The sequence below is a fragment of the Paraburkholderia sp. GAS199 genome (assembly GCF_050436585.1).
GTDB lineage: Bacteria > Pseudomonadota > Gammaproteobacteria > Burkholderiales > Burkholderiaceae > Paraburkholderia.
In genome coordinates this window covers 806,384-921,726 of the sequence record NZ_JBNDMM010000001.1, presented here as the reverse complement: position 1 = coordinate 921,726, position 115,343 = coordinate 806,384, and the positions used below count along the sequence as shown (strand labels likewise).

The window sequence follows — 115,343 nt, the reverse complement described above, 5'->3', positions numbered from 1 at the left end:
ACGAACAGCGGCGCGTCCGCGCGGCGCGACATCGACACCACGATCGACGGCGGCGATGGCTGCAGAGGCAACTCCACCACTTCTCCCCGTGCGATGAGATCCGCCACGAACAAACGAGGAATCGCCGCCACGCCGAAGCCGTCGCGCACCAGTTGCACGATCACCGAAATCGACGGTGAACCGGTGATGCGCGTATCCGCGAGCGGCACGCCGTTCGCAAGCGCCAGCTTGCTGACGATATCCTCCAGCGCACGATGAGGCGCGGTCCCACGCCCAAAAGTCAGAATCGGATGACGCAGCACGCGTTTGGCAAGTCCGCTGCGCGAGAGCGGCAGCAGTCCCTCGCGAGCAACCCAGTGCACCGGATAATTCGCGAGCGCATCGCACACCACCGACTCCTCGTCGCTGCCCTCCACGCGAATGATCAGGTCGAGTTCTCCCGCCATCAGACGGCGTTGCAACACGACGCTGACGTCGACCGCGAGTTCCACTTCGAGTTGCGGGAAGTCGTCTGCGAGACGCCTCATGTAATCGGCGAGCCAGCTATGCACGACGGTTTCGATCACACCGAGTCGCAGCTTGCCGCGCATCGCGCCTTCATGCGACGCGGCGGCCTGTAGCTGGCGCGTCGCTTCCACGACGGCCTTCGCGTAGCCGAGCAGATATTCGCCGTTCGCCGTGAGCCGGAAATCGCGGCTTTCGCGATCGACGAGCGTGGTCTGCAATTCGTCCTCGAGCGCTTTCAGACGCTGCGAGATGGCGGCGGGCGTTGCATGCAGCGCCGTCGCCGTCGTGCGGAAGCTGCGCAGCCTGGCAAGCGTAACGAAAGTGTCGAGAAAGCGTGTGTTCATAGGTAGACGGTGACCGACGAGGCAAAACCGACAACGAAACCGCTCCAAAAAACTCAACGTGATTCGGGAAAACCCGTGATTTCGTTAAGAAATTCTATTCACTTATCGCAAATAAAACTAGTTGGCGTCAAATTTTCTTCTTTTCTATGCTTTGTCCTGAGCAGTGATTTTCTGCACAACACACAGCACGCCGCACGGCCCCTTTCACCTCGCACGCTGACACCATGACTCCATTCGAATTCCGCCAGGCCGTACGCCATCGCGATTTCCGCGGCCCGACGGCCGGCCATTGCGGCGACTACGCGCAAGCCAATCTGGCAATTCTGCCCGCCGCGTATGCACACGATTTCCTACGCTTCTGCCATGCGAATCCGAAGCCGTGTCCGCTACTCGGCGTGGGCGAGCCGGGCGACTTCCGGGTGCCGGCGCTCGGGCGCGACATCGATATCCGCACCGACGTGCCGGCATATAACGTTTATCGCGATGGCGAGCTGAGCGAATGCGTCGAGTCGATCGACGCGCTCTGGCAGGACGATTTCGTCGTGTTCGCAATCGGTTGCTCGTTCTCGTTCGAACACATGCTCGCGAAGGAAGGCATCGGGTTGCGTCACGTCGAAGAAGGCCGCAACGTGCCGATGTATCGCACCAACATTCCGAACCGGCGCGCGGGCGTGTTCGGCGGCGAACTCGTCGTATCGATGCGCCCGCTGCGCGGCGCCGACGCGATACGCGCCGTGCAGATCACGAGCCGCTTTCCGGGCGTGCACGGCGCGCCCGTGCATATCGGCGATCCTGCGGAACTCGGCATCGTCGATCTCGCTCGCCCCGAATTCGGCGACGCAGTCACCATTCATCCGGGCGAGTTGCCGGTGTACTGGGCATGCGGGGTGACGCCGCAAACCGCGTTGATGGCCGCGAAGCTGCCCATCGCAATGGCTCACGCGCCCGGCCACATGCTGATGACGGACATCACCAACGCATCGCTGGCCATCTTCTGAGCGCTCCCGCAGCGCACGCGGCGCGCTAGCGCCCCGCGATCCATTCACGGTATTTCGAAGCCATCCGGCCGTACGGTCCGGAGGGAATGACGCATCCCTACGCTTTGGCGTGGCTTCGCTCGTTACTCATGCGTCTATCCACGGGAGCAGAAGATGGACAGCAAGACCTTCACGGCAAGCGTCGACGACGACACCAGCGTAAAACCAGTGGCAGACAGCACGTCGCTTTCCTGGTACGCGGAAGCGGGTCCGCGCGCGCGCCGCGCGTTCTGGAGTTGCAAGGTCGGCTACATGCTCGATGGCATGGACACGCAAATGCTGTCCTTCGTCATTCCGACGCTCGTCGCCACGTGGGGCATCTCGCTCGCGGACGCCGGCTTCATCGGCACGATGACGCTGCTCTCGTCCGCGCTCGGCGGCTGGCTCGCGGGAATTCTGTCCGACCGCATCGGCCGCGTGCGCACGCTGCAACTCACCGTGCTGTGGTTCGCGGTGTTCACGGCGTTGTGCGGACTCGCGCAGAACTACGGCCAGTTGCTCGTCGCGCGCTCGCTGATGGGCTTCGGTTTCGGCGGCGAATGGACGGCGGGTGCCGTGCTGATCGGCGAGGTGATTCGTGCACGCGATCGCGGCAAGGCGGTCGGTCTCGTGCAATCGGGTTGGGCGCTCGGCTGGGGCATGGCCGCCCTGCTCTACGCCGTCCTGTTCTCCGCGCTGGCGCCCGAGGTTGCATGGCGCGCGTTGTTTCTGATCGGACTCGTGCCGGCTTTGCTCGTGCTCTTCATCCGCCGCTACGTCAAAGAGCCCGAGGTGTTCGAACACGCGAAGGTGGCGCAGCAGGAAGCGCTCGACAAGCCACGCTTCACTGACATCTTCGCGCCCCGCCTGCTCTCCACGACGCTGCGCGCGGCGCTCCTCACCACCGGCGCACAGGGCGGCTACTACGCGATCACGACGTGGCTGCCGACCTTTCTCAAGACCGAGCGCCATCTCACGGTGATGGGCACGGGCGGCTATCTGGCCATGATCATTGCGGGCTCGTACATCGGCTATCTGTGCAGCGCATGGCTCACGGACCGCATCGGCCGCAAACCGAACTTCATTCTGTTCGCGCTCGGTTCGATGGCGATTGCGTTTGCCTACACCTCGTTGCCGCTCACGAATGCGTCGATGCTCTGGCTCGGCTTTCCGCTCGGCTTTTTCGCGTCGGGCATCTTCGCCGGCATGGGCGCGTTTCTCACCGAACTCTTTCCGACCCGTGTACGCGGCTCCGGCCAGGGCTTCTGCTACAACGTCGGCCGCGCAATCGGGGCGATGTTTCCCGTGCTGATCGGTCACCTGGCGAGCCGGTTCGGGCTCGGCACGAGCATCGGCATTTTCGCGGTGGCGGCATACGGCGTACTGATCATCGCCGCGCTCACCTTGCCCGAAACGCGCGGCCGCGAACTCGAATCGGCCTGAACGACGCTCCCGCACTCCGTTACTTATTTCGCCTCACACCACTCGACACCATGACGCACGATCAAAGCTCCGATGTTTGCACGCCGTCCCGCTGGCAATTCTGGATTGACCGCGGAGGCACCTTTACCGACATCGTCGCGCGCCGCCCGGACGGCACGCTCACCACGCACAAACTGCTCTCCGAAAACCCCGAGCAGTATCGCGATGCAGCCGTCGCGGGCATTCGTCATCTGCTCGGACTGAAAGACGGTGAAGCCATCACGCCGCGCGTCGTCGAGATGGTGAAAATGGGCACGACCGTCGCCACGAACGCGTTGCTAGAACGCAAGGGCGAGCCCCTTGCACTCGTCACCACACGCGGCTTTCGCGACGTGCTGCGCATTGCGTATCAGAACCGTCCGCGACTGTTCGATCTCGACATCGCATTGCCGGAAGCGCTCTACGAGCGCGTGGTGGAAATCGACGAACGCGTGAGCGCGCAAGGCGAAGTGATCGCGCCGCTCGACCATGTCGCGGCGCAAAGCGCGCTGCGCGAAGTCTACGACAGCGGCATCCGCGCGCTCGCCATCGTGCTGGTTCACGGTTATCGCCATACGTCGCACGAACGCGAACTGGCGGAGATAGCGCGCCGTATCGGCTTCACGCAAATTTCCGTCTCGCATGAAGTCTCGCCGCTGATGAAAATGGTCTCGCGCGGCGATACGACAGTAGTGGACGCGTATCTGTCGCCGATCCTGCGCCGCTACGTCGATCAGGTTGCGCACGAAATGCCCGGCGTGAATCTCCAGTTCATGCAGAGCAGCGGCGGACTCACGCGCGCCGATGTCTTCCAGGGCAAGGACGCGATTCTCTCGGGACCGGCAGGCGGTATTGTCGGCATGGTGCGGGCGGCACAGGCGGCAGGCTTCGAGCGTGTGATCGGTTTCGACATGGGCGGCACGTCGACGGATGTCTCGCACTTCAACGGCGAATTCGAGCGCGTGTTCGAGACACAGGTGGCCGGTGTGCGCATGCGCGCGCCGATGATGAGCATTCACACGGTGGCGGCCGGCGGCGGCTCGGTGCTCGGCTTCGACGGCGCACGTCTGCGTGTCGGCCCCGATTCGGCGGGCGCGAATCCCGGCCCGGCTGCATACCGGCGCGGCGGCCCGCTCGCCGTCACCGACTGCAACGTGATGCTCGGCAAGATCCAGCCCGACTATTTTCCGCACGTGTTCGGTCCGCATGCGAACCAGCCGCTCGACCGCGACGTGGTCGAGAAACGCTTCCAGGCACTGGCAGATGAAATCTTCACGGCGACAGGTCAACGCCGCACGCCCGAGGAACTCGCCGAAGGCTATCTGGAGATCGCGATCGGCAGCATGGCAAACGCGATCAAGAAAATTTCGGTTCAGCGCGGTCACGACGTTTCGCAATATGTGCTGACGACATTCGGCGGCGCAGGCGGCCAGCATGCCTGCGGCGTGGCCGACGCGCTCGGCATGACGAGCGTGTTTGCGCACCCGCTTGCGGGCGTGCTCTCCGCCTACGGCATGGGTCTCGCGGACCAGACAGCCATGCGCGAACGTGCGCTCGAAATGACGCTCGACGAAACCTCGCTGCCCACACTCGAAGCCGCACTCGACGCGCTCGCCGACGACGCCACGCGCGCCTTGCTCGAACAGAGCGTGGACGCCGCGCGCATCACGACCGAGCGCCGCGTGCACCTGCGCTATCAGGGCACCGATTCGTCGCTTGCCGTGCCAAGCGGCAGTATCGACGACATGCGCGCCGCGTTCGAAACTGCTTATCGACAACGCTATGCATTCCTGATGGCGGACACGCCCCTCGTCGTCGAACTGGCGTCCGTCGAAGCGATTGGTCATTCCGATGCGCCCGTCGATGCGGGCCGGCTTTCGCCGCGTACGGCAGGCGACGCGCTTCGTGCGCAAACGACCGTGCGCCTGTATTCGGGCGGCACATGGCACGACGCCTCGCTCTATCAGCGCGACACGCTCCATGCAGGCGACACGCTCGATGGTCCCGCGATCATCGCCGAGAAGAACGGCACGACCGTGGTCGAACCCGGCTGGCAAGCGGCGCTGACGGCACAGGGCAACGTGGTGATGACGCGTGTGCAGGCGCTGCCCACACGTCGCTCCATCGGCACTGAAGCCGACCCAGTGCGCCTTGAAATTTTCAACAACCTCTTCATGTCGATTGCCGAGCAGATGGGTTTGCGTCTGCAAAACACGGCGTATTCGGTGAATATCAAGGAGCGTCTGGACTTTTCGTGCGCGATTTTCGACGACGCCGGCAATCTGATCGCCAACGCGCCGCACATGCCGGTGCATCTCGGCTCGATGGGTGAGAGCATCAAGACGGTGATCGAGCGCAATCGCGGCACGATGCGCGACGGCGACGTGTTCATGCTGAACGACCCGTATCACGGCGGCACGCATTTGCCCGACGTCACCGTCATCACGCCGGTGTTCGCCGACGGTTTGCCCGAACCGCTCTTCTATGTCGGCTCGCGCGGTCACCATGCGGATATCGGCGGCATTACGCCGGGTTCGATGCCCGCACCCTCGTCGCACATCGAGGAAGAAGGCGTATTGATCGACAACTGGCAACTCGTTTCCGCAGGCGTGTTGCGCGATGCAGAGACACGCGCCCTGCTCGGATCGGGCCGCTATCCGGCGCGCAATATCGCGCAGAATATGGCAGATCTGCGCGCTCAGGTCGCAGCCAATCAGAAAGGCGTGGACGAATTGCGCCGGATGGTCGCGCAGTTCGGCCGTGATGTGGTGCTCGCTTTCATGCGTCATGTGCAGGACAACGCCGAGGAGGCCGTACGCCGCGTAATAGGCGCGCTGAAGGACGGCAGCTATCGCTACGAACTCGACAACGGCGCGGTGATTGAGGTCGCGATTCGCGTCGATACCGCGGCGCGCAGCGCCACGGTCGATTTCAGCGGCACGTCCGCGCAGTTGCCCAACAACTTCAACGCGCCAAAAGCGGTCTGCATGGCAGCGGTGCTCTATGTGTTCCGTACGCTGGTTGGCGACGACATTCCGCTCAACGCGGGTTGCCTCAAGCCGCTCTCGGTGATCGTTCCGGACCGCTCGATGCTCAATCCGGTGTATCCGGCAGCGGTAGTCTCGGGCAACGTGGAGACGTCTTCCGCGATCACCAACGCGCTGTATGGCGCGCTCGGTATCGTGGCATCGAGCCAGGGGACGATGAACAACTTCACTTTCGGCGATGCCCGCTACCAGTACTATGAAACGATTGCGGGCGGCAGCGGCGCGGGCAACGGCTTTAGCGGTGTCGATGCGGTGCAGACGCACATGACCAACTCGCGTCTGACCGATCCCGAAGTGCTCGAATGGCGCTATCCGGTCCGGCTCGAGTCGCATCTCATCTGCGCGGAATCGGGTGGCGCGGGACGCTGGCACGGCGGCAATGGCGCGACGCGGCGCATTCGCTTTCTCGCGCCGATGACGGCGTCGATCCTGTCGAATAACCGCATACATGCGCCCTTCGGCGCGGGTGGCGGGCACGCGGGAAGACGCGGCAGCAATCGCGTAGAGCGAGCGGATGGTCAGATTGTCGCGCTAGGTCATATCGCGAGTGTCGAGATGAGCCCGGGCGATGTGTTCGTGGTGGAGACGCCGGGCGGCGGCGGCTTTGGCGAGAGGTGATTCCTGCACGTTCCAGCCGGGCATAATTAACGAACTCCTACCGCTCCTAGAGCGGTAGCGCAACCCGCGAGGACGCGGAGCTCGGTAATCATGGGTCTGGTTTGACGGTGTTCAACGTCGCCGGTCTTCGTGCGTTGGAATTGAAAGACTGAGTTCCAGCGGCAGCGCGCCGCCAGTCGGCCTCACGAATCAGGCGCAGCAAGAAACGCCTCTTCGAATTGCGACGACGCAATTCTGTGCAGCGTCGCGCGTAAAGCGCGCGCCTCCTCCTCGCCGAAAACGTGCTCGAACCGTCGCTGCGCCTGCGCCCAAAGCTTCATCGACTCCGCCAGTTTCGCGTTACCCAAAGTCGTCAGAGCAATCCGTCGACTCCGACGGTCCTTGTCATCCACCACGATTTCGATGAAGCCGTCGCGCTCAAGAGGCTTGAGATTGTGCGCCAACGCCGAGCGATCCAGAACCAGAGCTTCGGCAAGTTCGCCCATGGTGGGATTGCCTGCTCGGGCGATATGCATCAATAGCGAGCGCTGCGTGGAACGCAGTCCACAAGGCGCGAGGACTTCGTCATAGAGCTGCGAAACCCGGCGCATAGCCTTGCGCAACGCGGTTCCGTTACACCGGGTCGCATCCGTTAGCTCAGGTAGCCCAGCCGTGGCGTCCGCCTGCCGTTCGAGTGCGCCTTTGCTCTGTCCGCGTTTTCCCATGAAACCCATGCTCCGTTGAAGGTCCTTGACAGATAGTAGTATATGCCCCTATCTTGATATGTGCATATGCCACTATTTGCGGTCAATTCTTCGAGAGAGCCATGTCGCAGCAGGATATTTGCCCAGCACGAGATCGAGCCAGAATGTTCCTCGTCTTGCTGTGCGTTTCAGTGCCGTCCTTCATGATCAATCTGGACTCGAACATCGTCGCGGTGTCGTTGCCATCCATTGCGCACTCGTTGCACGCGGACTTCTCCGCGATCGAGTGGGTAATCAGCGCCTACACGCTGACCTTCGCGTCGCTGGTCATGCCGTCCGGCGCGCTCGCTGACCGTTACGGTCGCAAGCGCATGCTGATTCTCGGCCTCTGCGTATTCACACTCGCTTCGCTGGCGTGTGGCGCAGCGACCAGCGTCGCAATGCTCAACGGTGCACGGGCCATTCAGGGGATCGGCGCAGCCATGCAACTGAGTGCCGCGCTGGCAACGCTGTCCCACAGCTTTCGCGGACCGGCACGCGCGAAGGCATTCGCATTCTGGGGCTCCGTGATTGGCGTCGCGATCGCTCTCGGACCCGTCGCCGGCGGATTCATCACCCAGGTCTTCGGTTGGCAATGGGCGTTCTACATGAACATTCCGGTTGGGGCGCTGATGATCGCGCTCACCATTTACGCCGTCGAAGAATCCGGAGACCCTGACGCGACGCGCATCGACATACTCGGTTTCCTGACGTTCAGTTCCTTCCTTTTCCTCACCACGCTCGCGCTCATTTCCGGAAATCGCGATGGCTGGGGCAACGCAAAAATAGCGGGCGAATTCGCCGCTGCCGCAGTGCTGTTCATCGCCTTCGTGGTGGTCGAGAAAAAACAGGCAAGGCCGATGCTGGACCTGAAATTCTTCCGCAAGCCCACTTATGTCGGCGCGAACATCACCGGTGTGGCGTATGCCTCTGCTCTACTCACCATGCTTACCTTTTTGCCGGTGTTCCTGCAAAGCGGATTGGGAAATGGCCCGCAGAAAGCCGGCTTGCTGATGCTGCCGATGGCAATACCCCTCATCGTCATTCCGAGAGTCGTTGCGACCTACCTGGCGTATCGTCTGAGCGGCCGCGCCTTGCTGACCATGGGACTTCTGTTGATCGCCGTCGGGCTTTCGTGGATGGCCATGAATATTCCGCGACTGGACTATCTATCGCTGCTCGGAGGGATGCTGGTCGCGGGATGCGGCGCCGGCATACTCAACGGCGAGATCGCGAAGGTGAGCATGGCGGTGATTCCACCGGAGCGGGCAGGCATGGCCTCGGGCGTGTCAGGCACTGCGCGCTTCAGCGGCATTGTCATTGGTTTTGCGGCACTTGGCGCCGTGCTCTTTGCCAGCATCTCGCGAAGCATTTCCAGCGCGCTACCCGCATCGAGTCCGGCCGATAACGCCAGTTTCATTCGCAGCGTGGCTGCGGGGAATCTGAACCCCGCGATTGGGTCGACAGACGCGGCTCATCTGCATGAGCTCGCTATCCGCAGTTTTGCCGGCGGCTATCAGACGATGATCTTTGCGGCGGCAATCCTTGCGGCGTGCGCCGCGCTGGTCAGTTGGCTACTGGTGCGCTACAGCGAGACAATGCCGATTTCCCAGTTCGGCAGTGACACTTCGCATGTGGTCGCGCCGGTGGAATAGGTGTGGCGTTACACGTCTGTCGTGGGTAGGTCCACACGAACGCTCGATGGCTACGCACTTGCGCAGGCATCTAACGTCAGTCGTACACGTTCGACAAGCGAATCTATCTCGCTTCCTTACCCGTCCCGCTCTTCAAATAGCTCGCGCGCGCCGCGAGAATATGCGCCTGCATCACGCTGCGCGCCCACTCGCCGTCACCGGCCTTGAAGCTGTCGATGATCTCGCGATGATGTCCGAGGCTGCGCGCAAGCTGCCTGTCGTCATAACGATGAAACGTACGCAGCACCACCGGAAGCTCGATGATTCCCGCGAGGACGTTGGCGAGCCGCTTCGTTCCCGCCGCTTCCAGAATGCGCCGGTGAAACTCGCTGTTCAGTGAGGAAATGCGTTCGATGAAGCCCTCCTCCCGCTCGCGCGCTTCGCGTTCCATGCTGTCGGCGAGTCCTTCCAGCAGCGCGACTTCGTTGTCGGAAATACGTGTGGCCGCGATCGAGCACACCATGCCTTCAAGCGTGGCACGTAACTGGAAAATCTCGACAGCGTCGTCGACGTCGAACGACGCCACCGAAGCACGCTGGCTCGACGTGAACTGCACGAGCCCGTCGTTGGAAAGCCGACGCAGCGCCTCACGCACGGGCGTGCGCGAAACGCCGAGTTGCGCCGCGAGATCCGTCTCGGTGAGTTGCGCGCCGATCTGCAGTTCGCGCGAAAGAATGGCCTCGCGAATCGCTTCGTAAGCCTTGTCTACGGCCCTTTTCATAGTGCTGGATCGTGATGGTGGTTGCGTTGCCGGAGCACTATTCTAGTCTGCGCTAGTCGTTCGACGTGCAGCCGATCGCTTTGAGCCCTGCGCGAGCGCATTCCATGTCCTGCGAGTAGTGACCGCCGCTCAGACCGATCGCCCCAATGACCGCGCCGTCTTCGATGATCGGAAAGCCGCCGCCGAACACCACGAGCCTTGGCGTATGGACGAATCCGTGCAGAAGCGGCGCGTCGTCCTTGATGAAATCATGCCACCGATGAGTCGCAAGGCCCGTGGCCGCAGACGTGTATGCCTTGTCCTGCGCAATGCCCAACGAGATTTGCGACGCGCCGTCCATCCGCATGAGTGCCTTGAGCAAACCCGCGTGATCGCACACTGCGATCGACATCAGCAGCCCCTTCGAGCGGGCGTATTCCGCAGCCGCGGCAATGGCGGTCTGCGCGGTTGCAGCGTCGATGCTGGACAGTGAAATCGAGGCCATATGAGGATTCTCCTTGTTTAGATGACTCATCAGACTGCGTTGCCGGCTTCGTGACCGTCAGCGGTCGCCGCGAGAATGCCGCGACCCGTTCGACAGTCGCCGACTAGCCGGGTGGGAATGCCATGTTGTTGCAACGGTCCGAGCAGCGAGATATCGGGCACGCGCGGCGTGGCATAGGCGAGAAACGCGACGTCGTCGATAAAGCCGGCGTCGCCGTTGTAAACGTTCCGATATTCGAGCCGCCCTTGCGTCTCGAACGATTCACCGATCACCGGCTCGCTCAGTGTCAGCACCTTTACACGCGCAAGCGCGAGACGCCGCAGGAAGCCTTGCCGCGTGACCAGCGCGACTTCCTGCGCAATCGCTTCGCGCGGCGTGACGATCACCACATGCTCGAAGATCGTCGCCAGCAGTTCGGCGGCCGCGTACGTGCCCTCGCCCTGATCCATGTCGAACAGCACGGCGCTGCCCGGCTGGCGCGATGGATGACGCAGAAGCTCGGCCATCGCCGTGTTGATGTCGGGGATCAGACCTGCGTCGGCATAGTCGTCGGGCACCCACGACGGCACGCTATGCGTCGCGCCCGTCGCGAGAATGACTTCGTCGGGCTTGAATTCGCGTATCTCGTCGATGCCTGCCTTGCGCCCCAGTTCGAAGCGCGCACCCGCGCGCTGTGCGGCGACGAACTGGTAGTCGTACACGCTGGTGATCGTCTCGCCGCCGGGCAAATGCGAGCGCAAATGCGCCTTGCCGCCCGGTTACCGGCTCGCGCCGTAGACGATCACGTCGTGACCGCGTGCTGCCGCGACCCAGGCCGCCTCCAGCCCGGCGACGCCCGCGCCCACCACCGCCACGCGCTTCTTTACCGGCGCAGGCTGCGGTTTGAAATCAACCTCATCGGGCTCGGCGACGCGCGGATTGTTGATGCAGGCGAGCGGCCGGTTATAGGTGATGATGGTGTCCCAGCAGGTGTTGCACGACACGCAATAGCGGATGTCGTGAGTGCGGCCCTGCAAGGCCTTGTCGAGCCACGCGGGATCGGCGATGAGCGTGCGGCCGAGGCCGATCAGTTCGGCGTCGCCGCGTTCGAGAATGGCTTCGGCTTCGGCCGGATCGGTGATGCGGCCGAGCGCCATCACCGGCACGCCGTTAGCGGATTCGCGCAAGCGCCGGATCAGGCCGACGTACGGCACGCGCTCGCCGAAGCGATCCGGCACGTGCATCTCCAGCGAGCGAGCATGCGAGCCTTGTGCGAAGCACACGTAGTCGACGTCGCCCGAGCGCGTCAGCATCGATGTGACGAGCGCCGCAGCGTCGGGATCGATGCCGCCGGGCACGCCGTCGTCGCCGGGCAGTTTGAGGCCGATGGCGAATTGGCGCGGGCAGCACGCGCGAATCGCCTCGATCAATTCGCGCAGAAAGCGGGTGCGGCCGTGCCAGTCGCCGCCGTATTCGTCGGTGCGCACGTTCGATTGCGGCGACAGGAACTGATGAAACAGGTGCCCATGTCCCGCCGAAAACTCGACACCCGCGAAACCGCAGCGATGCAATCGCGCCGACGATGCCGCGAAATCGTCGATCAGTTCGCGAATCTCACTAGCTGCCAGCTCACGCGGCATCGACCAGCTCAGATCGTCGGCGAGACGCGACGGGCCGATTGCGTTGAAGCTGCGGCCCGATTCGTGACGCGCGCGACCCGGGTCCTGGATCTGACCGAAGAGCCGCGAATCGTAACGCTCGACAGCTTCGGCCCAACGCGTGAGGCCGTCGAGATTGTCGTCGTTCCAGACTCGCACGCGGTCCCACACCCGCTGATGCCGCGCCATCGAAAGCGGCTCGGTGACGACCGCGCCCGCGCCGCCTTGCGCGCGGTTCGCGAAGTAGCGGATCAGGCGGTCCGTCACGTACGAGTTGTCGGACATGAAGGTGCTCATCGACGCATGTACGACCCGGTTGCGCAGGTGCGTGCCGCCCGGCAACACGAACGGGTCGGCGAGCGGTGAGGAGAAACCTGTGTTCGTCATGGCCGCTCAGGAAGAAAGAATCGGGGTTGAAGAAACGCGTGAGCCGCGCTTCTTGCGCTGACTCAGGAGCCACGGCGCGACGCGTCCCTGATGACGCACGCCGAGCAGGCCTTCGACGGTGTCGAGCACGTCGGGCAGACGGTCGAGGTTGATACCGGTGGCGAAGCCCGCTTGTTCGAACAGGAAAGCGAGGTCCTCGGTCGCGACGTTGCCCGACGCGCCCGGCGCGAACGGACATCCGCCGAGGCCGCCGATCGATGCATCGAACTGACGCACGCCCGACAGCGCCGCCTGCCAGGCGAGCGCGCTGCCGAGCCCGCGCGTGTCGTGGAAATGCGCGGCGATACGCGTGTCACCGTAGGCGCGGACAAGCGGGTCGAACAGCGCGGGCACGTCTGCCGGATGCCCTGCTCCGATCGTATCCGCAACCGCGATCACGTCAGCGCCCGCGTCGATCATTCGCGCGGCCAGCGCGTGCACGCGCTCAGGCGGACTCGGCCCATCGAACGGACATCCCATCGCGGCAGCCAGATAAACGCGCACACGAACGCCGTCAGCGACCGCGCGCCGTGTGACGGCTTCGCAGATCACGGTGGCCTGTTCGAGGGTCATGTTGATGTTCCGGACGTTGAGCGTCTCCGATACGGCAAGCACCAGCGCAACCGACCGGACACCCGCGGCATGAGCACGTTCGTAGCCCTTCATGTTCGGCACGAGCGCCATGCAGTCATCGAGCCTGGCGGTGAGTCCCTGATGAAAGGCCGCTTCGACGAACTGGGCGGCGTCGGCGAGTTGCGGCACTGCGTCCGGACGAACGAAGCTCGTGAGTTCGACATGACGCAAGCCTGCTTCGATGAGCGCCTCTAGCAGCGTGAGCTTGCCCTGCAACGGCACGGCGACGGGCTGATTCTGCAAGCCGTCACGCAGCCCGACTTCGGTGATGCGAATGATTTCCGGCATGGGTACCTCACTGAATGACGCCGTCTCGGGCAAGCGCGGCCAGATCGGCCTCGCTCAGTTTGAGGAACTGCGAGAGCACTTCGGCTGTGTGTTCGCCAACCGTCGGCGGCGGTGCGTAGGTGTCTTCGTGAGTTTCCGACAGCTTCACCGGATTGCCCGGCATCTCGACCATGCGACCGTCGGGCGCGCGTACCGGCACGAACATGTTGCGGCTACGAACCTGTGTATCGCTCAATACGTGCTCGAAGTCGTTCACCGGCGCGCACGGAATACGTCGCGCGGAAAGCTGTTCCAGCCAGTACTCGCACGTGTTCGTCTCGAACTTCTGCTGCACCAGTGCATTGATGTGCTCACGCGCGGCATATCGCCCCGGCTGACTTTTATAGGCCGCATCGCGCAGCGCTTCGATATCGAGCAGATCGATCAGCGACTCCCAGAACTTGTCCGTCAGCACGGCAACGATGACATGACGCGTCGACGTGCGGAACGTGTCGTAGGGCACGTGCACGAAATGGCCGTTGCCGAGCGGCCCGGGGTTTTTGCCCGACATCGCATACATGGTCGCCATATAGTTGAGCATCGACACCTGGCAGTCGAGCATCGAAATATCGACGTGCTGGCCGCGTCCGGTTTCGTGGCGCGCCATGAGCGCGGCGAGCACACCGATGGCGCCGAACATGCCGCCGCCCAGATCGCCGATCGGAATCCCCGCGCGAAGGGGTCGGCCGCCCTCCTCGCCCGTGATCGACATTCCGCCGCCCATGCCCTGCGCGACGAGATCGAACGCCGGACGATGCTGCGCCGGGCCGCTTTCACCGAAGCCCGTCACCGAACACGTCACGATGCGCGGGTTGATGCGTGCAAGCTCCTCATGCCCCAGACCGAGACGGGTCATCACACCGCTGCTGAAGTTGTCGAACACCACGTCGACCTGACGCACGAGTTCGAGCAGCAGCGCGCGGCCGCGATCGGTTTTCAGATCGATGCACACGCTGCGCTTGTTGCGGTTGAGCGTGAGGAAGTACGCCCCCATGCCGTCGATGGAATGATCGGGATCGTTCGCGAGCAGCCGCCGCGTGCCTTCGCCCGCGCCGGGCGGTTCGATCTTGATGGTCTGCGCACCGAGGTCGGCAAGCAGCATCGTCCCGTACGGCCCCGACAACATGTGCGTAAAGTCGAGCATGACGATATTCGAAAGTGCTTTCATACATTCATCCCGAGTGTCGTGTTGGCGTCAGAATTGCGACATGAGCGTCGACCAGCCCTGCACGCGATCTTCGATCCCGTTGTGACGCAGGGCGTGCCAGTAATTCGCGATGTTCACCGCGATCACCGGCTTCCCGAGCCAGCGCTCGGCTTCTCCGGCGAGCGAAGCCATCGGCAGATTCGCGCCGAACTGGACGATGGCTTCCGCGTCGGGCGTATCCGTCTCGCGCAGCGCGTCGACCAGGTACTGCGCGCTGACTTTGGTGTAGCCCGTGAATTGCTTGCCCTGCAGATGGTTGAACTTGACGACCTCGAAGCCGGCTTCGCCGAAAAATGCTTCGAGGTGTTGCTGGATGACCGGGTAATACGGCTCCACGATTGCGATGCGCCGCTTTACACCGTGAGCGGCGAGCGCCTCCAGCACCGCGTCCGAGGCAAGCGTTACGCCAACCTCGCGACCGGTCATGCCGGCCCGCGCGGCGATACGCGCCTTCAGCGCATTCGACGACGCCCGTGCGCCGCCCCAGATCGACAGCGCCGAAATACCGAGAATCAGGTGATCGGGACCACAGGTCATCACCTGGTCGACAGCGTTGTCGAGCGCGCCGAACAGCGCCTCGATGCCGCGCTCGAAGTCTTCGTTCGAGCGGACCGCGAGGTCGGGAACATGCATCCGCGAGATGCGATTCGTCACGCCCGCCGGACGCATGTCGTCGCATTCGGGCTGCACGCAGGTATTGACCGAGGGCGTCGGAATGCCGAACATGCAGCGCGAGCCGAGGAAGTCTCTCATCGCGTCTTGCCCTCCGCGTTGAGCGCCATCTCGTGCGCGAAGGCGTCGCTGTCAATGGCGTCCGGCGTCAGCGCTTCAAGCGGCTTACGCTTGGTCTCGATGCCGGCCACGAGGAAGATCAGCGCCTGCACGACGAGCACGCCCGCCAGCGACGTAATCACGGCAGTCACCCCACCCCAGGTGAACAACGACACGACGATGAACTGCACGAACGCGGTGACGAGTCGACCCATCGTCTGGCAAAACCCCGTGCCGCGCAGACGGTACTCGGTCGCGAAAAGCTCGGTTTGCAGCGTATAGCCGATCGTGAGCCAGACGAAGATCGAGGCCACCAGCAACAGACCGACGAGCAGCAGCAGCGGCGTGTTGTGGACGGTGAGCGGATAAACGAATGCGCACAGCGCCGTGAATGCCGAAGCGCCGACCATCAACGGACGCCGGCCGATGCGGTCCGAAAGCAGAAAACCGATCAGCGCGCCCAGCGGACCACCGAGACTCATCACCGTCGTATAGCCGAGCGACGAAGCCACGCTCACGCCTTCCTTGACGAAGAAACTCGGCAACCAGCCGACCAGCCCATACACCGACAAACCCTGCACCACGCTGAAGGTCGCGCCGAGAAAGGTGCGACGAATCACCGGCGGCGTGAACAGCACGAAGATCGACTGACGCCTTTGCGCAGGCGCGGCCACCGCGACCGGGACGGGCGGCGGCAATGGCCTGCCCGTCGCGCGTTCACTCTCCTGCTCGATGCTTCGCAGCACAGCTTCTGCTTCGTCGAAACGACCCTGATCTTCGAGCCAGCGCGGAGACTCCGGCATTTTCTTGCGGAGCACCCAGATAATCCCGGCGCCCACACCGACAATCAGGAACATCGGACGCCAGCCGAAACTCGGGATGATCAGCCACGCGAGCAGCGCAGACGCAAACAGCGAGGCATTCGCAATCAGAGCAAGCAGCGCGATCCAGCGGCCGCGCTTGCTCGCCGGCACGAATTCGCTGAGCGTCGCATAGCCGATTGCGAGTTCGGCTCCGAGTCCAACACCCATGAGCAGGCGGAAAAAGATCAGCCACTGCATCGAAGGCGCGAAGGCACCCGCGAGTGACGCGAGTCCGAAGATCGCAAGATTCACCTGATACGAGAAACGTCGACCGTAGCGGTCACCGAGCACCCCCGACAGGAACGCACCCACGACCATACCGGCGAAGGTGGCCGTCACGAACAGCGCGTTCATGGCGAGCGTCGACCAGCCGCTTTTGAGAAGTGAGCCGAGCACGCCGCCCGCCAGGTACACATCGAACCCGTCGAGAAACAGGCCCCCGCCTACCAGCCACAGCATCCTCGTGTGGAAGCCGCTCAGCGGCATCCGGTCGAGTCTCGGTCCCGCCATAACACTTTGCGTCGTCATTTCGCTGTCTCCGCCATTATGTGTTTTTGCCGCTCCGCAGCATGGTTGGATCGTGCTGTGGGTAGATTTAATGTACACAATTTTTTGGGGATGGCGCGCGTTTGTTGGGCTTTATTCGGGAATTTACCTAATTTTTGTACACATTTTTTTGGGCGGGTGTGGCGTTGGGTGATACTGGATGCTGGCGGGGCGCAAGGGGCGGCAGGTAGGCGGAGGACGATGGGATGCGCGTGAGGATGGCGCCAGTGCTGCGTTAAACGATCGTGTCGGCAGGCGCATGGGTCGCTTGAATTGCACGCAGATTGCGAAGTGGAATTCGTTGAGTGTGCGAAAGGGATAGCGGGGCCTTATGCGATTCAGGCTCCACAATCGTTCATTCGTTGGCCAGCGCGATCGTCCGCAGCGCTTGCTCGGTGGCAAAGCCTGCGAATGGCGGTTGCCGATGTTGCTAATGTAGGAAGGTCGCGTATCGACCCGGAGCCGCTGTTCACATTCACGATGATGCGTGTTACTTCGGGCGATGCTCCCCACGTCTTCGAGACCAGAACAGCAACAGGCTACCTATCACGAGAGAAATATCTCCGGTCCATCGGGTAGCTATGCGGGAATCCTGGTACTCACGATCAAGCCATTCTTGCGTCAGTTGAAAAACGGCTATTCCCGATACATCGAGCTTTGAGAGGCGCTGGCCACAAAATTCGGCTTGTGCGGTCCCGCCAGTGAACTGTCGAATCGACTTGTCTGGAACCTGACATCCAGTCTTGTCACAGCGGTCGATGACTACATTATCGGCATGAGCGCGCTCTAAATAGTAGCTACGTTCAAAGTAACGCAGAACGCCCTCTGCATGCCGATCAGGCACGGCATCTCCGTGTGCATCCATCAAACAGATATTTGTCATTTTCTCGGCGTGCCACGGCGTGAAAACCGATATGGTTACAGCCAGCGCACCAACACAGATGAGTGACCGGGCCATCTGCTCGCGTTTCTCTCGCGTTCTTGTCATGGAAGCGAAGTTGCTGGACATACCTCAAAGCCTGTTGTGACGTGGAGTGACCGAGGCGCAATTCTCGAATTGTAGATAGCGTTTATATCAGCACCGCTCCGCACATGCTAGTGACGGCGAAATGCGCTCATCGGTACGCGGCGGACTTGCGCTGATCCTCTGGCGAGTTTCGCCGCTTTTAAGGGAGACTTGCTAAGGTCGGCGAAGCGATCACTATTCACCGCTTTGCCGTCATTTCAGCGGCGCGGAAATGCTATTGGCGAACGACGGCACGCGACCCGATGCTGACGGTCGCGCGTACGGAAATTCGAGGGCGGCTAACAGTGGTAGTTCGGTCGTCCAGCCAGTATTTGGTAGCGGTCTCTATGATTGAAACATAGCAGATTTTAGTAGCACGACAACGCAATGCACCTGAATGTCGTAAGCGTTCTCGCAAACTCATAAACAGTTGCGAAACTGCTGGTTATGTGCGGCAACGTACATAACCAGCTCGCGTCAACTGCTATCACGTTGATGCGCTCTATAGTTAAAGAAAGGCGGCGCAACCCTGTATCAGCTATCAAACCGATTACGGAGGGCCAAATGGGTACTTTGTACTTTGAGTCGAAAGGAAAGGGGCAGGCTCTGTCAGCGCAAGCAATGCTTGGGCAGCTCCACGAAGCGCTAGTGGAGGCTGGAAAGAACGGAGATCAGTCCGTCGAAGTTCAAGTGGCGATTAGAGGGAGCAAAGAGGTCATATTGAACTATCCTGTGAAGGACGTCGATGAATTACTATCAATCATAGAGCTAAGCAAAGATTGATATGCTTACTTCACTTCACGGCGAGGAACGAAGTGTAGACGTCGAGTTGGCAATTGCCGCAGCCGAACGTCATCTTGCCAAACGCAATTATTCAGTCCATCACGTTCTCTTAGGCAAGAGAATAAACACTGTACACCTCCTCGCCGTGAATGGAAGTGGCATCAGCGTGAACGGCGCCGGAAAAGGCGTGCATCGGCAGTCTTTCGCATCAGCTATCTTTGAAGCGATAGAGCACATCTATACGGTTAAGTTTGAAAGCAATCACCACTCAAACGTTAAATCACTCGATCTCGAAAAATCTGATTTATTTCTCGCAAAAGGAGCACCATATTTCGAAAGATTAGAGGGAAATTCCGATCTATGCTTTACGAGAATCGAATTTAGCAGCTTAACTGAAATAAAAATTGTCGAATATCCTGCATTTTTGATTTATCCTCACTTCAAGGCGTTTGCGGACGTCGAGATATCATCGATAAATGATCACAGCTTGATGCGTTATAGCAGTAATTCCGGCGCCGCCGCTGGTGTCAATGTCGATGAAGCTACCCTCCATGGGATGCTGGAAGTGATCGAGCGTGACGCAATCGGAATCGCTTTACTTAAAACGATTTTTAAGAAAAGTCCAGAACCTGTAAAAATTGTCCGACTGAGTTCGCTACCTCTCAATATCGCCAAACTGATAACAGTTGCAGAGATACAGGAAAGCGCCAAATTTGTGGTTTATGACATTTCCTGCGATACAGGTTTACCAGTATTCATGTCATTCATGCTGACAGATACCGGAGATAAATTCTTCGGTTCAGGCGCATCTCTTAACGCTGAATATGCTCTTGAAAGGGCCGTGCTCGAGGCTGTGCAATATCGCCACATTTCGAACCACATTGGCCGACCCAGTCCAAAGCGCAGAACCTCATCTGACATTACAAAGATCAAGTTCCTGTCCGCATTTTTGGAAAGTGGCCTTTTCGAATATCGCGGCGGATCGATTTTGGTTGACTTTCCATCTGTCAATAAAGGCGGAACGAGCCTAAAAGAAAAAATAGCAACTGTTGCAAATCTTTGTAGCGCAGTCGGAGTTGAATTCTATCGCCGGATAGTTGTCAACGACGAGATTGCGGTGGTGCAAATTACAGCACCGAAACTAGAAAGATTTCACCTGCTTGCTCGCGGCGTAATTGTGATGCCCGGGTCTCGGGGCCGCAAAATGCTGCAGTGAACCGGGAAGTCAGCAGACGCGGAAACCCAAGGTATGCAGCCCCGTGATCCGCACAACGTACTAGTCCGAAACCTATATGGAGCAGTCGCTCGGACGTCCGCGTGACCGCCATGGCGAATGTCGGCAGATGGCCGACTAACGCCCAACGCAGCGGACCGTGATCGACCCTTTGGCGCCGTTCGAGATACTGCGAAAGCAACGGCCGTTTCCAAGGTCCAATGGCCCTTCTCTCTCGCGCATTTGGTGGCGCTTATGCGCCGCCCATTGTCGGAATCCGCTTCAGGATCAGATCGTCGGCCATACCACGCCCGGTGTAGGCGCAAGTTAGCGGGTTTCCCGCTCGATTAAATGGCTGAGTGGTTGGGAGAAAGCCACTGCAGCCGAAGCTAATGCATGAAGCGGCTGGACGTTCGGAAGCCTCGTGAAAGCAGTTTCGTAGCTCGGCAGCCGTCAGCCTTGTCAAAATCGGCGTTAAATATGGCAAGCTATGCGCTCCCCCCTGCTGAACCACGATATGAAAGACGCCACGCTTCAAACGCTCATAACAGCGCGTGCACTTCTCGAACAGGCTGAAAGGAATTGCGGATTAGGCGACCGATACTTGGCCACTGCCGGGTTGATCGTTTTGCAGGATGCCGTCGAACTAGTGTTCCTTGCCGTGTTAATTGAAAAAGAAGTGGACGAAGAGCGTGCCATTGAGAAGCTTACGTTCGACGAAATGATTGCAGCAATTGGGAAAAAAGGAATCAAAATCCCGAAGACCGGCACGCTTAGGGCCATGAACAAGCTGAGGGTTACGGCGAAGCACTACGGTCAGGTAATGGAACCGCTTACGGTTCAGGGACATTTGAATGCCTCAAAAGTGGCAATTGACGTGGTGCTTAACTCAGCAGTCGGAAAGCCACTTAGGGAAATATTCCTGACGGAACTGTTAGGCCAGATCAACTCGCGACCGTTTCTTGAGGAAGCAGTATCCGCGTTAGCGGATGGTGATTATTTAAAATCGCTAATCGCGACGCGAAAAGCGTTTTTTCTCGAGTTTGAACGGGAGTATTGCATATACGACCATCGCAATGTTTCGAGGGATGGCACTTCTCGCGTAGGGCTTATCGGTCTGTTTTTGCTGAATGGCCGGAAGGCGCACTATTGGGCTCGCAACTCAGAATGGATAGCCGAACACATAAACACGCCCTTCGACTATATCCAAATCAACGACGAAACTTGGCGTGTCGATGCCATGGAGTGGGGTATTAACACGCAAACACTAAACAATATCCGGCGACTGACACCTGAAGCTATTCAATTGGAGTTTGCAGGCGACTGGTTTATCAGGCAGCCGACAGCGTACGTTGCGAACAGCGTCAACCGCGAGAATGCCTCAACGTGCCTAGACCTGACCATCGAAGTGATACGCCGAAAGCACGATCACATTCGAGCCGCACGCCGTCCCACTGAAAATGAGCCTTACGACACCCCTCCCGCATATGTCGGTCAGCCGGTACTGGAAAAACCGGCCGAGGGCAGCAAAGAGCTTTACGTGCTTGCGCAAGGTGACACCTATCTTGTTGATGAAATGCTGACGGGCTTCGATCCGACCAAGACCTTCTATCGGATCAGATGCACTCTCAGTACCGGCGACATCATTCGGGGTTATGTGGAGAAAATTGAAGATCTACCGCAAGACGAAGCCGGCCCCTAGGAATGGCGGCATTTTTTTGCACGATCTGCCACGCCTGCACCATTGGGAAGCCTTGCGAATTACTGACCTCAGTCGACGGTGTTGATATAGTTCGTATTGCTAAAATCATCTCCACTTCACATCGTAAAATTTATGAGCACCCAAGAGCCCGCAACCCCTCCCGACATGATTGCGGCACCAGGAAGCGCATTAACTCTGCGCTTGGAAATTCCGACGATGAAGTCGCTCTTCATCGAAATGCGATTCCAAGAAACAGTTCTTAGCAGTGGTACTGCATTTCTCGTCGCCAATGACCAATCCTCACATTGCGCGTTAATTACAAATCGTCATAACGTCACGGGCAGACACCAAGAAACAGGCGTTTGCCTCAGTAAAAACGGTGCGATTCCCGACAACGTTCTTATTTATTTTCATAAGGAGCCGTTGCATTTAGGGGAGTGGCAATGTATTAGACTACCCTTATTCAAGGATGACGGACAGCCGTGGTGGATCGAACACCCACGTCTGGGTGCCTTGGCTGACCTGGTTGCTCTCAATTTGAAATGGGGAAGCGATGTCCATAAGCTGCCGTACTACCTTAAGTCGAATCTCGATCGGGTTGACATGGCAATTCGCCCCGCCGAACCCATTAGCGTAATCGGCTTCCCGTTTGGCCTATCGTCAACCGGCCGGTTTCCAATTTGGGCGACTGGGTTCATGGCGCAGGAATTGGGAATTGTGACGCCAGATAACCCAACGTTTTTAATTGATTGTCGAACACGTCAAGGCCAGTCTGGTTCGCCGGTCATTGCATATCGGGTGAACGGTTTCACGAAGTTTGAAAATGACCGAGTCTCGACAAGTATAGCCGCTGGCTCTGCGGCTTGGGAGTTCCTTGGTATCTACTCGGGGAGGGTGAATCCGGATTCAGATTTAGGCCGCGTTTGGCATGTCAGCGCGGTTGAGGAGGTCTTCGCTGCTGCCGAAGTGGCTATGCCGAAGAAGACCGACTAACCTTCGGCAGTCTGTCGACAAAACGTCCGTAGCACCGGCAACACGAAATACCAACATATGGGGAGATTCGATTGATTATTACTGAGTGCAGCACGTTTCGAACGACAGATGTTGGCAAGTATGCTTGGGGACGACTCGCTCACTTCCAAAACGTCGAGGCGGTTACCGGTCAGATAACCGATCTGCATCAGTTGCCGCAGCAGCAGCGGACCAATGCGAGAAAGCAAGCCACGCAGCTTCGTCAGTGTTTGATGCAAGCGAGAGAGTATTACGATGCCGCTCGATCTGTAAGTCTCGCGACGCGCCCCGTGCTGTTGTACTACGCCGTAATGTCCCTTGCTCTGGCGGAAGTCCTGATGAAGCAGAGTGCCGATAGTCGGCTTGAGAAGCTACGCGAGTTCCATGGCTGTCACGGACTCCAGCTGTCACTCGCCAACGCAGTCGCCCCACCGGATAGCTTGGACTTGGCGGCCACCGCATTGCGAGCCAAGCCGCAGACCGCGCCCGATGGGTCCCCACGCGGAACCTTCGAGGTTTGGCGACGCTCAAGCCGCGAGCTTCCCATTGTTGGTCGATATTCCCAAACACATGAGGGCAACCTCGCAACCACGTCTAGGGTACAGGCGCTTATGGCCGGTTCAGACGCCGAACCGGAGGCGTACCCGAAAAGCGGACTCAGCTTGCTCGACGTTTTATTGGGGCTGCCTCAGATGGTTGAGATTCTTGCAGCCTATGGAGTAAAGCCAAAGCTCGTACGCGCCACATGCACAGCCGTATCTGGCGGTGACAATCCAGAGCCGTCTATCACTATCATCGTCCACCCAGCGCTTCCCTCGACGATGAACGACTTCATGGAATTAGTTTCATTTGCGCCACGAGGACTGGAACGCGTCAACGTAAAGGAATATCCCAGCGGGATTATGTTGCAGTTCCCTGGGTCAATCGACGTGCCCGGGAAGTTGCCTTGGGGTGTGTGTCCGGACGTCAACAATACGTGGTTCAGCGCCCGGCAAGAGTCTTTGAACGAGTTCGGCTTGCTATACGTGGCGCTCCATATCGCGGGTAACTTCGCCCGGTATTACCCGGATAAGTGGTTGGCACATATCGAAGTAAGTTCGCCACTGGCACTTGTAATAGACCGACTGACCGAGGTGGCGTTCGACCGCATGCCCCTGCTTGTAGCAGGCGAGTTGTCAAGGCGGTGTTTGGTTGCGGAGGCATGAGAGGGGTGGTGTAACCGGTAAGCTTGTCGCCTTTAAGCCATGGGCCCCCTGCTGTTTCTGCGCGCACGGCCCGTTTGATTTTACGACTGGATGGCCGATTACGGAGCGGAGCCGACGTCCGAATGTCCGAGCGACGGTGCGGGCGAATGTCCCTTCATGGCCGATTACTGCCCAACGCGGATTAACTCAGTTCACCCCTGAGCGGACGTTCATAAAGCATTTATCGATGACTGCTGTCCGACGCAGAGCGGTCACACGGCGATCGAGTCATTGCTCTCGACGTGAACATCAAAGAGCGCGACTCGAGTTCGATCGCCCGGCCGGGAGTCCAATACACCTTGCATGTTGCGTCATCGCCAGGCTTATGGACCTGCGAGCGCGGAAGAATTGCTGCAATGCGTTGTCGCCAACAGGCGCCGTATTAAGTCGAAAGTGAATCTAGTCCGTCAAGTTAAAGCGGAAGGTTTGCGTCAGTGAAAACGGTGCGCGAGTAGCGTTACGGTAGACAGGTTCGCATGTTGAAGAGCGCATAGCGGCTAGTGCAGCAGCATCTAGGCGTTGATAGCCGCTACTTCTTTCAAGCACGACGCCAGTAATTTTCCCGTCGCTATCTGTCGTTGCTCGTACATCTACCGTTCCCGTTTCCCTGTTGCGTCGCGAGAGTGCCGGATACTCAGGCGGCGAGAATTTGCACTCGATGCTTGTATCAGGGTGTCGGGGCTGTGCACAGCCAACAAGTATAAGAAGCGACACCAAGGTAGCAAGCACACTGCGCATATACTCTCCAATCTCCGGTGGGACGCAGATGCTAGCACGACGCTTCGAGTTGCGAAATCGATCCGCTAGCCTACAGGCGCACCGCAGTTCATCGCGCCTTCAGTGTGGGGCGCGTAGTATTTCGAGAACGGACACTCGGCAGCGAGATTCAGGCGACCACTTCTGGCCGGACTACAACTCCCTACACAAGATTCAACCCACCATCCGAAAGCAAAATCTCCCCGGTCAGATAATCCGACTCCACCAGCATCGCAACCGCCTGAGCAATGTCTTCCGGCCTCGCTGACCGCCGCATTGGGGCTTTTGTTTTCCAAAGCTCCTGTGCTTGCGTCCAGTCTGCGGTCAACGGCGTGTCCACTAGCCCTGGAGCAACAGCGTTCACTCTGATATCCGGCGCAAGCGATACCGCGAGCAAGCGAGTCATGTGGTTGAGTGCGGCCTTGGTCGACGAATAGGGGATTGAAGCGCCCTTTGGTCGGACACCCGCATGCGAACTAATGTTGATGACGCAACCTGGGCGGCCACGTCGAGCTGCATCCCGTAACGCAGTCTCCGCCTCTGCTATCAAGCGAAATGGAGCGACGACATTGATCTCGTGTAGTTCCGCCCACACTTCCGGCGTAGCCGCAGCCAGGTCCGCATGCGGAATCACTCGGCTGATCCCCGCATTGTTGACCAGGACGTCGAGTCGTCCCCACGCGGCGACGGCGTCCCGGACGAGCCGTATCCGGTCCGCGTCGTCGGCCATGTCAGCCTGAACATAGATCGCGGAGCCGAGTTCGCGGGCTAAGGCCTGCCCTGTTTCGACTGAACTACGCGAATGCAGGACAACGGAGAATCCGTCGCTTGAAAGTCGACGAGCAATGGCCTCGCCGATGCCAGACGTCGAACCGGTAATAAGCGCAACAGGGGATGAGTTTTTCATTGGCGTTGACGTCGACGGTTGTTTTATCTGGTTTCGGTCGCCAATTGTCGACGATCCAGCGCGCCGTGTCGAACAGCTCAAAGTGGCCGTTCATCGCCGTGAAGAATTCAGTCGACAAGCCGACCGAAGTCCCCAAGACACCGACAACTTGATTCTGATCAGAGCTTCTGCCAAGGCCTGAGAGAACGTAACCGGTCGCTCTCGAACGAGTTCATGATGAAGTCGACAAAGACGCGCGTCTTGGCCGAAATCAGCGTCCGCGACGCGTAGTAAAGCGAAATCGAGCCGACATCGGCGTACCAGTCCGGCAGTAGCCGAACCAGGTCCCCGCGCTCCAGATCAGGCAGCACATCGAACAGTGCAATCAGCGACACGCCCAAGCCGAGGCGCACGGTCTCGCGTACTGCGCCAGGGTCATTCACGACAGTAGATTCGGCAAGCGGCCCCGCCATCTCGGTTCCGCTTTCAGTACGAAGCATCCATTGACGAATTTTGCCGGTGCGTGGCGACCGCATGACAATGCCGTCGTAGGCAGCCAGTTCTGAAGGGTCGGTCGGCAGCGGTCGACCAGACATATAGGCAGGCGAAGCCACGGCAACGCCATAAACCGGAGCCAGCGTCCGCGACACGAGACCGGGCGAAAGTTCAAACCCGCCGCCGATGGCGGCATCGTAGTTCTCGGCGATCAGATCTACTTGGCGGTTTTCAAAGTGCCACTCTGGCCGGATTCGTGGGTACTTTGCGAGAAAAGCTGGCATCAACGGCAGAACGTGCATGACGCCGAATGTCGGCGGCATGCTGACTTTCAACACACCTGCCGGCTCGCTATTTTGCGCTGCCGCTTCGGCAATCGCCGCCTGAAGTGCGCTGAGATTGCCGCCGATCGACATGAAGAACTGTTCGCCGACATCCGTGAGCGACAGTTTGCGGGTCGATCGCTGGAAGAGTCGCACGCCGAGATTGCGTTCGAGCATCGCCACGTTTCGGCTGACTGCGGCCGCAGTCAGTCCCAGTCTGCGTCCGGCTTCCGCAAAGCTGCCGCCCTCGGCGGCTCTCACGAATGATTCGAGGTTGGCGAGCGTTTCCATGACCAGTGAGTTTCAACGTTTGCTTGAAGCCGGACCAAAAGAATACCCCCTAATCACGGCGTAATAAACTGCCTATTCTCACTCCACGACCTTAACGTGGAGTGAAAGTAATGAAAGCCATTGTCTTTAACCGCTTCGGCGCCCCGGATGAAGTTCTCGAACTGACAACCCTGCCCGATCCCACGCCGCCCGGCCCTGGCGAAGTCGTGGTTCGCGTGACCAAGCGTCAGCTTCATCCCGGCAACCTCATGATGGTCCGAGGGAAGTTCAATTTCCCGATGCCTGCGGACGGATTCCTGATCCCTGGCGCTGACGGCGTCGGCATTGTCGAGGCCGTAGGCGAAGACGTGGATGCGTCGAGTCTGAAGCCGGGCATGCGCGTGATTTTTAATCCGAGCCCGGGCGCATGGGCAGAACGCGTCAAGACGCGCGTCGAACTGGTGACGCCCATCCCCGATGATTTGCCCGATGCAGTCGCCGTCCAGATGCTCCCGAACGCGGTGATCGCATTGATGCTGCTGCGTGAAGCACAACGTGCAGTGCCGGAGGCGGGTCGTGAGACACCGATTCTCCTGAACGCGGCCGGCTCGTCGGTTGCGCGCTTCCTGACCCTTGCAGCGCACAGGCGCGGCCTGAAGGTAATCGGCGCGGTTCGAAGTGAAAACGGGGCGAAGATGCTGTCGCGCCGGTTCCCGGATTTGCCGGTTGTTTCAACGGCCGAATCCGACTGGCCCGATCAACTGCGCCAGGCTGCGGGATCGCGGCCGCTTCAGGTCATCATGGACCCGGTTGCCGGCGCGATGATCGGCGATCTCGTCCCGCTACTCGGCGACGGCGGCGCCCTTTTACTTTACGGCGTCATGTCCCCGGAACCGATTACATTCCCGCTTTCCGCGCTGGCTCGCGAAATCATGTTTAAAGGCGTGTCGTCTTCACGCTGGATGCAGCAGACTTCAGCTGAACAGCGGCGCGATGACGTGGCGGAAGCGATTGAAATGGGCCGCGGTTCACCGGAAAAATTCGAGGTAGAGGCCGAATATGATCTGGCCCAGTTCGCCGACGCGGTCAAGCACATCGAGCGCGCAAATCGGCACGGAGCGATTCTCCTCAGTTCGGATTTGTGAAGTGGAATGTCGGGCATAGCGGCGCCGTTTTCATTCACGGCGTGCCATTGAGACTTTGCATCGCCTGGCGTCAAGCGCCAGGCGATGAAGTCGAACAACATCGCTTACAGAAGGTGATCGGCACGCGACCTTGAAAGTCCCGTAGCAGCCTGCCGTTGATCGGCGCGCTTTTTAAAGCGTAAGCCGATTCACTCCTCCAAAACGATATCTTCCGCACGTACAGCCATTTTCAGATGTCGTTTAATAAGAAGTGCGGGTCGGCCAGCGGCTCGCTGTAAATTGTCGACACGAGCGCCTCGCGTGCCTGGTACGTTATCAATGAACGAGCACGCGTTCGCTTTAAAACTTGCGCGCCGCTCAAGCGCACGACATCCGTCTTTCCCGTTAACAATCGCAAGGCGACAGCAACATGCCTGCAATGCCAAGACGAAGGTTCATTTCACTGTCACTGGCCGCATGCGTAGCCGGCGTACTCGCGTATCGGGCGCGCGGGCACGATTCGGGCGGCATTGCCTACGGCACGTCGCGCCGTCAGCGACTCGACGTCTATACGCCCGAGCCGCGCACCCGCACGAACTATCCCGTTGTCGTGTATTTCTACGGCGGCGGCTGGCAAAGTGGTCATCGCTCGGATTCGCGCGGGGTCGCGCAAGCGCTCGCCGCGCGAGGTATCGTAACGGTCGCGGCGGACTACCGCGTCTATCCAGACGCCGTCTTCCCCGGCTTTCTCGACGACCCTGCTACCGTCGTGCGCTGGACGCACGATCATGCACGCGAATTCGGCGGCGACCCCGGACGCATTTTCATCATGGGACATTCCTCCGGCGCGCACATGGTTGCGATGCTCGCGACCGACCCACGTTATCTCGCTGCGCAAGGCATATCCAATACCTCGCTCGCCGGAATGATCGGACTCGCGGGACCGTATGCCGCGATTCCGACGACCGACCCTCACATGGACGAGATATTTCCAGCGGCACTGCGCGCGCGAGCGCTGCCCATCGCATTCGTCACCGGAAACGAGCCGCCGATGTTCCTCGCCGCCGGCACGGCGGATACCGATGTCGATCCGCGTAACAGCGATCGTCTCGCAGACGCAGTGCGCGCGCATCACGGCGTCGTCGAACTGAAAAAATATCCGGGTTACGATCACGATAAGCTCTACAAGTCGTTTTCGGCCGCGCCGAATGCTGAATCACCGGTTCTGGCCGACGTCACCGCGTTTATCGACGCGCATTGAAGGCGCGATTCGACAGTCGTCGCTAAGGGCGGCTGCGCGTTCAATCGCGCAATGCGCCCTTACCCGGCGGACCAACTCAAACTCCAACCCTTACGACACCCGCACCGCCGTCGCCTCGACACGCGGGGCCGGCAGACAGAACATTCCCACCGCGCCGATCAGCAGAATCGCACCGATTCCATAAAGGCCCGCGGCAAAACTTCCGGTCGAAGCCTTCAACGAGCCGATCAGGATCGGACTGACGAAGCCGCCCAACTGACCGAGCGAACTCACCAGCGCGAGCCCGGCGGCGAGTGTCGTCGCCGAAAGATATTGCGTGGCGGCAGCCCAGAACGTGGCGAAACCGGAAAAGATGCCGATGGCGGCGAGCGACATCGCCACCAGTGCCATCGGCAAACTGTGCGACGCCGCGCCCAGCGCCGCGATCCCGATCGCGCCCGCGAGCAGGGACGCAATGCAATGCCAGCGACGCTCGGCGGTCTGGTCGGAATGACGCCCCATCAACACCATGCCGATACCGCCGCACGCATAGGGAATCGCGGTGAGCCAGCCGATCTGCACATGCGTGCCGCCAACGAACACCGACTTGATGATGGCGGGAATCCAGAACGAAATGGTGATCACGCCGGCCACCAGCGCGAAGTAGATCAGCGTCAGCACATAGATGCGGGCGTTTTTCAGCAGGACGAGCAGACTGCGCCAGTCGCCGTGACCGCTCGCGGGGTGTTGGTCGTCGACCAGAGCCTGCTCCAGAATCTGCCGCTCGCGGGCATCGAGCCAACGCGCGTCGGAAGGACGATCGTCGAGGATGAGCATGACGGCAAGGCCGAGCAGAATCGACGGTAGGCCTTCGATCAGAAACATCCATTGCCACGCGGCCCAACCATTCACGCCGTCGAAATTCTGCAGAATCCAGCCGGACAGCGGTCCGCCGAGCAAACCGGAAAACGCCACCGGCGTCATGAACAACGCGACGATCTTGGCGCGCCGCCGTGCGGGAAACCAGTACGTCAGATAGAGAATCACGCCCGGAAAGAAACCGGCTTCCGCCACGCCGAGTAGAAAGCGCAAAACATAGAACGATTCAGGCGTGCGCACGAACATCATCGCGCTGGAAATCGCGCCCCATAGAATCAGAATACGCGAGAGGGTTTTACGCGCGCCGATCTTTTCCATCAGCAGGTTGCTCGGAACTTCGAACAGCAGATAGCCGATAAAGAAAATGCCGCCGCCCAGTCCGAAGATGGCAGTCGAAAACTTCAGGTCGCTGCTCATCGACGCCTGTGCGAAGCCGATGTTGATACGGTCCACATAGGCCGCGAAATAGCACAACAGCAGCACGGGAATGAGCCGCCACGATACCTTGGTATAGACGCCTTCTACAGCGGTTTCGTCGTCCGGAACAACGCTCGAAGCTATTTCCATGATCTCCTCCAGATTGAATCCGCCCGGCTAATCCCTGGACGCCGGGGGTTGGTTTTTTATTTGACTGCGATGGCGTCACCGATCAACGGATTCAGGCCGGTGTGTGTGACATGACCCAACAACTTGCGCCCCAGCGTGCGCTCGCATGCGCTGGCGAGTCCAAGGAGCGCTGGCAGATCGATACCGGTTGCGATGCCCATCGATTCGAACAGGTTGACCAGGTCTTCCGTGCAGACGTTGCCGGTATAACCGCCGCCATACGTCAGCCCCGCCGGGTGGCCGCCCACGCCTCCGAGCGCCGAGTCGAAATAGCGGACACCAGCTTCGTACGCCGCCACGCAATTCACGAGTCCGGTGCCGCGCGAATCGTGAAAGTGCGCGATGAGTCGTGCCTCCGGGCAGGCCCGTTCGATCTGCCTGACCAGCGCTGCGACACTTGCCGGGGTCGCCATACCGGTCGTGTCGCCGAGCGCGATGAGCCGGATGCCGAGCGACAGGAATGTTTCGACATCGCGCACCACCTGCGCGGGATCGACGTAGCCTTCGAACGGGCAGCCGAACGCCACTGAAATCGTGCCGACGATACGGAAATCGTCACCGGCCCGCGCGCGCATGCTGGCGACGTTGTCCCACTGATCCGCGCGGCTGCGTTTGAGGTTTTTCAGCGAATGCGTCTCCGACGCGGAAACCAGAAAACTGATCTCGTTCGCGCCGAAACCGGCCTGACGATCCGCCACGGCCCGTTCGACTGCATGCAGATTCGCGCAGGTCGCTTTGTAGAACACACCTGGTTTGCGCGGCAGCTTTTGCAGGACTTCGCTGGCGTCGGCGAATTGCGGCACGACCTTGGGATTCGAATACGAGGTCGCCTCGATCCGCTCGAATCCCGCAGCCGCGATCTGCTCGATCAACCCCACTTTGACATCGGCGTCGAGCATCTGCGTTTCGTGTTGCAAGCCATCGCGCGCAAAGCATTCGCAGATCACCACGTCGCGGTTTGCGCTGCCGGCTTGCTGGACAGTGAGCGGGTTGGTCAGATCGTTCATTGGGTCGCCTTTTTGCCAAATCCGCGCATCATCACGTTCGTATCGCGGCCCACTGCCAGCGCTTCTTCGAACGGCAAATTGCTGACGCGATAGAAGAGCCGCTTGGTAGCCTGCATGGCAACCGGCGACCAGCCCGCAAGCTGATCGGCCAGACCGATCGCGCGATCGCGCAACTGGTCGAGCGGCGCGCAGTCGTGGGCGAGTCCGAGTGCGACTGCCGCCTGAGCGTCGAGCATCCGGCCGGTCGAGACCAGCCCGAAAGCCGTCTTCTGACCAACCTGACGGACCAGATTCGCCATCACGATCGCCGCGACGATGCCGTGCTTCAACTCGGGATAACCGAGCCGCACGTCGTCGGCGACCACCATCAGGTCGCAAGCCAGCGCGAGACCCGCGCCGCCGCCCAGCGCATTGCCTTGCACCGCGGACACGATGGGTTTGGCGGTGCGCGGAAAGGCGGCGTGCAACGATGCGGTCAGGTCGGCGCGGCGATTCGCGGCATGCGCGCCCTGCCCGCTCGCGGTATTTTCGCCGTCGTCTCCGGCACCCGACAGCGCAGCAAATTCACTGGTGTCGGCTCCCGCGCAGAACGACTTGCCGCTCCCGGCCAGCACGATCGCGCGACAACTGTCGTCCGCAGCCGCCACGCTCAATGCGTCGACCAACGCAGCGGTCAAGCCGGTGTTGAGCGCGTTATGTTTGGCCGGGCGGTTCATCGTCAGAACGCGCACGGCGGCGTGATTCTCTACCAGAAGCTCTTCCATCGTTGTTCCATCGAAAGCAGTTAAAGAGTCAAACGGTGGACGCGCTCGTGAACACGACCCGCCGTTCGATCAGGCCCGCGATATCGGCCTGCGCGAGGCCCATTTCTTCGAGCACCGCGCGGGTGTCCTGGCCCAGTCGCGCAACCGTCATACGCTCGCCTTCATGCGATCCGGCGCGCAAACCCGGCACTGCAGGCAGCGGCAGCCCTTCGCGGGCATAGGCGTCGGCGTTGTCGGCGGCGCCATCGAGCGCGAGCCGCCCGAACACCTGGGCATGGCGAGTCTGCGGATCGTCGACGAAGTCGTCGTAGTCGTTGACCGCCGCGCACAACACGTCCTGCGCCTGCAAGCGCTCGACCCAGCGCGCCGTGTCGTCGCCGCGCAAAATGCGTGCGATGCCGGCATTGATGTCGGCCGCGTGATGCAGACGCTGTTCGTTGGTCGCCCATTCCGCACGGCTCGCCCATTCGTCCTGACCGAGTGCACGACACAGGCCAAAAAACATTTCGTTTCGCAACGCGGTGACGTTGATGAATCCATCCGCAGTCTGGAACGTGCCGGACGGCACCGTGACCGGCACGCGGGTTTCGCCCGCGAACATGAAGTGGTCGAGAATCGGGATCGTCTGCAACGAGGCAGCCACTGCCAGCAGTGAAATGTCGAGACGCCGGCCGAGTCCCGCGCTCGCACGCGCATACAACGCCGCGCCGACGCTCTGCGCGGCATACACGCCGCACGCTGCATCCACGGCGAGCATGCCGATGCGGCGCGGCGTGCCGGCGGCGTCGCGGTTCATCACCATCATTCCGCTCAAGGCCTGAATGACCGAGTCCGAGCCCGCGCGAGCCCGATAAGGACCGTCGGGGCCGAAGCCGGTGATCGACACCATGACGAGTTTGGGGTTGCAGACGAGCATCGCTTCCTGCGACAGACCCAGCTTCTCCATCACGCCGGGCCGGAAACTTTCGATCACGACATCGGCGCGCTCCACGCATTGCAGCAGCAACGCGCGTCCTTCGGGCAGACTCGCGTCGATACAGATCGCCCGTTTGCCGATGTTCGCGCCGATGCTGAGCGCCGTCAGTCCGTCCTTGCCGCCGCCCATCAGACGCGCCCAGTCGCCCGCCGGCGGCTCGACCTTGATGACGTCCGCGCCTTGCCGCGCGAGCAGGCAGCCGCAGTACGGACCGGCGATCCCCTGGCTCAGATCGAGGACCCGCAGGCCCGCGTAAGGGGCGTCCACGCCGGCACTCACGGCAGATCCTCCTGTGCCGCTTCCAACGGCACGGCCAGTTGCAGCACGCCGCTTTCCACCAGCGAGTCGATCTGTGCATCGGAATAGTTCAGCTCACGTAACACCTCGGCGGAGTGCTCGGCAAAACGCGGCGGACGCAGGCGCACGCCGCCCGGCGTACGCGACAGTTTGGCGGGCACACCGACGCCTTCGTAGCCGCCGAGCGACACGCGCATATTCCGATGCAGCGTGTGCGGGTCGGACAACGCCCTGCCGACGTCGCGAACCGGCCCCGCCGGCACGCCCGCTGCGGTGAGCGACGCGCACAACGCTTCGCCGTCGATCTGTCGGAGTTCGGCGTCGAGCAGTTCGCGCAGTTCATGGCGGTGCTGGATGCGCGCGGGGTTCGTGCTGTAGCGGGCATCGGCGGCGAGTTCGGGCCGACCGATGGTTTGCGCGAACGAGCGGAACTGCCGGTCGTTGCCCACGCCGATGAAGACATCGGTCGAAGCCGTCGAAAATTTGTCGTACGGCACGATGTTCGGATGACCGTTGCCGAGCAGCGGTTGCGGCTTGCCGGACATGAACCAGTTGGCCGCCGGCGGATGCAGCAAGGTCAGCGCGACGTCGTATAGCGCAATGTCGAGAAACTGCCCATGCCCGGAACGTTCGCGTTCGAACAGCGCGAGCAGCACGCCGATCACGCTGACCTGCCCCGTCGCCAGATCGATGATCGGCACGCCGATGCGAGTCGGCCCGCTGGCCGGATTGCCGTTGATGCTCATGAGGCCGGACATAGCCTGCACGACCGCGTCGTAGCCCGGCATCGAGCCCATCGGACCGTCTTCACCGAAACCGCTGATACGGCAATAGATCAAGCGCGGAAAACGTTTCTGCAACACCTCGGCGAAGCCGAGCCCCCAACGCTCCATCGTGCCGATCTTGAAGTTCTCGATCAGGATGTCGGCATCTTCCAGCAGATCGAAAATGATCTCGCGCGCTTCTTCACGCGTCAGGTCGAGCGCGATGCCGCGCTTGTTGCGGTTCACGCCCATGTAGTAGGACGCGCCGCCATCGCGGAACGGCGGCCCCCACAGCCGCGTGTCGTCGCCCGCCGGCGACTCGACCTTGACGACGTCCGCGCCGTGATCCGCGAGGGTCTGTGCGCAGGCCGGTCCCGCCAGCACGCGCGACAGATCGACCACTTTGATACCGCTCAACGCACCATCCGTGCCGGTTTGCATCCGAGATTCCTTGCCGCTGCTCAGGTTGGGGAAGGCGCCCGCGATCATGCCGGCACCTCGAGTTCGAGTTCGATCAATACCTTGCCGGTCGCGACCGATTGCCCGGCGGCCACCAGAATCTGCGTGACGCGGCCAGCCGCGGGGGCGCTGTGCGTGTGCTCCATCTTCATCGCCTCCACGGTGAGCAGATCGTCGCCCTGCTGGACCGCATCGCCCACGGCGACCAGCAGCGCGGCCACGCGTCCGTTCGACATGGCCCGCACGCGTCCGTCGCCGATACCGTCGTCGGCCTGCGAGGCGGGTTGATAGGTGGTGTCGATGAACGATGACGCGTGGCCGTCGAGTTGGACGTCGATACGCGAGTCGGCCAGATGCCAGAACGCCTGACGATCCACACCGTCGACAGTGAAGCGGACGCGTCCCGTGTCGATGCGCATCCGCGAAATCGCGATGCGATGCTCGTCGAGTGCGACGAGCAAGCCTGCGTTCTCCGTCGGCGTCACGCGCAATGCGTGCACGTGCGCGGCTTCGTCTTTCAGATGCACGGTCGACGCGCGCGCGCCCTGTGCCTGGGCGCCTTGCGCCAGCAGCGCGGCCGCCAACGCGAGCGTGAGCGGATCGGCGTCCGCGAGCGGCGCGACCAGCACCTCGGGATGCGCCTGCAGGAAGCCCGTATCGACACCGCCCGCGACGAACGCCGGATGATCGAGACAGCGGATCAGCGTCTGCCGGTTGGTCTTCAGGCCGAACACCACCGTATCGCGCAAAGCGTTCACCAGTTTGCGACGCGCGTCCTCACGGGTCTTGCCGGTCGCGATCAGCTTCGCGAACATCGAGTCGTAGTACGGCGACACGACGCTACCAGACTCGACCGCATGCTCGACGCGCACCGTGTCCGGCACCTGCCAGCGGTCGATCGAGCCGCTTTGCGGCATGAAACCGTTGGCCTCGTCTTCAGCGCACAGGCGAACCTCGATCGAATGTCCGGCGATCTGGATATCCGCCTGCGTCAGACTGAGCGGCTCGCCCATCGCGACGCGGAACTGCCACTCGACCAGATCGATATCCGCGACCGCTTCGGTCACCGGATGCTCGACCTGCAGCCGCGTGTTCATTTCCATGAAATAGAACTCGCCGTCGGCATCGAGCAAAAATTCGAAGGTGCCGACGCCTTCATAGCCGAGCCTGATCGCCGCAGCCACGGCGGCCGTGCCCATCCGCTCGCGCGTGGCCACGCTCAGATGCGCGGCAGGCGCTTCTTCGATCACCTTCTGATGGCGCCGCTGCACCGAGCAATCGCGCTCGCCGACATGCACGCCGTGACCATGCTGATCGATCAGCACCTGGATTTCGATGTGACGCGGTTGCGTGACGACGCGCTCGACGATCATGCGGTCGCTGCCGAACGCGTTGCGCGCTTCGGAGCGCGCCGAGTCGAGTGCGCGTTCGAAGTCCGAGGCCGCCTGCACGACCCGCATGCCGCGCCCGCCGCCGCCGGCGGTCGCCTTGACGATCACGGGAAAGCCTAGCTTTGCCGCTTCCTCGGCCAGCGTGCGGTCGTCCTGCGCGTCGCCGTCGTAGCCGGGAATGCACGGCAAGCCGGCCTCGCGCATCAGCGCCTTGGCCTGCGCCTTGTCGCCCATCGAGCGGATTGCGTGAGCCGGCGGCCCGACGAAGATCAGGCCTGCCGCCACGCAAGCCTCGGCGAACTCGGCGTTTTCCGAGAGAAAGCCATAGCCCGGATGCACGGCATCCGCACCGCTCTTCAGCGCGGCCGCGACGATGGCCGCGACGTTCAGATACGAATCGGCGGGCGGCGCTTCGCCCACGCAGACCGCTTCGTCGGCATTCAAGACATGCATCGACTGCGCGTCGACGGTCGAATAGATCGCGACGGTACGGATGCCCATCGCGCGCGCCGTACGCATGATGCGCATGGCAATCTCGCCGCGATTGGCAATCAGAAGCTTGTTGATACTGCGCATCGAACGATTCCCTTTGATCGAAAACGGATCGGCAAAAATCACGGCTTGCCGTTTGAATGGATACGAAGCCCACGCATGGCGAACGGCACAACGGAACGTTCAGTGGCGCGGATCGGCGCTCAAGGTCGCGCCACGCCGAACTGCATCGGCGATACCGTGCGACTCGCGGCGTCGCGACAGATTTCCAGCACGCTGGCAAGCACGCGGCGCGTCTCGCGCGGATCGATGATCCCGTCGTCCAGCACGTGCGCGCTGGTCGTGAACACGTCCATCTGGCTTTCGAAATTCGCGATCACCTTGTTCGCGAGCGCCTCGAGTTTTGCCTCGTCGGCTTCACCGGTCTTGCGGATCATCGCCGCGCGGCTCACGTTGACCATGGTTTGCGCGGCCTGCTCTGCGCCCATCACCGCGGTCTTCGCATTCGGCCACGCGAAACAGAAGCGCGGCTGAAATCCGCGACCGCACATGGCGTAATTGCCGGCGCCGAACGACGCGCCGCAAAACAGCGTGATTTGCGGCACGTTCGCATTGGTGATCGCCTGAATCATTTTCGAGCCGTGCTTGATGCTGCCGCCTTCCTCGAACGCGCGCCCGACCATGAAACCCGTGGTGTTGTTCAGATACAGCAGCGGCGTATCCGACTGGCAGCAGGCCTGAATGAAGTGGGTCGCTTTCGCAGCGCCCGACGGTTCGATCGGTCCGTTATTGGTGATGATGCCCACCGGCATGCCATGAATCGACGCGTGGCCGCAGACCGTGGCCGAACCGTACAGCGCGCCGAATTCGCGAAAGTCGGAGTCGTCGACGACACGGGCAATCACCTCGCGCATGTCGACCGGGCGGCGATGATCGTCGGGCATGATGCCCAGCAGTTCGTCGGCGTCGTAGCGCGGCTCGCGAAACGCGCGGGTTGTCGCGGATGCGGCGCGCCGATTCCAGTCGAGCGAGCCGACGATGTCCCGGGCGATGCGCAGCGCGTCGCGATCGTCTTCCGCGAGGTAATCGCCGAGGCCCGTGATGGATGCATGCATCTGCGCGCCGCCGAGTTCCTCGTCGGTGGCAATCTCGCCGGTGGCGGCAAGCAGCAACGCCGGGCCGGCAAGAAACGCGCGCGATCGTCCACGGACCATCACAACGTAATCCGACAAGCCGGTCTGATATGCGCCACCGGCCGTCGACGCACCGTGGGTCACAGTGACGACCGGCAAGCCAGCGGCCGAGAGCCGCGCGAGGTTGCGAAACTTTTGACCGCCGTGCACGAAGTTTTCGACTTTGTAGGCGAGCAGATTGGCCCCGGCGCTCTCGACCAGTTGCACGAACGGCAACTTGTTTTCGAGCGCGATGTTCTGGATGCGTAGCAGCTTTTCGAGGCCTTTGGGCTGAAACGCGCCCGCGTCGATACCCGAGTCCGACACGCTCACCATGCAGCGCGCGCCCTGAATGAAACCGATCCCTGCGATCAGGCCGCCACCACCGATCACCTTGCCGTCCGCTCGTGGCGCGCCCAGTCCGTAGCCCGCGATCGTGGACAACTCCAGAAACGGCGAGTTGCGATCGAGCAGCATCGCCAGCCGTTCGGCCGGCAACAACTGGCCGCGTTTGCGAAACCGGGGGCCGGCGGCGTCCGAGACTTCGCGAGTCGTCGCTTCGATACCGCGCAGCCGGGCGAGCAGCGCCAGCATCGACTGCCGGTTCTGTTCGAACGATTCACTGCCCGTCGCAACACGGGATTCAAAAATGGCCATGCGCATTTTTCCTATAACTGTTCACTCGCTCGCGCTTCTGATAAATTTTCATTGAATGAAACTCTAATAATTGCGTGCCTATGAGACGTAATACTAGGAAAATTAGCGTTTTTAGCGCAATGACATTCTTATAATTTGCGGGTTTTCACCGATACAAAATTATGGAAAATCCTATATTAATTTCATTGAATGAAACTTTTTAAGAATCAATGATGACAAGCAAAGAGCCCGGAACCTCTTCGGTGGGCGCGATCGAAAAAGCCTGCCGCGTGTTGAAGGCCCTCACCGACGGCCGCAATACCCGGCTCGTCGATATCGCGGCTTACTGTGGTCTCGACAAAGCCACGTCCATGCGGGTTCTCGACACACTGATTCGCGAACAACTCGTCGAACGGGACCCTCAAACCAGACGCTACCGGCTCGGCCCGGAAGTCGCGCGCATTGCCAGGGGTGTCAGCGAACCGGTGGACTGGCGCGAACTGGCGCGTCCCAGCTTGATGCGGCTGAGCGGCGTCTTTGAAGACACCGCGATCGCGTCCGTGTTGAGTTCGCTGGAAATGGTGTGCGTCGATCTGCAAATGGGCAGCTACCCGATCCGCGCCAACTATCAGGACATCGGCAGTCGCCGCACGCTCGGTGTTGGTTCCAGCGGACTGGCCGTTCTGGCCACGCTGCCGCAGGCGGAATGCGATGTGGTGTTGTCGCAGATCGGCCCGCGTCTGTCGCGTTACCCGATGCTGACCCAACCGTTTCTGTTGAACGCGATCGAGGTCACACGCACCAAGGGGTACGCTGTGCTGATCGACGCCGTGGTGCCGAGAATGGGCGGTATTGCGGTCGCGATACGCGCGCCGTCGGGCGACGCACTCGCCTCGCTCAGCATCGCCGCGCTCTCCGAGCGGGTGCTGGAACGAGAAACGCAGCTGGCAACTACCATGCTGGCGGAGGCAGCGAAAATCGAAGCAGCGCTGGCAAGGGGCGTCGCTGGTAGTGTCTGAAGTGGGCTAGCGCAGGGGGCGACAACCGGCGGCAATTGATGGTGGTGGCAAACATCTGGAAAGCACGTACTCTTTCTATCTTCGAGCATGCCCGCGCTGCGTATGTCGACGGTCACCTCCATTGATGAACATCGTGGCGAAAGTTTTTCTCACACGACCCAGCAATTTTTCTGGTTTGTTGAACCGCTCCCGGATAGATACCCTTCTGCTCCATGCTCAAACATATCGCAACCGAATTGCTCGACATCGCCTACGTCGAACAGGGGGACTCCAACGGATGGCCGGTAGTCCTGCTGCACGGTTTTCCTTACGACATCCACGCATATGACGAAGTGACGCCACGTCTGACGTCCGAGGGTGCGAGGGTTATCGTTCCCTACCTTCGCGGATACGGGCCGACGCGCTTCCTGTCGGCCACTACACTTCGCTCGGGCCAGCAGGCCGCGCTCGGGGCCGATCTGCTGGCCCTGCTCGACGCGCTTCGAATCGACCAGGCCGTCCTCGGCGGATAGGACTGGGGCGGACGGGCGGCCTGTATTGTGGCTGCACTCTATCCATCGAGAGCACGAGGGCTGGTCTCGGTCAACGGGTACAACATCCAGAACATTGCCAATGCCTCGCAACCGGCCGACCCCGAAAAGGAACACCGGATGTGGTACCAGTACTACCTTCATGGCGAGCGCGGCCGCGCCGGGCTGACCGAAAACCGGCGTGAGTTCTGCCGTCTTCTGTGGTCGCTATGGTCGCCGACATGGCATGTCGACGATGATGTCTACGCGCGTTCAGCCGAGGCGTTCGACAATCCCGATTTCGTCGACGTGGTCGTTCATTCCTATCGGCACCGATTCGGCCTGGTCGACGGCGATCCCCGGTTCGAAGATATCGAACTCAATCTTGCTGCGATGCCGCCCATCACCGTCCCCACCATCACGCTCGAAGGCGACGCCGATGGCGTCTCGCCACCCGGCGGCCGAATGGCCAACTCGAATCGCTTCACCGGACGTCACGAGAACCGGATCGTGGCGAATGCAGGCCACAATCTGCCGCAGGAAGCGCCGGAAGCGTTTGCCGATGCAGTCCTCGATATCAACGCCTGGGCCGCCGTTTGAGGTTGAGTCGGGCACCCGACGTGTCCGTTGATTTCATCGGCGCTCACGTCAGCAGCGTACGAAACACTGAATCACCCAATGATAACGAGGACGATACGGTCATGACGAAATCTGAATATCCAACCGTCGCCGTCGTTGGGCCGGGAGCAATCGGCACGACCCTGGCGGCAGCGCTCCACGAGGCTGGCCGTACGCCGACGGTGTGCGGCCGCACGGCCCACGCGCGTCTCGAACTACGCTTCGACGGCGGTCAAATCGTCGTACCCGGACCGGTGCAAACCGATCCGGCCGAGATCAAAGATACCGTCGACCTCGTTCTCGTTGCAGTCAAGACGACACAGGTGGAAGCGGCAGCTCAGTGGTTGTCTGCGTTGTGCAATGACAGAACCGTCGTTTGCATGCTGCAAAACGGCGTCGAGCAGAAAGCGCTCGTCACGCCCTACTTGTCCGGCAATCCGGTGCTGCCCTCGGTGGTATGGTTTCCCGCTCAACGCGAACCGGATGCCTCGGTGTGGCTGCGCGGCAAGCCGCGTCTCACGTTACCGGACACGCCGGGCACAGACCTGGTGCTGGCCGCGCTACGGGGCACACGATGTTCCGTCGACGTCGCGGCGGATTTCAAGTCCGTCGCATGGCGCAAACTTTTGCAGAATGCCGTCGCAGGTTTGATGGTGCTGACAGGTCGCCGCGCCGGCATGTTCTCCCGGTCCGACATCACCACGCTGTCGCTCGCCTATCTGCGCGAATGTCTCGAAGTGGCACGAGCGGAAGGCGCGACATTGAGCGACGACGTCCCGCAAGAAATCATCGCCGGACTTCATGCCTCGCCGCCCGACCTGGGCACGTCCATCCTCGCCGACCGGCAAGGCGGACGCCCGCTCGAATGGGACAGCCGGAATGGCGTCGTGCAGCGATACGGTCGCTTACACGGCATCGCCACGCCAATCAGCGATATGGTCGTGCCGCTTCTGGCTGCCGCCAGCGACGGACCGGGTTGAGGGGTGCTGCACCAAAGCCACCCGGCCAGAGCAAACCTCGCCCCAGCCAGGCCGCTTCAAGCTCAACGCCCTACGCTTCCGATTCAGCCAGCTTATCCAGCGAAGCGACCGCACCTTCGTTCGCCAGCAACGCGCGCTTGCGGACATAACGCATGATGCTCGTCGCGCCATAACGCGAGCCACCCATGCCGGACTTCTTGAACGCTGTCTTCTCGCCGTCGAACATCATGACGCGCGGCAGTTCGGTATCGTTGATGCTGACGCCGCCGGCTTCCATCTTCGTCGCGAAGTCGCCGGCGGTGTGCGTGTCGGGACCGAATACCGCGCCGCTCAGTCCAAACGCGGAATCGTTCATCAGATGCTCGGCTTCGATGTCGTCGCTGAAACGCATGACCGGCACGATTGGGCCGAACGTCTCTTCGGTCATCAGCGTCATCGTGTGATCGACGTTCGTCACGATGGTCGGGTCCAGCCACAGCGCGCCGTCGCTGCGTTCGCTCTTGCCACCGAGCACGATGGACGCGCCCTTGCTGACGGCGTCGTCCAGTTGCGCATCGATAATCGCCGCCTGCCGGTCGAAAATCATCGGGCCGTAATGGCCGCCGTCGCCCGCCGAATGGCTGCGCTTCAACGCGGCGGCCTGCTTGCAAAGTTCGGCGACCAGCGCGTCGTACAAGGAATCGTGCGCATAGACGCGTTCGATCGCGTAGCAAACCTGTCCCGAGTTATACAGTGCGCTGCGCAAAATGCTCGTCGCTGCACGCTCGACGTCGGAGCCGGCGAGCACGACCGCGGCGTCCTTGCCGCCGAGTTCGAGGAAGGCCGGAATGAACGCTTGCGCCGCTGCGCTCGCAATCTTCTGACCGGTCGGCACGCTGCCCGTGAACACAACGGCATCCGTTTGCGCGACGATCGCAGCGCCCGTCTCGGCGCCGCCGGTCACGAGCGTGATGATGTGCGCGAGTTCAGGCACGGCGGCGATGGTCCGGCGCAACGGTTCGATAAAACGCGGCGTGATTTCACTCGGTTTGATGATGACGGCGGCGCCCGCCACCAGCGCGGGAATCGCGTCGATGAACGACAGCACCAGCGGGAAATTCCACGGGCTGATCACGCCAACCACCGGATACGCCGCATACGTCACCTTGAAGACGATGTCCGGATGCGCGTCGAGTTTGCGAAACGGCGTGGCGAGCACGCTCGGTGCATGTTCGCAAAAGCCGTGGATGAAGTGGATCACTGCGCCGAGTTCTTCGGCCGAAATGCGGTGGCGCGCGGTATCGACCGACAGCGCCGCGACCACGTCGGCGCCATTCTTCTCGAGCTCATCGGCCCATGCGAGCAGCACTTTCGTACGATGCGCGAGACCGCCTTGCGCCCAGGCTTGCTGCGCGTCGCGCGCAGCCGACACGGAAGCGCGAATCTGCGCCGGGTCCATGTCGTCGATCTGATAATCAAGCTCGCCGGTGCGAGGGTTGCGAACTGCGATAGACGTCATCGTGTTTCCTTTCGTTGCGTGGTATTGCCCGCGAAAAGCGGGTCATCTGGACATCGCGGGCCGTGCTTGAAAACACGACCTGTCTGACGATGACCGATGCTAGCAACGCAAAAGAAACGCGAACATCATGTGCCGGCTGATCCAGCCGAATTCCTAAATCAAAATGCGTCGTGCGAATCAGGCGCGCACATTAACGCTGCTCGGGCGTCGCTTTGTCGGCGTTTTCGCTGCCGGCTTGTCGCGCGATTTCGCGCAGACGGTCACCACCAGTCGACGCGCCGGCTTCTGGTCGCACAACCGGGCTGCGGTCGATCGGACTCGCGAGACGACGCGCATCTTTCGGCGCAAAACCGAAGTAGTCGCGGAACGCGGCAGTAAAACTGGTCTGATGCTGATACCCCACGGCGAGCGCAACCTGTCCGACCGGCTGACGTTCGTCGACGAGCAGATTCAACGCATGATTCATGCGACAGCGGTGTCCGTAGTCGAAAATCGTCATGCCGTAGAGAAACTTGAAGCCGCGTTTCAGCTTGGACGCATTGGTGCCCACCACGCGCGCCAGTTCCGGAATGGTCGGCGCGCGCCGCAAATCTTCGACGATCATTTCGCGCGCTTTTTCGATGAGGCGCAAATCGCGGGCCGACAAGGTTTCGCCGGGTTTATCGGCATTCAGATGCGCAAGCCACATTTCGATGCACGCACACAGAATCTCGGTGCATTTGCCTTCGAGATACAGCATCTGACGCGCACCACGATACGGCGACGCGAGCAGTTGTTCGGCGATGTGCAACGCCTCGACGCTGAACGGCATCTGCCGGTTATAGATCTGATCGAAGCCGATGGCCGCCAGCTCGGTGCGGATTCGATCGGCCTCGCCGCCGAGCGAACGCAATAGCCGGTCGAAATAGCGTTGCGTCACGTAAAGGCCGACCGACTGCCACGGTCCCGGACCGCACGTGACCTGATAGCGCACGTCCGCGCCTTGCCGGCATACCAGCAGATTGGGCGCGTTCACCTGCAGATTGCCGGTGTCCGAGAAATCGACGCTCGCCGGACCCGACAGCGAGAAGTGAAATTCGACGAACGACTCGGGCAGCACGCTTTCCGAACGACTATGCGCGTAATTGCAATCCGATACCACGATGAAGATTTCGTCGCGAATACTGGCCATGCGCCACGCGCCCTCTTCCGCATCGCCCGGAACCGGCACGACCGCGCCGTACAGGCCGAATTCCGGCACGCTGATGCAGTCCGGTCGCGTGCGCAACGCGTCGAATGCTTCGGTGAGCCGCGACTGCGGACCGGCAAGCGAAGTACGGAAAAGACCCAGCGGCGGTGCGGATTGCGGCGGCATATCGAACTCCAAAGCCAAGTGAACTGGCGAACTGACTGTGCGACCGGAAGCATCGCTGACACCGCCATTATTCCCCCGCCAAAATAAGCCTGGCCCCTGGTGGCTTCCCGAGGTCAGCGCTGAAATGCGACGCATCGCGCACAAAAAATCGTTTTGCCTAGATCGACGTACCGATCGCTCATGGCCCCCCGAATTGGCGCAGGTATAAGTAGCCCACATGCGGCATGGGCCGCAAAGAGCTATCACCGACGAGATCGACCCCAAGATGAGACATTACCTTTCCCGGCTGCGCGCGCGCGGCGAACTGCTGAGCGTGACGCGTGAAGTGGACCCGCGTCATGAAGTGGCCGCCGTGGCGCGCCGTCTGCAGCAGGAAACCACACGCCCCGTACTGTTCGAAAACGTACGCGGTAGCCGTTTGCCCGTGCTGCTCAACCTCTATACCGACCACGACCGTCTGCGCGAAATCATCCGCTGCGAAGAGGACGAAACGTTCTGCGCGCGACTCACGCGCGAGATTTCGCTGTCGGCCCAACTCGACACGCCCGTAGAGCGCGTCGCGCAGCCCGCGGACTGGGTCACCGGCAAGCTGTCCGATCTGCCCATCCTGACGCACCACGAACGCGACGGCGCGCCCTACATCACCGCCGGGGTCTTTCTTGCCAAAGACCCCGACACAGGCCGCAGCAATCTGTCGTTCCACCGTTCGATGGTGGTGTCGGACGACGAGTTGCGTATTCGTCTGGGCAGCAGTCACGACCTCGCGCAATTCCAGCTGCGCGCCGAGGCGCGCGGCGAAGCGCTCGAAGCGGTCATCCTGCTCGGTGCCGATCCCGAGATTTTCATGAGCGCGTGCGTATCGCTGCCGCCGGACGGCGACGAACTGGCGCTGGCCGCCACGATGCGCGGCGGTCCGATTGCCGTGCGCCCTGCGTTCACCGTCGATCTCGACGTGCCGGTGTCGGCGGAGATCGTCATTGAAGGACGTATTCTGCCGAACGTGAAGCGGCCGGAAGGTCCGTTCGGCGAGTTCATGGGCTACTACGTCGAGGTGGGCGATAACCACGTGTTCGAAGTCACGCACGTCGGCTGGCGCGAAGGCGCGGTCTATCAGGGCCTCATTTGCGGCTCCGACGAAGATCTGCGCCCGCTCGAAGCGGCGACCGCTGCGCGCATCTACAAGGCCATCACCGGGCAGGTGCGCGGCGTACTCGACGTGAGTTGCCGTCCAACGGTTATGAACACCGTCATCAAGCTCGACAAACAATACGAAGGACATGCCCAGCACGCGCTGCTGGCCGCGCTGGGATCGCATCTCGACTACAACAAGCTGGTGATCGTCGTCGACAAGGACGTCGATATCTACAACATGGACGAAGTGATGTGGGCGTTCCTCACTCGCGGCCGCGCCGACACCCGCACGATGGTCGTGCACGACGTGCCCGGCTTTTACCGCGATCCGCACAAGGACCATTGGGGCCGCCTCGCGCTCGACGCCACGAAACCGTGGGGACGTGAAGCCGAATTCGAACGCAAGTCGATTCCGGGCGTGCAGCAGATCGTGCTCGACGACTACCTGCCGCATTTTTCGCGGACCGCGCCATGAACGCGGGCGGTGTCACGAACGCGCACGAAATCGTAGCGCGGACGAGGCCGGCGCGCGTCGTCGTGGCGATCACCGGCGCGACCGGTGCGATCTACGGTGTGCGTCTGCTCGAAGCGCTGCGCGCGTGCGGTGCGATCACGCATCTGGTCGTCTCGCGCGCGGGCTGGATGACGCTCGCCGACGAGACCGGTCTCGACCGCGCCGCGCTGCGCGACGCGGCGGATGTGTGCCACGACCAGAACGAGGTTGGCGCAAGCATCGCCAGCGGCTCGTTCCAGCACGACGGCATGGTGGTCGCACCGTGTTCGATGAAAACACTTGCCGCGCTCGCTCACGGTTTCGACGACAACCTCATCGCGCGTGCGGGGAGCGTCGCCCTCAAGGAGCGGCGCAAGCTCGTGCTGCTCGCGCGCGAAACGCCGTTGACACTCGCACATCTGCGCAACATGACGCTCGTGACCGAAATGGGCGCGGTCGTCATGCCGCCGCTGCCCGCGTTCTACGCCAAACCCGACAGCATCGACGCGATGGTCGACTACACAGTCATGCGGGTGCTCGACCAGTTAGGCATCGCATCGGACGCGCCCTACGCGCGCTGGCAAGGACTCGCGGCGTCGCTCGCCTCGCGTTGAATCTTCGGCGCGGTACGTCGATCGCTAAAGAGAAAACAGCGCACCAGCAAAAAGGCCCAGACATTATGTCTGGGCCTTTTGCTTTGCATCATCATTCAGGAACGCGGCGCATCGACTGCGCCGCATGTTGCTGAGATTACGCGCTGACTGTCACCGCTCGCGCCTTCTTGCCGCTACCGCCGCGCTTCTTGCGGGCCGCCATCGACAGCAACGTGAGAAGCACGAACAGCGCCGTGACGAGCTTGAGGTCCGAAGGCTGGAAGCCGATAGCCAGCACGACCGAGATCAGCTGGAAGTAGATGATCGAGCCGAGAATCGGCGCGAGTACCTGACGCAGCATCGTGCGATTGCCCACGACGGCCTCGCCGAGCAGCAACGCCGCCAGACCGTTGACGAGCACGCCGAAGCCCATGTTGACGTCGGCGAAACCCTGATTCTGTGCGAGCATCGCGCCGCCAAGCGCGGCGAACAGATTCGCGAGACCCAGTCCGACCAGCGTGTAGACCTTGACGTTGATACCCTGCGCTTTCGCCATGGACGGGCTCGAACCGATCGCGCGCATGGCGAGACCATGTTGCGTGCCGAGGAACCACAACACGCCCACGCCGATCAACGTATCGATTACTGCGAGCATCAGAATACGCGGCAGATAACCGCCGCCCGCTTCAGGCAACCACGAAAACACGCTGGAAAACGCGAACAGTGCCGAGTTCGGCTGACCCATCACGCGGATATTCACCGAATACAGCATCGACAGCACGAGAATGCCGCACAGCAGCGTATTGATCTTGGCCTTCTCGTGGATATAGCCGGTCAGCACACCCGCGACGAACCCGGCGAGCGCGCCGCCCAGCAGCGCCATGACCGGATTGAAGCCGACCATCAGCAGCTTCGCGCAGACACAGGCGCCGAACGGGAAGGCGCCCTCGCCCGTCATGTCCGAGAAGTTCAGGATGCGGAACGGAATCATGATGGCCACGGCGATCAACGCGTACGTCAATCCCTGCATCATGCCGACCGGAACGAGGCCGATAAAACCACTGATCAGATTCATGCGTTCACCGTGCGTGCCATTACCGGCTCTTCGTTGAAGGTTGCCATGAGTTTTTCCATCGTCATGGCGCGTTTCGCGTCGCCCGTCAGATCGCCGACGATGCGTCCGTCGCGCATCATCACGAGGCGATTGCCGTAGTCGAGCGCGTGCTGCATGTTGTGCGTCACCATCAAGGTGGTGAGACCGGCTTCGCGCACCACCTGCTCGGTGACGCGCATCACGATCGCCGCCGTGCGCGGATCGAGCGCCGCGGTGTGCTCGTCGAGCAGCAGCAGTTGCGGGCGTTGCAGCACGGCCATCAGCAACGAGAGCGCCTGGCGCTGGCCGCCCGAGAGCAGGGACGCCTTCGCTTTCATGCGCTTTTCTAGACCCAGATCGAACGACGCCATGCGCTCGCGGAAAGCCTCGGATTGCGCGCGCGTCAGACCGCGCCCGAAGCCGCGCTTGAGACCGCGCAGATTGGCGACCGCGAGGTTTTCTTCGAGGCTCAAGGCCGTGGCCGTGCCGATGGACGGATCCTGGAACACACGCGAGATGTACTTCGCGCGTTCGTGGGTGGGCAGCGTCGTGATCGCCGTGCCGTCGATCGTGATGACACCGGAATCGGGTATCACCTCGCCCGCGAGCATGTTCAGAAACGTCGATTTGCCTGCACCGTTGCCGCCCACCACGACGGCGAAATCGCCCGCCTGCAGTTTGAGCGACACATCGGTGAGCGCAATCCGTTCGTCGACGGTGCCGGGATGGAAAGTCTTGCTGATCTTTTCCACCGAGAGCATCGGTATATGTTTTTCACGCATGGTCATCACTTTGGCTGGCGGCTGGTCTTTCAGTCGATGAAGCATTTGCAATCCTCGAATGACTTCGGCACGCTCCGGCCGATTTTCGCAAACTGACTGCGGCTGATCTGGGTGACGTAATCGCTTTTGCCGGGCAGCATGACGGGCATCGCGCTAGTCTTTTCGCCTTTCAGCACGCGCACGGCCGCACGCGCCGCATTCGCGCCCACCGACTGCAGCGAAACCGCGTAAGAAGCCGTTGCCATGCCCTTCTTGATCGCCTCGGTTTCCGAACTGATTACCGGCACTTTCATGCGCTGCATGCTCGCCGCCACGGCGGGAATCGCCGATTGCACGAGGTTCGATCCGGTGATGTAAACGAAGCCCACGCCGTTCAGCATTTGCGCGCGCTGTGTGATGTCGTTCACGCTGTCCACGCTGACCGGCTTGAATTCGAGGCCGGCGCGTTTCGCGGCGGCTTCGAGCGCGTGGGTCGTGACGACGTCGTTGGCTTCGCCGGGGTTGTACAGCGTGCCGAACGACTTGACGCCCGGCAGCAGCTTTTTGGCGAACGCCAGCACGGCGTCGAAGTCCTGCAAATCGGAGGAGCCGTTGTAGCGGTCGCTGCCGTGCTGCCAGTTCGGCGTCAGACCGGCGGCAACCGGATCGGTGACTTCGGTGAAGATCAGCGGAATGGCCGGGTTCGTCACCGACGAACGCGCCACCTGCGAAACCGAGGTCGTGACCGTGAGAATCAGCGCGGGGTTCTTCGACAGAATCTGCGAGAACATTTGCGGCATGAGCGCCTGCGTGAAATTGGCGTCGCTATAGACGTAATTGACGTTCTTGCCGTCTACGTAGCCCTCGTGCGCCATCTCGTCCTTGAAGCCCTGAATCGTCATCGCGAGCGACGGATGCGGCCCGAGGTTGGCGATGCCGACGGTCACCGGCGTGGCGGACTGCGCGAGCGCCGCAGCCGGGGCCGCGAGCAGCCCGGACAGCGCGGCCATGGCGGCCACCGCTGCAAGGACGACGCGGCGGGTGGGCGGCGAGCGACGGGCGATGCTGGTAGAACCCTTCATTGCAGAATTTCCGTAGCGTAAGTGGGGTAGCGAATTTGTAGCATCGATCCCGTGGACGAATTTATTACGGGCCCGGCTTAAGCCGTTTCGCTAAAAGTTGGTCCGTTTTGCCTAGTTTTGGAGCCGCGACAGCACGATTTGCGCGGCCCGCTCGCCGCTCGCGCAGGCGCCCGTCAGCAGCGCCTGGGAAGTCCAGTCGCCGCAGTAGACCACCGGTGACGCGGCACGCCGCGCAGGCGCCTCCTGCCAGCGCCAGAACGCCTGCAAACGCGCGCCGTAGCCCGGCGCGAACACCGGCAGCTTGGCGGGAATCCATTGGGTCACGGCCGCGCTCACATGCCGGTCGAAATCGGCGATTCGCGCGCGCAGTTCGTCGCGCAACAAGGTATCGAGATCGCCGGTCAGGCCGCGACGCTCGGCCTCGTCGGCGGCCTCGGGCGTGAGCTGGCAATAAATCTGCGTAAGCGGCCGGCCGCTCGCGGGGGAAGCGGGCAACTGCTGGAAAGTCGAGATGCGGCTCGGCGCCCCGCGCGGCGCGAATTGCATCAGCGGCGGCAGCGGTTTCGAGAAACCGTAGTGGACAACCCCGAGTGCGTTGTAGCGCACGGCGTCCAGCATCTCGCGCTCTTCGCGCTGCGGGTTGCGCATCAGCTTGCTCGCGAGCGAGCCTTCGGTCGCGCAGACCACGTGGTCCGCCGAGAACACGGTGCCATCACGCAGCGTCACGGCAAAACGTGCGTGGTTTCCGGACTGCGCATCCGGCATCGCTTCGATGGACGCCACCGCCGCATTGGTGCGCACGTCGAGCCGCGCGGCAAGCGCATGGCACACGCCGCCCATGCCGCCTTTGAGCGTATACACGGTGTCCTCGCCCACCAGATGCGGCACGGTCGACCGGTAGAACAGCGCGGACAGCGTCTCCGGATTAAAGCTGCGAGTGGAACGGAACACCGGCTCGACCATGCTGGACAGCGCCTGCGGTCCGATGGCGTCACGCACGTATTGCGCGAGGGTCTGCTGATCGGCGGCGGGGTCGTCGGCGATCGCGCTCATCGCCCAATCCGGATCGACCCTGCCGCGTTGCGCACGCATGCGCAGCGCGTGTGTCATCAATGCGAAGCGCTCGCGCAGCGGCAGACCGGGCGTAGCGAGCGATCGGGCCGAAGGCATCAGTTCGATCGTATGGCTGCCATTCGCCGACACGCATTGCGCCGTCAGGCGACGCAACGGCACCAGCATCTCCTGTAGCGACAGGTCCGCAATCAGCCGGTTGAACGCGCTGCCGAACGGATAGACGAGACGCGCGCCGCTATTGAACGCGATATCGCCGACTCGCCGGTCGCCCATGCGTCCGCCGACCACTCCGTTTGCTTCGAGAACGGTCACCTGCAAGCCCGCCTGATGCAGGCGATAAGCGGCGGTCAGCCCGGCAATTCCGGAACCGACGACGAGTGCGCTGACAGGCTGTTTCGATACTGACGTTTCAAATGCTTTCATTGACTGCCAGATAAAAAATTAACGACACGAAGCTTAACCACACCGTTTAAAGCGGCGTCAGGCAAGCGGCTTGCCGACGGAGCGCGGTACACGCAGTTCGATCAAACGCACACCCGGCGCGGCGAGCGCGGCGTCCAGCGCGGGCGCAAAGGCGGCCGTTTCGTCGACCACCCAGCTCTTGACGCCGAATGCCGCCGCTAGCGCGGCGAAGTCGATCTGACCGAGTTCGGTGCCGGCCGTGCGCCCGAAAAGCCGTCGCTGCGCGGCGTCGATCGCACCATAGGCACGGTTGTTCACCACCAGCACGAGCAGCGAAACGCCCAGCCGCACGGCGGTTTCCAGTTCTTCCGAATGCATCATCAGGCAGCCGTCGCCGGCTATCGCGACGATCTGGCGGCCAGGCTCCAGCACCAGCGCGACGCCAATCGCGGCGGCGAGCCCGTAACCCATCGCTCCGCTTTTCGGCCCCAGTTGCGTGCCCGGCCGACGATGGCGCAAATAGCGCTGCGGCCAGATCGCATACGCGCCGGCCCCCGAGGTCACGACGGCGTCGTCTTTCAGCGCGTCATTCAGCGTGGCGTACACCACGCGCAGATCGAGCGGACCGTCGCAGCGCCCGCTCGCGATATAGGCGAGACGCGCGGCACGCAACTCACCGAGCCACTGGCGACGCGCGTTGAAGGCCTGCACGTCGCACCACGGCGACGATGGCGCGCTCGCCTCGCGCCATGCGTCGACGGCAGCGTTGGCTTCTGCCAGGATCGCCAGGTCCGCCTGATACACCGTATTCAGTTCGTTCGCATCGGCGTGGATGTGGACGAGGCGCTGCGTCCTGCTGCGTTGTTCCGTATTGGCTTCGATGAGCGCATAGCCCTTGAAGCCTTCGCCGAGCGTGTTGAGTTCGCCGAGGCGGCCGTTCAGCACGATCAGCAGATCGGCCTCGCGCACGCGTTGCGCAAGCGCCGGGTCGATGCCGATGCCGATCTCGCCGACGAACACGGCGTCGTCGTGATCCATCAGATCGCGGCGGCGGTATGTCGTCGCGACCGGTATGTGATGTTCGCGAGCCAGCGTGGTGAGCGCGTCGAGCGAGGCATGCTGCCAGCCCGTGCCGCCCGCGATGATCAGCGGACGCTGCGCCGTCTGCAACATGCCGCGCAATTGTTCGAGGTCGCCGCGCGAGATGGACGGTGCGGGCAAGCGCGGCATGACCGGCACGCGCAGTTCCGCGTGCGCGAGTGCGACGTCCTCCGGCAGCACCAGCACCACCGGGCCACGGCGTCCGCTCATCGCCACATGCCACGCGCGGGCAAACATTTCGCCGATGCGCTCGGGCGCGTCGATCTGGCCCACCCATTTCGTGAGCGGCCCGAACACGCGCTGGAAATCGTCTGGATTGAGCATGGCCTCGCGGCCGGAAATCGCCTGACTGGCCTGGCCGACGATCAGGATCATCGGCGCACTGTCCGTGAACGCCGTGTGAACCGCGAGCGTGGTATTCAACGCGCCGGGGGCGCGCGCGGCGAGGCAGATGCCCGGCTGGTCGCGCAACTGGCCGATGGCCTGAGCGGCGTAAGCCATGCCCGCTTCATGACGAAAGCTCGCCAGCGCGATCTGCGGCGCGTGGACCGCCAGCGCATCGACGATCTCGAGAATGCCCTCGCCAGGAATGAAGGTGACAGCGGGCACCCCGTACGCACCGAGCACTTCCGCCACGATCCTCGCCCCGTTCATTTGCTCTGCCGCACGGCTCTCTGCTGCCTCGGACGCGACCGCACTGACTGATTTCACTGCACCTGCTGTCTGTTCACGACTCATCTGAAGTACGACTCCTTTAACGCGACACGGCTCGCCGCGTCGGTAAACGCGGCGAGCACCGGTCTCGCTTCAACCGTGTCGGCGGCATCGCTTCATGCAACGAGCCGCCATTGCGACATACCGCTATTAGAACCGGTGAAAAATACCCGCAGTAATCGCTACCTGACGCTTCGACGACGATGCCCCGGCCGAACCGCTTGCATATTCGATATTGGCGTGTTGTGCGTCGCCGGCCGCCAACTGGAAGATACCGTCCAGGTAAAGCGCGGTGCGCTTCGACAGGAAGTAGTTGTTGATCAGCGTGAACTGGTGATATTGCGGCTTGAAATCGGTCGGCTGGATCGAACCGGTCGTGTACGTGTAGTCGAATGCGGCCTGATAATCGGGCGCGAAATAATGGCTGACGTTCGCTTCCACGTTGGTATAGCTGGCGCGGCCATGCGCGAGGCCGAGTTGCGTGACGCCCAGATCGTCATAGCGGCTATGCGTGACGACGAGGCCCACGAAGGTTTCCTTGTTGAACGCATACTGACCGCCCGCACCGTAGATCTCCATGCTCGACGGCGCGACTGCATACGAGAAAGTGGGCGATTGCGCCGAGATCGACGCGAACGACGCCGTGCTCCACAAGCCTTCGCTCGCGGCCGCAGCCGGGTGATTCATACGCATGTATGCCGCGGAAAGCTTGACCGGACCTTGCGCGTAGTTCACGCCGAAGCCCACCGCGCTCTGATTGCCGAAGCTGCCGGCCACGCCGCCGAAGCTGTACAGCACGCCGGCCTGCAGGCCGCGATACGACGGCGACACGTATTTCACCGCGTTGTTGGTGCGGAACTGGAAGTTGAAGTTGTTGTTGTCGCCCACGGTCGCCGAGTAGCCGTTCCACATCAGCGGCGACGAGTATTGCGCCAGCCAGTCTTCCGTCAGATCGTACTGGCGGCCGAACGTCAGCGAGCCATAGCGCGTGCTCGTCAGACCGACATACGCCTGGCGGCCGAATTCGCGGCTGCCTTGTGCGGCCGAACCCGTGTTCGGATTGAAACCGCCTTCGAGCACGAAGATCGTCTTCATGCCGCCGCCAAGGTCTTCGGCGCCCTTGAAGCCCCAGCGGCTCGGACCATTCGCGGTGCCGATCGACGCACCCTTGAGCGAGTTGTTGGAGTAGATCAGGCCTGACATCAGCACGCCATACAGTGTGACGCTGGAGCCCGGCGCGCTTTGCGCATTCGCGGCGGCCGCGAAGGAAAGAAGCAGAGCCGTGGTGCAGATACGTTTCATCTCGAAGGTCCGTAGAGGGGTCGGTGGTTTGCGGGAATTTCTGGTCCGTAGCGTGTTGGACGCGTCCGTCATGCGACGCGCTTGCCAATGCGAAGACTAGAAAGGGCACAAACCAGTGACAACGTCCTCAAAATAGTTAGACCCGTTTTCCTTCAATTCTGAATCGCTTCACTAGAGCGCAACCGCTAATCCGTTGCTGGTGTGCAGCGCTTTTGCTCTCTGCTGCGCGTGCCTTGCGGCGGCTGTCACCCGCAATAACACGGGACTGTTCGTGCCGTGGCGTTGCCAGAGGCTTCAAATGTTAGGCATTCGGGTCTGTTTATTTTGGCGGCGTGGGCTGCGTGGCAAGGCTCGCTCAGAATAAGACCGTCACGGCGACACAGGATGTCGTCGAAGGCTTTGATCGACACCGCTTCTTTTCTTACTTCTCCTTTTTTCAGGCAAATACGTGATGAAACTGCTCGCCGGGTGTGTTCGACGGATCGGCAAAAGCCGCAACATGACAACCGTGGTGTTATCGGCGGCGCTCGGCCTGGGCAGCCTCGTGCCCGTCGCAGCCCACGCACAGAGCGCGCCGCCCGCGCCGATCGTCGTGGGTATCGCCAACTTCGGGCCGCATCCGGCGCTCTCGCGCACCATCCAGGGCTTCAAGGACGAAATGCAGGCCCACGGTTATATCGACGACAAAAACATCCGCTACGTGTACAGCGACGCGAATTTCACACCGAGCCTGATTCCGCAGACGCTTGCGCAGATCGTCGCGCAGCATCCGTCGGTGATCCTCACCATCACGACGCCGGTTGCGCAGGCCGCCGTGCGCAATGTCAGCGATCCGGGCACGCCGCTCGTGTTCTCGCAGGTGACGGACCCGGTGAAGGCCGGCATCGTGCCAGACTGGCAGCACGGCAGCAGCCGCATCAACGGCACGTCGAGCATTACCGATTACAACGCCGTGCTCGATTTCGCCAAAAAGGTCTTTCCGAAGGCCAAAAAATTCGGCGTGCTGTACAACGCGGGCGAAGTCAACGACGTGGCCGCCGTCGCGAGTCTGAAGGAAGCCGCGGCGAAGTCGGGTCTCGAGATGGTCGCGACCTCGGCCGATTCCACCGTCGACGTGCCGCAACGCGCCGGCACGCTGCAAGGCATCGACTTTTTCTACGCGATCGGCTCCAGCCTGATCCAGTCGTCCTTGCCGGCGGTCGCGTCGGTCACCGATCATATGCACGTACCGATCCTGAGCGCTGAACACGAATTGATCCGTAAGGGCGACATCATTGCCGTGGCGTATGCGCCGTCGTACGAATCGCAAGGCGCGCACGCCGCCGACATGGCGCTGCAGATGATCAAGGGCGTCAAACCGTCGGCCATGCCGGTGTATCGCGCCGTGCCCGCCGACTATAAGGCGCTGGTCAACCGCCACAAGATGGCGGCGCTCGGTCTGCCGGTTCCCGCCGTGCTCGACGCGTGCAACTGCTTCGTCAACTGATTCATGAGCCTCCACACGCTTCCTGATTCCTCAGGCACCGGCGACGCCCGCGCGCTGCGCGCGCGACGCCGTACGATTCATGGCGTCAGCATCGGCATCCTGATGCTCGACACGGGATTCCAGCGTCTGCCGGGCGACATCGGCCACGGCGCGACGTGGCCCTTCCCCGTGCAATACGGCCTCATGAGCGGTGTCACCGGCCCACAGGTCATGGCTGCCACGAGCGGCGACGCGAAGGCCGCCGTGCCCCTGATCGAACGCTTCGTCGAAGCGGCGCAGCAACTCGTCGATCTCGGCGTGGACGGCATCACGACCAGTTGCGGTTTTCTCGTAGCGTTCCAGCAGGCGCTGGCCGAACGCTGTGCCGTGCCGGTCGCGACATCTGCGCTGCTGCAGATTCCTTCGGTGGCCACGCTGCTGCCGAAGCGCCAACGTGTGGGCATCCTGACTGCGCGCGCCGCCTCGTTGACGCCGCTTCATCTGCAGGCCGCAAACGCGCCGACGGACCTGCCGGTGGCCGGCTTGCGCGAGGACAGCCGGTTCTTCCGCAACAATCTGGACAATGCGCCCACGGTGGATTTCGACGAGCAGGCCGCTGATCTGCTCGACTGTGCAGAGCGCTTGCTGAGTGCGCATCCTGATACCGGCGCGATCGTCAGCGAGTGCAGCAATTTCGCGCCCTACTCGGCGTTGATCAGCGAGCGGTTCGGCTTGCCGGTGTTCGATATCGTGACGATGGTGGAATGGTTTCAGGCCGGGCTGCGGCCACGGCGATTCTAACCGGATGCGAAGGCCACTGCATTAGTGGCCTTCGCATTGCTGTAGCCAATGCGCTTACAACAACGAGCGCAGGCTCACCGCAACATCGGCCAGCAAGGCAGGATCGAGCGGCTTGCCCGACGCGACGAGCCGCTTCGCAGCGCCCATCTCACGACCCGCGTTGATCGCGACGACCGCGCGCAGACGTTGCGCTTCGTCGAGTGCGAACAGACAGAACGGACCTTGCTGCGTGTCGCCACGTTCGACCAGTGTGTGAGACGCGTCGATCATCCCCAGCGTCTGGATATTGCAGTCGAACTGATCGGACCACAGCCACGGCCACTCCGCGTATTCCTGCGTGTCGCCCAACATGTTGGCGGCAGCGATCACCGGTTGATTCTCCGCCACCTGCCACGATTCGATGCGAACCTGACGGCCCAGCAACGGATTGACATGCATCGTCACTTCGCCGGCCGCAAAAACATGCGGGTCGGACGTGCGGCACTGCGCGTCCACGATGATGCCGTTGTTCACTTCCAGCCCCGCCTCGCGCGCCAGTTCCACGTTCGGCAATACGCCGATGCCTACCACCACGAGGTCGGCCGCAATCGTTCCGCGATCCGTTTCGATCTGCGCGCGACCGTTTTCGTAGCCGATGCGCTGCGGCGTTTCGCCGAGCCTGAGTGTCACGCCACGCCCCGCGTGCAGCGACGCAACGAAGCGGGACGCCGTGCGCGGCAGCGAGCGTTGCAGCAGTTCGGCCGCCGGCTCGATCACCGTCGCCTCGCAGCCCGCCTGCGTGACTGCCGCGGCCACTTCCAGGCCGATGAATCCGCCGCCGAAAATCGCAACCCGTTTGCCGGGCGCGAGCGCTGCACGCAGCGCCAGCGAGTCGGCCAGCGTGCGCACGTAATACAGCGGCACACGCTCATCCACCGGACCCGGAAATGCGCGTACGCGCGAGCCCGTTGCGAGCAGGAGCTTGTCGTAGGCGAGCGTGCTGCCGTCGTGCAGACGCACTTCCCGGCGCGCCCGGTCGATCGATTCGACGGTCGTGGCGAGCCGCAGGTCGATGCCGTTCGCGGCGTACCAGTCAGGCGCGCAAACGAACGCCTTCTGCTCGCCGCCGTCCGTCATCAACGCGTCTTTCGACAGCACCGGACGGTCGTAGGGCGCATGCGGCTCCGCTCCGATCATCACGATATCCGCTGAAGGATCGCGCTGACGCAAGGTTTGCGCAGCGCGACGCGCGGCATGCCCCGCCCCGACGATCACATGCCGTTCAGTCGACATGCACTTCCACCCGCGAATCGACGATACGGATCGGGAAACTGCGCACCGGCTCGGTAATCGGCGCGCAACGCGGCGCGCCCGAACGGATGTCGATCAGTCCCTGGTGCAGCGGACATTCCACGCAGCCGTCTTCCACGTAACCTTCCGACAGTCGCGCATGGCCATGCGAGCACAGATCGTTCAGCGCGAAGACTTCATCGCCGAGGCGGAACACCGCGATCTGCCGGTTGCCGGCCACGAGCGCTGCCGGCTCGCCTTCGGTGAAATCGTCGAGCGTGCCGATGGTTTGCCAGTTATCGAGAGTCTGTTCCATATGCGCTCCTTCAGATCGGCGTGGCAAGCAATGTCTGCACGCGCAAGGTGTCGTACACCACACGCTTGCTCAGATAACGCAAGCCGTCCGGCGTGCGCACCACACGGTCGTAATACTTGCCCGCCTGGTACACATCGGACTCGCCGTTGGCGCGCGTTTGCACGACCACGTAGCTGCTTTCCGTTTCGATCACGCCGTCGGCTTCGCTCGTGACCGTGAGGCCCGACGTCATGTGGCGGTACGTGTGTTCCTCGAAAATATTCGCGTTACGCAGCGACACCACGCGATCGCGCAGCATCTTCTGGTTCGTGCAATGGATGATGCCGATGGGCAAACCCATATCGGCGTTTTCCTTCGGCACGATCTCGTACGTGCAATCTTCGGTGAACAACGTGGGCCACGCTTCGAGCCGGTCGTTGTCGAGATTGCTGATGTACTGGCTCTGCAGCATCTGCAATTCAAACCACAGTTTCATCGCTTCCATGTGCATCCCCTGATCAATAGCCCATCAATTTCTGGTAACCGACCCAGAAGCGGCGGATCAGACTTTCGGTAATCACCGTGTCCTGCTGGTCCGGGTTGCCGCGCGACATTTCGATGACCGAGGTCGCATCGCCGTCGCGGATCGTGCCGCGCTGCACGAGTTCGGTGGCTTCGGTGTCTTCCATCGAGATGTAGCCTGCCGGGCCCACCAGATTCGCCTGCTTGATACGCAGCTCGCGCAATTCCGGCGTGTCGTCCGTATAACCGAAGAAGTGGAAAATCAGCTCGAAGTTGTTGGGGCCTTTCGGCAACAACTGACGCGCAACCAGCGTGTTGTGAATCTGCTGGATCACGAGTTGCGGGAAGATCGGCTGAATATGGTTCGTCGTGTCCTCTTCGTACTCGGAGATATGACCGAGCACGCTGTCGTCTTCCAGCGAAAAACCTTCGTCCATGGAACGGATGTTCTGCTGCTTGTAGGCCGCCGAATTGTCTTCACCCGTTTTCGTGACGGTAATGATGCTGTGCAGACCATGCGTCGCGTCCGGAATGGAGCGCGCCTTCATGCCGACACGGAAAATATTGAAGGTCGTATGGAACAGATGCAGCATGCTCGCGTGATACGGGTCCTTCACGTTCTCGAAGTAGAGCTTCCAGTTCGACTTCGAATATTGACGCGTGCAGCCGAGGTATTCGATCGGCTTATGAAAAATCCGGTCGATCCACGGACGCATTTCCGCGCCGAGATACTCCGACAGCGGCACGACCTCGTCGCTGAAGGTGGCGAACACCACGCCGCGATAGCTGTCCACGCGCAGTTTGCGCAGGCTGTGATTCTTCGGATCGAAGTCGGCGGGCATGCCGCTCATGCCCTTCTGGCCACGCCGGAACGGCACGCCCAGCAGGTTGCCGCTATTGTCGAAGCTCCACTGGTGATATACGCAGGTGTGCGAGGTGGCGTTGCCGCGCGCCTTGCGGCACACCGACGCGCCACGGTGCGCGCAGCGGTTCACCCAGGCCGCGAGCGAGCCGTCTTCCACGCGCGTCACGACCACCGGCGTATCGCCGATGAACGTGCTCTTGTAGTCGCCCACGTTGGGAATTTCGGCCTCCAGCGCGACGAAATTCCACGTCGGGCCACGATAAATGCGTTCCTGCTCGCGCTCGTACACCGCTTGCGAGCTGAACACCTTGTACGGCACGCGTGAGCCGTCGTCGTGCGGAAACACGACTTGATCGGACTCGATGTCCTTGACGAGGCGGATGGGCGTTTCGGCCATTTCCATGCTGATAACTCCGCTAGATTGCTGGTTGCTGCCTGTATTAGGGGGACCGCCGTCCGGACGCGGGTTTATTGGCGGCTGCGGGATTATTTTTGGAGATCCAAAATAGCGGGGCTATCCGCTTCCGGCAGTTCGGGTGTCCACTGTCCATTTCCGGCAGTTTTCTGATCAAAACGCGTGGCGGCCGGCGCGGAACGCCATATCCTTGACTGCTATGACCCGTACCGATTTCCGTCCTCATGCGCTGCGCGACCACCGTCTGTTCGAGTCGAAAGACCTGGACGAGACGCGCGAACTCATTTCGCGCGTGATGCAGCCCCATTCGCTGGCGCCTTTTGGCGACGGCAGCGGGCGTTCGCACATGGATTTCGTGAAGCTGGGCCGGCTGGGCATCGGCACGATCGCGTTCGGCAGCGGCATGCAGGTCGAAGTCGAATCGGTCGACGGTTATTACCTGCTGATGTTCTGCGTGTCCGGCCATGCCGAGGTGAAGGCCGCGGGCCGCACCATTCACGTCGACGACCGCCAGGGCGTGATTCGCGGCCCCGGCGAGCCGTTCAGCGCAAAACTGTCGCCGCAATGCGAGCAGCTCGTCTTGCGCATCGACCCCGCCGCCTTACCGGACGACGCCATGCGTAGCGCCGAACGCGGCGGCGCGCTCGTGCGCTTTGCCAGCGGCGCGATGCGCGCCTGGCAGGAGCAGATCAAACTCATCACCAGTTCGCCGGATCTGCTTGCCAGCGCGTGTGACAACGTGCGTGTGGGTGAGCATGTCGAATCGCTGCTGGTCAATCTGCTGGCGGTGGGTTCTTCGGAGTGGGACGCGTCGGTACTGGCCGTGCCGCGTCAAGGCGCGACACCCGGTTTCGTGCGCCGGGCCGAAGACCTGATGGCCGCGCGGCTCGGCTCGCCCTTGCAACTGGCCGATCTCGCCGAAGCCGTCGGTGTGCCGGTTCGCACGCTCTGCGACGGCTTCATGCGTTTTCGCCAGACCAGCCCGATGCAATATCTGCGGCAGATCAGGCTGCAACGCGCGCGCGAAACCATTCTGGCGACGTCTTCGGACGTGCGGATTGCGCGGATCGCGCTCGACTGCGGCTTTGCTCACTTCGGCCGCTTTGCGCAGAGTTATAAGGAACGTTTCGGCGAGTCGCCGTCGCAGACTGCTCGACTCGGTTAAATAGCACGTTAGCCGGCGGCGCTCACGCGATCCGCGCCGCGCAACTGCCGCGCGTCTTTCGGCGCGAAGCCGTAGAAGTCGCGAAACGAGGTCGTAAAGCTCGTCTGATGCTGATAGCCGACCGCCGCCGCGACCTGTCCCACCGCTTGCCGTTCGTCGACCAGCAGCCGCAGCGCTTCCTCCATCCGGCGACGCAGACTGTATTCGAACACCGTCACGCCATGCAGCAGTTTGAACGCCCGTTTGAGTTTCGACGCGTTGGTGCCCACCGCTCGCGCCAGATCGGGAATGGTCAGGTTCTTCTGCAGGTCGGCGTCGATTAACGTGCGCGCCCGTTCCATCAGCATCAGGTCACGCGCCGAGAGGGTCACGTCCTGCGCGCCGTGCTGCAAACTGTCGATCCACACACCAACGCTGGCGTACAGAATCTCCATGCATTTCGCCTCGACGAACAGAAGCTCGCGCACGCCAGCGTGGGTGCTGGCGAGCAATTGTTCGATGGCCTGTACCGCATCGCGCGTCAGGCGCATCTGCACGTTATAGAGTTCGTCGTCCTTCACGGCGGCGAGGCGCGCGCGGATCGTCTCGCCTTCCGCGCCGAACGCGTCGACGAGCCGCGCCATGTAGCCCGACGACACGTACAAACCCAGCGCGCGACGTGGGCCTTGCGGACAGGTGATCTGATAGCGCAATCCCGCGCCCTGGTAGCAGAGAATGAAGTTGGGGGCTTCGACCTGAACCGCGTTGACGTCCTCGCTGCCCTCGCCGCCGTCCACGCCGACGCTCGCGGGGCCCGTCACGAGATAGTGAAATTCGACGAAGCCTTAGGGCGGCACGCTTTCAGTCCGGGCGCGGGCATACCGGCAATCGGACACGGCCACGAAGATTTCGTCGCGGATCGAGATCATCTTCCACGTGCCTTCGTCGGCGTCGCCCGGCACCGCGACGTTGCGGCCATACAGACCCATCGCCGGTGCGCGAACGCAGTCGGGGTCGTCGCGCAAACGGCGGTAGGCTTCGCTCAGCGACGCGCCCGCATGCGCCAGCGCGGTTCGGAAGAGACCACAGCGCGCGTCTTCATCGCGATTGCCCGATGGCTGCGATGGCGTGGAAACAGACAAAAGCACGGGAAGTCGGTCCATGAAGGCAGCCGCGTGGCGCGGTCGGCTCGTCGTACAGGTGTGCACGATTCTAGTCAGCCGTCGTGCGTCGACAATAATCGCCTGGCGTGCGCGCAACGCCTGGGGCACGCGCACGCCGCACAAAGAGCGGATTGCCTACGTTCTGCATCCGAATGCCACAGCGTTTCGCGCGGCGGCGTCGACCGGAACGCCTCAACGCAAGCCATAAGCATCCGCAGCGACGCTTTCGCTGACGTACCCCAGCCGCACGTCACGCGCGACCGCTTCGCGCTCACGCTCGCCTGCCGCGCCGATGCCCGCGCCGCCCGGCAAGTCCAGACACAGACGCCGGCCGCGCGGCACGGTTTGCAGGCCCATCGCGGCCATCCGTGTGCCGTCGTCCAGCGTGACCGAGCCGGCCGCACCCGCGCCGCCGCCGTCGCGGCCACGCGCCGCATGCACGATGCGGTCATACATGCCGAAGAACTGGAACGGCGCGCCGTCGACGCTCGCAATTTCGAGCCGCTGGCCGAGTCCGCCCCGCCAACGGCCGGGGCCGCCGCTATCGGGTCGCAGTTCCTTGCGCCAGATAACCACCGGATACATCGATTCGACGATCTCGCAGGCAATCGCCCGCACGCCGCTTGGAAACGCGGTGCCCGACATGCCGTCGTCGCCGGTGCGGGCACCTGAGCCGCCACTGTTGAAAGAGAGCGTGTCGAAGGCGCGCGGCTGCTCCGGCGCGTTCGCATCCGGCAACGCTTCGCCCGCCGCCATCCACGCTGCCGCACCGCCGCGCAGTTGCGCGCCCCAGACACACGATGCGCCTTCGGCCGGCACGCGCTCGGGCAGGACGCCCGCCAATGCGCCGAACACGACGTCCGGCAGGAACTGTCCGATGATGTGCCGCGCGCACACCGGCCACGGCCGCTGCACATTGAGAATCGAGCCTTCCGGCGCGCTGATGTCGAGCGGTTCGAGCGAACCCGCGTTGTTCGGAACTTCCGGCGCGACCGCCGCGCGCACACCGAACGCCGCATAGGCGCGCGTATAGTTGAGCACCACGTTGATGCCGCGATGACTTGCTGGCGACGTGCCCGCAAAGTCGACCGCGACGCGCCCGTTACGCACTTCGAGCGTCGCCACCAGATCGACCGGCGTGTCGAATCCGTCGATCCGCATCGCGTACGGATAGCGTCCTTCCGGCAGCTTCGCGATGGCCTGCTGCATTGCCGCGCGCGAGGTCTCGATGATCGCGTCGGACACGCGCACCATGTCGGTCTCGCCGAACTCGTCGAGCATCGCGACCAGACGTGCGGCGCTCGCCTCGTTCGCGCTGACGTAGGAGAGGATGTCGCCCTCCACTTCGTCGGGCGTGCGCACATTGGCCCGGATGATCTCGATCAGGTCGCTGTTGATGACACCCGCGCGAGCCAGCGGAAGCCGCGGGATGCATAAGCCTTCCTCGAATACCGAGCGTCCATCCGGCCCCTGTCCGATTCCACCGATATCGACCTGATGGCACGTGCAGGCGAAGAACCCGACGACACGTTCGCCGCGAAACACGGGCGAGACCACCGTCACGTCATGGAGATGGCCCGACGCGAGCCAGGGATCGTTGGTGATGTAGTGGTCACCGGGGCGCATCGTGTCTAGCGGGAACACCTGAAGGAAATGGCCGACGGCGGCAGCCATCGAATTGACGTGGCCCGGCGTGCCCGTTACCGCCTGAGCGACGAGACGGGCGCGCGCGTCGAACACGCCGGCCGAGAGGTCTCCCGCTTCGCGTACCGTCGGGCTGAACGCCGTGCGCATCAGAAGGCGCGCTTGCTCCTCGACGACGGCAATGAGCCGGTTCCAGATGACCTGCAGACGGATTGGATCGAGCGAGGGTTGCGCGGTGTCACGCAGCGTATTCATGACGGGTCCTTCACAGAAGTGCGGCGTTCGAGCAGCAGATGGCCGGTCGCATCGACACGCGCGTTGAAATTGGGCGGCACCACGACCGTCGTCTCGCGGTCCACGATAATGGCCGGTCCGCGAATGTGCGTGCCTTCGACGAGATCGTCACGCCGATAAAAGCGCGACGCGACGCGCTCGCGCAACGACTGATCGAGCACCGGGCGTTCCGCTGTTGGAGTGGGATCGGCTGCACCGGCGTGACGGTCCAAATGCGAGGAAACGGTTGCGTCCGGTTGGTCGTCGCGCGCCGTCATGCCAGCCACGCGTTGCGGCGCGCTCAGCCGCACGCTCCAGCCGAGCATTTCGATTGGCGCGCGCGGCACGAGGCGTCCGAAGCGCGCCAGGTAGGCCGCCTCGAACCGCTCGCGCAGCAGCGCGTGCGCATCCGCGTCGAGTCGCGTGGCACCCAGCGCGACCTGCAGTTCATGCCCCTGACCGCGATAGCGCATCGAAACCGTGACTTCGACGCTGCACGCATCTGGCGACACCACCTTGCCGACGATCAGCGCGGCCTCGGCTTCCAGCGTAACGAGCAGTGCATTGATGGCGTCGATATCGACGTGCACGAGCGGCTCGATGCGGCTTCGGACTGCGTCGAAGGCCACCGGCGCGAGCAGAAAGCCGAACGCCGAGCCGACGCCGGCCGCAGTCGGAATCACCACGCGGTCGATGCCGAGTTTGTCCGCGAGGCGTGCCGCGTGCAGCGGCGCCGAGCCGCCGAACGCGATCAGCGTACGGCCCGACACCGACTTACCGAGTTCGATCGCGTGTTCGCGGGCGGCGCTGGCCATGGCTTCATCGGCGATTTCCGTGACGGCGTAGGCGGCGGCGTCCGCGTCGAGGTTCAGCGGCGTGGCGATGTCCGTTTCGAGCGCGCGGCGCGCGGCGTCCGGATCGAGCGACAGCGTGCCCGCCGCGAACCAGGCCGGATCGAGCCGTCCCGCGAACATATGCGCGTCGGTCAAGGTGGAACGCTCGCCGCCCTGCCCGTAGCAAGCCGGGCCCGGCACCGAGCCGGCACTGACCGGCCCGACCTGCACGCGGCCAAGCGTATCCACCCGCGCGATCGATCCGCCACCTGCACCTATCTCGCACAGTTCGACCACCGGAATACGCAACGGAATGCCACTCCCCGGCTTGAATCGATAGAGCCGCGCGACTTCGAGCGAACGCGACATATGCGGGCGCCCCGCGTCGATGAAACACAACTTAGCGGTGGTGCCGCCGATATCGAGCGACAACACCTGCGCCAATCCCATCGCCTCGCTGACATGCGCGGCCATCAGCGCGCCGCCCGCCGGTCCCGATTCGAGCAGACGTACCGGCAAACGGCACGCCGTCTCCACGTCGCACAGGCTGCCGTCCGAAGTCATCAACAGAAGCGGCGCGTGAATCGACAGACTGCCGAGCGCGGCCGCGAGATTCGCCAGATACGATTGCATCAGCGGACGCACGTAGGCATTCACCGCGGTGGTCGAAAAGCGCTCGAATTCGCGCACTTCCGGCGACACGTCGGACGACAGACTGATCGACAGATGCGGCAGCCTTGCCGCCAGCCAGGCGGCCGCCTGTTGTTCGTGATGCGGGTTGCGATAGCTGTGCATGAAGCCGACCGCAAGACTTTCGATCGAGCGGGATTCGAGCGACCTGGCGATCGGTTCGAGCGCGCTCATGTCGAGCGCCTGCAACTCGTCGCCTTGCGCGCTCATGCGACCGGCAATCGTGAATCGCAGATCGCGTTCGATCAGCGGCGCGGGTTGCCGCACGCGCAGATCGTAATGGTCGGCGCGCGCTTCGAAACCGGTCTCGATGACATCGCGAAACCCTTCCGTGGTGAGCAGCGCGGTGCGCGCGCCGCGTCGTTCGATCACCGCGTTGGTGGCGAGCGTGGTGCCGTGAATGATCGCGCTGAGACGCACGGCGGGCACCTCGGCTTCGCGCAGCAGATGTGCGATGCCTTCGAGTACGGCGCGCTCGGGTGCGTCGGGCGTGGTCAGGCGCTTATGAGTGTGGCGACGCCCATCGGCTTCGAGTACGAAGTCCGTGAACGTGCCGCCGATGTCGACGCCGAGACGCGGTCCCGGTAACAAGGCAGCGGCTTCTGCGGATTGAGTCATGAGTTGTTCAGGTCTGTGATGATCGCGCATGGATGCGCAATCGGTACCTGAACGATAGGGCGGACAATTCGCGCTGGCTTTGGATATCGGAAGGGTGTCGTTGGATTTGGGTTGAATGTGGGGGGCAAAGACGTTGAAGAATCGCTCTTATGCTTGCAGTCGTTAAAAACCAGCGCACCAATTGAACATTCTGCAAGCCGAATCGGTTCGGGCAATCTAAAAAAATAGAATTGAACGACCTATGAATTCGCTAATATAATCCGCCGCATAAATCCGCATTCGAATGCGAGCGGCAATCAACGGTTACTCAAGAAATAAAATATAAATGAAAGAAAATAATCGGGGTTTTGAAATACATTCGCGGCGCTTCATATCGCCCTTGGCCCTCGCCATGACAACCTTGCTCTCCGCATGCGGAGGCGGAAGTAGTTCGTCTTCGACGCCGGTCGCGAATCTCAGTGGTGCGCAGCAGAGTTACGAGAGCTTCACTCTGGCAGCCAACGGCGGTCAGCACTCCCTGAGCGGCTTATTGAGTTTTTCGATTCTTTCGACCAGCACGTCGGTACTGAATACGGCAAGCTCATACTTTTTCACGCATGACTCAAGCTTGCCGCAAAGCCCGGCAATAGCCGGTCCGCAGTTCCTCACGACAGGAACGTCCTCCGTCGACCCGGCGCTTGCGGTACCGGCACAAGTCGGCCAACGCTATCTGGTGGGCGGCAGCGTCGTTGTCGAGGCCGTTCCGGTAAGAGTGCAGGTTAGCTACAGCGGTTCCAATGTCCAGGAAACAGACTTTGCGTCCGACGGCAAAACCGTCATGGCGACGCTGCTCGGGACCAGTTATACGACTGTGCCGCTTTCTGGCGCAATATCGGCCTCGCCCTCCGAGTTATTCAACGGAAGCGCGCTGTCGCTCCTTACCAGCACGATTAACGGAAACTCGCTCTATAACCAGCAAGCCAGCTGGCAAGCTGGAGCGGCGTACCTGAAAGCAGTGAGACAAATGGTCGGCGATACAGTACTAGTCGGAGATTGCACCACGCCAACGACAACGGGGCCCAACGTCACCCCATGCGCCACAACCGCTTCGACGTTGGAAAATTTCTTTCCGCACACCAGCGTCGCCGACAGGAAGACGTATAACCTGAGTGACGGCCAGATCGTCACACTTGCCGGGGCGCGGGCTTGGGTTGCTAACGTGGCGTCGAATTCGGCCACGATTCAGTACCGGGTCTATTTCCAGAATAACGGGCAAATTTTGAGCGCCGACCTGATCAAGGACGGAACAACGCTTGCGAGCTACCCAGTTGGCAGCACCACACCGCAAAACTTTTCTATCTTCTTGAATAGCGCTGCAGTGCAATCGCTGGCATCGGCCATTACCTTTTGATCCGAAGCCGTCCGGTTCCCGTTGAACTGGCCGCGAGCGCGTGGATTGCAATCGGTTTCGACAGGGTGCCGGACAAAAGAGCAATAGCAAAAAATCAAACCACCATCCGACTCACGCTCGCAACACACGCCACCAGCGCAAACGCAGCGCCCAGCCAGAGCGCGATGCTCGCCCCCTGTACGCCGCCTGACAAATTGAAGCAGAACGCCGTCAGCGCAGCGCCGAGCGTTTGACCGAGCAAACGCGAAGTCGCGATCGTGCCGCTCGCGCCGCCCGCGCGGGAAGATGGCGCAGCGGACATCAGTGCCCGCATGTTCGGCGACTGGAAAAACCCAAAGCCAACACCGCAGAACAGCAGACGGATCACGATATCGGATACGCGTGGGTCCGCCGGCAGTAGCGCGAGCGACGTCATCCCGAGCGTCAGAATCAGCAAACCGGCACCACCGAGAAGAGCCGGCGAATAGCGGTCCGACAGTCGACCGGCAACTGGCGCGGTCAACGCAACGACGATTGACCACGGCGCGAGAAGAAAACCCGTCTCCACCTGGCTGCGATGCAGTACGCCCTCGAAGAAGAACGGCAGCGCCACGAAAGCGAGGCCTTGCACGGCGAAACTGCAGATCGACGTCGCCATTGAAAGCGTAAAGGCCGGTATCCGGTATAGATCCACCGGCAGGATGGGCGCGCGATTGCCGCGCTCGCGCCGGATCAGCAACGCGCCGAACACAATCGCCGTGCCGAGCGAACTGCTCCAGATCGCCACCGGCTCATGCTGGCACGCTGCGCCGAGCGCGAAGATCAGCGCGGTGAACGCGATGACGGTGAGCACCGCCGCCACCGTGTCGAAGCGGTGTTTGCCGAGTGGCGAAACCGGCAGCGAAGGTGTCGCCGCCAGCAGCGCAAGGAGTCCGAGCGGGACATTGATGCCGAACAGCCACGGCCACGTCGTGACGCTCAGGATCAGGGACGCGACCGTGGGTCCTACGGAGAAGCAAAATCCCACGGTCAACGCATTCAGGCCGACTCCACGCCCGAGTCGCTCGGGTGGATAGATAAAGCGCAGCAGCGCGATATTCACGCTCATGATCCCGCTTGCGCCGAGGCCTTGCAGCGTACGCGCGGCGGCCAGTAAGGGCAGCGTCGGCGCGAGCGCGCAGAAGAGCGACGACAACGTGAAGAGTGACAGGCCCGCAATGAAGATGCGGCGATGACCGACAATATCGCCGAGCGCGGCCAGCGGAAGCACGGTCGCGACAATCGCAATCTGATAGGCGTTGATGATCCAGACCGAGGTCGCCGGCGAGGCGTGAAGGTCCGCGGCAATCGTGGGCAACGCAGTGTTGGCGATCGCCGTGTCCAGCGACGCCAGCGCGACGCCCAGCATCACCGCAAGCACCGCTCGCACGTCGCGGGCTTGCCGGTCGACGGAACCGTGAGGGGTGACAGGCACGTCGTTCATGGCAAAGATTTGTTAGCAGAATTACCGGGACGGACACGGCCGCTGACGGCGATTCCGTAGTGGGCAACGACGCTGACCAACACGCCCAGCGCGCCGATCGTTTGCAAAAAGGCATCGAGCATGACCTTCTCCTCAGATCAGATAACGCGCGGTCGGCGTCCACGCAAAATCTCCACGGACGCCCCGCGTAAACCGGATGAAACGGCGACCGCCTAAACGCCGGCCTGCTGATGCCGCCACTCCTGCGTTCGTCCGCCGAATCCGTACGCGGTCGCGCGGGCGTCGATTAGATACACGTACGAAACTTCGTGGACAGCCGCTCGCAGCCCGCGCATCGCTTCGTGCACCTGGCGGATGAACTCCGCCTTTTGCGCCTTCGTATTCGTCTCATCGGTGATACTCACTTCGACGAAGTACGACGCAGCCGACAGTTCGGCCAGACTCTTCCCACCGACCAGCCAATCCTCATCCGCGATGTAGTCGAGCGTCACGGCCATGTCGGCCGGAACCTTGCCGAGAACATCGGCAGTCAGCCGACTGACCACTTCCGCAGCCCGGCGGCCGAGTTCGGGGTTACGCGATCCTGACAGTTGAATGGTGATGTGAGGCATGTTCGCTCCTGTGTGTGATTGATGCTGGCAATATTGCGCGCCGCCGAAGCCCCCGAAAAGCGGGAAGATCAGCTATGATCTATCGGAAAACCCGGGGGATGAGATGCACGCATTCGACGTCGAACAGCTGAAGTCGTTTATTGCCGCCGTGGACGCGAGGAGCATCACGGCGGCCGCGCCCGCACGCAGTCTTTCGCAATCGGCTTTGAGCGAACAGTTGGCCAAGCTGGAGGCCCGGGCGGGCCAGGCGCTGCTGCTACGCGCCAAGAGCGGCGTCACGCCGACCGCCGCAGGCGTTCAGCTGCTGCGCCATGCAAGGAGGATCGTCGGCTTGTCGGAGGCTGCATGGAGAGACATGCATCAGATTCCCGAGGATATCGAAGTGGGAATCGGCGTCACCGGATATTTTCGCAGCGCAGATCTCGGGCGACTGCTCGCGCGAGCAGTGACAGACTGCCCGCGCATCCGGCTGCGCAGTCTGGTTGGCATGAGTTCCGATATTCAGTCAGCGTACGAGCGAGGCGAAATCGATCTTGCGTTGCTGATGAGCCTGACCGGCGCGAAGTCTCCCCGGCTAAACGACAGCACGGACCTCGGTGTCGAGCCATTGCAATGGGTGACGGCAGCCGGTGCCTCGAATCTCCCTGCCGGGCGCCCCGTGCCGCTCGTCCTTTTGCCCGAGTTCTGTGCGCTTCATCGCGCGGCAGTGGATAGCCTGCAGAAAAAGGGCAATCCTTTCTACGTGAGCCATATCGCGTCTGGCGTGGAAGGCCTCACCGCCGCTCTGGAGGCCGGGCTTGGCGTGGGCTGTCTCAATGCTTCGGCGGCGGCACGGCCCGGATTGCGAGTGGTTTCTAAGCCTGGTCTGCCCTCTCTCCCGAAGGCTAGATTCTTTCTCAGATCACGACGCGAAGAGCGCTTCGATGAGAAGTCGGAATTGCAGGAACTGGCTGGCGTGGTGATAAAACATTTTACGGAGCGGGCTTGAGGGGGAACGGTTGTTTGTTCGCATGCGAAGATGGGCGAGGCTGACCTAAGCGGACAGATTCGTTTGCGAATGCTCAAGGTCTATACTCCCCCCAACTCCACGACCTCCCTCCCGCTCACTTCCCATGCCACAGCAAGAGCGTTCGTTCGTCGGCCGGATCCGACTTTATCTCGACGAGTTGCCCGCAGTCGAACGAAGGCTCGCGGATTTCGTCCTTGAATTTCCCGGCGATCTCGCGAGCTATACCGGCGCGGAACTCGCTCAACTCGCGGACGTATCGAAGGCCACGGTCAGTCGCTTCGTTCGGCGCCTCGGTTACGACAGCTTCGAAGATGCCCGGCGCGAAGCGCGCAACGAAAAAGAGCGTGGGTCGCCGTTGTTCCTGTCGGCATCGTCGAAGTCCTCGGGCGCGCTCGAGGCGCATGTGAACCTCGGCGTGCGCAATCTCACCTCGACGCTCGGGCGGCTCTCCGATGAACTCGTCGACGAGATCGCGCGGTCGGTGGTCGATGCGCGTCAGGTGCTGATCTTCGGGTTTCGCAGCAGCCATGCATTCGCCAGCTATTTTCGCTGGCAGATTCAGCAGGTGGTCGAGCGCGCCGCCACGCTTCCGGCGGCCGGCGAAACGCTCGGCGAACATCTGGCCGGTCTCGATACGCGCGACATGGTGATCGTGTTCGGCATGCGACGCCGCGTTCCACAGACGCAGGCCGTGCTGGACTATGCGGCAAACGCGGGCATCAAGACCTTGTATATCACCGACCAGCATGCACCAGCTCATCGCGGCGCAACCTGGACGATCCATTGCGAAACGGCCGCGCCAGGCCCGCTCGACAATCACGTCGCGGTGATGGGACTGTGCAGCGTTCTGATCACACGAATCTTCGAGCGAGCGGGCAATCGCGGCAAGAAGCGCCTGAGCGTCATCGAGACGGCGCACGACGCGCTCGACGAATTGTGATTGCCAGGCGCATCGCGCCCATCCAAATGCATTTTTCGCCGATGAAATTCTCGTTTCATCGACCTGTTTCGCACTGCCATACCGGTTGCACCGCAACGGCGCGCGAAAGCGTCTACCGGGTCCGATCACGCTACGCAGCGGGGAAAAGGAGCCGCATTTTGCACCTGCAATGTGCCGCGTATGGTTAGCTGCACGCCTTGGCGGTGCAGCGCAATCTTCTGGCAAAAAGAGCGCCGTCAAGTCGTCGATGAAATCGATCGGGTGAAATTTAAATTTCCTTGAAACGCGGAAATTGAAACCATAGGATCGCTTTCATCCAGAGCGCAGCGCCTTCGCTACGCTGGAATTGGGAGATACGGTCATGAGCGGTCACGTCCAGTCTGACTCGTCGTTCGCAGGTTCCGCGCAACTCGATCGCGCACTCGATGGCATCGGCGTCACGTCGGCGCACAAAACCATCATCTGGCTCATCCTGATCGGCTGTCTCTTCGATAGCTTCGAGCAGAACTCCATCGGCCTGATCGCGCCGCTGTTGCGTCAGCAGTGGGGACTGACGGCCACCGACATCGGCATGCTCAACACGGTCACGTTCGCCGCCGCGGCCATCGGACGGCTCGTCTCGGGCTACATCGCCGACCGCTGGGGCCGTCGCGTCATGCTGACCGCCGATCTGCTGCTCTTCACGCTGGGCGCGATCCTTTGCGCCCTCGCGCCGTCGTTCCAGATACTGTGCGTGGGCCGCGCGATCGTCGGCTTCGGATTGGGCGGCGAGGTTGCCGTGGCAGTCACGATGCTTGCCGAGTTCTGCTCGCAGAAATTCCGCGGCACCGCCGTGGGACTCGTGAACGTCGGCGCGGGCGGAATTGGCAATTTCCTCGCACCTGCATTTGGGCTGCTGGTGTTCGCCATTTTTCCGGGCGCAGAAGGCTGGCGCTGGCTTTTCGCATGCCTGGTGCTGCCCGCAATTCTCGGGGCGTTCTATCGCCGGTTGATTCCGGAGACGCCGCGTTTCCTGCTGTCGAAGGGGCGCATTGCCGAGACCAACGGCGTATTGTCGAAACTGGCGTCCGGCAAACTTTCCGGCGTCACACCGGTTACGCCGTACATCTCCGGCGACGATCTCTCCGATCCGGCCACCGCACGCGTCAACGTGCTCGATATCTTTCGCGGCAAGCTGCTGCGTCGCACGGCTTCCGTCGGCGTCGCGATCTGGATGACCTACGGTGCGCAGATTTCCGTCCTCACGCTGATGCCGACGATTCTCGTCGCTCAGGGCTTCACGATCACGCGTAGTCTCGTCTACACGCTGATCATGCAGGGCGGCAGCTTTGCCGGCACGCTGGCGGCGTCACTGCTCGGCTATCACCTGCCGCGCAAACGCGTGCTGACGGTCGGCGCGGTGTGCGCGTGCCTGGCTGCCCTCGCCTTCGGCTTCCTCGCGAAAAACATCGTGATCGTGCTGGCGTGCGGTGCGCTCTTCCAGTTTTTCGTGCTGATGCTCAACACGACCATCTGGATCTACGCGCCGGAACTGTTCCCCACGCGTGTGCGCGCATTCGGCACGTCGTTCATTCTCGCGACCGGCACGACGGCGGGTGCGCTGATGCCGCTGATCTCCGGACGCATGTTCGATATGAATGGCGTGGCAGGCGTGTTCGGCATGATCGCCGCGATGTACGCGATCTTCACCGTGTGCATTCAGCTTGCACCGGAAACCTATGGCCATAAACTCGACGAAACCGCCGCGCAAGCTCCGATAGAAACGGGCACCGCTGCGAGCCACGCATAACGAAGAGAGCGATCATGCACGACATCCTGTTGATCAACCCGAACACGTCGACCGACACGACGGCGATGATGGTCGCCATCGCACGGGCCGAAGCGCCGCCCGGTTTCACCATCCGCGGCGTGAGCGCCGATCACGGCGAGCCGATGATTCTCACCGCACCGCAATTGCAGGCTGCCGCGGCCGGCGTGGTCGAGAATGGTCGGCGGCACGGTGCGCACGCTCATGGCATCGTAATCAGCGCATTTGGCGATCCCGGTATCGAAGCGTTGCGCGAGATCGCGAACGTGCCCGTGGTCGGTATCTGCGAGGCCTCGATTCTCGAAGCAGCCAAAGACGGCCGACGCTTCGGGATTGCCACGGTCACGCCGGATCTGGTGGAACCGATCGACGCCAAGGTTCACGCGCTCGGAGTCGGCGCGCAGTACACCGGCATCCGGCTGACGAGCGGCGATCCGCTTGCGCTCGCGGCGGACCCTGCGCGCTTGCTGGAGGCACTGGTGGAAGCGGTCGCACGATGTATCGAAGCCGATCGTGCGGAGGCGGTCGTTATCGGCGGCGGTCCGTTGGGCCAGGCGGCAAAGGAACTCGAAAGACAGTTCTCGGTGCCGGTGATCGCGCCGATTCCCGCTGCGATGCGTCTGCTGCTCAAACGGCTTGGACGGTAGTTGCGCGTGGATGGTCGATCATGGCCGCGTCGTAGCGGCCTCGAACCATGACCCCGACGGCACATCAATCATATTGATAAGCCTTATCAACATTTTGAACTGGCGCTTCACCTGGCGAGCTTCCAAAATCTTCTCGGACCGCAGAGTCACTGCGTCACGCCAAAATTGCCGAAAGCCAACCCCAAGCATTGGGAAAGCCAGAACGGTCGCCAGACAAAGGCGAGTGGCGGCGCAAGCTAGAGCCTGAGAGTTATCAACCATACAACCAAATTTGCCGGGTTCTTCCCCGTCGACAGATGATGGTTTTTCTGTTTGACGCGGAAGACCTTCTTCCGGTAATCGCCATATTCACCTCCCTCTCTTCCCCCTGCCATCAGCGGCCGTCCATTGGCGCGCTCGGTAGAATGGCCATTGCCGTCCCCGTATTGGGGTTACATCAATGGGCTTCCGCTGACGTCCGCATCAGGCGACCGACGACGCGATTGGGCTAGAATCAAAGCCTTTCCAGTTGGAAAAACGCTAAATTCGGCGCCGATCACGCGTTAGATGGAAGCAACTTCGGGCAAGTTGTCAATTGGCGGCCTCACGATGTTCGCCATCAAGAATCCCACCTGCGATTTTTGCCCCGATGAAACTAGAATGATCGTGGTGCCGTGGCAATTGCATCATTTTGATTGCGCTCATTCGAGTTGCTTAAAGGAGATTCCCTTGCGGCAGCAAGACTTCGACCTCGACCAGTTGAGGACATTCATGGCGGTCTGGGAGACGCGCAGCTTCACTCAAGCTGCCGCTCGTCAGCACCGTACCCAGTCGGCGATCAGCATGAAGGTCAAACGGCTGGAGGAGCAGGTCGGCGAGCGCCTGTTCGAGCGCAACACGACGACGGTCACGCCCACTTCGGTCGGCGAACGCTTCGCTGCGCTCGCTCAACGCATCATCGAGGCTCATGAAGACGCGCTCTTCGCATTCAATCACGCCCTTGCCACCGGCAAACTGACGCTTGCAACATCGGAGACGTACGCGTCGTGCCTGCTTCCCCCGATCCTCTCCGAAGTCAGCAAAACCTTCCCGAACATCGAAATGGAAATCCGGTGTGGGCATAGCTGGAAAATGCTGGAATCGATGGAGGCAGACGGCATCGACCTCGTTATTGCGACCAAATATCCGGGTCGCCAGGACGGTCAGCCGCTTGGCCGCGAGCGTCTGATGTGGGTCTGCAAACACGATAGCGACGTGCACCGCGCGAATCCGCTGCCATTGGCGGTGTTTCCAGACGGATGTCTGTATCGGCGCGCCGCGATCGCCGCGCTCAATGCCAACAAGCGCAACTGGCGCATCGGGTACACGAGCCTGAACCACGAAGGACTTCTCGCGGCTGTCGATGCAGGCAGTGCGGTGTCGATAATGATCGAAAGCGCGGTCAACGACCGTCACCGTGTGCTGTTGCCGGCGGAAGGTTTTCCGGAGTTGCCGGCTGCGGATATCGAACTCTATTCACGCGCCTCCGAAATCTCGCCGGTGGCACGCCACGTCTCCGACACCATCCGCCGACACTTTAAAAGACGTCAATACGAACGCGAGCTTCAGGCGATCAACGCAATCGAGACGGTGGCGGCAGTCGCCTGAGTTGAGTCGTGTGGACGTTAACGGTGTCGACAAAGCAGCCGTGCTGCGCGCCGGCCGCCGTTTCAAACTCGTGCGCATTGCGAGCAGCGGTCAGCGCAAAACTTCATCCAGCCAGTCCAGCACCCGCCGGTTCACAAGTGACCGGTTACGCATTTCGCAGTGCTCTCCTGCGCCTTGATCTCTGCTGAATCGAACAAGCGTTTTGGCGCAACGCAGTTCATCAAAGAAACGCTGCGTGCCGGCGGCGAGCGCGTCGTCTTCCGCCAAGGTGAACAGGCTTGGGCAACGAATCTCTTCGACACGTCCATCCATCGTAAAGCGTTCGACCGAGGCGAAGTAATCGCGCAGCGTCAGTGCGCCATTGACCCAGTAGCCGCGCTTAACGACACTCCACTGTAATTTCCGGTCGGTCGCAATGATGTGCTCCAGGCGAGTCATCAACGGTTCGGGCATTTCGGCAAGGCACGCCGCCTCTTCCCGGCTCGCGCCGAGTTTCATTGCATAGGCGCGAAAACCGTCCGCGACGGACGGCAACGCGGGATCGGCCACGCATGCTGCGAGGCGATGTTCACCGGATGCAGCGCGAGGCGCGAGGTAACCACCCAGGCTCCAGCCACACAAGGCAATTTTCTGCGGATCCACGTTCGGCAGCGTCTGCGCAAAATCCACGACGACCTTGATCACGGATTCCCAGTCGGGTCGGAGCGTCATGGCATGCTCGATCAAGGTCGTGCCCTGTCCTGGCCCGTCGAAGATCAACGCGTGATAGCCCCGCTGTGATGCCGCGACGGCCGACGCGAAGAAGAGATCGGTAATTGCAGCGTCGTAGCCGTTGGTGAAGATCACAAGCGGCCGCACTTCGTTCGCGTGCCCCTGCGCCGGAATCACGTAGGCAAGCAACGAGGCGGTCTCGAAGGGAATACGATGCGGCGCGACAGGCTCGTCGCCCAGCGCCAATCCACGATTGAATGCGGATATCTGCTTTCTCGACCCTTCGACGACGCGTGGATCGACCGGTCGCCCGAAAAGCGGATGAAACGATTTTCCGTAAAAGCAGGCGGCTCTCAGGAAGCTCTCACGCGCACTCCGCAGATGCCCTGCCTCGGCGGCGCGCTCACCGTCACTCATCAGTCGATCTGCGGCCGCAACCCATGCCTCGCAAAAAGCGCTGTCATCGCCATCGCCCACCGACTCTGCGATCGCTTCGATTTCTCCGAAATCGGCGCCGCCGTAGGGGATATAGCCAAGCGGCCATGTTCCGAGCTGGTCATGAAGTTCGTCTTTGAATATCGCAACCATCCTCGTCTCCCTCGTCATGAAAGCCGGCAGACTGCGCTTTACGTTGGCTTTACGTTGGCTGCGCCTTTGTGGCACGAGTGTCAGGCTAGCATTGGCGTTGCTTGCACGGAAAGACATTGCATCGGTCGATTCGGAACGCGGTAAAGCTTTGGCCGCAGCTTTTGCCGTAGATGATAAAAACGCTGTCGCCGCCCCGGGATGGTTTCTTGATTGCCTGAAACTCAAACGGTCGCTTGCCGTGGGTCGTAACAGGTGGGCGCCGCTCGGGCTTGACGGTTAGTTGCGTTATTTCAGGCAAGGAGAGGCTGCCGAAAAGCCGCCGGTGTCCGTGTATAGAACAAGTAAGTTGATCGTGATCGCCGTCGCCACGATCGTGGACGAATTGCGCAGAGGCAGCCTTCAATCAGATGCCGTCGAAAACCCCAAATATTCGAACGCTGGAGTACTCGTTGCATCCACGAGAGCACTGAGCGCTCCCACCGACGCAAGCACGTCGACAGTCGCCCGGCGGTTCGATACGAAATACCAGTCGGGCGACTGCACCGGCAGGTCGGGTTCGCTGCTTGCCTGATCTAGCGCCGTCAACAGGTCGAGACGATCGGGCGAATGCGCGACAAAGCCTTCATTCGACACGCCAGCCTGATGGATACCCAGCAACGCGCACACTCTCTGCTTGACGGCGACGTCGTTCGCATCGGCCTGCCGCGATTGCTGGATCAGCGCGAACATGTCCGAATCGACGATATTGCCAGCGCGCATCAGCGGCGATAGTCCGGGTGTCCAGGCTTCCGGCGGACAGGCCTTGTGCTCCGGCATCAGCGGAATGAATGGATTGATTTCCGCGGGATAGATACGGCACACCAGCGGCCTCTTTTCGTAGATGCCGCAGCGCAAGTCGGGTTGGAGATTCGGGCACGCGCCCGCATGAGTGGCCGCCAGAATGACCACGATTCTCGCCGGCAACGACCCACTCATCACCGCAAACGAACGACGACGCTTTTGTGCGGCCTGAAGATTGTCTTCAGGTGGCTCTTCAGGCCACGGCAGCGCTTCGCAGAGAATCTGTACATCGTTGCCGTCTTTCAGCCATGCAAGCGCCTCGGTTACCGTCAATGGCAAACGCAGATCGTGGCAACACTTGCCGCACATCGTGCACTCGAAATCAAAATCCATGTTTCATCGCTCCCGCGTCCCGGTCCGGTTTGTCGGGCTTCAGCCTGGAAGGCGCACGCAAAGGCATCCGCCCTCCCACTTGGTGAGTGCCAGGTTGAAGCAGTCGGGATTAGTCGCGTGAGAGCGGTTGGTCTTACAGCCAGCTCAAAAATTTTTTTGGTTCTTTGCCCAGATGGCGAAGGGGACGATTGCCGTGCATGAAGTTCACTTTCCTACCCGCACACGCAATCCGTGCATATTTACAATATCCGTTCATGTGCAAAGGCGTCAGAGTGAGCCGAACGGGACAATCTTTCCGCGGTACTTCTATTCCTTTTCGATTTCGCGGAGTTTTGCAATGACCTCTATTCGTGCAGACCTAGTCCTTTCGCAAAGTGCATTCAGCCACGTCGTTGATGTGCCCGTTGATGCGATAGATATTGCAAGCTGGCTTTTCGCTCTTCCGGACGCGGAATATCAGCACTGTGCTCCTCCGGATCATATCGCTGCAGGCGCCACCTGGACGGACGATGGCCGACGGATGTCGATTAATGTCGAGCAGATTGGGACTGGTCTGGTCGTCCAGCATTATGTCGGCGAAGTGACAGAGAAGAACTATTGCCGAATGGTCTCGCTTTCGGACGTTTTCACGCCGCACGGTCGAACCAAGGTCCAGGTAATCTGGGAGTTGAGTGCGAAGGAATCGGCCGATGGCAAGACGGAATACACGAACAGTGTTATCTCACACCCGACCGACGACTTCCTCGACTTCATCGAGAAGATTGGCGTCTCTTTCGAACAGGCCGCGCGCGATCGCCAAAGTGCGTCGAGCGATCATAATCGTAGAGAGACACCGCTGTTCGCCGAAAGCATTGCCCGCGCCGCACGCGTGAAGTTGATTGCGAACGAACGCTAATCATCGTCCTGACGTTGAGCGGGCGCATTTCAGTTGCGCGCGCTGCCATCACGAATCGAGCCGCTCCTGCGATGTGCACCGAAGCGGTTACTCGCCGCAATTGCGCGAGTAACCGTATTGGACTGAGCACGGTTCGATGCTGGTCGCACCCGCGTCGCGTCGGATCGTCGACGATCCGCTTCGGCCATTCACACTCAAACCTTCAGGTCAGCCGCGCTAGAAGTTACGCGCTCCCCTAACACCACCACTCACCACCGCGCCCCAAAAGTCTCCCTCAATTCAGCAATCTGATCTTCGTCGAGCGGTTCAATGGACTTGCCCTGCGCCTGCATCATCAGAAACAGGCGCGCGGTTTCTTCAAGCTCTTCGAGCATGGCCGACGCTTCGCGCAGACTGCGATGCCACACCACCGGTCCCAGCCGTTCGAGCAACACGCCGCGCACCGTGCCGGCCAGTTCGCGAACGCGTTCGGCAACCTGCGGGTCGCCGGGACGGCAATAGCGAATCAGCGGCACGTGACCGACCTTCATCACGTAGTACGGTGTGATCGGCGGGAGCACATCGTTGTCGCGCCAGACGCCCGCGAGCGTAAGCGCAACCAGGTGTGTCGAATGCGTGTGCACGACCGCCTTCATGTCGGGCTGATGGTCGTAGACGGATCGGTGCAGCGCGAGCGTTTTGGAGGGCTTGTCGCCGGCAACCCACTCGCCCGCCGTACTCACTTTGGCAATGCGTGCGGGGTCGAGGTCGCCAAGACAGGCGTCGGTGGGCGTGATGAGCCAGCCGTCGTCGAGCCGCGCGCTGATGTTGCCCGCGGTTCCCGTCGCGTAACCGCGCTCGAAAAGGCTTTTGCCGATGCGCGCGATCTGCTCGCGCAGCGTGCTTTCCTGATTCATGGAAGTCCTGGTTATGACTGGAGCGCGAGAGCACGGGCAAAGAAGTCCGTGCCGCCAAAATTGCCGGATTTGAGCGCGAGCGCGATCGGCCCTTGCGGACCATCGCCGAGTGTCCAGGGCACACCGGGATCGATGGTCGCGCCGATGCGCAAGCGCGTCACGTCGAGCGCCTGCACCACCGCCCCCGACGTCTCGCCGCCCGCCACGACGAAGCGGCGCACGCCGCGCTGCGCGAGTTCCCGCGCGATAGCGGCCAACGCGCCTTCCACCAGTTGCCCCGCGCGCTCGACGCCGAGTTGCGCCTGAATCGCGCCGAGCTCGTCGGGCGCAGCAGTCGCGTAGATCAGGACCGTTTCGTTCGCATGTTCTTCAAAGAACGCAAGCGCTGCGTCGACTACGGGCTCGCCGGCGGCCAACGCGAGCGGATCGATGCGCAGCGCCGGCCGGTCCGCGCGCCAGTGTGCGACCTGCGCCTGACTCGCGCGCGAACTGCTGCCCGCGAGCACGACCGCGCGTCCGCCCACCGCGGGCAGTTCCGCGGCCTGTTCGCCCGCGCCCAGCAAACCGGCGCGGCGGAAGTTGTCCGGCAGACCGATGGCCAGACCCGAGCCGCCCGTCAGCAGCGGCGCCTCCGCGAATGCGCAACCGAGCGTGCGCAGATCGTCGTTGGATATCGCATCGGCGATGGCGAGGCGCACGCCTTGCGCGCGCAGCGCGACTGCGGCGTCGCGCGTGGCCTGTTCGCCGGCGGCGATGGCGTCATAACGCAGCAGACCGCTTTTGACCGTCGTCTGCGCAGCCAGCACGCGGACGAGGTTCGGGTCCGTCATCGGCGTAAGCGGATGCTTCTCCATGCCCGATTCGTCGAGCAGCACATCGTTGACGAACAGATGGCCGCGATACACAGTGCGGCCGTTCTCCGGAAACGCCGGGCAAGCAATGGCGAAATCGCTTCCCAGCGCATCCATCAACGCCTGCGCGACCGGACCGATGTTGCCTTCGGAGGTCGAGTCGAACGTCGAACAGTATTTGAAATAGAACTGCCGGCAGCCCTGCGCCTTGAGCCACGCGAGCGCGGCGAGCGACTGGGCGACGGCATCGTCGGCTGGGATCGTGCGCGACTTGAGCGCGACCACGAGCGCGTCCGCGACGACGGGCTCGTCGCTCGCCGGCACGTCGATCAACTGCACGGTGCGCATGCCGCCGCGCACCAGCATGCTGGCGAGATCGGTGGCGCCGGTGAAATCGTCCGCGATGCAGCCGAGCAAGGGTCGGCCGGCGACCGTGTCTGGATTTTGAGTCATGACGTCTCTCTCTTCGATGTCAACCGATTATGCCGCAATGTTCGAATATGTTAAAGCATGATATAAAAGTTGACTTGCGTGGTAATGAAAGTTAAATTTGCCGTGAAGAAAGCGGGCCGCCATCGTCCGCTCGCGTGCGCCGCCCTAAGACGCATGCATTCGCCATTCGTCGCGCTGTCGCTGAGATCCTGTTGTCGATCGATCGCCAAGCCTCTACCAACTACCGGGGACACCCCTTATGAACTTCGAATTGCTTTTTCGCGCCGGCGCGCAGCGCTCTCAGGTCGCATCCGGCGCTGAACCGCAGGTGGTTCGCTACGCGTTGACCGGTGCGGGCGGCGGGTTTGCGCGCACGCTGCTGGCGCAAAGCCGGTTGATCGAGCGCCTCGCGCCCACCGTGCTGTGCGATCTCGATCTCGCGGGGTTGCGCGCGTTGTGCCTCGAACTGGGCTACGAAGCGGCGTCGCTGATCGATTGCGCGGACCTCGAAAGCGTGCGCGCGCTGGTACCCGGCCAGATCGCACTGGTGCGCGACGTGAATCTGCTCAACCCGAGCACATTCGACATTCTGGTCGAGGGCACGGGCAATCCGTCGGTCGGCTATCGCGCCGCCCGCGCGGCACTGGAGGCGAAACGCCATGTCGCGATGGTCAGCAAGGAAGTCGACGCCGTGGCCGGCGTTTCGCTGGCGCAATTCGCGGCGAGTCAGGGCGTGGTGTACACGACCGCGGACGGCGACCAGCCGTCGAACCTGATCGGTTGGGTATCGTGGGCCCGCACGCTCGGTCTTGACATCGTCGCGGCGGGCAAGTCGAGCGAATACGACCTGGTATTCGACGAAGCGACCGGCGAAGTGACGCAGCTCGATCAGCGCTTCGCCGCGCCGGAACTCGCCGGGCTGATGACGCTGGGCGACGACATCGAAGCCACGCTGGCCGCGCGCCGCGCCGCCCTGCGCGGACGCAAGACCTCTGCGACGGCCGACTACTGCGAAATGACCGTGGTCGCGACCAACACCGGTCTCGTTCCCGATGTCGAATTGCTGCATTACCCGGTGGCGCGTACCGTCGAACTGGCCGACATCTATGCATTGCGTGAAGACGGCGGCCTGCTCTCGCGCGGCGGCGTGATCGACGTGTTCAACATGCTGCGTCGTCCTGACGAGGCGAGTTTCGCGGGCGGCGTCTTCGTGGTGGTACGCACACACGACGCTCCCACGTGGGCGCTGCTCGCGCAGAAGGGCCACGTGGTCAGCCGTAACGGCCGCTATGCGTGTCTCTATCTGCCGTATCACTTCATGGGCGTGGAAACACCGATCACGCTGTTCGAAGCGGTGCTGCACGGCCGCCCGACAGGCGCTGCCCAGCCGACGCAATGCACCGTGCTGGCCGGTCGCGCCACCACGGATATCAAGGCGGGCACGGTGCTGCAGATGGGTGGACACCACCATGACGTGACGGGCGTGCAGGCCGTGCTGATCGAGCGGGCGGCCATGCCCGCGAATATCGCGCCGCTGTATCTCGCCGCGCACGCCACGCTCGCGCGCGATGTTGCGGCCGGCGAACTGCTGACGCTCGACCATCTTCAGAACGCCGACGAAGCGCTGCTGCAAGCCTGGCGCGCGGGTGTGGCGTAAGCGAATCCAACAACAAGCAACAACAAAGCATTAAATAATCAAGGGGAGACACCATGCAGGGAGAGGTAGCCACCATCGCGATGGCGGTCGGCGCGATTGTCGTGCTGATTTTTTTGATTGCACGCGTCAGGCTGAATCCGTTCGTTGCGCTCACGCTCACCGCGCTCGGCCTGGGGTTAGTGGCCGGTGTCACGCCCGAGCACAGCATCGAGAGTTTTACGAAGGGCTTTGGCGGTGCGCTCGCGCGCACGGGGCCGGTGGTCGGCCTGGGCGCGGTGCTCGGCGGCATCCTGATCGGCACCGGCGGTGCGGATCGTGTCGCCAACGCCTTCGTCGGCAAACGGCCGCTCTGGCTCGCACCGTGGACGATCTGCGCAGCTGCCTTGCTGGTCGGCATGCCGCATCTGTTCGATGTGAGCTTCATCATGCTCGCGCCGCTCGTCTACACCGTCGCGCGTCGTACGGGTAGCCACCTGCTTTATATCGGCTTGCCGGTCGCCGCGGGCCTGTACGTCTCGCATGGTCTGCTGCCGCCGCATCCGTCGCCCACGCAGGCAGTTGCCGCTTACCACGCGAATACCGGTCTCACGCTGCTGTATGGGTTGATCATCGCCATTCCGAGCGCCATCGTGTGCGGGCCGCTCTTTACGCTCGCGGCGCGGCGCTTTTTCGGTCCTGCGCCGGATCTGTCGGCGGGTCCCGGTGGCACTCGCGGCGACCTCGACACGCAAGCGCCGACTGCGTCGTTGCCGCTGTCCGTTATTTCCCTGCTGATTCCGCCCGGCTTGATGCTGGCCGGAACGGTGGGCATGGCGCACACCGACAAGAAGAGCAGCATGTTCGTGTTCTTCCAGTCGCTCAACGACCCGATCCTGTCGTTGCTCGCCGCCGTGGTGTTCGCGTGGTTCGCGCTCGGCGTACGCGGACGTTATCCGCTCGCGGACATGCAGAAAATGGTCAGCAAGGGTATTGCGCCGCTCAGCACCATCCTGCTGATTCTCGGCGCGGGCGGTGGCTTCAGCCAGATGCTCAAGTCGATTCATCTCGACACGATCATCGTCGAGCATTCCACCCATTGGGCGATCAGTCCGCTGCTGCTTGCGTGGGCGCTCGCGGCGATGCTGCGTATCTGCGTGGGCTCGGCAACGGTCGCGACCGTCGCAGCCAGCGGGATCGTCGCGCCGCTGCTCATGGCACACCCAGGTGTGTCGCCCGAACTGATGGCGCTGGCGACCGCGTCGGGCGCCGTGATGCTCTCGCACGTGAACGACTCGGGATTCTGGCTGTTCAAGGAGTACTTCCAGCTGTCGGTCGTACAGACGCTGCGGACCTGGACGCTGATGCTGTGCCTGCAATCGCTGATCGGGCTTGCGGGCGTGATGCTGCTCAGCATGTTCATCGGTTGACGTCATCGGCTAGAATCGTCGGCTAACACGACGGCGTCCCAGAACGGTCCGCATCTCGAGAACATTCATGTCGAAAAAGACCCAACCTGACGCAGCCACGACGGCGCCGCTCATTCCCGATCAACGGCGCGAAGCCATGTTGCGCCTGCTCCGGCGCGACAAGGTTTTGTCGCTGCATCAGTTGATGGAATCGCTGGGCTGTTCGCACATGACGGTGCGTCGCGATATCGCGCTGCTGGAGCGCGAAGGACTCGTGCATTCGGTGCCCGGCGGTGTGCGAGTGGCGAGCCAGCTGGCCACCGAGCCGAGCCACGTTTCGAAAGCACTGATCGACCCCGCCGAGAAGAGCGCGATCGCCCAGGTCGCGTCGTCGTTCCTGCGCCCCGGCATGACGGCGTACCTGGACGCGGGCACGACCACGCTCGCTCTCGTGCCGCACATTCTGGCGCTGCCGGACATCACCGTTGTCACCAACGACTTTCCCGTTATGCAGGAACTGATGAACGCGGGACACGTGGCCGCGATTCACACGGGCGGCCTGCTCGACCACGCAAACCAGTCGAGCGTCGGCGGACTCGCGGCGGCCACCTTGCGGCAACTCGCCGTCGACGTGGCGTTCATCTCCGCCAGTTCATGGGATTTGCGCCGCGGCGTCACCACACCGTCGCCCCCAAAAATCGAAGTGAAGCGCGCGGCCATGGAAGTGGCCGAACAAACGGTGCTGCTGGCCACCAGTTCGAAATACGGCACCTTCAGCACGTATCTGATCGCCGACCTCGACCGCTTCGACCACATCGTGAGCGATGCCGATTTGCCCGAGGCGGCAGCGTCGGGAATTCACGCCGCGGGATTGTCGCTGAAGCTGGCGCCGGTAAGTCGCTGACAGACGTGGAAATGGTTTGACTTCTGCTGGGACGCGAGCACGCCTCCCACGCAACATCACGTCATTCGAAGCCGAAAAATTTCGCCGGGTTATCCACCAGCATCAACTGACGACGCTCCTCGTCCGGCACGATATCCGCAATCAGATCGACGAGATCGCCATCGTCGGGCATCGGCCCATGCAGGTTGACGTGCGGCCAGTCGCTACCCCACAGCACGCGTTCCGGCGCGTGCGCCGCGATACTGCGCGCGATCGGTAAAGCATCGTGGAACGGCGCGCCGACCTTCGACAAGCGATCCGCGCCGCTCAGCTTGACCCACACGCGCCCGGTATCCATCAGACGCCGCAATGCCGTCATTTCGGCGCCGTCCGGACCTGTCGCCACGTCGGGTCGCGCCATGTGGTCGATCACGACGTTTGCATCGAGCGAAGCAATGAACGTTTCGTATTCGACGATATTGTCTCCCGCGACGTGGATCGCGAGGTGCCAGCCGAACGGCTTAACGCGCGCGGCAACGGCACGTATCGAGTCCAGATTGGGACGTCCGCCGAGATGCGCGAGAAAGTGAAAACGCGCGCCGCACACGCCGGCTTCATCGTAGGCCGCAATGACTTCGTCCGGGTCCGTGGGACGCACCAGCGCCACGCCCTTGTATCGCCCCGCACCCGCACTTAGCGCATCGAGCAAGGGACGATGATCGTAACCGTGTCCCTGACTTTGCACGATCACCGAGCGCGCAAAACCGAATGCCTCGTGCCATTGCCGCAATGCGCTTTCCGGCGCAAGCGGCGGCGTGAAGCTTCGGTCCGCCGGCAGCGGATACCTGTCGAAGGGTCCAAAGATATGGCAGTGCGCATCACAGCTACCCGCGGGCAGCGAGAGCGTCGGCAAACGCGGATGCTCGAGCGGCCCAGCAGATGCCTTCAATGTATTCGTCATGTCAGTTTTCCTCAGCCGCAACGCACCGTCATGCCACCGTCTACCACCACTTCGGTTCCGGTGACGAAACGCGCTTCGTCGGAGGCGAGATAAAGCGCTGCGTTGGCCGTGTCGCGTCCGTCGCCCATGAAACCCAGAGGAATGCGGGCGAGGCGCTGGGCCAGAAGCGATTCGACATCGCCGCCCGCGCGCTGCCCTGCAAGTCGTGCTTCGACCATCGGCGTATGCAATTGCCCCGGAACGACGGTGTTCACCCGAATCCCCTTGCTCGCGTATTCGACTGCCACCACACGCGACAACTGGATAACGCCCGCTTTCGAGGCTGCATAGGCGACCTGTGCAGCGCCAGTCCAGCGAATGCCGGAAGTGGACGACGTGTTGACGATCGCACCGCCGCCCTGCTTTTCCATCACCGGCAGTACATGCTTGCAGGTCAGATAGACGCTTTTCAGATTCAGCGCGATCTGCGCATCCCAGCGCTCCTCGTCCAGTGAAACAGGGCCGCCATGCGCGGATCCGCCGACATTGTTCACGAGGATATCCACGCGGCCATATTGCTCCACGCAGCCTTGCACCATTCGCGATACGGCTTCGCCATCGGTCACGTCGCACGCGAAGGCGGTGATGTCTCCGCCTACTGCGCGCACCCGTTCTATCGTCTCGTTCATGGCGTCGAGGTCGCGATCCACAGCGTAGATCTTTGCGCCTTCTTCAGCGAATCGCACGGCGACAGCGCGCCCGTTGCCCCAACCTGGACCGACGCATCCCGCGCCCGTGACGATTGCTACCTTGTTTTCGAGTCGCCTCACGCTCACGTTCATGCTCCCAGTTCGTTTGCCGCGCCTGTCGGCGGCGACATCCGAAAAACGTTGATCGTCATCGAGATGAGTGTGTAGTAGCCGGCAAGTCCAACCAGGTCGATGACGCCGTCTTCGCCAAGCTGCTCGACCGCTTCGGCATACGTGGCATCCGACACATTGCGCTCACGGTGCAACTCCACCAGGAACGCGTGGATCGCCGCTTCGTCCGCGCGAGCAAAAGCGGGCGTGGCGTGAGTGCGGATCGCCTCTGCCACTTCCGCGCTGACACCGGCTTCCAGCGCAATGGGTTTATGCGCGTACCACTCGTATTCCGAACCCCAGATGCGCGCGATGACGAGAATGGCGAGTTCGGACAGACGTGGTTCGAGCGACGTTTCATAGCGGCAGTAGCGCCCGAGTGCCTGCGCGTTCTGCGCGAGTTCCGGACGATGCAGCCACACGGCGAGCGGCCCGCGCACGCCTTTGCGAGGACCGCTCGCAATCGTGTCGTAGACGCTCCGCTGCGCCGGTGTCATACGGTCTGGGTCGAGGTCAGCAATTCGTTTCATGGATCGTTCCTTTTGCTTGATGTCGCGACGACATGGACTTCATCGACAACGCGTCGTGTCATTTCGCGGATGATTTGTTCGCGGCGAGCGCAACGTTCGCGGCCGCAGCGTGCTGTTCGCCCTGCTCCTCTCTGGACTCGGCCTGCTCCTTGAGGTACGCGCGAAACCGGTTGATATCGAATGCGCCTTCCCAGCGGGCCAGCGCAAACACAGCGACGGTGTTGCCGATCATGTTGGTGAGCGCGGTACAGGTGGCCATCAGCCGGTCGATCCCGAACAGCAACCCGAGGCCGCCAAGCGGCAATGCACGCACCGACTCCATCGTCGCGGCGAGTTTGATGAACGCCCCACCGGCGACCGTCGTGCCGCCCTTCGACGTGAGCATCAGCACACCGAGTAAGGCGATCTGCTGACCCAGCGAGAACGGCGTGTCCGTAGCCTGTGCGATGAAGCCAACGGAGAGCGCCATGTAGATACCCGTGCCGTCGAGATTGAAGCTGTAGCCGGCCGGCAGCACGAAGCCGACGACCATTTCATCGCAGCCGGCCTGTTGCAACTTCTGCACGAGACGCGGGAACGCGACTTCGCCGGAGGCCGTCCCGAACACAAGCAGCAACTCTTCGCGGATCATGCGCAACACCGCGAAAATCGATAGTCCGCAACTGGCGAGAATGCCGCCCAGCACGACGACGATAAACAGAATCGAGCCTGCCCAGTACAGCAGCACGAGTTTCATGAGATACAGCAGCGTGGCGCCGCCGTAACTGCCCACGGCCGCCGCCATCGCACCGAATGCGCCGAGCGGCGCCAGGCGCATGATGAAGCCGAGTATCGTAAAGAGCACGCGTTGCCCTTCTCCGATACCGCGCAACAGAATCGAATCGCGTCCGACAGAAATATTCAGCGCGATGCCGGCAAGAATCGCGATCAGCAACACTTGCAGGATATTGCCGGTCGCAAACGCGCCGACCAGGGTCGACGGAACGATGCCGAGCAGAAAGTCGGTGACCGTCATGTGAGCAGCGGTCTCGGCGAACTGCGCCACTTTCGCCGTGCTCTCGATGTGGGTTGCGTGCAATCCCACACCAGGCTTGAACACGTTCACGAGAACGAGTCCGACGAAAAGCGCGAGCGTGCTGACTACTTCGAAATAGATGAGCGTCTTTGCGCCCAACCGGCCGAGGCTGCGCATGTCTTGCGCGTGCGAAAGCCCGTGAACGACGGTGCAAAATACGATTGGGGCCAGCAGCATGCGCAGCAATCCGATGAATGCGTCGCCGAGCGGTTTCATCGCAATGGCTGTGGTCGGCGCGAAGATGCCGAGCAGCACGGCGAGCAAGAGTGCTATCAGCACCTGCACGTGCAATTTCTTGAGTTGTCTCATCAATGTCTCCACTTGTTATGTACTGCTCCGATGCGCGTGGTGTGTCACCGCGCACCGTCTGATTCGTTCAATACGTACTGCGCAGATAAGGCATGTACAGATTGAATGTCGAAATTCCGCATCCACGGGGACGACCGATCTGCGCCGCGAGAGAAGCCGTGCTAACCGGCGCATCGAACGCGGCGAATAACCAGAGCTTGCCGTTCTCCTCGATAAATCCGCTCAGTTGCAGCAGGTCCGCGCGTACCGAGAGTGCTTCTCTAACCGTATGGAACAGATCCTGCGCCGACTCGCCTTGAGATGTTGGCGGGATGCTCGCCACCAGCAATCTTGCGGTGGCTTCGGGAGTCAGTTGCTCGTTTGCATGGAACCGGGCGATGCTAGTTGCCGAAACTCGCGAACGTCCGACCGTGCGAGGCAGGATTCGTCGGCTCCATGGAGTCGAATGCGCGCCGGAAACGGCGACATAAGCCTCTGTATGCAACGCATCCTGCGACTCCAGATCGTACAGGGCCATCCATCGCGGCCAGCCCTCCAGACAAACCCAACGTGACGCGCTTCTGAATCCCGGCAATGCACGGCGCTGCGGAAAATGCTCCGTGTCGTACCAGTCGTTGAATTCCTCTTCGAGAGAGGCCGGTGGCTCCATCGAAACCATCAGGATCGCCGGTTGCGTGATCTGACTCATACCTGGGTTCTTCCGATAAAAGCGACGATGCGCCTGGCGACTTCCGCCGGTTGTTGCGCAGCCATCAAATGGCCGGCCAAAGGCACGACGTCGAAGCTGGTCTGCGTCATACGCGCCGCTTGCTGCGCGAGACGTTCGGGCGGCCGTTGCAGATCGTGTTCACCGGCCAGCACGAGACACGGGCAAGCCAACGCGCCGAGCGCAGCCGACAGATCGATCTCGCTCAATGCGCGGCTGGCGAATGCATAACCCGTGGGGTCGCTCGTCACGAAGCGCGCGCGGTATTCGTCGTAGGCCGCTTTGTCGTTTCGCAGAATGGGCGGCCAGGAATTGTCGAGCGTCACGTCGACAATCGCGCTCATGCCGTCGCGTACCGCAAGTTCAGCACGTTCACGTAGATACTGCACGCGTGACGGGTCGACATCGAGCGCGGGCGCGCACAGGATGACGCCCGCAACTTCGTCAGGAAAACGCGCGGCAAAGCTTACGGCAATCGCTGCACCGGCGGCCGCGGCGATCAACCAGCACGGCCGGCGCCACGCGATTGCATCGAGCAGGTTGCGCAGGTCGTCCAGCTGATCGTTCAGGGAGAAGGCCGCATTTACGCGGGCGGATTGTCCCTGTCCGCGCTGATCGTAGCGAAGCAACTGCATCGTCGCTTCAAGCGGCGCGACGACACGGTCCCAGCTTTCGATGCTGCCGCCGAGTTCGTGAATCATGACGGCGCCGGCAGGTCCCGAGCCGCTGAGCACATAACGCAGATCCGCGCCTGCGGGCTCCATCCATGCCGCTTTGCTATCTGTAGACGCGGTGCGGTCGATAGGGTCTGAAATGAGCTTCAAAAGTGCATGTCTCCGTTTTCCCGATACTGTGCGCGCAGCCCGCGCTATTGACAAAAACCTTTTTTCGATGGGAAGCTATGCTCGTATAGCATGGGTCAAGACGAATAAAAAACATCGGAGACAATCATCGAAATCAGGGAATTACGTTCCTTCGTGCACATCGCGCGCGTGGGTAGCGTCAGCCGGGCGGCGGCCGAACTTTATATTGCCCAACCCGCGCTCAGCAGGCAGATCGCCAAGCTCGAAGCAGAGCTCGGAACCTCGCTATTCGTGCGGTACGGACGCGGCGTGCGGCTCACCAGCGCGGGCGCGCAATTGCTCGAGCGCGCGGAAATGATCATCAATTTCGTCACGCAGACAAGCGAACAGGTCCGCGCCTCCACCGACCGTCTGAGCGGGCACATTGCGCTTGGCTTGCCGCCGGCCGTTGGCGTGTGGGTATCCGCACCGATCGTCGAGGCGTTTCGCGAGCGATGGCCGGCCGTCGCGTTGCACATGCGCGAAGGTCTGAGCAGCTCGCTCCAGGAATGGCTTCTCGACCGGCGCGTCGATCTGGCGATCGTCTACAACCAGCCGCCATTGGAAGCATTCGACGTATTGCCGCTCTGCAGCGAAGCCATGGTGATCGTGGGACCGCCGGGCGACACCCTGATTCAGGAGCGCGGCGGCGAGCCGCTGCGAATTCGCGACCTCGCCGAACTCCCGCTGATCGTGCCGGGTTTTCCGCACGCGAACCGGCGCGTGCTCGAACAGGCCGCCGTGCAGCATGGCGTGCACCTTCGCATCGTGCTGGAAGTGGATAGCGTGACGCTCACCAAAGCCCTCGTGCGCCGCGGACTGGGCTATTCGCTGCTCACCTATACGGCGATTCAGGAAGAGGTCCAGCGCGGCGAACTACAGGCTTTGCCGATCGAGCGGCCCGCGATCCGATCGACGGTCGCTCTCGCCACGTTGCGTGAGCAGCGCTCGTCGAGGCTCGTGCGAACCATGTCCGACGTCGTCGCGGAAAAACTGCACGACCTCGCGACCGTCGGCGCCTGGAAGGACCATGTCACGTGGCTCGGCGAAAACGCCCCGTTGCCCGAAGAAGCGTGACGGTGTGACGATCAGAATTTATGCCGGAATCCCACGCGCACCACGGTTTGCGAGTTGGATGACGAAGGCGTCAGCAGATTGATCGCCGCGACTGCACGCTTGCCCGTCGAATCGACGCCGGCTGCATGCTGATAGACACCGATGACGTACAACGTCGTGCGCTTGGAGAGAAAGTACTGTGCGGTCATTTCGCCCTGGTGATAGCGAGCGCCGTCGTTGCCGCCAGCGCCGTTGCCATCGGTGAAATCGTAGGCGGCGCCCAACAGCCAGTCGGGTGTGAGTCGATAACGGAAGCTGACTTCCGCATTGTTGAACATCGCCGTGCCGGTGTAGTGCACCGGATTCGGCCCCGAACTCGCATCGCCCATATTGCTAAAGCGGACATTCGAATACGTGAGCGCCGCTGTTCCCTTGCCGATCGTGTAGGCGGCCGCTGCACCAATCGACGTGTAACTGCGCGCAGACATGAAGCCGCTATAGACCGGCGTAACTGTGCCGTTAGCCGTCGCCGCAGTGAGCGTCGTCTGCGAGTTGTTGCCGAAGAAACTGAGGTTGGGATTGCGAGCATTGAGCATCGCGACGCCAAGGCTCAACGGTCCGTTTGCATAGGCCGCACCGAACGACCAGACCTGATTGCGCGTGACATCACCGGCCACGCCACCCAGACCGTACACACCGCCGAACGTGAATCCGCCAAGTGTCGGACTCGTGTATTTGATCGAGTTGTTCGTGCGGTAACTGTTGTTGAAGTTGTCGAGGTCGCCTGGGTGGGCCGAAATATAACCGCCCCAGTTGTCCGCCGCCGCGATCTGGCCGACGTAGTCGACGATGGAATCGTATTGACGACCGAGCGTCACCGAACCGAATTGACCGCTTGCCAGTCCGACATAGGCCTGACGACCGAACAGCAAACCGCCCTGCCCCAAGCCACCGTTATTGACGTTAAACCCGTTTTCGAGGAAGAACAGCGACTTGAGACCGCCACCCAGATCTTCGATTCCGCGAAAGATGACCCGGCTTCCGTTGTTCACGCCGCTCGACATCATGTATTGATGCGCACCGCCGGCGTTGGTCACGTCGTTAATGCCGACATCGATCACGCCCGCGAGCGTCACGCTGCTTTGCGCGTAGGAGAGTTGCGGCAATGCAGTCACTAGTGCGAGTGCAATCAAGGTCTTCTTCATCTGATTCTCCGGATTTTATTTGTATGGGTGAGGCGAAAAGGCGTGCCGGGATCCGCTGCGCCTGGCCCGTACGGACGTGCGCGGTCGGATCACGTCGACAGCGGGTGATCGGGCAAACCGGCGGCTCGCGAGCCGCCAATGTGTTGCAAAGCGAGAGTGAACTGAGGCTTAGCCAGACAGGCAAAGCTCAACGAGCGAAGTGGTTTTCAAGCTGCGTCTCCATTTTTTCAGCACTTTGCCTGTGCGGACGCTTGCTGACAAAAACCTTTTGTCGATGGCAAGTCATGCCGTGGCGGCATGACTGGGTGAGGGGGATTGGGGTGGGGATGGATTTGGCTGGGGGGACTATTGCTCGAACTTTCGCTCGCAGTCAGCGGCCAGTCACAACCGCGCAAAGGCTAGAGCGCGCCGTACCTGCCGAGATTTGGCGGGCGCGCAAATAAGGCTGTACGTAGAAATACATTGAGCCGACAGTTGAGGCGGAATGCCATGCATATGGTTTTCCGCCACGTGAGTAACGTTTGCAATGTGAGCGGTATCAACTGCAGACGCGCGTGCGATATAGGAATCGCTAGTCGCGTAATGTACACACACGCTCAGAAAAAATGCATCAACCCGACGCGCAAGATAAGCTGCCGCGCGCTGTTCGACGGCGTTACCGTGAGAACCGACGCCACAGCCTGCTGCCCTGTCGAGTCCGTTCCGCCCGCCATCACATAGGTGCCCAGCAAATAAACGTCCGTGCGCTTCGACAACAGATAATGCGCTGCCGCATTGAACTGGTTGTAGTGCGCCGGCGGCTTGCCGTCCACCGCGCCGCCGGTCAGGAAATCGTAGGCCCCAACCAGAGCGAACGCGGGCGTGACAAGGTAGCGCACGTAAGCAGCATAGCTGTTGAACACAGCATTTCCGTTATATCCAAACGGATTGGTCAGTGACAGTGTTCCCGACGCGGGATCTCCGAGTCCACCGAACCGGATATTGGAGTAGTTAGCGCCGACGAATAACGTGCTAGTTCCATACTGCGCACCGGCGGCGATCACCTGATACGTGCTGGCGGAAGCGAATCCTCCGTAGACTGGATTGGCTTGAACGCCCGTTGTCGCGCCGAGGTTATTGGCCGTGGTCGAGCTGAGCTGGTTGTCGCCGAAGAAAGACTGGTTCGGATCGTGGACCTTCAGGTATGCGGCTCCCACCTTGACGGGTCCGTGCACGAAAGACGCGCCGAATGAATAGATGCTATTCCTCGACATGGACCCAGCAACGCCACCGAAGCTGTACATGCCGCTCACGACCAGTCCATGATACGGCGCGCTGGTGAGCTTCACCGCGTTGTTCGTACGGTAGGTATCGGCCAGGTTGTCGATATCGTTGCCGTGCGACGAATATGTCCCGCCGCCGCCCGCGGAAGCCGCACTCAACGGACGAAGAAAGTCGACCACCGAATCATACTGGCGGCCGAGCGTCAGCGTGGCGTAGGGCGCGCCCAAGCCAACGTAGGCTTGCCGGCCGAAGAACGTACCGCCTTCCTGAAGTTTTCCAGTGCCGATGTCGAAACCCGTTTCCAACTTGAAAATCGCCTTGTACTGTTGTCCCAGATCTTCGGTTCCCTGAAACCCAAGCTGATTGCCTGCCATCACCGTACTACTGGTGGAGTATTGCGTATGCCCCGCACGGCGGCCTGATGGATCAATGGACTGGGCGTTGCTGATGTAGTTGAGGCCCTGATCGATAATCCCGTAGATAGTGACCGAGGATTGAGCGAAAGCGCTGGCGGATATCAGAACGCCTGGCGCTACCGCCATCAATAAAACGCGTCTTTTCATTTTCGTCTCCTGTTTTGTGGTCTCGTAATCTCGCCACGTCAGATACTGATGCTGCTGGAACGAATCCGTTCTATCGCCTCTTTGGAAAAATCACGTCAACTCAGTTTCATTCGGCTTACTAATTAATATGAATGTTTTAAACCGTTTATTGACGATGAATAACTAACCTGCGTCCGATTGCTTTATGTCGATCTGTGACGGCGTTGCACCGTACGTTTCATGCGACGGATCAGCAGCTTTAACCGCGAGTTCCGCCTCGAGATCAACGCACTTCGTTTCGGGCAGAAACACCACACCCACCACGAACGTCATCGCGATCAGGATGACCGGGTACCACAACCCGGCATAGATATCGCCGCGCGCGGCGACGATCGCAAAGGCCGTGGCCGGCAAGAAGCCACCAAACCAGCCGTTGCCGATGTTGTATGGTAGAGAGACAGCTGTATAACGGATGCGCGTGGGAAACATCTCCGCCAGCACAGCTGCCACCGGGCCATACGTTGCCGTGATGAGTAAGCCGAGCGCAATCAGCACGGCCAGCGCCATGATCCAGTTGATTTGCGCGGGATCGGCCTGGAGTGGATATCCCGCCTTCGACAATGCATCGGTCAGTTCAGCGCTGAAGCGGCGCTCCTCCGCTTTGCCTTGTGGCGCGTTGGCCGAGTAAGACTGCACACTGGCCGCGCCGACGTGCACCAACGCCACCGACGCACCCGCGGATTCGACATTGCGATAGCTCAAGCCGGCCTTGGCGAGCGCCTGTTTCGCAACGTCGCAGGAACTCGTGAAGCGCGCCGTACCTGTCGGGTTGAACTGGAAAGAACAATCGGCGGGATCTGCAACAACCTCGATCGGCGACCGGTCCAGCGCGCGTTCCAATGCCGGGTTCACATAATGCGTGAGTCCCTTGAACAAGGGGAAATAGGCAAACGCGGCAATCAGAAGACCCGTCATGATGACGGGTTTGCGTCCCACCCTGTCCGACAACGCACCAAAGACAATGAACATTGGCGTGCAAACAATCAACGCAATACCGATCATGACGTTCGCCGTCATGATGTCGACCTTGAGCGTCTGTGTCAGGAAGAAAAGTGCGTAAAACTGCCCCGTGTAGAGTACGACGGCCTGCCCCGCCACGAGACCGAATAGCGCGATCAACGAGAGCCGCAGATTACGCCACTGACCGAACGCTTCCTTCAGTGGTGCCTTCGACACTTTATTTTGCGCCTTCATTCGGCTGAAAACGGGTGATTCGTGCAGCTTCAAACGAATCCAGACTGACGCCCCCAATAACACCGCAGAGAGAAGGAACGGCACACGCCAGCCCCAGTCGGAAAATGCTGCCTCGCCGACGCTGTAGCGCACTGCGATGATGATGACGAGTGAGAGAAGCAGGCTCAAGGTCGCGGGTGTCTGAATCCACGCAGTCCACGCGCCGCGCTTGGCAGTGGGTGCGTGTTCGGCCACATACGTTGCGGCGCCGCTGTATTCGCCACCAAGCGAGAGGCCCTGCAGCAGCCGCAAGCCAATAAAGATAATCGGCGCCGCAATACCAATCTGGCTAAAGCTGGGTAGAAGACCGATGAGAAAGGTCGAAATACCCATTACCGAAATTGTAAAGAGAAACGTATATTTGCGGCCGATCTTGTCGCCGATCCGACCGAACACGATCGACCCGAGCGGGCGCACCGCGAATCCCGCCGCAAAACTAAGGAGCGTGAATACGAATGCCGCACCGGGATTAACGCCAGAGAAAAACTGCTTGCTGATAATGACCGCGAGCGAGCCGGCCAGATAGAAATCGTAGGCTTCGAATACTGCGCCGAGAGACGACGCAATCAGAACACGCCGGTCGTCACGCGACATGCGCGTGCCCCGGCTATCGTTGCTAGCCATTCCTGTCTCCTTCTGGCAGCCGCTTCGGGCAGCCTTTTTATTGAACGGTAGGGATGCGGCTACGCGCAAGTCGCGTCAGGTCTTCATTCGCCTTCGCGTGGGCACGGCGCCCGATTCAATCAAAGCGAGCGCCGCTTGCGCGTCATAGCCGGTCTCTCGCAGCACCGCTTCGGTGTCGGCGGCAAAACTGGGTGGCGGCGTGCGAACCGAGCCAGGCGTGCGCGACAGCTTGACGGGAATGCCGACACCCTTATAGCCATCGAGTTCGACCACCATGTCGCGGGCGAGTGTGTGCGGATGCTGCAGCGCTTCCGCCACGGAGTTGATTCGCGACGCCGACACACCGGCCTCGGTCAAACGGCTGCACAGATCGGCAGCATCGAAATCGCGTATTACGGGCTCGATTTCTTTGCGCAGCGCCGCGCGATTCTCGACACGCGCGCGATTAGTGGCGAAACGCGCGTCCGACACCAGTTCCGCGCGGCCGATCACATTGCAGAATCGCCGGAACTGACCATCGTTGACCACCCCGATAAAAATCTCGCCACGGGCGGCCGTGAACGTGTCATACGGTGCGATGTTGGGATGCGCGTTGCCGGTCAGGACCGGCGTATTGCCGGAAGCAAACCAGTTCGCGGGATGCGGATGCAGCAGACTGAGCGCAGTTTCGAATAGGGACGTGTCCACCATTTGTCCGAGTCCGGACCCCGCGCGCTCTGCCACGGCCAGAAGAATGCCGATGACCGACGAGAGTCCCACCGCCGTATCGACGATCGGAATGCCGATCCTCGTGGGCCCGCTTTCGCGATGCCCATTGATGCTCATCAGCCCGCAGAACGCCTGGAGCACCGCGTCGTATCCGGGCATGGCCGACAACGGTCCGCTATTGCCGAAACCTGAAATACGGCAATAGATGAGCCGAGGAAAGCGGGCCTGCAAAACGTCCGGGTAATCCAGCCCCCACTTTTTCATCGTGCCAGGTAGAAAATTCTCCACCAGAACGTCCGCGTCGGCGAGCATGGCAAGCAACACTTCCCGCCCTTGTGAACAGGACAGGTCGAGCGAAATGGCCCGCTTGTTCCGGTTGAGCCCGTGAAAATACGCCGCGCTTTCGTCGACAAAAGGCGGCCCGAGTTCGCGTGTCTCGTCGCCTTGAGGAGGCTCGATCTTGGTGACATCCGCGCCGTGGTCGGCAAGTATCTGGGCAGCGAAAGGCCCCGCCAGCACCCTCGACAGATCGAGCACCTTCAGGCCGTGCAATGCGCCTCGCGACATGCCTCTTCCGTTCGAGGTGTCCACTCGCGCTTCAGTCATCAGCGTCTCCTGTTTTTTCGAAGTGGGCCGTTATGCTCGGCCCTTTCTTCCTTGTTTAGCCGCGGCTAGGCAATTCGACCACGCCGCTTCCGAGTACCGACAGTTCATCGTCCTGATTGCGCGCTTCCTGCTCGATCTCGACCAAATGCCGGCCCGCCTCGATGAATTTGCGCTTGACCTTGCCTTTGATGAACAGCATGTCACCCGCAGGATTATGGCGGCGAATCTTGCAGGTCGCACGACGCAGGAAGCCATCGTCGCCCATCCAGTTTGTCAGGTGATGAGTGAGCCACGAACAGCGCTCCGGACCGTAATCGTAAGCACCCGGCGCACCCACGCGAAGCGCGAACTCCTCTTCCCAGTGCACGCGCTCCGGGCAGTCCGGAATACCGAAGCGATTCTTGATGCCCACACCGGGATGCGCGTCGATCAGCTGCCACGCTAGTTTGTTGGCGCGGATATAGAGCCCGCCCCATCCTTGCGCGTAGGCAATGAAACCGGTAACCGTCATCGGCCCTTTGAACATGACCGGCAATTCTTCGCCTTCCGTGACATCTTCCCAATAGCGGGTCTCGGCCCCTCGCACTTTTTCGTTGCGATAGAGATCGTAGGCCGCGGCGAGCTCTTCTTCCGTGTAAATGCGCGGCGGCTTCGACTTCACATCGCGATATTTCGTGCCCTGCTCACGCGCATGGTCGCGTTCGGTGCGGAAACACCAGCTATCCGCGTCGGCCACGAGGTCGCCATCCTGGTTATAGAAATCGACATGATAGATCTGCTGGATTGCACGACCCGCAAAACGCGTCTCGTGCTCGATCAGGTCTTTCAGCTTTGCCTGCGTGGTGATCACGTCGTTGCGCTCGACCTGTTTGTGCCAATTCCAGTCGGCACCGGACCACATGGCGTGGACGCCAGGCAGACCGCCCACATAACCGGAGACGATGCGGCTCGTGGTGAACAGGAAGCTCGGCAGCGCGACGATCCCCTTATGGCGTGTCTGCGCCGCGTAGTCCGGATTGCACCACAGCGGGTTGTCGTCGCCAATACCGTGAGCATAGTGGCGGATATTGTCGCGCGTTGCTTCATAACACCACGGTTCGGCGGTCGCCCCCACGTCCACGCCGATTCGCTTGCTCAACTCTTCCAGACCTTTTTCGGTGATCTTGGGGAACATTGCCTGATCTTCTGCCATTCACTCTCTCCTCACGGTTTAACTTGAAACTGCCGTCGTGACGCGTTCCCGGTCACGCAACGCTTTTCGATTGACCTTGCCAGCCGGATTCTTCGGCAACTCGGCCACGTATTCGACTACTCTGGGGTACTCATGCTGACTCAGACGCATTCGTACGGAATCCTGAATTTCTTTTGTAAAATTTTCATCACCAATTCTCTCAGCCACCACGAAGGCTTTGACGACCTGGCCGCGTAACGGATCGGCCACACCGATCGCCGCCGTTTCGCGGACGTCTGGATGCTTCAGCACGGCGTCTTCTATTTCCACTGCGCTGATCGTCCAACCAGCGGAAATGATCACGTCGTCCGCTCGACCACGATGGTAAAAATAACCGTCCTCGTCGACCCGACCGAGATCTTTGGTCGGCAACCATTTGCCGCCTCGCCAGACTGTCAACTCTCCCGTGACGTCGGGGGCACACTGCCGCCCTTCCACGTCGTGCACTTCTACCCGAACACCCGGCACGGCTTTACCGAGCGAACCCGGTTTGACCGGGAAATCGTCCGCGCCCGGATAGCTGACCAGAATCACGCCTATCTCGGTCGTGCCGTACATGCTGCACACCGTACAGTTAAAAGTTTTCTGCACGAACTCCATCGTTTCGCTATCGATGGGCTCGCCGGTAAAAGACAGCTTGTCGATCGCATAGCGGTATTGCTCGGCCACACCGGAATTGCGCATCATTCTGTAATGCGTGGCGGCGGCCGACATATTCACGAAGCGATGATCCTGCAACGCCTTCAACAGGCGTTCCGCAGAGAATTTGCCCGCATATGCGCCGATAGTCGCACCCAACGCGAGCGGCGCCAGCGTGCCGTGCCAGAGACCGTGTCCCCACGCCGGCGACGACGGGCAGAAAAAGCGTTCGCCCGGACGCACACCGGTGCCATAAAGCGCCGCGCGCAGCACCATGACGAGTGCGCGATGCGTGTGCCGTACCGCATCGGGCAATTCGCGAGTCGTCCCGGACGTGTACTGGAAAATCGCCAGATCATCACTGTGCGTGGCGGTGGCGTAGTGAGTGGGATAAGCCGCCAGACCTTGCAACCAGTCGCCGTTGGCGACAACCGTATTCATCCCGATCGTTGCCGCGATCGGCGCCTTTTCTTCGTTCGTAATCAGCAGACGTGGTTTGCAGTCCTGAACACGAAGCCGAAGCCCATCGGGTCCGAACAGCGTAAAGAGCGGCACGGCAATCGCACCCAGTTTCAATACGCCGAACAGCGAAGCATAGAAAGCAAGCGACGGTTCGAGCATGATGCCGACACGATCGCCCGTTCGTACGCCTTGGGCGTGCAGATAATGTGCGACCTGTGCGGAGGTTTCTGAAAGCTCGCGAAAACTGAGCACTTCGTCGTGCCCTTCTGCGTGCGCGATGATGACCGCGCTGCGGTCTTCATCGGCATATCGGTCGACACACTCGTGGGCGATGTTCAGAAGCGGAGCCTCGCCGTCGACGAGGTCCCATAGCTTCTGCGCGCTAAAGTGCTGCTGGGCGTCGGCATAGGACGTGTATGCCGTTAGTCTGGTCATCTGATGTGTCTCCGCTGTTTTTACTGAATCATCTTGTTGGATTCACTTTAGGCGCGGCTTGATCTTTTGTCAAATAGCATGTACGTTTGTCTATATACAAAAAGGAGGAAAAATGACGACAGGTGGCAACGAGCATCAGAAAGAGAAAAAGGCAGCCGGACCGCGCGTGCGCCCAGTCCCGGCCGTCACACGGTCCATCGCGATCCTGCGTTTGCTCGGCAATAGCGCGGGGCCGCTCGGCGTCAAGGCGATCGCCGACGAACTGGAACTCGTGCCGAGCACGTGTCTGCATATCCTTCGCGTACTCGTAGAAGAAGAACTGGTCAAAGTCGATCCCTCCACCAAGCGCTATTCGGTAGGTGCGGGCATGTTGTCGCTCGCACGGAGCGCTCTGAGAAGCGGCGGATTCGGCGACCTGGCGCAACCGTTCCTCGATGATCTGGCGTCGCGATACGGCGTCACCACGATGGGCGTCGAAGCGAGCGGCCTGAAGCATATGGTCGTGAAAGCGCTCTCGGCATCGGAAATGCCGCTTAGCCTGCGTGTCGAACTCGGCAGCCGCTTTCCCGCGCTCATCAGCGCAACGGGACGCTGCGTGGCCGCTTACGGCGACTACACGCGCGAAGAACTGCAAAGCGGATTCGAGACGCTGCGTTGGCAGAATCCGCCCACTTTCGATACGTGGATGAAAGAAGTCGACACCACCCGGAAACAGGGCTATGCCGTCGATCGCGGCAATTACATTGCAGGCGTCACGGTAATTGGCGTACCTGTGCTGGACTCGCGGCAACGGATGGTATTCGGCCTCGCAGCGGTCGGTCTCATGAGTCAACTCACTGCTGCGGACACGAACGCGCTCGCCAGCGACCTCGGCAAAGCAGCGGCCGAACTTGCCGCGACTGTGATTTCGGTGCGCTGATCATGACGTCACCGCATATCAGCGAGCAACTTGCGCACGACGGTTGGCGTCAGCATACGCCGAGGGGTTTCACCGGTCTCGTGGGGCCGCTATGGAGCCGCACGCATGACGACATGCTCTCGTTTGGCGTGTTGATGGGCGAACAGCATCTGAACCCCGCCGGCGTCGTTCACGGGGGCATGTTGACCACCTTGCTCGATCAGGTACTCAGCACGGCTGCGTGGCAGGTCAACGGGCGACTGCCGTGCGTGACGATCCAGTTCGACTCACAATTTCTCTCTGCGGTGAAAGCCGGGGATTTCGTTGAAGCCCGTGCCGAGATCATCAAGACAACCCGGGAATTGGTCTTTACTCGGGGGGAGTTGCTTGTTTTGAACAGTCGGGTGGCGACGGGTAGTGCGGTGTTGAAGGTGCTGCGTCCGGGGTAGATAACGCATTAATGTCGTGACGAAGCCGCCGCGCGGTCGCCAGGCCATATAGGCATCTATCGCGACATAAAAGAGCAATCGCCAACCGTAACGAAGCCCTTACGTATCCATCAAATAAGGCACAAACACCTCATCCGCAACAAACTGCCGCGACGTAATTCCCTGCTCGTAGTGATAGCGCAAGATCGCATCGACCGCCGGACGATTCTTCGCTACACCATACGGCCACCAGTCTTGTCCGAGCACATCGCGATTCTCCTGCAAAAGATTTGTCGCCCAAGGCAACATGAGCGACATATTGTTGAACGTCATGCCTCGAAGCAATCCTTGCATCGTCGAATCTTTCGCCTCGCAGAGCGCCGCGTAAAGTGCCTTCACAAGGTCGGGCCGAGTCTCGGCAAGTTCTCGCCTTACCGCGACCGTATGCATGATTGGGAATACGCCGGTGCGCGCGTAATAATCACGCTCAACACTCACAAAATCCTTGAACAGTCGGCTGACGTTAGGCGAGCCATCGAGCACGCACTTCGGCACGTCCGCTGAAATCAGCGCGTCGAGTTCGCCCTTCTCGAGCATCTTGCCGAGGTCGGCATCGGCGGCCGCCCATTCGACCTGCACGTGGTCCGGGTGAGGTTGTGGCACATACCTGACCGGCTCCATCGGAAAGTCGATGGCGCCGATGAGCCATCGTGCAGTTTCGGGCCTGAATCCGAATTCATCCGACAGTATGCCTTTGGGCATCACACCCGCGTCGTGCCCGTAAAGCGCAAGCTCGCCTATCCTCTTGCCCGCAAGATCTTCGGGGCGCTCGATGCCACTGGCGTTGTTGATATAAATTGCCGAATGACGAAATGCGCGATTCAGAAATACAGGAATACCGACGAATTCAGGGTCTGGCTTGTCAAGGACACGAAGAAGATACGTCATGCCAAGTTCGGACACGTCATACTTTCGGTCGGCAATCATGCCCTTGAAAATCTCGGTGACGATCCGCTCGGTGTGGAAGGACGCGTCGACGCCGTCAATGTCGATGGCTCCGCTGACGAGGGGCTGAACGCGGTCGTAGTTCCAGAATGCGATGCTGAGAGGTGTTCGATTCATCGTGATCTCCTGAAAATTATCTAGGTTAGGCACGAATAGTTAATGCATTTACAATAGTACTCATCTACCATCGATGCAAGGCTCATTTTTCCTCTTGCAGGAGCGCGTCTTCACATGACAGTCAAACACACCAGGATTCGCAAAACCTTCGAGAGCGTTTCGCTAGGTGCGCCCGAACGGGCGATTGGATTCGTTCTCTGGAAGATGTTCCATCTCTATCAACGCGAAGTAGATAGAGTGTTGTCGCCGCTCGACCTTACCCATCTGCAATTCACGACACTCACGCTCACCGCGTGGCTGGGTCAGGACGGCGACACCGTCACCTTGACGAGTCTGGTCCGACATAGCGATATTCACAAAGTGCAGTTGTCCCAGATGCTCAAATCGCTCGAGCAAAAAGGAATGGTCATCAGGACGACAAGCGAAGCCGATGTGCGCGCAAAAAACATCGCGCTAACCGAAGCCGGTTTGCAAAGCATGCGTCAGTCGCTGCCGGTCGTCGTCGAGGTGCAGAGGCGTCTGTTTGGGGAGACCGGTATGCCTGGAGGGAGCTTGCTGAAAAGCTTTCATTCCGTGCTTCGCCAAATGGAGGACGAAAGCGTCAGCGAGGCTTAGCGCTGGCGCATTGATCAATACATCTTCAGGTTGCTGAAAGCAACGAAGCAAGCTTGTCGAGTGTCACCGAAAGTACGAAATTCGTGTCCTGATAGAGCTTTAGCTAGTTCCGCTTCTGAAATCTGACGTCGGTCACCGGATCACGTCTGAAGATTGCCGCCGCCATCCAGACGGTAACCTTTACTTCTGAAAACGCTTCCAGTTGCGTCCGCTCGCGGGGCACATGCCACGCATTGATTGCCAACTCATCGATTTGCTCTGGCGCGCACCGCAACGCATCGCGTGTCATCGAAAGGTAATCTAGTGCCGCGACAATCGCGGCACTGAGAGAACCAAGGGGCGATGTCCCCTAAAAATTCGAAAATGCAAATTTTGCAACATGCGATGGCGACAAAAACTAGCGTCCATAGAGGGCATAGGCTTTGTGCTAGTGCGCAGCCCGCGCCTGCTGGCTTGCACTCCTCCGACCTCATTATCGAAGTGCCAGGCCGACCGCCGCAGGCGTTCACGTCACTGGATTTTTTCTACGACCACGAGCAGGCAATCGACTACGCGACTGCCTGGGGACGGATCTGGGTTGATTCGCGGGTGTAGATTGCACATGGTCTGCATGGCATACGTTATTCGCTGACGCCTTGATTTATGCCAAACGCATAATCATTGACTTCAAGAATATCGCAACCCGACAAGTACCGGTTTTGCGGCTATAACAACGCTCGTCATATCGAGAGTTGCTGGACGCGAAAGTCTTTAGTAGCTCGATGTCGTATTCAAGCTCGCCCAGAGATGCGCGGCCGCCATCGTGCGATGCGGGCTGTACTGCTTGAGAAATTCCTCTGTCGCGGCGATATCCGGCCGTGTTTCATGCCCCCACAGTTTCGCAATCGCAGACCTGACTGCAACATCTCCGTGCAGCGAACAATCTGCGTGTCCGTAGCCGCGCAACATCGCGTAGTTCACGGTCCATGGTCCAATGCCTTTTACCTTGAGCAGCGTTTGGCAAATGGCTTCCACCGAATTTCCCGGCCCAGCGACGAGATTCAACTCGCCGGTAGCGACGAGGGACGCCAGACGCAATATCGTTTCGGCTTTGGAGCGCGAATACTGTCTGGACGTCAGTTCGTCCACGGGAATTTGCGCGGCGTCCGCAGGAAACGGATAGCACCATAGGCCGCTGCTATGCTGCCGGCCCGCCAGGCGGACAAACGTGCGTCTGAGCGACACGGCGAACGCGACGTTGATCTGCTGTCCCATGATCGCCCACGTCAGCGCCTCAAAAATCGACGCTGACTGGATAATGCGGAGGCTTTTCTGTCGCCGGGTAAGCGGGCCAAATACGGGGTCGGCCGCGACGAAAGTGGCGAAATCCTTGGGATTCAGGCGTAAGCCAACGAGACCGGCGGTGATATCCATGGCCTCCTGTTGCAATTCGCTGGAGAATTCTCCGTCCGCCACGACCTGGCACAAGACCTGATTCTTCGACGCTTCGAAATCGATATCGAATACCGTCGGTAAGCCGCTCAGCAGAATGCCTTTGCGCAAGCGGGATTCGGTCACTATCTCGGACACTGCGTCCTTGTCCCGGCCATGAAAATTCAAAGCGTCGACTGGCTTATATCCCCGCGGTAGGGCCACGGTAAATTCAAATGTTGAAGCCGCCTGCATTTTAGGCGACTTTTTCGAAGTAGGCATGCTGGTCGTGTTCAGTACGTGCGCAGTGACGCCGTGAAGTATGGGTCCCGCATCACTGCAAAAAGTAAAACGCCACGCCTGTCTCGCGACAACGCGTGGCACCTTCGTATTCCAATTAACCGCTTACGGGCGCTATCCGTTCAAACAGCTTTCGAAGCCACGATCTCGACTTCGACTAGCATACCCGGTTTGATGAGGGCCGGATTGACCGCTAGCATGAACACCGGCTTGTGCGCATTCAGGATACGAGCGCGTACTTTGGCATACGCCGGAATATCCTCTTCCTTAAGCATATGCGGAGTCACCTTGACGATGTCATTGACGGACATTTTTGCCTTCCCGAGCATCTGCTGCAAATTCGCCCACGTTTGCTCTGACTGGCCAACGATATCTGTGGCGAGGCTGCCGTCGCTGGCAAGCCCGGGAGTGCCTGACGTAAATAGCCTGCGCTGGTTAGGCCCTACTTCGATCGCGTCGCCATAAAGGGAGATCTGTTCCGATACGCCTACCTAGTGTGTGATATTAACCGTTGCTCCTGTCTAATTCTGTCCGGTCTTTTTAAGCCCCATTTTGGCGAACAGCGCTTGCACGCCGGCCGCAGTAGTTTTGCTCGCGCCTTCAGACTGGCCTACGGGGTGGACCCTTCCGGTTATAGGGACTCAAGTCAGACGCCTCAAGCACATAACGAAAAAAGGCCGGCATCTTTCCGGCCTGTCCTCATTCCGCCAGGTAGCTGTGCTCCGAGGCACGATCAGATAGCATTCAATCAATGCCATTGACGTTCAAACTTGCCTCGCTCTCACGCCTTATCAACCTCGACAAAATGCGCGAGCATCCTGCTTTGCACAGTTGATACGCCGAATTTTTCGCGTACCGCTTGTTCCGCTTTGCGCAACGCGGCCTCCATTTGCCCTGCTCCGCGCGCCTCAATTTCGTTGCGAAGCGGCGTCCCCTTGCAATAGGCAGCGGCGGCATGACTTGCAGACGGCGCTTCGCTTGTAGATGCGACTGCATCGAATCGCGGCTCTCCAGTGAAACCGCCGCCTTTGAGGTCGCTCCGGATTGCAGCGTAATCGTGATAGCCGTGTGGAATTGATTCCAAGAATTCCAGCGGCCATTCAGGAAACAGTTCACCGACGGCGTTATTCACCGTGGCAACGAGATCGTTGTCTTTGGTTCCCGCCCACACGCTGAATATGAACCGACCACCGCGCCTAAGCACTCGATTTATCTCCGCATACGCCTTCGCCTTTTCGGAGAAAAACATAACGCCGAACTGGCAGACAATCACGTCGAAGGATTCGTCTTTAAACGGAAGACTGTGCGCATCAGCAGCCTGCCAATGAACTCGCGGCGCACTGTGTTTCCGCGCGACGTTCATCATCGATTGACTGATGTCTGTTGCGACTAGTGCCGCTTCCGGCGCGAGTTGAGCGCTGAGCAAGGCCGTCACTACTCCTGTTCCCGCGGCTATTTCGAGAACTGATTCCGGAGAGGCGGCGATCGCTCTCGACGTCATTTCTTGCGCATACGGCCTGAACACCATGGGGACCATATGTTCCTCGTAGAACTTCGCCAGGGCATCTCCGAACTGAGCCATGCCTCTCTCCTTTGTCATTGCTTACAGCACGCGTTTCAGAAATTCCAGCGGCACGGCCACGTTGGCTTCAAACGCTTCGCCAAAATAACTGCTGAGATGGTCCGGCTTGATCACGGCGAACTCGAAAAGTACGTTGCCTCTTCAACAGGGATGCTGCCGTTCAGGTAACGTTTGTCTTCCCAAAGCAAGCGCCAGCGCACCGCCTGCTCGTCATTCGTCCCTTCCAGCAGGTATGTGTGGGCGATGCTACCTTTGAGGAAGTAATTCGGGCAGCCAACCTTTCCGACCAGCAACCACGGCTCCCAGATACCTTCAATAGGGATCTCTTGACCACTCTGCACCTCACCTTCCTTAGATTCATTTTTCGGCGGACAGGAAGGAATGTCAGCGGGATAGCTGCGACCGGGAGGCCAATTCGGCCACCCTGGTTTAGGAGATTCCTGGAATAGCGATTCGTACGTCCAATGTCGGAAAATACGTCCACCGCCATTTTCATTCGCTCCAGAGAGCCTGTATGAAAAATCGAAATTCCCCGTGCATTTGAGCACCTCCAGGCTCAGATGAGTAATCACGGTTCCAAGGACATAGTCTTCAGCAATAATGGGCCTATCGAATCTGACGACACGTGCACCGAGCCGCTGAAAAAAAGGATCATGCTCGATCATCCGCTCACTCGCTGCTCGTCCGAATAGGTAGTCGGAAAACTCTCCGCCCCCAACGAGTTCACGGTAGGCACCAAGCTTGTCTCGCCCCTGTCGCAACAAATTAAGACCATCTTCCATCTGGGCAGCACGCTTGAGGAAGTTGTGGACGTACCAAGTCTCTAAATCCCTTTGATTCGGACTCGGCGTATTCAACTGCGTGCCATAGGCCGTGAGGAAATCTTGATACAACTTGACGGTATAGTCCAGGAAGGTGAGGCTAGTCCACTTTTTGAGCAGGTAAAACGCTTTAGCCCTTGCATCCTGCTCTTGCTCGCGGCTCATGGTTAAGGTATTCAGCATGTCAATTTTAATTTTTTCTCGCGTAAGTAACAGCTTCACCGAAACGTCCAATTAGAAAACGTGACTGCTGATCTACAGACCTTGGCGCCTGACCTATCTAATCGGTCGAGCGTAAAGCGCAATCCATCATAGTCTGAATAAAGTGTCATGGTTTCGCTATAACGCCCGAACGTGAAGAGTAAATCCTCCATTCATGCCTGCAGAAGCTCCCTTGTCGTCAGCGATCGTATTTACGAGCTTTTAACCTCATGTTTCGAAGGGCCTTATTGTCAATCATTGTATGGCGAACTTCGCCCAATATATTGCGCGTCGCTCGCCCGATCTTCTTCCCCAAAAGGGCGCCCTCACCCTCTTATCACGTTAACGCAATAGCAAAGCATTCGATATCGTTAGCCATTCCGAATAACCAGTGTAAAACAGACGTTCGCTAAACTTGCCTGCATTCGGGTTATTGTCTTCATGTCGAACGTCCAGCCTGTCACCTCCCCCGCGCACTCCAATTCGAAACGCGTCGGCTTCGCTGCCTTCATCGGCACGACCGTCGAGTGGTATGACTTCTATATCTACAGTACGGCTTCCGCACTTATCTTCAGTCACACGTTTTTTCCGCCGTCGACTAATCCGTTGACCGGCATCCTCGGCGCGTTCGCTGCATATGGCGTCGGCTTTTTCGCGCGGCCACTTGGCGCTGTCTTTGCGGGACACTTCGGCGATCGTCTCGGACGCAAGCAGGTGCTGGTGTTCTCGCTCGTGCTGATGGGTATCGCCACCGTGTTGACGGGATTGCTGCCCAGTTACGCGAAAGCGGGCCTGCTCGCCACTGCGCTACTCGTGCTGCTGCGGCTCCTTCAGGGCGTGGCCACGGGCGCGGAATGGGGCGGCGCTTCGCTGCTTGCCGTCGAGCATGCACGGCCACGCTCACGTGGCCTGCTTGGATCGTTCACACAGGCCGGCTCCGCAGCCGGCATGTTGCTCGCGTCGGCGACGTTTCTGATCGTGCGCTCATCGCTGACACCCGACGCATTTTCCGCATGGGGCTGGCGCTTGCCGTTCCTGTTCAGCGTCGTGCTGGTTGCGATCGGCGTGTTCGTGCGAGCACGTATCGACGAGCCGGCACCGTTCGTCGCCGTCAAAGCCGAAGGCCGTGTACACCGCGTGCCCGTGGCCGAAGTGCTGCGTCATCATCGACGCGCGCTCTTCGTCACGATCGGCCTGCGCCTCCTTCAACCCGCGATGTATGCCATCGTGACGACCTACGCGATCAGCTATCTCAACATGAAACGCGGCGGTGCATCGGCTGCGCTGAGCGCGGTGATCATCGGTTCGATCTTCGCCGTTATCGCGACACCGCTCTGGGCCGCGTTGTCTGATCGCATCGGCCGACGTCGCCCCGCAATCTGGGCGGTCGTTGGAATCAGCTTGCTGGTTTGGCCGTTCTTCTGGTTCCTCGATCACGGCAACCTGTACTATCTCCCGCTCGTGTATGCGATCGAACTGGCGATCTTCGATGCCGCTATTTACGCGCCCGGCGCAGCATGGTTTGCCGAACAATTCCCAGTCGAGGTGCGTTACACCGGTATCTCGCTGGGCTATCAGATCGGCACGCTGCTGTCGGGCGGACTGACGCCGTTTGTCGCGGCCGCTTTACTCGCGGCAGGAAACGGCGCGCCGTGGCTGATCTGCGCGTATATCTCGGCACTCGGACTGGTCAGCCTGATCGCCGTGCTCGCTGCGGCCGACCCCGCACGGCGGAACGCATCTCCTGCAGTCTCCGGTGTCACGGAGCAGGTGAGCGTTGCAGGCTCGCGCTGATCGACAACAGTACAGATAGAGAAACCGATGACTCAAAATTCTACGCATACAGACGAAGCGCGCCTGCTTGGCGCCCTCGAACGCAAACACGCAGGCCCGAAGGCCTTTCGCGCCTTGTCCGCGCCCGTGTGGCGCAGCGGACACTTGTCAGAGAAAGACAAACATCTGGTGGCCGTCGCTGTTGCGCAGGTGACGCGTTGCGCGTTCTGCATCGAGCATCATGCGGAGCTGGCGCGCAAATGCGGTGCGTCCGAGCAGGAGGCATTCGCCGTCAGCTATATCACGGCCGCGCTGGAATCGCTCGGCAGCACAGTACTTTCCGCCGGTAACGAGGGCTTCACGTTCGACGACGAAGCACATCTGGCCGGTAAGGCGATCGCGTCGGCAAGGGCTGATTTTCTGCGATCCGTGTTGAACACCGACGACCTCAAACCCGGCTTCGTGTCCGTCGTTGCGGCGGCGGTCGCCTATGCGCAAGGGAACGAAGGACGCCGCGAGTTCTTCCATCAACGTGCACTCGACGCGGACGAACCTGGCGAAGCGCTGGACGAAGCCTACGCGATCGTCGTGGTTTTACGTGCCGGCGCTGTATATGCACACACGCTTCACGTCGCAAGCGCATTCACGGACGCCTGATTGAACGATATGCGTTGCGCGAGCGCGGTGAACACTCAGCGAGTTGAACGCCGATAGCTCGCGCCGATATGCGGCGCGCTCAGATAACGGTCAGCGCCGAGCAGCTTTTCCCTGAGCGTGCCGTCGACGTACGCGGTTTTGTACGCGCCTCGGCGCTGCAACTCAGGCACGAGATAACGCACGATGTCGCGGAACGTGCGCGGCGATTCCACCCACGTCAGGTTGAATCCGTCGATGCCCGTTTCCTCGACAATCGCCTGCAGTTCGTCGGCGACCTCTGATGCGTCGCCCACGACCACCGCACCGCGTCCGCCGATCGCGACAAACTCGACGGCATCGCGTACCGTCCAGACTTTGTCGGGGTCGAGCTTGCTGAACGAGGCGAGCGCCGACTGGCCGGCGTCTGTGTCGACGTAGGTGAGCGTGTCGTCCGGTTGATAGCGCGACAGATCGATCCCCGTCCAACCCGACAGCAGTGCCAGCGCGCCCTCGTAACTCGCGCGCGCACGATAGTCGGCGTAGCGGGCCTGCGCCTGGTCAGCTGTTTCGTCGACGATCACGGTCAGCATGGCGAACAGCTTCGCGCTATCCGGCGCGCGCCCCGCATCGGCCAGCGCGGCCCGTGCGCTTTGCGCAGCTTTCCGTAGGCCATTACGCGTCGGTGCACCGAGAAAAATACATTCGGCGTGTCGGGCTGCGAAGCGTGTGCCGCGCTCGGAGCCGCCAGCCTGAAACAACAGCGGCGTGCGTTGGGGCGAAGGTTCACACTGGAAAATGCCGTCCATCTCGAAGTAGCGGCCGCGATGGGTGATGGAGTGAACGCGGTCAGGATCGGCGTAGAGGCCGCTTTCGCGATCGCGCAATACGGCGCCCTCTTCCCAACTGCCTTCCCACAATTTGTAGCAGACGTCGAGAAACTCATCGGCGCGATCGTAACGATCGTCATGCGCCCGCAACGCTGTATCGCCGAGACTGCGTGCGCCGCTCTGCAAATACGACGTGACGATATTCCATGCGACGCGCCCACCGCTGAGATGATCGAGCGTGTTGAAGCGGCGTGCCAGCAGATACGGCGCTTCGTATGCGACCGATACCGTCACACCGAAACCCAGATGCTTCGTTGCATGCGCCATCAGCGGGACGAGGACGGCGGGGTCGTTCATCGGCACCTGGGCGGCCGTGCGCAATGCCGCTTGCGCGTTTCCGGCGAATACGTCGTAGATGCCGATCACGTCGCCGAGAAACAGGCTGTCGAACAATCCTTCTTCGAGCAGCTTTGCCAGTTCGACCCAGTATCTGGTGTCAACGTAACCGACCGATTGATCTTGCGCCGCAGTCCATTGCCCCGGTGCGAGGTGTACGGCGCAATTCATCATGAAAGCGTTGAAGCGGATTTGGCGGGGCATGGCAGAAATCGAACTTAAAGACGGACATCTTATGTGCCCGCCTCGCCATGGCAAATTGCCATTTGGAAATTGGATATGACTGGCGAAGGATAGCGAAGCACGCTTTAGCCGAACGTGCGACACTGCACGGGAACACGCATTTGCCTCGCCTGCCGCAAAGCTGCCGTCGATGATTGGAAAGGCTGAACCGGGAAGCGCTCAGCCATTCCGGCGCTTTCGCGCCAGAAGCCGACACTCCCTGTCTCTTCTGCGCGCTCGCAGCCGACCGCCCCGTGCATCCAATTTTGCGGCCGGAATCCGCGTCAACCGAAGGCCGTTCTTTACGCGTTGGGCCCGGAAAAAGGGCTGCCCGCGGGTCCGGTCGGCTATCATGCCTATCCTCTCCGAAGTAGCTCCTTATGATTTCCGTCCGTAATGTCACCCTGCGCCGCGGCGTCAATGTCGTACTCGACCGCGCGTCCGTCACCTTCACTCCTGGCGAAAAAATCGGCCTCGTTGGCCGGAATGGCGCCGGCAAGTCGTCGTTTTTCGGCCTTCTCAACGGCACGCTGCACGAAGACAGCGGCGAATTCTCGATTCCCGCAGCGTGGAGGATGGGTCAGGTCGCGCAGGACATGCCGGAGACCGAGCAGAGCGCGACCGACTTCGTTATCGAAGGCGACACGGCATTGCTCGCCGCGCAGGAAGAAGTGGCCGCCGCTGAGGCCGACGACGACGGCATGCGCATGGCGCACGCCTACATGGCCCTGCACGATGCTGGTGCACACGATGCGCCCGCACGCGCCCAGGCCTTGATTCTGGGCCTCGGCTTCAGTGCTGCGCAGCTGAGCCATCCGGTCAACAGCTTCTCCGGCGGCTGGCGTATGCGGCTGCAACTGGCGCGCGCGCTCATGTGCCCGTCCGATTTGCTGCTGCTCGACGAACCGACCAATCACCTGGACCTCGATGCGCTGGTCTGGCTGGAAGCGTGGCTCAAGCGCTATCAGGGAACGCTGGTCGTGATCAGCCACGATCGCGAATTTCTCGACGCGGTGACCCAGGTGACGGTGCACGTCGATAACGCCAAGCTCGTGCGTTACGGCGGCAACTACAGCAAATTCGAAGAGATGCGCGCCGAGCAACTCGTCTTGCAGCAAGCGGCAGTCGCCCGGCAAGCGGACAAGATCGCTCACCTGCAGAAATTCATCGACCGTTTCAAGGCCAAAGCCTCGAAGGCAAAGCAGGCGCAAAGCCGGGTCAAGGCCCTCGAACGCATGGAGAAGATCGCTCCCGTGCTCGCCGACGCCGAGTTCACCTTCGAGTTCAAGGAGCCGCTCAACGTCCCGAACCCGCTGTTGTCGATGCTCGACGCGAGCTTCGGCTATCCGGCGCCGACCGACGCGCCGCCGGGCACGCCGCCGACGGTGATCGTGCGCGGCATTAATCGTTCGGTACTGGCAGGGCAGCGCATCGGCATTCTCGGCGCCAACGGTCAGGGCAAGTCCACGCTGGTGAAAACGGTGGCGCACGAGCTGGCGCCGATCGCCGGCGAAATCAGCGAAGGCAAGGGCCTGAACATCGGCTACTTCGCCCAGCAGGAACTCGACGTGCTGCGCCCGCTCGACACGCCGCTGGAACACATGATCCGCCTCGCGAAAGACACGCCGGCGCAGATGCGGGCGCCGGGCCAGAGCGGGACCGAACAATCGCTTCGCACCTTCCTCGGCACCTTCAGCTTCAGTGGCGACATGGTCCACCAGGCGGTCGGCACGATGAGCGGTGGCGAAAAAGCGCGGCTGGTGTTGTGCATGATCGTGTGGCAGCGCCCCAACCTGCTGCTGCTCGACGAGCCGACCAACCACCTCGACCTCGCCACACGCGAAGCGCTCGGTATGGCACTCAACGAATTCGAAGGCACGGTGCTGCTGGTCAGTCACGACCGGTCGCTGCTGCGCACGGTCTGCGACGAGTTCTGGCTCGTTACCAAGGGCGGCGTCGAGCCTTTCGACGGCGACCTGGACGACTACCAGCAGTTCCTGCGCGACGAAGCCCGTCGCGTGCGCGAGCAGGCTGCCGGGGAACAGAAGGCTGTCGTGTAAAGCGACTTGTCGCCGGATGCTGCCGTGGTGCGCCTTCGTCGATATCACAGCGGCCGTTCATGAGTTTCGCTCTTGAACGGCCGCTGTATTCCTGCCCATTCACACTCTAAAATTCATTCGCCGCGATCTTGATGACGATATCGTTCGGACGCACCAGACGATTGGACACGGCAGCGTAGAGCCTGCCGGGCCGCACCGCACGTATCTGCGTGCGAGCCGACGCGGGATCGTCCGCGGCAGGGTCGACGATCTCTGCAATGACGTCGCCCGCCTTCACGTCCGTCCCTAACGGAAACGGATAAACGATCACGCCGCCCACCGGCGTGCGCATCATCGAAATCGCTTCGTGAGGGGTCTTCTCGCCCGCCCACTTTGCATTCGTGTCGAACTCCCCTTCCACCACGCCGATTCGCGCGAGATGACGGAAGATCGCTTGCGCATCGCCACGCGCGAGTTCGTCCGACACATCCGCCGTGCCGCGCATTTCGATCGTGACGCTGACGTTGCCTTGCGGAACAGGAAAACGATCGCCGAATTGCTTTGCCAGGTCATGCCATGGTTTGCTGCATGTACCGTCGAACAATACCGGTGTGTCCGTCACATGAACGAGGCCGGGATTGATCTCGGCAACGAACGGATCGAGCATCGTCTCGCACCAGGGCGCCACGACCATTCCCGCAATAGCAACCAGTTCGGAATGCGAGTCGACGACGAAATCCGCGTCGATCGCGAGTTTGAGCAGCGTGGTCTGAAGCGACTGCACTTCGTTAGCGGGCTTCAGTGCATCGAGCGTCTCTTTCAAGGCCGCTCGAATCACCGCTTTATTCGCTTCGACATCGGCGCCGAGTTTGCCTTCGACGCGTGAGGCTACGCCCGCGCTCAGACTGGGCCAGCCGCGGTTGTAGTTTCCGCCGCCGTCGAGTGCCTCACGACCAATCTGATTCCCCAGCACGTTATCCGACAAACCGATCGGATTCGCAAACGGCACGATCACCAGTTCGCCTTTGAACTTGCCGGCACGCTCGGCAGCGAGCGCGAGGTCCAGCAGATGGTGGCCGATCAGCAGTCCGGGCGTTTCGTTGGCGTGTAACGCTGCCTGAAAATAGGCTTTCGGACGCGCACCGGGTTTGCCGATCCGGTGCACCTTCACCGTACGCTGTGTGCCGGGACTGGAAGAAAGAATGGGTACAGATTCGATCGTATGTGCCACAGAAACTCCTATTACAGATGACTCGCGAGCCTTACTTCGCTTCGCCTGAAACTTTGGGTTGAAACAGCGGTTTGGAAGCAGGCCGCGTTTCATCGCCCATCCCGGCAAAGCGGGGATAGCCACCCAGCAGAAGCAGCACGCCCGCGCCAGCGACGACCACGACCGCATTGATCAGCAATACTGCGTCATAACCGTTGAGCATGGTCAGCAGTTTGCTGAACGAAAACGGTCCCAACCCCGCACCGACCGCAAAACCAATGAACACGCCGCCGTAGATTGCACTGTACGCACGCATGCCGAAGTAACGCGACA

General features: G+C 61.2%; 98 protein-coding genes and 4 pseudogenes (2 of these 102 running past the window's edge). 37 read left to right on the top strand and 65 right to left on the bottom strand.

The features are described from left to right. Positions 1-851 carry the 5' portion of a LysR family transcriptional regulator gene (locus P3T18_RS03995; protein ID WP_429298605.1) on the bottom strand. 82 nt of this gene lie to the left of the window's left edge, so 851 of the gene's 933 nt are visible here — the first part of the coding sequence; its start codon is at positions 849-851; its stop codon lies off the left edge, out of view. 209 nt (positions 852-1,060) lie between these two features. Here P3T18_RS03995 and P3T18_RS03990 point away from each other — a divergent pair. From P3T18_RS03990 to P3T18_RS03980, 3 genes and pseudogenes are all read left to right on the top strand, one after another. Continuing rightward, positions 1,061-1,849: pseudogene (locus tag P3T18_RS03990) on the top strand (putative hydro-lyase); the annotation flags it as partial. Positions 1,850-2,002: 153 nt separating this feature from the next. Further along, positions 2,003-3,310 (top strand): MFS transporter, encoded by a 1,308-nt coding sequence (locus P3T18_RS03985; protein ID WP_429298604.1) that lies wholly within the window; start codon positions 2,003-2,005, stop codon positions 3,308-3,310. A 50-nt stretch (positions 3,311-3,360) separates the two neighbouring features. Beyond that, positions 3,361-6,993, top strand: coding sequence for a hydantoinase B/oxoprolinase family protein (locus P3T18_RS03980; RefSeq protein ID WP_429298603.1), 3,633 nt, complete (start codon positions 3,361-3,363; stop codon positions 6,991-6,993). Positions 6,994-7,175: 182 nt separating this feature from the next. Here P3T18_RS03980 and P3T18_RS03975 read toward each other — a convergent pair whose 3' ends face one another. After that, the gene (locus tag P3T18_RS03975) at positions 7,176-7,706 is read right to left on the bottom strand and encodes a MarR family winged helix-turn-helix transcriptional regulator (RefSeq protein ID WP_429298602.1); all 531 of its coding nucleotides are present in this window, start codon (positions 7,704-7,706) and stop codon (positions 7,176-7,178) included. 92 nt (positions 7,707-7,798) lie between these two features. On the opposite strand from P3T18_RS03975, the gene P3T18_RS03970 reads away from it, so the two are divergent. Beyond that, positions 7,799-9,370 carry an MFS transporter gene (locus P3T18_RS03970; protein ID WP_429298601.1) on the top strand — a complete coding sequence of 524 codons (1,572 nt, stop codon included), beginning with the start codon at positions 7,799-7,801 and terminating at the stop codon, positions 9,368-9,370. Positions 9,371-9,473: 103 nt separating this feature from the next. Here the strand turns inward: P3T18_RS03970 and P3T18_RS03965 are convergent, their stop codons facing one another. From P3T18_RS03965 to P3T18_RS03925, 9 genes are all read right to left on the bottom strand, one after another. Beyond that, positions 9,474-10,130: a GntR family transcriptional regulator gene (locus tag P3T18_RS03965; protein WP_429298600.1), complete on the bottom strand. Its 657-nt coding sequence runs from the start codon at positions 10,128-10,130 to the stop codon at positions 9,474-9,476. A 52-nt stretch (positions 10,131-10,182) separates the two neighbouring features. Further along, entirely contained in the window at positions 10,183-10,614 is a 432-nt protein-coding gene (locus P3T18_RS03960) for a GlcG/HbpS family heme-binding protein (protein ID WP_429298599.1), read from the bottom strand. Positions 10,615-10,643: 29 nt separating this feature from the next. After that, complete coding sequence (locus P3T18_RS03955; protein WP_429298598.1) at positions 10,644-11,354, bottom strand: hypothetical protein; 711 nt, start codon at positions 11,352-11,354, stop codon at positions 10,644-10,646. Between the two features lie 18 nt (positions 11,355-11,372). Continuing rightward, complete coding sequence (locus P3T18_RS03950) at positions 11,373-12,638, bottom strand: hypothetical protein (protein ID WP_429298597.1); 1,266 nt, start codon at positions 12,636-12,638, stop codon at positions 11,373-11,375. A gap of 6 nt (positions 12,639-12,644) precedes the next feature. Further along, on the bottom strand, positions 12,645-13,598 hold the full coding sequence (locus P3T18_RS03945; RefSeq protein WP_429298596.1) for a hydroxymethylglutaryl-CoA lyase: 954 nt from the start codon (positions 13,596-13,598) through the stop codon (positions 12,645-12,647). Positions 13,599-13,605: 7 nt separating this feature from the next. Further along, positions 13,606-14,805, bottom strand: coding sequence for a CaiB/BaiF CoA transferase family protein (locus tag P3T18_RS03940; RefSeq protein WP_429298595.1), 1,200 nt, complete (start codon positions 14,803-14,805; stop codon positions 13,606-13,608). A gap of 27 nt (positions 14,806-14,832) precedes the next feature. Then, entirely contained in the window at positions 14,833-15,597 is a 765-nt protein-coding gene (locus P3T18_RS03935) for a maleate cis-trans isomerase family protein (RefSeq protein WP_429298594.1), read from the bottom strand. Beyond that, positions 15,594-17,006, bottom strand: coding sequence for an MFS transporter (locus P3T18_RS03930; protein WP_429298593.1), 1,413 nt, complete (start codon positions 17,004-17,006; stop codon positions 15,594-15,596). Before P3T18_RS03930 ends, P3T18_RS03935 begins: the two co-directional genes overlap by 4 nt. Positions 17,007-17,514: 508 nt before the next feature. Next, on the bottom strand, positions 17,515-18,033 hold the full coding sequence (locus tag P3T18_RS03925) for a hypothetical protein (protein WP_429298592.1): 519 nt from the start codon (positions 18,031-18,033) through the stop codon (positions 17,515-17,517). Positions 18,034-18,594: 561 nt separating this feature from the next. Between P3T18_RS03925 and P3T18_RS03920 the strand changes: the two genes are divergently transcribed. The 5 genes from P3T18_RS03920 (at position 18,595) to P3T18_RS03900 (ending at position 23,944) form a co-directional block, all read left to right on the top strand. After that, positions 18,595-18,813 (top strand): hypothetical protein, encoded by a 219-nt coding sequence (locus P3T18_RS03920; protein ID WP_429298591.1) that lies wholly within the window; start codon positions 18,595-18,597, stop codon positions 18,811-18,813. A 1-nt stretch (position 18,814) separates the two neighbouring features. Beyond that, positions 18,815-20,029 carry a YcaO-like family protein gene (locus P3T18_RS03915; RefSeq protein WP_429298590.1) on the top strand — a complete coding sequence of 405 codons (1,215 nt, stop codon included), beginning with the start codon at positions 18,815-18,817 and terminating at the stop codon, positions 20,027-20,029. Positions 20,030-20,543: 514 nt separating this feature from the next. Then, positions 20,544-21,728, top strand: a complete 1,185-nt coding sequence (locus P3T18_RS03910) for a hypothetical protein (RefSeq protein WP_429298589.1) — start codon at positions 20,544-20,546, stop codon at positions 21,726-21,728. A 132-nt stretch (positions 21,729-21,860) separates the two neighbouring features. After that, positions 21,861-22,721, top strand: coding sequence for a trypsin-like serine peptidase (locus P3T18_RS03905; RefSeq protein ID WP_429298588.1), 861 nt, complete (start codon positions 21,861-21,863; stop codon positions 22,719-22,721). A 71-nt stretch (positions 22,722-22,792) separates the two neighbouring features. Then, complete coding sequence (locus P3T18_RS03900; protein ID WP_429298587.1) at positions 22,793-23,944, top strand: YaaC family protein; 1,152 nt, start codon at positions 22,793-22,795, stop codon at positions 23,942-23,944. Positions 23,945-24,382: 438 nt separating this feature from the next. Here the strand turns inward: P3T18_RS03900 and P3T18_RS03895 are convergent, their stop codons facing one another. From P3T18_RS03895 to P3T18_RS03885, 3 genes are all read right to left on the bottom strand, one after another. Then, a complete protein-coding gene (locus P3T18_RS03895) occupies positions 24,383-24,721 on the bottom strand; it encodes an energy transducer TonB (protein WP_429298586.1) in 339 nt (112 codons plus the stop codon). A gap of 181 nt (positions 24,722-24,902) precedes the next feature. After that, positions 24,903-25,646, bottom strand: coding sequence for an SDR family NAD(P)-dependent oxidoreductase (locus tag P3T18_RS03890; RefSeq protein WP_429298585.1), 744 nt, complete (start codon positions 25,644-25,646; stop codon positions 24,903-24,905). 158 nt (positions 25,647-25,804) lie between these two features. Then, positions 25,805-26,734 carry a LysR family transcriptional regulator gene (locus tag P3T18_RS03885; RefSeq protein WP_429298584.1) on the bottom strand — a complete coding sequence of 310 codons (930 nt, stop codon included), beginning with the start codon at positions 26,732-26,734 and terminating at the stop codon, positions 25,805-25,807. A gap of 110 nt (positions 26,735-26,844) precedes the next feature. Between P3T18_RS03885 and P3T18_RS03880 the strand changes: the two genes are divergently transcribed. After that, the gene (locus tag P3T18_RS03880) at positions 26,845-27,858 is read left to right on the top strand and encodes an alcohol dehydrogenase catalytic domain-containing protein (protein WP_429298583.1); all 1,014 of its coding nucleotides are present in this window, start codon (positions 26,845-26,847) and stop codon (positions 27,856-27,858) included. A gap of 418 nt (positions 27,859-28,276) precedes the next feature. Then, a complete protein-coding gene (locus tag P3T18_RS03875) occupies positions 28,277-29,098 on the top strand; it encodes an alpha/beta hydrolase (protein ID WP_429298582.1) in 822 nt (273 codons plus the stop codon). Positions 29,099-29,188: 90 nt separating this feature from the next. On the opposite strand, the gene P3T18_RS03870 is transcribed toward P3T18_RS03875, so the two are convergent. From P3T18_RS03870 to P3T18_RS03840, 7 genes are all read right to left on the bottom strand, one after another. Then, a complete protein-coding gene (locus P3T18_RS03870; RefSeq protein WP_429298581.1) occupies positions 29,189-30,523 on the bottom strand; it encodes an MFS transporter in 1,335 nt (444 codons plus the stop codon). A gap of 56 nt (positions 30,524-30,579) precedes the next feature. Then, the gene (locus tag P3T18_RS03865) at positions 30,580-31,569 is read right to left on the bottom strand and encodes a hydroxymethylglutaryl-CoA lyase (RefSeq protein WP_429298580.1); all 990 of its coding nucleotides are present in this window, start codon (positions 31,567-31,569) and stop codon (positions 30,580-30,582) included. Then, a complete protein-coding gene (locus tag P3T18_RS03860) occupies positions 31,566-32,333 on the bottom strand; it encodes an enoyl-CoA hydratase/isomerase family protein (protein WP_429298579.1) in 768 nt (255 codons plus the stop codon). The genes P3T18_RS03865 and P3T18_RS03860 overlap by 4 nt, the downstream gene beginning before the upstream one ends. 28 nt (positions 32,334-32,361) lie before the next feature. After that, the gene (locus P3T18_RS03855) at positions 32,362-33,588 is read right to left on the bottom strand and encodes a CaiB/BaiF CoA transferase family protein (RefSeq protein ID WP_429298578.1); all 1,227 of its coding nucleotides are present in this window, start codon (positions 33,586-33,588) and stop codon (positions 32,362-32,364) included. After that, positions 33,585-34,859 (bottom strand): CaiB/BaiF CoA transferase family protein, encoded by a 1,275-nt coding sequence (locus tag P3T18_RS03850; protein WP_429298577.1) that lies wholly within the window; start codon positions 34,857-34,859, stop codon positions 33,585-33,587. Before P3T18_RS03850 ends, P3T18_RS03855 begins: the two co-directional genes overlap by 4 nt. Beyond that, positions 34,856-36,796 (bottom strand): acetyl-CoA carboxylase biotin carboxylase subunit, encoded by a 1,941-nt coding sequence (locus P3T18_RS03845; RefSeq protein WP_429298576.1) that lies wholly within the window; start codon positions 36,794-36,796, stop codon positions 34,856-34,858. The genes P3T18_RS03850 and P3T18_RS03845 overlap by 4 nt, the downstream gene beginning before the upstream one ends. A 119-nt stretch (positions 36,797-36,915) precedes the next feature. Beyond that, positions 36,916-38,541: an acyl-CoA carboxylase subunit beta gene (locus P3T18_RS03840; RefSeq protein ID WP_429298575.1), complete on the bottom strand. Its 1,626-nt coding sequence runs from the start codon at positions 38,539-38,541 to the stop codon at positions 36,916-36,918. Between the two features lie 242 nt (positions 38,542-38,783). Between P3T18_RS03840 and P3T18_RS03835 the strand changes: the two genes are divergently transcribed. The 3 genes and pseudogenes from P3T18_RS03835 to P3T18_RS03825 all read left to right on the top strand — a co-directional run bounded on the left by P3T18_RS03835 (position 38,784) and on the right by P3T18_RS03825 (position 41,646). Continuing rightward, entirely contained in the window at positions 38,784-39,539 is a 756-nt protein-coding gene (locus P3T18_RS03835) for an IclR family transcriptional regulator (protein WP_429298574.1), read from the top strand. Between the two features lie 212 nt (positions 39,540-39,751). Further along, positions 39,752-40,648: pseudogene (locus P3T18_RS03830) on the top strand (alpha/beta fold hydrolase). A 101-nt stretch (positions 40,649-40,749) separates the two neighbouring features. Continuing rightward, positions 40,750-41,646 carry an oxidoreductase gene (locus P3T18_RS03825; RefSeq protein ID WP_429298573.1) on the top strand — a complete coding sequence of 299 codons (897 nt, stop codon included), beginning with the start codon at positions 40,750-40,752 and terminating at the stop codon, positions 41,644-41,646. Positions 41,647-41,716: 70 nt separating this feature from the next. Here the strand turns inward: P3T18_RS03825 and P3T18_RS03820 are convergent, their stop codons facing one another. Beyond that, positions 41,717-43,144, bottom strand: coding sequence for an aldehyde dehydrogenase family protein (locus P3T18_RS03820; RefSeq protein ID WP_429298572.1), 1,428 nt, complete (start codon positions 43,142-43,144; stop codon positions 41,717-41,719). A gap of 190 nt (positions 43,145-43,334) precedes the next feature. Next, positions 43,335-44,498, bottom strand: a complete 1,164-nt coding sequence (locus P3T18_RS03815; protein WP_429298571.1) for a helix-turn-helix transcriptional regulator — start codon at positions 44,496-44,498, stop codon at positions 43,335-43,337. A gap of 265 nt (positions 44,499-44,763) precedes the next feature. On the opposite strand from P3T18_RS03815, the gene P3T18_RS03810 reads away from it, so the two are divergent. Then, entirely contained in the window at positions 44,764-46,104 is a 1,341-nt protein-coding gene (locus tag P3T18_RS03810) for a UbiD family decarboxylase (protein ID WP_429298570.1), read from the top strand. Further along, positions 46,101-46,736 (top strand): UbiX family flavin prenyltransferase, encoded by a 636-nt coding sequence (locus P3T18_RS03805; protein WP_429298569.1) that lies wholly within the window; start codon positions 46,101-46,103, stop codon positions 46,734-46,736. Before P3T18_RS03810 ends, P3T18_RS03805 begins: the two co-directional genes overlap by 4 nt. A 136-nt stretch (positions 46,737-46,872) precedes the next feature. Here the strand turns inward: P3T18_RS03805 and P3T18_RS03800 are convergent, their stop codons facing one another. The 6 genes from P3T18_RS03800 to P3T18_RS03775 all read right to left on the bottom strand — a co-directional run bounded on the left by P3T18_RS03800 (position 46,873) and on the right by P3T18_RS03775 (position 54,244). Continuing rightward, positions 46,873-47,790: an ABC transporter permease gene (locus P3T18_RS03800; protein ID WP_429298568.1), complete on the bottom strand. Its 918-nt coding sequence runs from the start codon at positions 47,788-47,790 to the stop codon at positions 46,873-46,875. Further along, on the bottom strand, positions 47,787-48,569 hold the full coding sequence (locus P3T18_RS03795) for an ABC transporter ATP-binding protein (protein WP_429299034.1): 783 nt from the start codon (positions 48,567-48,569) through the stop codon (positions 47,787-47,789). The genes P3T18_RS03800 and P3T18_RS03795 overlap by 4 nt, the downstream gene beginning before the upstream one ends. 50 nt (positions 48,570-48,619) lie before the next feature. Next, positions 48,620-49,651 carry an ABC transporter substrate-binding protein gene (locus P3T18_RS03790; RefSeq protein WP_429298567.1) on the bottom strand — a complete coding sequence of 344 codons (1,032 nt, stop codon included), beginning with the start codon at positions 49,649-49,651 and terminating at the stop codon, positions 48,620-48,622. 111 nt (positions 49,652-49,762) lie between these two features. Then, complete coding sequence (locus P3T18_RS03785; RefSeq protein WP_429298566.1) at positions 49,763-51,148, bottom strand: protoporphyrinogen/coproporphyrinogen oxidase; 1,386 nt, start codon at positions 51,146-51,148, stop codon at positions 49,763-49,765. Between the two features lie 57 nt (positions 51,149-51,205). Continuing rightward, complete coding sequence (locus tag P3T18_RS03780) at positions 51,206-52,939, bottom strand: thiamine pyrophosphate-dependent enzyme (protein ID WP_429298565.1); 1,734 nt, start codon at positions 52,937-52,939, stop codon at positions 51,206-51,208. Between the two features lie 153 nt (positions 52,940-53,092). Further along, complete coding sequence (locus P3T18_RS03775; protein WP_429298564.1) at positions 53,093-54,244, bottom strand: porin; 1,152 nt, start codon at positions 54,242-54,244, stop codon at positions 53,093-53,095. A 451-nt stretch (positions 54,245-54,695) separates the two neighbouring features. On the opposite strand from P3T18_RS03775, the gene P3T18_RS03770 reads away from it, so the two are divergent. Both P3T18_RS03770 and P3T18_RS03765 read left to right on the top strand, forming a co-directional pair. Beyond that, positions 54,696-55,730: an ABC transporter substrate-binding protein gene (locus P3T18_RS03770; protein ID WP_429298563.1), complete on the top strand. Its 1,035-nt coding sequence runs from the start codon at positions 54,696-54,698 to the stop codon at positions 55,728-55,730. A gap of 3 nt (positions 55,731-55,733) precedes the next feature. After that, positions 55,734-56,510: an aspartate/glutamate racemase family protein gene (locus P3T18_RS03765; RefSeq protein ID WP_429298562.1), complete on the top strand. Its 777-nt coding sequence runs from the start codon at positions 55,734-55,736 to the stop codon at positions 56,508-56,510. A 54-nt stretch (positions 56,511-56,564) separates the two neighbouring features. On the opposite strand, the gene andAa is transcribed toward P3T18_RS03765, so the two are convergent. Genes andAa through andAc form a run of 4 tightly spaced genes read right to left on the bottom strand, consistent with a single transcriptional unit; the run spans position 56,565 to position 59,864 of the window. Then, positions 56,565-57,782 (bottom strand): anthranilate 1,2-dioxygenase system ferredoxin--NAD(+) reductase, encoded by a 1,218-nt coding sequence (gene andAa, locus P3T18_RS03760; protein WP_429298561.1) that lies wholly within the window; start codon positions 57,780-57,782, stop codon positions 56,565-56,567. Further along, positions 57,772-58,095, bottom strand: a complete 324-nt coding sequence (gene andAb / locus P3T18_RS03755) for an anthranilate 1,2-dioxygenase ferredoxin subunit AndAb (RefSeq protein WP_429298560.1) — start codon at positions 58,093-58,095, stop codon at positions 57,772-57,774. Before andAb ends, andAa begins: the two co-directional genes overlap by 11 nt. A gap of 10 nt (positions 58,096-58,105) precedes the next feature. Further along, the gene (gene andAd / locus P3T18_RS03750; RefSeq protein WP_429298559.1) at positions 58,106-58,579 is read right to left on the bottom strand and encodes an anthranilate 1,2-dioxygenase small subunit AndAd; all 474 of its coding nucleotides are present in this window, start codon (positions 58,577-58,579) and stop codon (positions 58,106-58,108) included. Positions 58,580-58,592: 13 nt separating this feature from the next. Then, positions 58,593-59,864, bottom strand: coding sequence for an anthranilate 1,2-dioxygenase large subunit AndAc (andAc, locus tag P3T18_RS03745; RefSeq protein WP_429298558.1), 1,272 nt, complete (start codon positions 59,862-59,864; stop codon positions 58,593-58,595). Between the two features lie 211 nt (positions 59,865-60,075). Here andAc and andR point away from each other — a divergent pair, with 211 nt between their 5' ends. Further along, a complete protein-coding gene (gene andR / locus P3T18_RS03740) occupies positions 60,076-61,041 on the top strand; it encodes an anthranilate 1,2-dioxygenase regulatory protein AndR (RefSeq protein WP_429298557.1) in 966 nt (321 codons plus the stop codon). 8 nt (positions 61,042-61,049) lie between these two features. Here andR and P3T18_RS03735 read toward each other — a convergent pair whose 3' ends face one another. From P3T18_RS03735 to P3T18_RS03720, 4 genes are all read right to left on the bottom strand, one after another. Then, the gene (locus tag P3T18_RS03735; RefSeq protein ID WP_429298556.1) at positions 61,050-61,841 is read right to left on the bottom strand and encodes a helix-turn-helix transcriptional regulator; all 792 of its coding nucleotides are present in this window, start codon (positions 61,839-61,841) and stop codon (positions 61,050-61,052) included. A gap of 24 nt (positions 61,842-61,865) precedes the next feature. Continuing rightward, entirely contained in the window at positions 61,866-62,183 is a 318-nt protein-coding gene (locus P3T18_RS03730) for a hypothetical protein (protein WP_429298555.1), read from the bottom strand. Between the two features lie 192 nt (positions 62,184-62,375). Next, positions 62,376-64,082, bottom strand: a complete 1,707-nt coding sequence (locus P3T18_RS03725; RefSeq protein ID WP_429298554.1) for a hydantoinase B/oxoprolinase family protein — start codon at positions 64,080-64,082, stop codon at positions 62,376-62,378. After that, positions 64,079-66,241, bottom strand: a complete 2,163-nt coding sequence (locus tag P3T18_RS03720) for a hydantoinase/oxoprolinase family protein (RefSeq protein ID WP_429298553.1) — start codon at positions 66,239-66,241, stop codon at positions 64,079-64,081. Before P3T18_RS03720 ends, P3T18_RS03725 begins: the two co-directional genes overlap by 4 nt. 325 nt (positions 66,242-66,566) lie before the next feature. Between P3T18_RS03720 and P3T18_RS03715 the strand changes: the two genes are divergently transcribed. Next, positions 66,567-67,631, top strand: a complete 1,065-nt coding sequence (locus tag P3T18_RS03715) for a hypothetical protein (protein ID WP_429298552.1) — start codon at positions 66,567-66,569, stop codon at positions 67,629-67,631. 94 nt (positions 67,632-67,725) lie between these two features. Here P3T18_RS03715 and P3T18_RS03710 read toward each other — a convergent pair whose 3' ends face one another. The 3 genes from P3T18_RS03710 to P3T18_RS03700 form a co-directional block, all read right to left on the bottom strand. Then, entirely contained in the window at positions 67,726-69,093 is a 1,368-nt protein-coding gene (locus tag P3T18_RS03710; RefSeq protein ID WP_429298551.1) for an MFS transporter, read from the bottom strand. After that, the gene (locus P3T18_RS03705) at positions 69,090-69,215 is read right to left on the bottom strand and encodes a hypothetical protein (RefSeq protein ID WP_429298550.1); all 126 of its coding nucleotides are present in this window, start codon (positions 69,213-69,215) and stop codon (positions 69,090-69,092) included. The genes P3T18_RS03710 and P3T18_RS03705 overlap by 4 nt, the downstream gene beginning before the upstream one ends. A gap of 90 nt (positions 69,216-69,305) precedes the next feature. Continuing rightward, positions 69,306-69,704 carry a tautomerase family protein gene (locus tag P3T18_RS03700; protein ID WP_429298549.1) on the bottom strand — a complete coding sequence of 133 codons (399 nt, stop codon included), beginning with the start codon at positions 69,702-69,704 and terminating at the stop codon, positions 69,306-69,308. Positions 69,705-69,807: 103 nt separating this feature from the next. On the opposite strand from P3T18_RS03700, the gene P3T18_RS03695 reads away from it, so the two are divergent. The 5 genes from P3T18_RS03695 to P3T18_RS03675 all read left to right on the top strand — a co-directional run bounded on the left by P3T18_RS03695 (position 69,808) and on the right by P3T18_RS03675 (position 75,733). Next, positions 69,808-70,692: a LysR family transcriptional regulator gene (locus tag P3T18_RS03695; protein WP_429298548.1), complete on the top strand. Its 885-nt coding sequence runs from the start codon at positions 69,808-69,810 to the stop codon at positions 70,690-70,692. 124 nt (positions 70,693-70,816) lie between these two features. Further along, positions 70,817-71,653, top strand: a complete 837-nt coding sequence (locus tag P3T18_RS03690; RefSeq protein ID WP_429298547.1) for a MurR/RpiR family transcriptional regulator — start codon at positions 70,817-70,819, stop codon at positions 71,651-71,653. Positions 71,654-72,014: 361 nt separating this feature from the next. Further along, positions 72,015-73,442: an MFS transporter gene (locus P3T18_RS03685; RefSeq protein ID WP_429298546.1), complete on the top strand. Its 1,428-nt coding sequence runs from the start codon at positions 72,015-72,017 to the stop codon at positions 73,440-73,442. Between the two features lie 14 nt (positions 73,443-73,456). Continuing rightward, positions 73,457-74,107, top strand: coding sequence for an aspartate/glutamate racemase family protein (locus P3T18_RS03680; RefSeq protein WP_429298545.1), 651 nt, complete (start codon positions 73,457-73,459; stop codon positions 74,105-74,107). A gap of 708 nt (positions 74,108-74,815) precedes the next feature. Continuing rightward, positions 74,816-75,733, top strand: a complete 918-nt coding sequence (locus tag P3T18_RS03675; RefSeq protein ID WP_429298544.1) for a LysR family transcriptional regulator — start codon at positions 74,816-74,818, stop codon at positions 75,731-75,733. Between the two features lie 90 nt (positions 75,734-75,823). Here the strand turns inward: P3T18_RS03675 and P3T18_RS03670 are convergent, their stop codons facing one another. Beyond that, positions 75,824-77,032 carry an alpha/beta hydrolase family protein gene (locus P3T18_RS03670; RefSeq protein ID WP_429298543.1) on the bottom strand — a complete coding sequence of 403 codons (1,209 nt, stop codon included), beginning with the start codon at positions 77,030-77,032 and terminating at the stop codon, positions 75,824-75,826. Between P3T18_RS03670 and P3T18_RS03665 the strand changes: the two genes are divergently transcribed. Next, a complete protein-coding gene (locus P3T18_RS03665; RefSeq protein WP_429298542.1) occupies positions 77,016-77,312 on the top strand; it encodes a hypothetical protein in 297 nt (98 codons plus the stop codon). The genes P3T18_RS03670 and P3T18_RS03665 overlap by 17 nt on opposite strands. Before the next feature lie 119 nt (positions 77,313-77,431). On the opposite strand, the gene P3T18_RS03660 is transcribed toward P3T18_RS03665, so the two are convergent. Then, complete coding sequence (locus P3T18_RS03660) at positions 77,432-78,205, bottom strand: YkgJ family cysteine cluster protein (RefSeq protein ID WP_429298541.1); 774 nt, start codon at positions 78,203-78,205, stop codon at positions 77,432-77,434. Positions 78,206-78,542: 337 nt separating this feature from the next. Here P3T18_RS03660 and P3T18_RS03655 point away from each other — a divergent pair, with 337 nt between their 5' ends. Then, entirely contained in the window at positions 78,543-79,100 is a 558-nt protein-coding gene (locus P3T18_RS03655; RefSeq protein ID WP_429298540.1) for a hypothetical protein, read from the top strand. A 248-nt stretch (positions 79,101-79,348) separates the two neighbouring features. On the opposite strand, the gene P3T18_RS03650 is transcribed toward P3T18_RS03655, so the two are convergent. Beyond that, positions 79,349-79,996, bottom strand: coding sequence for an aldolase (locus P3T18_RS03650; RefSeq protein ID WP_429298539.1), 648 nt, complete (start codon positions 79,994-79,996; stop codon positions 79,349-79,351). Positions 79,997-80,007: 11 nt separating this feature from the next. Next, the gene (gene otnK / locus P3T18_RS03645; protein ID WP_429298538.1) at positions 80,008-81,300 is read right to left on the bottom strand and encodes a 3-oxo-tetronate kinase; all 1,293 of its coding nucleotides are present in this window, start codon (positions 81,298-81,300) and stop codon (positions 80,008-80,010) included. Positions 81,301-81,538: 238 nt separating this feature from the next. On the opposite strand from otnK, the gene P3T18_RS03640 reads away from it, so the two are divergent. From P3T18_RS03640 to P3T18_RS03630, 3 genes are all read left to right on the top strand, one after another. After that, a complete protein-coding gene (locus P3T18_RS03640; RefSeq protein ID WP_429298537.1) occupies positions 81,539-82,936 on the top strand; it encodes a homoserine dehydrogenase in 1,398 nt (465 codons plus the stop codon). Between the two features lie 53 nt (positions 82,937-82,989). Next, complete coding sequence (locus tag P3T18_RS03635) at positions 82,990-84,342, top strand: gluconate:H+ symporter (RefSeq protein WP_429298536.1); 1,353 nt, start codon at positions 82,990-82,992, stop codon at positions 84,340-84,342. A gap of 67 nt (positions 84,343-84,409) precedes the next feature. Further along, positions 84,410-85,225 carry a DeoR/GlpR family DNA-binding transcription regulator gene (locus tag P3T18_RS03630; protein WP_429298535.1) on the top strand — a complete coding sequence of 272 codons (816 nt, stop codon included), beginning with the start codon at positions 84,410-84,412 and terminating at the stop codon, positions 85,223-85,225. A 61-nt stretch (positions 85,226-85,286) separates the two neighbouring features. On the opposite strand, the gene P3T18_RS03625 is transcribed toward P3T18_RS03630, so the two are convergent. From P3T18_RS03625 to P3T18_RS03600, 6 genes are all read right to left on the bottom strand, one after another. After that, complete coding sequence (locus tag P3T18_RS03625) at positions 85,287-86,165, bottom strand: amidohydrolase family protein (RefSeq protein WP_429298534.1); 879 nt, start codon at positions 86,163-86,165, stop codon at positions 85,287-85,289. An 11-nt stretch (positions 86,166-86,176) separates the two neighbouring features. Next, entirely contained in the window at positions 86,177-86,986 is an 810-nt protein-coding gene (locus P3T18_RS03620; protein WP_429298533.1) for an SDR family NAD(P)-dependent oxidoreductase, read from the bottom strand. Further along, complete coding sequence (locus P3T18_RS03615) at positions 86,983-87,534, bottom strand: carboxymuconolactone decarboxylase family protein (protein ID WP_429298532.1); 552 nt, start codon at positions 87,532-87,534, stop codon at positions 86,983-86,985. Before P3T18_RS03615 ends, P3T18_RS03620 begins: the two co-directional genes overlap by 4 nt. A gap of 58 nt (positions 87,535-87,592) precedes the next feature. Then, complete coding sequence (locus tag P3T18_RS03610; RefSeq protein WP_429298531.1) at positions 87,593-88,918, bottom strand: cation:dicarboxylate symporter family transporter; 1,326 nt, start codon at positions 88,916-88,918, stop codon at positions 87,593-87,595. Positions 88,919-88,985: 67 nt separating this feature from the next. Further along, a complete protein-coding gene (locus P3T18_RS03605) occupies positions 88,986-89,576 on the bottom strand; it encodes a hypothetical protein (RefSeq protein WP_429298530.1) in 591 nt (196 codons plus the stop codon). 26 nt (positions 89,577-89,602) lie between these two features. After that, positions 89,603-90,448, bottom strand: a complete 846-nt coding sequence (locus P3T18_RS03600) for an alpha/beta fold hydrolase (RefSeq protein WP_429298529.1) — start codon at positions 90,446-90,448, stop codon at positions 89,603-89,605. 123 nt (positions 90,449-90,571) lie between these two features. On the opposite strand from P3T18_RS03600, the gene P3T18_RS03595 reads away from it, so the two are divergent. Next, positions 90,572-91,543, top strand: a complete 972-nt coding sequence (locus P3T18_RS03595; RefSeq protein ID WP_429299033.1) for a LysR substrate-binding domain-containing protein — start codon at positions 90,572-90,574, stop codon at positions 91,541-91,543. 11 nt (positions 91,544-91,554) lie between these two features. Here the strand turns inward: P3T18_RS03595 and P3T18_RS03590 are convergent, their stop codons facing one another. The 7 genes and pseudogenes from P3T18_RS03590 to P3T18_RS03560 form a co-directional block, all read right to left on the bottom strand. Then, complete coding sequence (locus P3T18_RS03590; RefSeq protein ID WP_429298528.1) at positions 91,555-92,727, bottom strand: porin; 1,173 nt, start codon at positions 92,725-92,727, stop codon at positions 91,555-91,557. A gap of 596 nt (positions 92,728-93,323) precedes the next feature. After that, positions 93,324-94,553 carry a porin gene (locus P3T18_RS03585; RefSeq protein WP_429298527.1) on the bottom strand — a complete coding sequence of 410 codons (1,230 nt, stop codon included), beginning with the start codon at positions 94,551-94,553 and terminating at the stop codon, positions 93,324-93,326. A gap of 249 nt (positions 94,554-94,802) precedes the next feature. Next, positions 94,803-95,153: pseudogene (locus P3T18_RS03580) on the bottom strand (MFS transporter); the annotation flags it as partial. Positions 95,154-95,275: 122 nt separating this feature from the next. After that, positions 95,276-96,419, bottom strand: a pseudogene (locus P3T18_RS03575) (MFS transporter); the annotation flags it as partial. Between the two features lie 105 nt (positions 96,420-96,524). Further along, on the bottom strand, positions 96,525-97,763 hold the full coding sequence (locus P3T18_RS03570; protein WP_429298526.1) for a CaiB/BaiF CoA transferase family protein: 1,239 nt from the start codon (positions 97,761-97,763) through the stop codon (positions 96,525-96,527). 55 nt (positions 97,764-97,818) lie between these two features. Continuing rightward, the gene (locus P3T18_RS03565) at positions 97,819-98,955 is read right to left on the bottom strand and encodes an FAS1-like dehydratase domain-containing protein (protein ID WP_429298525.1); all 1,137 of its coding nucleotides are present in this window, start codon (positions 98,953-98,955) and stop codon (positions 97,819-97,821) included. Between the two features lie 18 nt (positions 98,956-98,973). After that, positions 98,974-100,530 carry an acyl-CoA synthetase gene (locus P3T18_RS03560; protein WP_429298524.1) on the bottom strand — a complete coding sequence of 519 codons (1,557 nt, stop codon included), beginning with the start codon at positions 100,528-100,530 and terminating at the stop codon, positions 98,974-98,976. Positions 100,531-100,642: 112 nt separating this feature from the next. Here P3T18_RS03560 and P3T18_RS03555 point away from each other — a divergent pair, with 112 nt between their 5' ends. Both P3T18_RS03555 and P3T18_RS03550 read left to right on the top strand, forming a co-directional pair. Beyond that, positions 100,643-101,449 (top strand): IclR family transcriptional regulator, encoded by an 807-nt coding sequence (locus tag P3T18_RS03555; RefSeq protein WP_429298523.1) that lies wholly within the window; start codon positions 100,643-100,645, stop codon positions 101,447-101,449. Between the two features lie 2 nt (positions 101,450-101,451). Beyond that, positions 101,452-101,877 carry a PaaI family thioesterase gene (locus P3T18_RS03550; RefSeq protein ID WP_429298522.1) on the top strand — a complete coding sequence of 142 codons (426 nt, stop codon included), beginning with the start codon at positions 101,452-101,454 and terminating at the stop codon, positions 101,875-101,877. A gap of 99 nt (positions 101,878-101,976) precedes the next feature. Here the strand turns inward: P3T18_RS03550 and P3T18_RS03545 are convergent, their stop codons facing one another. Next, positions 101,977-102,978: a hypothetical protein gene (locus P3T18_RS03545; protein ID WP_429298521.1), complete on the bottom strand. Its 1,002-nt coding sequence runs from the start codon at positions 102,976-102,978 to the stop codon at positions 101,977-101,979. Positions 102,979-103,092: 114 nt separating this feature from the next. Here P3T18_RS03545 and P3T18_RS03540 point away from each other — a divergent pair, with 114 nt between their 5' ends. Beyond that, entirely contained in the window at positions 103,093-103,593 is a 501-nt protein-coding gene (locus P3T18_RS03540; RefSeq protein WP_429298520.1) for a MarR family winged helix-turn-helix transcriptional regulator, read from the top strand. A gap of 750 nt (positions 103,594-104,343) precedes the next feature. Here the strand turns inward: P3T18_RS03540 and P3T18_RS03535 are convergent. From P3T18_RS03535 to P3T18_RS03520, 4 genes are all read right to left on the bottom strand, one after another. Continuing rightward, positions 104,344-105,285, bottom strand: a complete 942-nt coding sequence (locus P3T18_RS03535; protein ID WP_429298519.1) for a DNA-3-methyladenine glycosylase family protein — start codon at positions 105,283-105,285, stop codon at positions 104,344-104,346. A 140-nt stretch (positions 105,286-105,425) separates the two neighbouring features. Then, positions 105,426-105,755 (bottom strand): RidA family protein, encoded by a 330-nt coding sequence (locus tag P3T18_RS03530; protein ID WP_429299032.1) that lies wholly within the window; start codon positions 105,753-105,755, stop codon positions 105,426-105,428. A 329-nt stretch (positions 105,756-106,084) separates the two neighbouring features. Then, complete coding sequence (locus P3T18_RS03525; protein ID WP_429298518.1) at positions 106,085-106,885, bottom strand: class I SAM-dependent methyltransferase; 801 nt, start codon at positions 106,883-106,885, stop codon at positions 106,085-106,087. A gap of 110 nt (positions 106,886-106,995) precedes the next feature. Beyond that, positions 106,996-107,928, bottom strand: coding sequence for an Imm72 family immunity protein (locus tag P3T18_RS03520; protein WP_429298517.1), 933 nt, complete (start codon positions 107,926-107,928; stop codon positions 106,996-106,998). A 420-nt stretch (positions 107,929-108,348) separates the two neighbouring features. Here P3T18_RS03520 and P3T18_RS03515 point away from each other — a divergent pair, with 420 nt between their 5' ends. Next, on the top strand, positions 108,349-109,701 hold the full coding sequence (locus tag P3T18_RS03515) for an MFS transporter (RefSeq protein WP_429298516.1): 1,353 nt from the start codon (positions 108,349-108,351) through the stop codon (positions 109,699-109,701). A 27-nt stretch (positions 109,702-109,728) separates the two neighbouring features. Further along, positions 109,729-110,337, top strand: a complete 609-nt coding sequence (locus tag P3T18_RS03510) for a carboxymuconolactone decarboxylase family protein (RefSeq protein ID WP_429298515.1) — start codon at positions 109,729-109,731, stop codon at positions 110,335-110,337. A gap of 35 nt (positions 110,338-110,372) precedes the next feature. Here the strand turns inward: P3T18_RS03510 and P3T18_RS03505 are convergent, their stop codons facing one another. Next, positions 110,373-111,743 carry an LLM class flavin-dependent oxidoreductase gene (locus P3T18_RS03505; RefSeq protein WP_429298514.1) on the bottom strand — a complete coding sequence of 457 codons (1,371 nt, stop codon included), beginning with the start codon at positions 111,741-111,743 and terminating at the stop codon, positions 110,373-110,375. A gap of 398 nt (positions 111,744-112,141) precedes the next feature. On the opposite strand from P3T18_RS03505, the gene P3T18_RS03500 reads away from it, so the two are divergent. After that, the gene (locus P3T18_RS03500; protein ID WP_429298513.1) at positions 112,142-113,821 is read left to right on the top strand and encodes an ABC-F family ATP-binding cassette domain-containing protein; all 1,680 of its coding nucleotides are present in this window, start codon (positions 112,142-112,144) and stop codon (positions 113,819-113,821) included. Between the two features lie 106 nt (positions 113,822-113,927). Here the strand turns inward: P3T18_RS03500 and P3T18_RS03495 are convergent, their stop codons facing one another. Both P3T18_RS03495 and P3T18_RS03490 read right to left on the bottom strand, forming a co-directional pair. Continuing rightward, complete coding sequence (locus tag P3T18_RS03495; RefSeq protein WP_429298512.1) at positions 113,928-115,031, bottom strand: succinylglutamate desuccinylase/aspartoacylase family protein; 1,104 nt, start codon at positions 115,029-115,031, stop codon at positions 113,928-113,930. A gap of 31 nt (positions 115,032-115,062) precedes the next feature. After that, positions 115,063-115,343: the 3' portion of an MFS transporter gene (locus tag P3T18_RS03490; protein ID WP_429298511.1), read on the bottom strand. Its footprint extends 1,012 nt past the window's final position; the window shows 281 of its 1,293 coding nt (coding positions 1,013-1,293); the start codon falls outside the window, past its right edge; its stop codon occupies positions 115,063-115,065.

Excerpts from the sequence above, each read along its gene's own strand:
- P3T18_RS03660 (WP_429298541.1), bottom strand. The coding sequence starts at position 78,205 with ATGGATTTTGATTTCGAGTGCACGATGTGCGGCAAGTGTTGCCACGAT.
- P3T18_RS03890 (WP_429298585.1), bottom strand. The coding sequence starts at position 25,646 with ATGAAAAACTCATCCCCTGTTGCGCTTATTACCGGTTCGACGTCTGGC.
- P3T18_RS03975 (WP_429298602.1), bottom strand. The coding sequence starts at position 7,706 with ATGGGTTTCATGGGAAAACGCGGACAGAGCAAAGGCGCACTCGAACGG.
- P3T18_RS03625 (WP_429298534.1), bottom strand. The coding sequence starts at position 86,165 with ATGACGAATACATTGAAGGCATCTGCTGGGCCGCTCGAGCATCCGCGT.
- P3T18_RS03860 (WP_429298579.1), bottom strand. The coding sequence starts at position 32,333 with ATGGAAGAGCTTCTGGTAGAGAATCACGCCGCCGTGCGCGTTCTGACG.
- P3T18_RS03570 (WP_429298526.1), bottom strand. The coding sequence starts at position 97,763 with ATGACTGAAGCGCGAGTGGACACCTCGAACGGAAGAGGCATGTCGCGA.
- P3T18_RS03960 (WP_429298599.1), bottom strand. The coding sequence starts at position 10,614 with ATGGCCTCGATTTCACTGTCCAGCATCGACGCTGCAACCGCGCAGACC.
- P3T18_RS03680 (WP_429298545.1), top strand. The coding sequence starts at position 73,457 with ATGCACGACATCCTGTTGATCAACCCGAACACGTCGACCGACACGACG.
- P3T18_RS03510 (WP_429298515.1), top strand. The coding sequence starts at position 109,729 with ATGACTCAAAATTCTACGCATACAGACGAAGCGCGCCTGCTTGGCGCC.
- P3T18_RS03555 (WP_429298523.1), top strand. The coding sequence starts at position 100,643 with ATGACGACAGGTGGCAACGAGCATCAGAAAGAGAAAAAGGCAGCCGGA.
- P3T18_RS03500 (WP_429298513.1), top strand. The coding sequence starts at position 112,142 with ATGATTTCCGTCCGTAATGTCACCCTGCGCCGCGGCGTCAATGTCGTA.
- P3T18_RS03710 (WP_429298551.1), bottom strand. The coding sequence starts at position 69,093 with ATGAACGACGTGCCTGTCACCCCTCACGGTTCCGTCGACCGGCAAGCC.
- P3T18_RS03775 (WP_429298564.1), bottom strand. The coding sequence starts at position 54,244 with ATGAAACGTATCTGCACCACGGCTCTGCTTCTTTCCTTCGCGGCCGCC.
- P3T18_RS03940 (WP_429298595.1), bottom strand. The coding sequence starts at position 14,805 with ATGAAAGCACTTTCGAATATCGTCATGCTCGACTTTACGCACATGTTG.
- P3T18_RS03685 (WP_429298546.1), top strand. The coding sequence starts at position 72,015 with ATGAGCGGTCACGTCCAGTCTGACTCGTCGTTCGCAGGTTCCGCGCAA.
- P3T18_RS03800 (WP_429298568.1), bottom strand. The coding sequence starts at position 47,790 with ATGAATCTGATCAGTGGTTTTATCGGCCTCGTTCCGGTCGGCATGATG.
- P3T18_RS03695 (WP_429298548.1), top strand. The coding sequence starts at position 69,808 with ATGCACGCATTCGACGTCGAACAGCTGAAGTCGTTTATTGCCGCCGTG.
- P3T18_RS03840 (WP_429298575.1), bottom strand. The coding sequence starts at position 38,541 with ATGGCCATTTTTGAATCCCGTGTTGCGACGGGCAGTGAATCGTTCGAA.
- P3T18_RS03910 (WP_429298589.1), top strand. The coding sequence starts at position 20,544 with ATGAAAGACGCCACGCTTCAAACGCTCATAACAGCGCGTGCACTTCTC.
- P3T18_RS03590 (WP_429298528.1), bottom strand. The coding sequence starts at position 92,727 with ATGAAGAAGACCTTGATTGCACTCGCACTAGTGACTGCATTGCCGCAA.
- P3T18_RS03905 (WP_429298588.1), top strand. The coding sequence starts at position 21,861 with ATGAGCACCCAAGAGCCCGCAACCCCTCCCGACATGATTGCGGCACCA.
- P3T18_RS03650 (WP_429298539.1), bottom strand. The coding sequence starts at position 79,996 with ATGAATCAGGAAAGCACGCTGCGCGAGCAGATCGCGCGCATCGGCAAA.
- P3T18_RS03965 (WP_429298600.1), bottom strand. The coding sequence starts at position 10,130 with ATGAAAAGGGCCGTAGACAAGGCTTACGAAGCGATTCGCGAGGCCATT.
- P3T18_RS03885 (WP_429298584.1), bottom strand. The coding sequence starts at position 26,734 with ATGGAAACGCTCGCCAACCTCGAATCATTCGTGAGAGCCGCCGAGGGC.
- P3T18_RS03850 (WP_429298577.1), bottom strand. The coding sequence starts at position 34,859 with ATGATCGCGGGCGCCTTCCCCAACCTGAGCAGCGGCAAGGAATCTCGG.
- P3T18_RS03810 (WP_429298570.1), top strand. The coding sequence starts at position 44,764 with ATGAGACATTACCTTTCCCGGCTGCGCGCGCGCGGCGAACTGCTGAGC.
- P3T18_RS03585 (WP_429298527.1), bottom strand. The coding sequence starts at position 94,553 with ATGAAAAGACGCGTTTTATTGATGGCGGTAGCGCCAGGCGTTCTGATA.
- P3T18_RS03785 (WP_429298566.1), bottom strand. The coding sequence starts at position 51,148 with ATGAAAGCATTTGAAACGTCAGTATCGAAACAGCCTGTCAGCGCACTC.
- P3T18_RS03770 (WP_429298563.1), top strand. The coding sequence starts at position 54,696 with ATGAAACTGCTCGCCGGGTGTGTTCGACGGATCGGCAAAAGCCGCAAC.
- P3T18_RS03950 (WP_429298597.1), bottom strand. The coding sequence starts at position 12,638 with ATGACGAACACAGGTTTCTCCTCACCGCTCGCCGACCCGTTCGTGTTG.
- P3T18_RS03870 (WP_429298581.1), bottom strand. The coding sequence starts at position 30,523 with ATGGAAATAGCTTCGAGCGTTGTTCCGGACGACGAAACCGCTGTAGAA.
- P3T18_RS03565 (WP_429298525.1), bottom strand. The coding sequence starts at position 98,955 with ATGGCAGAAGATCAGGCAATGTTCCCCAAGATCACCGAAAAAGGTCTG.
- P3T18_RS03925 (WP_429298592.1), bottom strand. The coding sequence starts at position 18,033 with ATGTCCAGCAACTTCGCTTCCATGACAAGAACGCGAGAGAAACGCGAG.
- P3T18_RS03605 (WP_429298530.1), bottom strand. The coding sequence starts at position 89,576 with ATGGTTTCGATGGAGCCACCGGCCTCTCTCGAAGAGGAATTCAACGAC.
- P3T18_RS03945 (WP_429298596.1), bottom strand. The coding sequence starts at position 13,598 with ATGCCGGAAATCATTCGCATCACCGAAGTCGGGCTGCGTGACGGCTTG.
- P3T18_RS03880 (WP_429298583.1), top strand. The coding sequence starts at position 26,845 with ATGAAAGCCATTGTCTTTAACCGCTTCGGCGCCCCGGATGAAGTTCTC.
- P3T18_RS03545 (WP_429298521.1), bottom strand. The coding sequence starts at position 102,978 with ATGAATCGAACACCTCTCAGCATCGCATTCTGGAACTACGACCGCGTT.
- P3T18_RS03560 (WP_429298524.1), bottom strand. The coding sequence starts at position 100,530 with ATGACCAGACTAACGGCATACACGTCCTATGCCGACGCCCAGCAGCAC.
- P3T18_RS03985 (WP_429298604.1), top strand. The coding sequence starts at position 2,003 with ATGGACAGCAAGACCTTCACGGCAAGCGTCGACGACGACACCAGCGTA.
- P3T18_RS03920 (WP_429298591.1), top strand. The coding sequence starts at position 18,595 with ATGGGTACTTTGTACTTTGAGTCGAAAGGAAAGGGGCAGGCTCTGTCA.
- P3T18_RS03765 (WP_429298562.1), top strand. The coding sequence starts at position 55,734 with ATGAGCCTCCACACGCTTCCTGATTCCTCAGGCACCGGCGACGCCCGC.
- andAc (WP_429298558.1), bottom strand. The coding sequence starts at position 59,864 with ATGGAAATGGCCGAAACGCCCATCCGCCTCGTCAAGGACATCGAGTCC.
- P3T18_RS03795 (WP_429299034.1), bottom strand. The coding sequence starts at position 48,569 with ATGCTCTCGGTGGAAAAGATCAGCAAGACTTTCCATCCCGGCACCGTC.
- P3T18_RS03610 (WP_429298531.1), bottom strand. The coding sequence starts at position 88,918 with ATGAGACAACTCAAGAAATTGCACGTGCAGGTGCTGATAGCACTCTTG.
- P3T18_RS03970 (WP_429298601.1), top strand. The coding sequence starts at position 7,799 with ATGTCGCAGCAGGATATTTGCCCAGCACGAGATCGAGCCAGAATGTTC.
- P3T18_RS03935 (WP_429298594.1), bottom strand. The coding sequence starts at position 15,597 with ATGAGAGACTTCCTCGGCTCGCGCTGCATGTTCGGCATTCCGACGCCC.
- P3T18_RS03730 (WP_429298555.1), bottom strand. The coding sequence starts at position 62,183 with ATGGACCGACTTCCCGTGCTTTTGTCTGTTTCCACGCCATCGCAGCCA.
- P3T18_RS03540 (WP_429298520.1), top strand. The coding sequence starts at position 103,093 with ATGACAGTCAAACACACCAGGATTCGCAAAACCTTCGAGAGCGTTTCG.
- P3T18_RS03515 (WP_429298516.1), top strand. The coding sequence starts at position 108,349 with ATGTCGAACGTCCAGCCTGTCACCTCCCCCGCGCACTCCAATTCGAAA.
- andR (WP_429298557.1), top strand. The coding sequence starts at position 60,076 with ATGACCCGTACCGATTTCCGTCCTCATGCGCTGCGCGACCACCGTCTG.
- P3T18_RS03700 (WP_429298549.1), bottom strand. The coding sequence starts at position 69,704 with ATGCCTCACATCACCATTCAACTGTCAGGATCGCGTAACCCCGAACTC.
- P3T18_RS03655 (WP_429298540.1), top strand. The coding sequence starts at position 78,543 with ATGACCTCTATTCGTGCAGACCTAGTCCTTTCGCAAAGTGCATTCAGC.
- P3T18_RS03790 (WP_429298567.1), bottom strand. The coding sequence starts at position 49,651 with ATGAAGGGTTCTACCAGCATCGCCCGTCGCTCGCCGCCCACCCGCCGC.
- P3T18_RS03725 (WP_429298554.1), bottom strand. The coding sequence starts at position 64,082 with ATGAATACGCTGCGTGACACCGCGCAACCCTCGCTCGATCCAATCCGT.
- P3T18_RS03715 (WP_429298552.1), top strand. The coding sequence starts at position 66,567 with ATGAAAGAAAATAATCGGGGTTTTGAAATACATTCGCGGCGCTTCATA.
- P3T18_RS03915 (WP_429298590.1), top strand. The coding sequence starts at position 18,815 with ATGCTTACTTCACTTCACGGCGAGGAACGAAGTGTAGACGTCGAGTTG.
- P3T18_RS03930 (WP_429298593.1), bottom strand. The coding sequence starts at position 17,006 with ATGACGACGCAAAGTGTTATGGCGGGACCGAGACTCGACCGGATGCCG.
- P3T18_RS03820 (WP_429298572.1), bottom strand. The coding sequence starts at position 43,144 with ATGACGTCTATCGCAGTTCGCAACCCTCGCACCGGCGAGCTTGATTAT.
- P3T18_RS03895 (WP_429298586.1), bottom strand. The coding sequence starts at position 24,721 with ATGCGCAGTGTGCTTGCTACCTTGGTGTCGCTTCTTATACTTGTTGGC.
- P3T18_RS03640 (WP_429298537.1), top strand. The coding sequence starts at position 81,539 with ATGAACTTCGAATTGCTTTTTCGCGCCGGCGCGCAGCGCTCTCAGGTC.
- P3T18_RS03805 (WP_429298569.1), top strand. The coding sequence starts at position 46,101 with ATGAACGCGGGCGGTGTCACGAACGCGCACGAAATCGTAGCGCGGACG.
- P3T18_RS03815 (WP_429298571.1), bottom strand. The coding sequence starts at position 44,498 with ATGCCGCCGCAATCCGCACCGCCGCTGGGTCTTTTCCGTACTTCGCTT.
- P3T18_RS03845 (WP_429298576.1), bottom strand. The coding sequence starts at position 36,796 with ATGCGCAGTATCAACAAGCTTCTGATTGCCAATCGCGGCGAGATTGCC.
- P3T18_RS03670 (WP_429298543.1), bottom strand. The coding sequence starts at position 77,032 with ATGGTTGCGATATTCAAAGACGAACTTCATGACCAGCTCGGAACATGG.
- P3T18_RS03865 (WP_429298580.1), bottom strand. The coding sequence starts at position 31,569 with ATGAACGATCTGACCAACCCGCTCACTGTCCAGCAAGCCGGCAGCGCA.
- P3T18_RS03980 (WP_429298603.1), top strand. The coding sequence starts at position 3,361 with ATGACGCACGATCAAAGCTCCGATGTTTGCACGCCGTCCCGCTGGCAA.
- otnK (WP_429298538.1), bottom strand. The coding sequence starts at position 81,300 with ATGACTCAAAATCCAGACACGGTCGCCGGCCGACCCTTGCTCGGCTGC.
- P3T18_RS03690 (WP_429298547.1), top strand. The coding sequence starts at position 70,817 with ATGCCACAGCAAGAGCGTTCGTTCGTCGGCCGGATCCGACTTTATCTC.
- P3T18_RS03550 (WP_429298522.1), top strand. The coding sequence starts at position 101,452 with ATGACGTCACCGCATATCAGCGAGCAACTTGCGCACGACGGTTGGCGT.
- P3T18_RS03705 (WP_429298550.1), bottom strand. The coding sequence starts at position 69,215 with ATGCTCGATGCCTTTTTGCAAACGATCGGCGCGCTGGGCGTGTTGGTC.
- P3T18_RS03630 (WP_429298535.1), top strand. The coding sequence starts at position 84,410 with ATGTCGAAAAAGACCCAACCTGACGCAGCCACGACGGCGCCGCTCATT.
- P3T18_RS03505 (WP_429298514.1), bottom strand. The coding sequence starts at position 111,743 with ATGCCCCGCCAAATCCGCTTCAACGCTTTCATGATGAATTGCGCCGTA.
- P3T18_RS03525 (WP_429298518.1), bottom strand. The coding sequence starts at position 106,885 with ATGGCTCAGTTCGGAGATGCCCTGGCGAAGTTCTACGAGGAACATATG.
- P3T18_RS03825 (WP_429298573.1), top strand. The coding sequence starts at position 40,750 with ATGACGAAATCTGAATATCCAACCGTCGCCGTCGTTGGGCCGGGAGCA.
- P3T18_RS03635 (WP_429298536.1), top strand. The coding sequence starts at position 82,990 with ATGCAGGGAGAGGTAGCCACCATCGCGATGGCGGTCGGCGCGATTGTC.
- andAa (WP_429298561.1), bottom strand. The coding sequence starts at position 57,782 with ATGTCGACTGAACGGCATGTGATCGTCGGGGCGGGGCATGCCGCGCGT.
- andAd (WP_429298559.1), bottom strand. The coding sequence starts at position 58,579 with ATGGAAGCGATGAAACTGTGGTTTGAATTGCAGATGCTGCAGAGCCAG.
- P3T18_RS03720 (WP_429298553.1), bottom strand. The coding sequence starts at position 66,241 with ATGACTCAATCCGCAGAAGCCGCTGCCTTGTTACCGGGACCGCGTCTC.
- P3T18_RS03535 (WP_429298519.1), bottom strand. The coding sequence starts at position 105,285 with ATGCCTACTTCGAAAAAGTCGCCTAAAATGCAGGCGGCTTCAACATTT.
- andAb (WP_429298560.1), bottom strand. The coding sequence starts at position 58,095 with ATGGAACAGACTCTCGATAACTGGCAAACCATCGGCACGCTCGACGAT.
- P3T18_RS03875 (WP_429298582.1), top strand. The coding sequence starts at position 28,277 with ATGCCAAGACGAAGGTTCATTTCACTGTCACTGGCCGCATGCGTAGCC.
- P3T18_RS03620 (WP_429298533.1), bottom strand. The coding sequence starts at position 86,986 with ATGAACGTGAGCGTGAGGCGACTCGAAAACAAGGTAGCAATCGTCACG.
- P3T18_RS03615 (WP_429298532.1), bottom strand. The coding sequence starts at position 87,534 with ATGAAACGAATTGCTGACCTCGACCCAGACCGTATGACACCGGCGCAG.